Source organism: Dongia sp. (assembly GCF_041910485.1).
Taxonomy (GTDB): Bacteria; Pseudomonadota; Alphaproteobacteria; order Dongiales; family Dongiaceae; genus Dongia.
Genome location: NZ_JAYRQR010000059.1, coordinates 1 through 112,467, shown reverse-complemented (window position 1 = coordinate 112,467; position 112,467 = coordinate 1). Strand labels below are relative to the sequence as shown.

The 112,467-nt window shown below is 62.7% G+C and carries 101 protein-coding genes and 2 pseudogenes; 57 read left to right on the top strand and 46 right to left on the bottom strand.

The genetic code is table 11. The features are described from left to right. A pseudogene (locus ACE3PP_RS19605) lies at positions 1-235 on the bottom strand (rhodanese-like domain-containing protein); the annotation flags it as partial. A gap of 156 nt (positions 236-391) precedes the next feature. On the opposite strand from ACE3PP_RS19605, the gene ACE3PP_RS19600 reads away from it, so the two are divergent. Next, the gene (locus tag ACE3PP_RS19600; RefSeq protein ID WP_374384973.1) at positions 392-709 is read left to right on the top strand and encodes a hypothetical protein; all 318 of its coding nucleotides are present in this window, start codon (positions 392-394) and stop codon (positions 707-709) included. A 212-nt stretch (positions 710-921) separates the two neighbouring features. On the opposite strand, the gene rpsT is transcribed toward ACE3PP_RS19600, so the two are convergent. Further along, positions 922-1,185 (bottom strand): 30S ribosomal protein S20, encoded by a 264-nt coding sequence (rpsT, locus tag ACE3PP_RS19595; RefSeq protein ID WP_374384972.1) that lies wholly within the window; start codon positions 1,183-1,185, stop codon positions 922-924. Positions 1,186-1,438: 253 nt separating this feature from the next. Here rpsT and dapF point away from each other — a divergent pair, with 253 nt between their 5' ends. The 6 genes from dapF to ACE3PP_RS19565 all read left to right on the top strand — a co-directional run bounded on the left by dapF (position 1,439) and on the right by ACE3PP_RS19565 (position 7,260). Beyond that, positions 1,439-2,284 (top strand): diaminopimelate epimerase, encoded by an 846-nt coding sequence (dapF, locus tag ACE3PP_RS19590; protein ID WP_374384971.1) that lies wholly within the window; start codon positions 1,439-1,441, stop codon positions 2,282-2,284. Beyond that, on the top strand, positions 2,277-3,584 hold the full coding sequence (gene mtaB / locus ACE3PP_RS19585; protein WP_374384970.1) for a tRNA (N(6)-L-threonylcarbamoyladenosine(37)-C(2))-methylthiotransferase MtaB: 1,308 nt from the start codon (positions 2,277-2,279) through the stop codon (positions 3,582-3,584). The genes dapF and mtaB overlap by 8 nt, the downstream gene beginning before the upstream one ends. Positions 3,585-3,618: 34 nt before the next feature. Beyond that, positions 3,619-4,554: a signal recognition particle-docking protein FtsY gene (ftsY, locus tag ACE3PP_RS19580; RefSeq protein ID WP_374384969.1), complete on the top strand. Its 936-nt coding sequence runs from the start codon at positions 3,619-3,621 to the stop codon at positions 4,552-4,554. Positions 4,555-4,651: 97 nt separating this feature from the next. Next, complete coding sequence (locus tag ACE3PP_RS19575; RefSeq protein WP_374384968.1) at positions 4,652-5,119, top strand: CreA family protein; 468 nt, start codon at positions 4,652-4,654, stop codon at positions 5,117-5,119. 128 nt (positions 5,120-5,247) lie between these two features. Continuing rightward, a complete protein-coding gene (locus ACE3PP_RS19570) occupies positions 5,248-6,111 on the top strand; it encodes an EamA family transporter (RefSeq protein ID WP_374384967.1) in 864 nt (287 codons plus the stop codon). A gap of 99 nt (positions 6,112-6,210) precedes the next feature. Beyond that, on the top strand, positions 6,211-7,260 hold the full coding sequence (locus ACE3PP_RS19565; protein WP_374384966.1) for a hypothetical protein: 1,050 nt from the start codon (positions 6,211-6,213) through the stop codon (positions 7,258-7,260). 60 nt (positions 7,261-7,320) lie between these two features. On the opposite strand, the gene ACE3PP_RS19560 is transcribed toward ACE3PP_RS19565, so the two are convergent. From ACE3PP_RS19560 to ACE3PP_RS19525, 8 genes are all read right to left on the bottom strand, one after another. Beyond that, positions 7,321-7,608, bottom strand: coding sequence for a hypothetical protein (locus tag ACE3PP_RS19560; protein ID WP_374384965.1), 288 nt, complete (start codon positions 7,606-7,608; stop codon positions 7,321-7,323). A 146-nt stretch (positions 7,609-7,754) separates the two neighbouring features. Beyond that, the gene (locus ACE3PP_RS19555; protein WP_374384964.1) at positions 7,755-8,234 is read right to left on the bottom strand and encodes a peptidylprolyl isomerase; all 480 of its coding nucleotides are present in this window, start codon (positions 8,232-8,234) and stop codon (positions 7,755-7,757) included. Positions 8,235-8,375: 141 nt separating this feature from the next. After that, positions 8,376-8,996, bottom strand: coding sequence for an ABC-type transport auxiliary lipoprotein family protein (locus ACE3PP_RS19550; RefSeq protein WP_374384963.1), 621 nt, complete (start codon positions 8,994-8,996; stop codon positions 8,376-8,378). Further along, the gene (locus tag ACE3PP_RS19545) at positions 8,993-10,012 is read right to left on the bottom strand and encodes an MlaD family protein (RefSeq protein ID WP_374384962.1); all 1,020 of its coding nucleotides are present in this window, start codon (positions 10,010-10,012) and stop codon (positions 8,993-8,995) included. Before ACE3PP_RS19545 ends, ACE3PP_RS19550 begins: the two co-directional genes overlap by 4 nt. A gap of 21 nt (positions 10,013-10,033) precedes the next feature. Further along, entirely contained in the window at positions 10,034-10,882 is an 849-nt protein-coding gene (locus ACE3PP_RS19540; RefSeq protein ID WP_374384961.1) for an ABC transporter ATP-binding protein, read from the bottom strand. A 4-nt stretch (positions 10,883-10,886) separates the two neighbouring features. Next, on the bottom strand, positions 10,887-11,696 hold the full coding sequence (locus ACE3PP_RS19535; protein ID WP_374384960.1) for an MlaE family ABC transporter permease: 810 nt from the start codon (positions 11,694-11,696) through the stop codon (positions 10,887-10,889). A gap of 15 nt (positions 11,697-11,711) precedes the next feature. Then, a complete protein-coding gene (locus ACE3PP_RS19530) occupies positions 11,712-12,047 on the bottom strand; it encodes an STAS domain-containing protein (RefSeq protein WP_374384959.1) in 336 nt (111 codons plus the stop codon). Positions 12,048-12,050: 3 nt separating this feature from the next. After that, on the bottom strand, positions 12,051-13,811 hold the full coding sequence (locus ACE3PP_RS19525; protein ID WP_374384958.1) for a SpoIIE family protein phosphatase: 1,761 nt from the start codon (positions 13,809-13,811) through the stop codon (positions 12,051-12,053). 246 nt (positions 13,812-14,057) lie between these two features. Between ACE3PP_RS19525 and ACE3PP_RS19520 the strand changes: the two genes are divergently transcribed. Next, the gene (locus ACE3PP_RS19520; RefSeq protein WP_374384957.1) at positions 14,058-14,771 is read left to right on the top strand and encodes a response regulator transcription factor; all 714 of its coding nucleotides are present in this window, start codon (positions 14,058-14,060) and stop codon (positions 14,769-14,771) included. Here ACE3PP_RS19520 and ACE3PP_RS19515 read toward each other — a convergent pair whose 3' ends face one another. Continuing rightward, positions 14,772-15,233, bottom strand: a complete 462-nt coding sequence (locus tag ACE3PP_RS19515; RefSeq protein WP_374384956.1) for a MarR family winged helix-turn-helix transcriptional regulator — start codon at positions 15,231-15,233, stop codon at positions 14,772-14,774. It lies immediately after the preceding gene. A 217-nt stretch (positions 15,234-15,450) separates the two neighbouring features. Between ACE3PP_RS19515 and ACE3PP_RS19510 the strand changes: the two genes are divergently transcribed. Beyond that, complete coding sequence (locus ACE3PP_RS19510) at positions 15,451-15,876, top strand: organic hydroperoxide resistance protein (RefSeq protein ID WP_374384955.1); 426 nt, start codon at positions 15,451-15,453, stop codon at positions 15,874-15,876. A 236-nt stretch (positions 15,877-16,112) separates the two neighbouring features. Beyond that, on the top strand, positions 16,113-16,424 hold the full coding sequence (locus ACE3PP_RS19505) for a hypothetical protein (RefSeq protein ID WP_374384954.1): 312 nt from the start codon (positions 16,113-16,115) through the stop codon (positions 16,422-16,424). 13 nt (positions 16,425-16,437) lie between these two features. On the opposite strand, the gene ACE3PP_RS19500 is transcribed toward ACE3PP_RS19505, so the two are convergent. Next, positions 16,438-20,199: a PAS domain-containing protein gene (locus ACE3PP_RS19500; RefSeq protein ID WP_374384953.1), complete on the bottom strand. Its 3,762-nt coding sequence runs from the start codon at positions 20,197-20,199 to the stop codon at positions 16,438-16,440. A gap of 243 nt (positions 20,200-20,442) precedes the next feature. Between ACE3PP_RS19500 and ACE3PP_RS19495 the strand changes: the two genes are divergently transcribed. Further along, on the top strand, positions 20,443-22,113 hold the full coding sequence (locus ACE3PP_RS19495) for an MFS transporter (protein WP_374384952.1): 1,671 nt from the start codon (positions 20,443-20,445) through the stop codon (positions 22,111-22,113). 86 nt (positions 22,114-22,199) lie between these two features. Here ACE3PP_RS19495 and ACE3PP_RS19490 read toward each other — a convergent pair whose 3' ends face one another. From ACE3PP_RS19490 to ACE3PP_RS19465, 6 genes are all read right to left on the bottom strand, one after another. After that, positions 22,200-23,012 (bottom strand): isocitrate lyase/phosphoenolpyruvate mutase family protein, encoded by an 813-nt coding sequence (locus ACE3PP_RS19490; protein ID WP_374384951.1) that lies wholly within the window; start codon positions 23,010-23,012, stop codon positions 22,200-22,202. 10 nt (positions 23,013-23,022) lie between these two features. Continuing rightward, positions 23,023-23,544, bottom strand: coding sequence for a methylated-DNA--[protein]-cysteine S-methyltransferase (ogt, locus tag ACE3PP_RS19485; RefSeq protein WP_374384950.1), 522 nt, complete (start codon positions 23,542-23,544; stop codon positions 23,023-23,025). Then, positions 23,541-25,094 carry an AlkA N-terminal domain-containing protein gene (locus tag ACE3PP_RS19480; protein ID WP_374384949.1) on the bottom strand — a complete coding sequence of 518 codons (1,554 nt, stop codon included), beginning with the start codon at positions 25,092-25,094 and terminating at the stop codon, positions 23,541-23,543. The genes ogt and ACE3PP_RS19480 overlap by 4 nt, the downstream gene beginning before the upstream one ends. 91 nt (positions 25,095-25,185) lie before the next feature. Then, positions 25,186-25,569, bottom strand: a complete 384-nt coding sequence (locus tag ACE3PP_RS19475; RefSeq protein WP_374384947.1) for a hypothetical protein — start codon at positions 25,567-25,569, stop codon at positions 25,186-25,188. A 94-nt stretch (positions 25,570-25,663) separates the two neighbouring features. After that, the gene (locus ACE3PP_RS19470; RefSeq protein ID WP_374384946.1) at positions 25,664-26,566 is read right to left on the bottom strand and encodes a DMT family transporter; all 903 of its coding nucleotides are present in this window, start codon (positions 26,564-26,566) and stop codon (positions 25,664-25,666) included. A gap of 79 nt (positions 26,567-26,645) precedes the next feature. Further along, on the bottom strand, positions 26,646-27,629 hold the full coding sequence (locus ACE3PP_RS19465) for a hypothetical protein (RefSeq protein WP_374384945.1): 984 nt from the start codon (positions 27,627-27,629) through the stop codon (positions 26,646-26,648). Between the two features lie 133 nt (positions 27,630-27,762). On the opposite strand from ACE3PP_RS19465, the gene ettA reads away from it, so the two are divergent. The 4 genes from ettA (at position 27,763) to ACE3PP_RS19445 (ending at position 34,463) form a co-directional block, all read left to right on the top strand. Then, positions 27,763-29,439 (top strand): energy-dependent translational throttle protein EttA, encoded by a 1,677-nt coding sequence (gene ettA / locus ACE3PP_RS19460; protein ID WP_374384944.1) that lies wholly within the window; start codon positions 27,763-27,765, stop codon positions 29,437-29,439. A 124-nt stretch (positions 29,440-29,563) separates the two neighbouring features. After that, complete coding sequence (locus ACE3PP_RS19455) at positions 29,564-30,586, top strand: HlyD family secretion protein (RefSeq protein ID WP_374384943.1); 1,023 nt, start codon at positions 29,564-29,566, stop codon at positions 30,584-30,586. After that, positions 30,583-33,315 (top strand): ribosome-associated ATPase/putative transporter RbbA, encoded by a 2,733-nt coding sequence (gene rbbA, locus ACE3PP_RS19450; protein WP_374384942.1) that lies wholly within the window; start codon positions 30,583-30,585, stop codon positions 33,313-33,315. The genes ACE3PP_RS19455 and rbbA overlap by 4 nt, the downstream gene beginning before the upstream one ends. Positions 33,316-33,320: 5 nt before the next feature. Continuing rightward, the gene (locus tag ACE3PP_RS19445) at positions 33,321-34,463 is read left to right on the top strand and encodes an ABC transporter permease (RefSeq protein ID WP_374384941.1); all 1,143 of its coding nucleotides are present in this window, start codon (positions 33,321-33,323) and stop codon (positions 34,461-34,463) included. Positions 34,464-34,467: 4 nt separating this feature from the next. Here ACE3PP_RS19445 and uvrB read toward each other — a convergent pair whose 3' ends face one another. Both uvrB and ACE3PP_RS19435 read right to left on the bottom strand, forming a co-directional pair. Then, complete coding sequence (gene uvrB, locus ACE3PP_RS19440) at positions 34,468-36,657, bottom strand: excinuclease ABC subunit UvrB (protein ID WP_374384940.1); 2,190 nt, start codon at positions 36,655-36,657, stop codon at positions 34,468-34,470. An 85-nt stretch (positions 36,658-36,742) separates the two neighbouring features. Further along, the gene (locus tag ACE3PP_RS19435) at positions 36,743-37,486 is read right to left on the bottom strand and encodes a glutathione S-transferase family protein (RefSeq protein WP_374384939.1); all 744 of its coding nucleotides are present in this window, start codon (positions 37,484-37,486) and stop codon (positions 36,743-36,745) included. 98 nt (positions 37,487-37,584) lie between these two features. Between ACE3PP_RS19435 and ACE3PP_RS19430 the strand changes: the two genes are divergently transcribed. After that, positions 37,585-38,295 carry a helix-turn-helix transcriptional regulator gene (locus tag ACE3PP_RS19430; protein WP_374384938.1) on the top strand — a complete coding sequence of 237 codons (711 nt, stop codon included), beginning with the start codon at positions 37,585-37,587 and terminating at the stop codon, positions 38,293-38,295. Positions 38,296-38,402: 107 nt separating this feature from the next. After that, positions 38,403-40,142: a SulP family inorganic anion transporter gene (locus ACE3PP_RS19425; protein ID WP_374384937.1), complete on the top strand. Its 1,740-nt coding sequence runs from the start codon at positions 38,403-38,405 to the stop codon at positions 40,140-40,142. On the opposite strand, the gene ACE3PP_RS19420 is transcribed toward ACE3PP_RS19425, so the two are convergent. Then, on the bottom strand, positions 40,129-41,001 hold the full coding sequence (locus ACE3PP_RS19420) for a DUF2189 domain-containing protein (RefSeq protein WP_374384936.1): 873 nt from the start codon (positions 40,999-41,001) through the stop codon (positions 40,129-40,131). The two genes, ACE3PP_RS19425 and ACE3PP_RS19420, sit on opposite strands and share 14 nt — an antisense overlap. A gap of 309 nt (positions 41,002-41,310) precedes the next feature. Here ACE3PP_RS19420 and ACE3PP_RS19415 point away from each other — a divergent pair, with 309 nt between their 5' ends. Further along, positions 41,311-42,051 (top strand): TerC family protein, encoded by a 741-nt coding sequence (locus tag ACE3PP_RS19415; RefSeq protein WP_374384935.1) that lies wholly within the window; start codon positions 41,311-41,313, stop codon positions 42,049-42,051. 67 nt (positions 42,052-42,118) lie between these two features. Here ACE3PP_RS19415 and ACE3PP_RS19410 read toward each other — a convergent pair whose 3' ends face one another. From ACE3PP_RS19410 to ACE3PP_RS19400, 3 genes are all read right to left on the bottom strand, one after another. Continuing rightward, positions 42,119-43,210, bottom strand: a complete 1,092-nt coding sequence (locus tag ACE3PP_RS19410) for a patatin-like phospholipase family protein (RefSeq protein ID WP_374384934.1) — start codon at positions 43,208-43,210, stop codon at positions 42,119-42,121. A 102-nt stretch (positions 43,211-43,312) separates the two neighbouring features. After that, positions 43,313-44,230, bottom strand: a complete 918-nt coding sequence (locus ACE3PP_RS19405) for an EAL domain-containing protein (RefSeq protein WP_374384933.1) — start codon at positions 44,228-44,230, stop codon at positions 43,313-43,315. Positions 44,231-44,355: 125 nt separating this feature from the next. Further along, a complete protein-coding gene (locus ACE3PP_RS19400) occupies positions 44,356-45,780 on the bottom strand; it encodes a PLP-dependent aminotransferase family protein (protein WP_374384932.1) in 1,425 nt (474 codons plus the stop codon). A 121-nt stretch (positions 45,781-45,901) separates the two neighbouring features. Between ACE3PP_RS19400 and ACE3PP_RS19395 the strand changes: the two genes are divergently transcribed. The 4 genes from ACE3PP_RS19395 (at position 45,902) to msrP (ending at position 49,829) form a co-directional block, all read left to right on the top strand. Continuing rightward, positions 45,902-46,792 carry a DMT family transporter gene (locus ACE3PP_RS19395; RefSeq protein WP_374384931.1) on the top strand — a complete coding sequence of 297 codons (891 nt, stop codon included), beginning with the start codon at positions 45,902-45,904 and terminating at the stop codon, positions 46,790-46,792. 115 nt (positions 46,793-46,907) lie between these two features. Further along, positions 46,908-48,110 carry an aspartate transaminase gene (locus ACE3PP_RS19390; RefSeq protein WP_374384930.1) on the top strand — a complete coding sequence of 401 codons (1,203 nt, stop codon included), beginning with the start codon at positions 46,908-46,910 and terminating at the stop codon, positions 48,108-48,110. A 141-nt stretch (positions 48,111-48,251) separates the two neighbouring features. Further along, positions 48,252-48,722, top strand: coding sequence for a Dps family protein (locus ACE3PP_RS19385; protein ID WP_374384929.1), 471 nt, complete (start codon positions 48,252-48,254; stop codon positions 48,720-48,722). Between the two features lie 132 nt (positions 48,723-48,854). Continuing rightward, positions 48,855-49,829: a protein-methionine-sulfoxide reductase catalytic subunit MsrP gene (gene msrP, locus ACE3PP_RS19380; RefSeq protein ID WP_374384974.1), complete on the top strand. Its 975-nt coding sequence runs from the start codon at positions 48,855-48,857 to the stop codon at positions 49,827-49,829. On the opposite strand, the gene ACE3PP_RS19375 is transcribed toward msrP, so the two are convergent. Both ACE3PP_RS19375 and bioD read right to left on the bottom strand, forming a co-directional pair. Further along, positions 49,823-51,040: a flavin monoamine oxidase family protein gene (locus ACE3PP_RS19375; RefSeq protein WP_374384928.1), complete on the bottom strand. Its 1,218-nt coding sequence runs from the start codon at positions 51,038-51,040 to the stop codon at positions 49,823-49,825. The genes msrP and ACE3PP_RS19375 overlap by 7 nt on opposite strands. Next, positions 51,037-51,708, bottom strand: coding sequence for a dethiobiotin synthase (gene bioD / locus ACE3PP_RS19370; protein ID WP_374384927.1), 672 nt, complete (start codon positions 51,706-51,708; stop codon positions 51,037-51,039). Before bioD ends, ACE3PP_RS19375 begins: the two co-directional genes overlap by 4 nt. Positions 51,709-51,827: 119 nt before the next feature. Here bioD and bioB point away from each other — a divergent pair, with 119 nt between their 5' ends. Continuing rightward, complete coding sequence (bioB, locus tag ACE3PP_RS19365) at positions 51,828-52,823, top strand: biotin synthase BioB (RefSeq protein WP_374384926.1); 996 nt, start codon at positions 51,828-51,830, stop codon at positions 52,821-52,823. Then, positions 52,816-54,102 (top strand): adenosylmethionine--8-amino-7-oxononanoate transaminase, encoded by a 1,287-nt coding sequence (locus tag ACE3PP_RS19360; protein WP_374384925.1) that lies wholly within the window; start codon positions 52,816-52,818, stop codon positions 54,100-54,102. Before bioB ends, ACE3PP_RS19360 begins: the two co-directional genes overlap by 8 nt. 12 nt (positions 54,103-54,114) lie before the next feature. Here the strand turns inward: ACE3PP_RS19360 and ACE3PP_RS19355 are convergent, their stop codons facing one another. Then, positions 54,115-54,483 carry a hypothetical protein gene (locus ACE3PP_RS19355; protein ID WP_374384924.1) on the bottom strand — a complete coding sequence of 123 codons (369 nt, stop codon included), beginning with the start codon at positions 54,481-54,483 and terminating at the stop codon, positions 54,115-54,117. A 146-nt stretch (positions 54,484-54,629) separates the two neighbouring features. Beyond that, on the bottom strand, positions 54,630-56,330 hold the full coding sequence (locus ACE3PP_RS19350) for a glycosyltransferase family 4 protein (RefSeq protein ID WP_374384923.1): 1,701 nt from the start codon (positions 56,328-56,330) through the stop codon (positions 54,630-54,632). A gap of 126 nt (positions 56,331-56,456) precedes the next feature. Between ACE3PP_RS19350 and ACE3PP_RS19345 the strand changes: the two genes are divergently transcribed. Further along, a complete protein-coding gene (locus tag ACE3PP_RS19345; RefSeq protein ID WP_374384922.1) occupies positions 56,457-57,227 on the top strand; it encodes a DeoR/GlpR family DNA-binding transcription regulator in 771 nt (256 codons plus the stop codon). 101 nt (positions 57,228-57,328) lie between these two features. Here ACE3PP_RS19345 and ACE3PP_RS19340 read toward each other — a convergent pair whose 3' ends face one another. Next, complete coding sequence (locus ACE3PP_RS19340) at positions 57,329-59,890, bottom strand: autotransporter domain-containing protein (RefSeq protein ID WP_374384921.1); 2,562 nt, start codon at positions 59,888-59,890, stop codon at positions 57,329-57,331. A gap of 409 nt (positions 59,891-60,299) precedes the next feature. Then, complete coding sequence (locus ACE3PP_RS19335) at positions 60,300-61,478, bottom strand: aromatic ring-hydroxylating dioxygenase subunit alpha (RefSeq protein WP_374384920.1); 1,179 nt, start codon at positions 61,476-61,478, stop codon at positions 60,300-60,302. A gap of 181 nt (positions 61,479-61,659) precedes the next feature. Between ACE3PP_RS19335 and ACE3PP_RS19330 the strand changes: the two genes are divergently transcribed. The 17 genes from ACE3PP_RS19330 (at position 61,660) to ACE3PP_RS19250 (ending at position 78,240) form a co-directional block, all read left to right on the top strand. Then, positions 61,660-62,592, top strand: coding sequence for a LysR substrate-binding domain-containing protein (locus ACE3PP_RS19330; RefSeq protein ID WP_374384919.1), 933 nt, complete (start codon positions 61,660-61,662; stop codon positions 62,590-62,592). A 215-nt stretch (positions 62,593-62,807) separates the two neighbouring features. Continuing rightward, positions 62,808-64,064, top strand: coding sequence for an FAD-dependent oxidoreductase (locus ACE3PP_RS19325; RefSeq protein ID WP_374384918.1), 1,257 nt, complete (start codon positions 62,808-62,810; stop codon positions 64,062-64,064). Between the two features lie 19 nt (positions 64,065-64,083). Then, complete coding sequence (locus ACE3PP_RS19320; protein ID WP_374384917.1) at positions 64,084-64,383, top strand: sarcosine oxidase subunit delta; 300 nt, start codon at positions 64,084-64,086, stop codon at positions 64,381-64,383. Then, positions 64,384-67,302, top strand: a complete 2,919-nt coding sequence (locus ACE3PP_RS19315) for a 2Fe-2S iron-sulfur cluster-binding protein (RefSeq protein WP_374384916.1) — start codon at positions 64,384-64,386, stop codon at positions 67,300-67,302. It begins immediately after the preceding gene. A 1-nt stretch (position 67,303) separates the two neighbouring features. Further along, the gene (locus ACE3PP_RS19310; protein ID WP_374384915.1) at positions 67,304-68,038 is read left to right on the top strand and encodes a hypothetical protein; all 735 of its coding nucleotides are present in this window, start codon (positions 67,304-67,306) and stop codon (positions 68,036-68,038) included. Then, positions 68,035-69,027 carry a GlxA family transcriptional regulator gene (locus ACE3PP_RS19305; RefSeq protein ID WP_374384914.1) on the top strand — a complete coding sequence of 331 codons (993 nt, stop codon included), beginning with the start codon at positions 68,035-68,037 and terminating at the stop codon, positions 69,025-69,027. Before ACE3PP_RS19310 ends, ACE3PP_RS19305 begins: the two co-directional genes overlap by 4 nt. Positions 69,028-69,128: 101 nt before the next feature. Then, the gene (locus ACE3PP_RS19300) at positions 69,129-69,887 is read left to right on the top strand and encodes a helix-turn-helix domain-containing protein (protein ID WP_374384913.1); all 759 of its coding nucleotides are present in this window, start codon (positions 69,129-69,131) and stop codon (positions 69,885-69,887) included. A 144-nt stretch (positions 69,888-70,031) separates the two neighbouring features. After that, positions 70,032-70,931 (top strand): glutamine amidotransferase family protein, encoded by a 900-nt coding sequence (locus ACE3PP_RS19295; protein ID WP_374384912.1) that lies wholly within the window; start codon positions 70,032-70,034, stop codon positions 70,929-70,931. Between the two features lie 2 nt (positions 70,932-70,933). Next, entirely contained in the window at positions 70,934-71,617 is a 684-nt protein-coding gene (locus tag ACE3PP_RS19290) for a protein glxC (protein ID WP_374384911.1), read from the top strand. Positions 71,618-71,631: 14 nt separating this feature from the next. Continuing rightward, a complete protein-coding gene (locus tag ACE3PP_RS19285) occupies positions 71,632-72,966 on the top strand; it encodes an FMN-binding glutamate synthase family protein (protein ID WP_374384910.1) in 1,335 nt (444 codons plus the stop codon). A 102-nt stretch (positions 72,967-73,068) separates the two neighbouring features. Then, a complete protein-coding gene (glnT, locus tag ACE3PP_RS19280; protein WP_374384908.1) occupies positions 73,069-74,376 on the top strand; it encodes a type III glutamate--ammonia ligase in 1,308 nt (435 codons plus the stop codon). Between the two features lie 315 nt (positions 74,377-74,691). After that, the gene (locus tag ACE3PP_RS19275) at positions 74,692-74,970 is read left to right on the top strand and encodes a hypothetical protein (RefSeq protein ID WP_374384907.1); all 279 of its coding nucleotides are present in this window, start codon (positions 74,692-74,694) and stop codon (positions 74,968-74,970) included. A 77-nt stretch (positions 74,971-75,047) separates the two neighbouring features. Then, a complete protein-coding gene (locus ACE3PP_RS19270) occupies positions 75,048-75,527 on the top strand; it encodes a hypothetical protein (protein WP_374384906.1) in 480 nt (159 codons plus the stop codon). A gap of 20 nt (positions 75,528-75,547) precedes the next feature. After that, positions 75,548-75,745, top strand: coding sequence for a hypothetical protein (locus ACE3PP_RS19265; RefSeq protein ID WP_374384905.1), 198 nt, complete (start codon positions 75,548-75,550; stop codon positions 75,743-75,745). A gap of 9 nt (positions 75,746-75,754) precedes the next feature. Then, the gene (locus tag ACE3PP_RS19260) at positions 75,755-77,161 is read left to right on the top strand and encodes an APC family permease (protein WP_374384904.1); all 1,407 of its coding nucleotides are present in this window, start codon (positions 75,755-75,757) and stop codon (positions 77,159-77,161) included. An 87-nt stretch (positions 77,162-77,248) separates the two neighbouring features. Next, a complete protein-coding gene (locus ACE3PP_RS19255) occupies positions 77,249-77,938 on the top strand; it encodes a hypothetical protein (RefSeq protein WP_374384903.1) in 690 nt (229 codons plus the stop codon). Continuing rightward, positions 77,935-78,240, top strand: coding sequence for a hypothetical protein (locus ACE3PP_RS19250; RefSeq protein WP_374384902.1), 306 nt, complete (start codon positions 77,935-77,937; stop codon positions 78,238-78,240). The genes ACE3PP_RS19255 and ACE3PP_RS19250 overlap by 4 nt, the downstream gene beginning before the upstream one ends. Positions 78,241-78,242: 2 nt before the next feature. Here ACE3PP_RS19250 and ACE3PP_RS19245 read toward each other — a convergent pair whose 3' ends face one another. Then, positions 78,243-78,875 (bottom strand): FkbM family methyltransferase, encoded by a 633-nt coding sequence (locus ACE3PP_RS19245; RefSeq protein ID WP_374384901.1) that lies wholly within the window; start codon positions 78,873-78,875, stop codon positions 78,243-78,245. Positions 78,876-78,885: 10 nt separating this feature from the next. After that, complete coding sequence (locus tag ACE3PP_RS19240; RefSeq protein WP_374384900.1) at positions 78,886-79,950, bottom strand: aminotransferase class III-fold pyridoxal phosphate-dependent enzyme; 1,065 nt, start codon at positions 79,948-79,950, stop codon at positions 78,886-78,888. Positions 79,951-80,085: 135 nt separating this feature from the next. On the opposite strand from ACE3PP_RS19240, the gene ACE3PP_RS19235 reads away from it, so the two are divergent. Continuing rightward, entirely contained in the window at positions 80,086-80,934 is an 849-nt protein-coding gene (locus ACE3PP_RS19235) for an LOG family protein (protein WP_374384899.1), read from the top strand. A gap of 94 nt (positions 80,935-81,028) precedes the next feature. On the opposite strand, the pseudogene infA reads toward ACE3PP_RS19235, so the two are convergent. The 9 genes and pseudogenes from infA to rimO all read right to left on the bottom strand — a co-directional run. Further along, positions 81,029-81,244: pseudogene (gene infA / locus ACE3PP_RS19230) on the bottom strand (translation initiation factor IF-1); the annotation flags it as partial. A gap of 166 nt (positions 81,245-81,410) precedes the next feature. Then, positions 81,411-82,181, bottom strand: coding sequence for an ABC transporter ATP-binding protein (locus tag ACE3PP_RS19225; protein ID WP_374384897.1), 771 nt, complete (start codon positions 82,179-82,181; stop codon positions 81,411-81,413). Then, positions 82,178-83,026, bottom strand: coding sequence for an ABC transporter ATP-binding protein (locus ACE3PP_RS19220; protein WP_374384896.1), 849 nt, complete (start codon positions 83,024-83,026; stop codon positions 82,178-82,180). The genes ACE3PP_RS19225 and ACE3PP_RS19220 overlap by 4 nt, the downstream gene beginning before the upstream one ends. 9 nt (positions 83,027-83,035) lie before the next feature. Continuing rightward, positions 83,036-83,938: an ABC transporter permease gene (locus tag ACE3PP_RS19215; protein ID WP_374384895.1), complete on the bottom strand. Its 903-nt coding sequence runs from the start codon at positions 83,936-83,938 to the stop codon at positions 83,036-83,038. Between the two features lie 12 nt (positions 83,939-83,950). Beyond that, the gene (locus ACE3PP_RS19210; protein ID WP_374384894.1) at positions 83,951-84,973 is read right to left on the bottom strand and encodes an ABC transporter permease; all 1,023 of its coding nucleotides are present in this window, start codon (positions 84,971-84,973) and stop codon (positions 83,951-83,953) included. Between the two features lie 135 nt (positions 84,974-85,108). Beyond that, the gene (locus ACE3PP_RS19205) at positions 85,109-86,671 is read right to left on the bottom strand and encodes an ABC transporter substrate-binding protein (protein WP_374384893.1); all 1,563 of its coding nucleotides are present in this window, start codon (positions 86,669-86,671) and stop codon (positions 85,109-85,111) included. A gap of 197 nt (positions 86,672-86,868) precedes the next feature. Continuing rightward, on the bottom strand, positions 86,869-87,516 hold the full coding sequence (locus ACE3PP_RS19200) for an alanyl-tRNA editing protein (RefSeq protein WP_374384892.1): 648 nt from the start codon (positions 87,514-87,516) through the stop codon (positions 86,869-86,871). Positions 87,517-87,708: 192 nt separating this feature from the next. After that, complete coding sequence (locus ACE3PP_RS19195) at positions 87,709-88,713, bottom strand: arginase family protein (RefSeq protein ID WP_374384891.1); 1,005 nt, start codon at positions 88,711-88,713, stop codon at positions 87,709-87,711. A 170-nt stretch (positions 88,714-88,883) separates the two neighbouring features. Next, complete coding sequence (gene rimO, locus ACE3PP_RS19190; RefSeq protein WP_374384890.1) at positions 88,884-90,212, bottom strand: 30S ribosomal protein S12 methylthiotransferase RimO; 1,329 nt, start codon at positions 90,210-90,212, stop codon at positions 88,884-88,886. 291 nt (positions 90,213-90,503) lie between these two features. On the opposite strand from rimO, the gene ACE3PP_RS19185 reads away from it, so the two are divergent. From ACE3PP_RS19185 to ACE3PP_RS19155, 7 genes are all read left to right on the top strand, one after another. Next, complete coding sequence (locus ACE3PP_RS19185; protein WP_374384889.1) at positions 90,504-90,770, top strand: YMGG-like glycine zipper-containing protein; 267 nt, start codon at positions 90,504-90,506, stop codon at positions 90,768-90,770. Between the two features lie 170 nt (positions 90,771-90,940). Further along, complete coding sequence (locus ACE3PP_RS19180; protein WP_374384888.1) at positions 90,941-91,135, top strand: hypothetical protein; 195 nt, start codon at positions 90,941-90,943, stop codon at positions 91,133-91,135. Between the two features lie 321 nt (positions 91,136-91,456). Continuing rightward, complete coding sequence (hisD, locus tag ACE3PP_RS19175) at positions 91,457-92,794, top strand: histidinol dehydrogenase (protein ID WP_374384887.1); 1,338 nt, start codon at positions 91,457-91,459, stop codon at positions 92,792-92,794. After that, positions 92,791-94,428 carry an alpha-D-glucose phosphate-specific phosphoglucomutase gene (locus tag ACE3PP_RS19170; protein ID WP_374384886.1) on the top strand — a complete coding sequence of 546 codons (1,638 nt, stop codon included), beginning with the start codon at positions 92,791-92,793 and terminating at the stop codon, positions 94,426-94,428. Before hisD ends, ACE3PP_RS19170 begins: the two co-directional genes overlap by 4 nt. Next, entirely contained in the window at positions 94,425-96,083 is a 1,659-nt protein-coding gene (gene pgi, locus ACE3PP_RS19165) for a glucose-6-phosphate isomerase (protein WP_374384885.1), read from the top strand. Before ACE3PP_RS19170 ends, pgi begins: the two co-directional genes overlap by 4 nt. 49 nt (positions 96,084-96,132) lie before the next feature. Then, a complete protein-coding gene (locus tag ACE3PP_RS19160) occupies positions 96,133-96,447 on the top strand; it encodes a hypothetical protein (RefSeq protein WP_374384884.1) in 315 nt (104 codons plus the stop codon). Between the two features lie 14 nt (positions 96,448-96,461). Beyond that, complete coding sequence (locus ACE3PP_RS19155; protein WP_374384883.1) at positions 96,462-98,666, top strand: N,N-dimethylformamidase beta subunit family domain-containing protein; 2,205 nt, start codon at positions 96,462-96,464, stop codon at positions 98,664-98,666. 82 nt (positions 98,667-98,748) lie between these two features. Here the strand turns inward: ACE3PP_RS19155 and ACE3PP_RS19150 are convergent, their stop codons facing one another. Beyond that, on the bottom strand, positions 98,749-99,147 hold the full coding sequence (locus ACE3PP_RS19150) for a hypothetical protein (protein WP_374384882.1): 399 nt from the start codon (positions 99,145-99,147) through the stop codon (positions 98,749-98,751). A gap of 96 nt (positions 99,148-99,243) precedes the next feature. Continuing rightward, on the bottom strand, positions 99,244-100,164 hold the full coding sequence (locus tag ACE3PP_RS19145) for a LysR family transcriptional regulator (protein ID WP_374384881.1): 921 nt from the start codon (positions 100,162-100,164) through the stop codon (positions 99,244-99,246). A 121-nt stretch (positions 100,165-100,285) separates the two neighbouring features. On the opposite strand from ACE3PP_RS19145, the gene ACE3PP_RS19140 reads away from it, so the two are divergent. Further along, a complete protein-coding gene (locus ACE3PP_RS19140; RefSeq protein WP_374384880.1) occupies positions 100,286-101,233 on the top strand; it encodes an alpha/beta fold hydrolase in 948 nt (315 codons plus the stop codon). Beyond that, positions 101,233-101,790 carry a heme-binding protein gene (locus ACE3PP_RS19135; protein WP_374384879.1) on the top strand — a complete coding sequence of 186 codons (558 nt, stop codon included), beginning with the start codon at positions 101,233-101,235 and terminating at the stop codon, positions 101,788-101,790. Before ACE3PP_RS19140 ends, ACE3PP_RS19135 begins: the two co-directional genes overlap by 1 nt. A gap of 45 nt (positions 101,791-101,835) precedes the next feature. Here the strand turns inward: ACE3PP_RS19135 and ACE3PP_RS19130 are convergent, their stop codons facing one another. Then, a complete protein-coding gene (locus ACE3PP_RS19130; protein WP_374384878.1) occupies positions 101,836-103,401 on the bottom strand; it encodes an alkaline phosphatase family protein in 1,566 nt (521 codons plus the stop codon). A 265-nt stretch (positions 103,402-103,666) separates the two neighbouring features. Here ACE3PP_RS19130 and ACE3PP_RS19125 point away from each other — a divergent pair, with 265 nt between their 5' ends. The 5 genes from ACE3PP_RS19125 to ACE3PP_RS19105 all read left to right on the top strand — a co-directional run bounded on the left by ACE3PP_RS19125 (position 103,667) and on the right by ACE3PP_RS19105 (position 109,128). Further along, the gene (locus ACE3PP_RS19125) at positions 103,667-104,779 is read left to right on the top strand and encodes an ABC transporter substrate-binding protein (protein ID WP_374384877.1); all 1,113 of its coding nucleotides are present in this window, start codon (positions 103,667-103,669) and stop codon (positions 104,777-104,779) included. Positions 104,780-105,047: 268 nt separating this feature from the next. After that, a complete protein-coding gene (locus tag ACE3PP_RS19120) occupies positions 105,048-106,160 on the top strand; it encodes an ABC transporter substrate-binding protein (RefSeq protein WP_374384876.1) in 1,113 nt (370 codons plus the stop codon). A 132-nt stretch (positions 106,161-106,292) separates the two neighbouring features. After that, the gene (locus ACE3PP_RS19115; protein WP_374384875.1) at positions 106,293-107,195 is read left to right on the top strand and encodes an ABC transporter permease; all 903 of its coding nucleotides are present in this window, start codon (positions 106,293-106,295) and stop codon (positions 107,193-107,195) included. A gap of 22 nt (positions 107,196-107,217) precedes the next feature. After that, positions 107,218-108,003, top strand: a complete 786-nt coding sequence (locus tag ACE3PP_RS19110; protein WP_374384874.1) for an ABC transporter permease — start codon at positions 107,218-107,220, stop codon at positions 108,001-108,003. Between the two features lie 33 nt (positions 108,004-108,036). Beyond that, positions 108,037-109,128 carry an ABC transporter ATP-binding protein gene (locus tag ACE3PP_RS19105; RefSeq protein WP_374384873.1) on the top strand — a complete coding sequence of 364 codons (1,092 nt, stop codon included), beginning with the start codon at positions 108,037-108,039 and terminating at the stop codon, positions 109,126-109,128. A 9-nt stretch (positions 109,129-109,137) separates the two neighbouring features. On the opposite strand, the gene ACE3PP_RS19100 is transcribed toward ACE3PP_RS19105, so the two are convergent. Further along, positions 109,138-110,928 (bottom strand): acyl-CoA dehydrogenase, encoded by a 1,791-nt coding sequence (locus ACE3PP_RS19100; RefSeq protein ID WP_374384872.1) that lies wholly within the window; start codon positions 110,926-110,928, stop codon positions 109,138-109,140. Between the two features lie 119 nt (positions 110,929-111,047). Then, positions 111,048-111,920 carry a peptidase gene (locus tag ACE3PP_RS19095; protein ID WP_374384871.1) on the bottom strand — a complete coding sequence of 291 codons (873 nt, stop codon included), beginning with the start codon at positions 111,918-111,920 and terminating at the stop codon, positions 111,048-111,050. Between the last annotated feature and the right edge of the window lie 547 nt (positions 111,921-112,467).

Below are 112,467 nucleotides of genomic sequence, written 5' to 3'. Positions count from 1 at the left end.
CGCTGATCTCGGCCTTCACCTTGGCGGCAAAGTCGGGATCGACGCCCATCGCCGGATAGACCTGCCAGGAGACCAGATGGGCCTTCTTGCCGAGGGGCGCCAGCTGCGGCACGCCCACAAAGCTCCATTCCGGCTGGGTGCGCACGTCGACGAGGCAGGCCCGGGGATCCTTGCTGAGGGCGTCCCAGGCTTCCTGGGGCGTGACATCGCCGGCATAGGTTCCCATTTTGCTCATCTTTCGCGTACCCCACTCAAAACACACAATCGCCGCCATACGGGAACAGTCGCACCCAGTGTCGAGCGCGCGGTGCCCGGATCGGCGGCGGTCTTAAAGATAAACTTAAGCCCGGCCGCCGAACCCGTTGGGATTGGGGGCCGTGGGCTGCAACCAATGCGCGAGAATGCCGTGCAGGCGCGCAATGTAACCGTGACTTGGTTGCCACAGGTGAAGAGAGGGGAAAACGCCATTGGCCCAAGCCCCTGTGCGGGGCAAAAGGGCGCCATTCCGGACCGCTTTCAAGCGCGCTGCGAAAGTGCTCTGAAAGCCAATACCGGGGCTCTGATGAAACGTGTCGTCACGCATCATAGGTCTTTGTTTTTTATATCGAATTTTCCCGAGTTCGAACCCCTTGGCGGGGCCCCGGCCGACGCCCTGTCCGCGGCCGAAACGAACTCTACGCGCGCGCTTCCGGACTCGCAACAAGCATGAATCAGGAACGTCCGAGATTCGAGTCGAGGGTCAGATCCTGTGGCCGAATCGACACAGAACAGCGTTGTTCCGGATAAAATTTGCCTACAACGGATAGTGGCGCAAGGATTGCCGACCCACAAAACGGAACCGCGGCCTTCTTGCGAAGACCGCGGTTCAATTCGTGCCCTGCCAAACCCTTGCGGGCGGCATTTGCGACGCTGCTTGCGCCCTTAGGCGAGCGCGCGGGCGCGCTTGGTCAGACGCGACATTTTGCGCGCTGCGGTATTCTTGTGAAGCACGCCGGTGACCACGCCACGGGCGAGTTCCGGCTGAGCGGCCTTGAGGGCGGCTTCGGCGGCGGCCTTGTTGCCGCTGGCGATCGCCTCTTCGGCATTCTTCACCGCCGTCTTCAGGCGGCTGGTGTTGGCGCGGTTGCGCGCCGTGCGAACGACGGTCTGGCGAATGCGCTTTTCCGCGGACTTATGATGGGCCATGGAGCAATACCTGCTGTGAAAGGTCGGAATTTCTATTGGCGGCGGGTTATACAGAGGGGCAGGGTTGGCGTCAACCGCTCCGAAGGCTTGTCGCGTTGCCCTTGTTTTTCAGGTAGTTAGAGCTAAATAGCAAAACTGGACCTGCGTGCCGCGCAGGCCGTGATCTCCCTGAAATCATTGGACTTGAGGCCGGTCGGGCGGCATAACCACCCCATATCCGGCTGATTTTGCCCCTGAAGGCGGTTTTTTGACAATGAGCGTGGTTCCTTTCCTGAAGATGCATGGCCTCGGCAATGATTTTGTCGTGCTGGATGCGCGCGGGAAGAAACTCGACCTCAGCGTCCGGCAGCGCCAGCGTCTGGCCGACCGCCACCGGGGCGTGGGCTTCGACCAGATGGTGACGCTGGAGGACCCGGTTTCGCCGGGAGCCGACGTCTTCATGCGCCTCCATAATGCCGACGGGTCCGAGGCGCGCGCCTGCGGCAATGCCACGCGCTGCATCGCCGCGCGCATCATGGGCGAAAAGGGCCGCCCGCAGGTGGTGATCGAGACCGTTTCCGGCCTCCTGCCGGCCGAGGACCTTGGCGACGGCACGGTCGCGGTCGATATGGGTCCGGCCAATCTCGATTGGCAGGCGATCCCGGTTGCCGCCGCCTGCGACACACTCCATATGCCGGTGGCGCTGGGCCCGGTGTCGGACCCGGTCGGCGTCAATGTGGGCTCGTCCCATGCCGTCTTTTTCGTCGATGATGTGGCGGCGATCGATCTGCCCGTCATCGGGCCGAAGCTTGAGAACCATTCCTTCTTCCCCAATCGCGCCAACATCGAATTCGCGCAAGTGATCGGTCCCGACCGCATCCGCATGCGCGTCTGGGAACGTGGCGCCGGGATCACGCTGGCCTGCGGCTCGGGCGCCTGCGCCACATTGGTTGCGGCAGCACGGCGCGGCCTGACCTCGCGCAAGGGCGAGGTTATCGTCGATGGCGGAACGCTCACCATCGAATGGCTGGAAAACGGCCATGTCCGCATGACCGGTCCCTGGACCCTCGCTTATGAGGGGAAGATCGACCTCGACCAGTTGAGCAGCGATCATGTCTGAAGAGACGGTGGCACCGGTCGCGGAGGTGGCTGTTCCCGGCCAACCGCAGCTCGTCACCTTCGGCTGCCGCTTGAATGCCTTTGAGAGCGAAGTGATCCGCGGCCATGCCAGTGCGGCCGGGCTTGGCGATGCCATCATCTTCAACACCTGCGCCGTCACGTCGGAAGCCGAGCGCCAGGCGCGCCAGGCGATCCGCAAGGCGCGGCGCGAGAATCCCAGTGCCCGCATCATCGTCACCGGTTGTGCTGCACAGATCGCGCCGGAAAAGTTCGCCGAGATGGCGGAGGTCGATGCGGTTCTCGGCAATGAGGAAAAGCTGAAGGCCGAAAGCTTCGCCGCCCTTTCTTTGTCGCGCGAGCCCAGCGTGCAGGTGTCCGACATCATGTCGGTGACGGAGACGGCGCCGCATCTCATTTCCGGTTTTGCCGAACGCGCCCGCGCCTTTGTCGAGATCCAGCAGGGCTGCGATCATCGCTGCACCTTCTGCATCATCCCCTTCGGGCGCGGCAACAGCCGCTCGGTGCCGGTGGGGGCCATTGTTGAGCAGATCCGCACGCTGGTCGCCAACAATGTCCGCGAAGTGGTGCTGACCGGGGTCGATATCACCTCGTTCGGCGGCGACCTCCCCGGCAAGCCGCAGTTGGGCGCGCTGGTCAGGCGTATCCTCAATCTGGTGCCGGACCTGCCGCGCCTGCGTCTTTCCTCGCTCGATGTGGTCGAGGTCGATGAGGAACTGAAGGACATCATCGCCACGGATGCGCGCCTGATGCCGCATCTTCATTTATCGCTGCAAGCCGGCGACGACATGATCCTGAAGCGCATGAAGCGCCGCCACAGCCGCGACGATGCGATCCGCTTTGTGGCCGAGATGCGCGCGCGCCGGCCGGATCTGGTCTTCGGCGCCGATCTCATCGCCGGCTTCCCGACCGAGACGGACGCGATGTTCGAGAACTCGCTGCGCCTCGTCGATGAATGCGATCTCACCTTCCTGCACGTCTTTCCCTATTCGGCGCGGAAAGGGACGCCCGCGGCGAAGATGCCGCAGGTGCCCGGCAATATCCGCAAGGAGCGGGCGCAGATCCTGCGCGCGCGGGGTCTCGAGCGCCAGCGCGCCTATTTCGCGCGGCTGCTGGGTAGCCCGGCGCGCATTTTGGTCGAGAAGTCGGAAGGCGAGCGCGCCTTCGGTCATTCGGATCATTTCGCGCCGGTGACGCTGCAGGGGCATGCCGCACCCGGCAGCATCATCGAAACCCGCATCGAAGCGGCGACGGACGAGCATCTCATCGCCACCGCTGCCTGATCCAGCGCCGCCCCATCATTCTTCAAGAGATCCCATGAGCGATACCAACGGCAACGAAAAGCGGGGCTGGTTCCAGCGCCTGAAGGACGGTCTCAGCCGCTCCTCGAGCAAGCTCACCACCAGCATCACCGGCATCTTCACCAAGCGGAAGCTCGACCGCGCGCTGCTCGATGAACTGGAAGAGGCGCTCATCGCTGCCGACCTCGGCCCGGCAACGGCGGAAAAGCTCACCGCCGCCCTCGCCAAGGACCGTTACGACAAGGAAGTGACCTCAGAAGAGGTCCGCAGCCTTTTTGCCGACGAGATCGCCAAGTTGCTTGATCCGGTGGCGAAGCCTCTGGTGATCGCCGAAAAGCCGCATGTCGTGCTGGTGGTGGGGGTCAACGGGTCGGGCAAGACGACGACCATCGGCAAGCTCGCGCGGCTTTATCAGGGCCAGGGCAAGAAGGTCATGCTGGCGGCGGGCGACACGTTCCGCGCGGCGGCGGTCGAACAGCTGAAGATCTGGGGCGAACGATCGAACGTCCCCGTCATCGCGCGCGGCGAAGGCGCCGATCCGGCAGGGCTCGCCTTCGACGCACTGACCCAGGCGAAGGCGGAAGGGATCGATCTCCTTCTCATCGACACGGCCGGGCGCCTCCAGAACAAAGCGGGCCTCATGGAGGAATTGGCCAAGATCGTCCGCGTCATCAAGAAGGTCGACGCCGCGGCACCGCACGATTGCCTGCTGGTCCTCGATGCGACCGTCGGGCAGAACGCGCACAGCCAGGTCGATATTTTCAAGCAGATCTGCCAGGTGACCGGCCTCGTCATCACCAAGCTCGACGGGTCGGCGAAGGGCGGTGTGCTGGTGGCACTGGCCGAGCGTTTCGGCCTGCCCGTGGTGGCGATTGGCGTTGGCGAGGGCCAGGATGATCTCAAGCCCTTCGCCGCCCAGGAATTCGCCCGCTCGCTGATGGATGTCGCGTAGCGGCAGCGTCTCCAAAGACGCAGGGGATGGGCCCATGACATCTGGGGCTGACATTTAGGGCCGGAGCCCTCGCTGCAAACGAAAGGAAGATCGCGACATGAATCGTTTTGGACTTGTTGCGGCATCGCTGCTGTCGGTGTTGCTGACCGGCACGCCGGCTGTGGCGCAGGAGCGGATCGGCGAGGTGTCGACCACCTTCCGTCTGATGAGTCCCAACGACAAGGTGGTGGTCGAGCGTTACGACGATCCCAAGGTGGAGAATGTCTCCTGCTATCTGTCCCGGGCCGAGACCGGCGGCTGGAGCGGGGCCATGGGGTTGGCCGAAGATCCCAGCCGGTTTTCAATTGCGTGCCGCGCCGTCGGCCCGGTGACCATCAAGGGCAAGATCCCGACCGACAAGAAAGGCGAAGTGGTCTTTTCCGAGGACGCGTCGATCATGTTCAAGGAGCTGCGCATCAGCCGCTTCTTCGACCAGCAGAAGAACGTGCTCGTCTACCTGGTCTGGTCGACCAAGCTCATCGACGGCTCGCCCTATAATTCGATCTCGGTGGTACCGCTCAACTGACGCCGCAATGTTGCCGCAATTCATCAGGTCAGCCTATCAAACGGGTCCGACCTATGCGGTTTCATCTATGGTGCCATTGAAACAAGCGATTGGGCGCCTTCGCCGACCTGTGTCATGGTCGCGTCATCATGCATACGCTTTCCCTCTCCATGACTTTGCTCGTCCTGCTCGCGGCCGTGATGCACGCCAGCTGGAACGTGATGGTCAAGATCGGCAACGACACGCTGCTCAATATGGGCCTCACCATGGGCCTTGCCGGGCTGGTGGCGGTGCCGTTCGTCTTCTTCACCGACATTCCCGATCCCGCGAGCTGGGTCTATCTGTTCGGTTCGCTGGTGACGCATCTGGGCTATTATCTCTTTCTGGTGCTGGCTTACCGGCATGGCGAACTCAGCCAGGTCTATCCCATCGCGCGCGGCTCGGCGCCGCTGCTGGTCGCCGTCTCGGCCTGGCTGCTGCCGCCTTATGAGGTCCTGGCCGGCTGGCAGATGGCGGGTGTCGCCGCGATCTCGACCGGCATTCTCTCGCTCTCCGTCGAAAAGCCGCTGACCGGCGGCCACAAATGGGAACCGGTCGTCTTCGGGCTGCTCACCGGCATCTGCATCATGGGCTATATGCTGTGCGACGGCCTCGGTGTTCGTACCGCCGGCCCCACTGAGGCGCAGCAGTTCGGTTACATTGCCTGGCTGTTCCTGCTCGACGCGCCGATGCTGGTGCTGTTCTGCGTGTGGCGGCGGGGCGTCGTGCAGGCACTTTCCTATTGGTCGGGGGCGTGGAAGCTGGGCCTTGCCGGCGGCTGCCTCTCCGCCGGCGCCTACGGCATTTCGATCTTCGCCATGAAGAGCGGTGCCTTCGCCCAGGTCAGCGCCCTGCGCGAGACCTCGGTCATCTTCGCAGCCCTCATGAGCGCCTTCCTCCTCAAGGAGCGGTTCCGCAAGCGCCGCTATGCTTCGGTGAGCCTGGTGGCCCTCGGCGCCGTGCTGCTGCACTAGGCGGGAAAGCTCTCCGACACCGGATGCACGGTCCGAAAGGATGTCGGCAGTAGGCCGGCGGCCTTGCCGCCGCCTGCAAAACGCACATATGACACGTTCGTGAAGAGTTTTTTGTGGACCGGCGGCACGGACGGGGCGAAGCTGGCCCCGCCCCCGCTGGGGCCAAATCGAGACGAGTTGGGACAGAACGACATGTCGGCTTCGGCCAAGGATCTGCCGGGTGCGGATCTGGGAAAGACCATCCGCGACAAGCATTACCAGGCCGAGGACACGCGGCACCATATGGGCCTGGGTGCCGAGCCCGGTCTGAATTCGCACAGGATGACCGACGATCCACCGTTTCGGCGACCCGAGCGGCACGGATCGACTGAGATGGGCCCGACCCTTTCGGTCGATCCGGCGGACCGGGTCTATGCGACCGGTGGCGAGGCGCGCGGGCAGGGGCGTTTCGGCATGGTGATCATCGCCTTGATCGGCGCTGCGGTCATCGGCGGCATTTTCCTGTGGTCACAGCGCGGGTCAGAGGAAGCCTCGGTCGTACCGAGCCCGATGCCCACCACCAGCTCGACAACAAACCCGGCCGATGTGACAGCGGCGAACGCCACTACCACCAGCCCTACGACGCCACCAGCGACGACGGCAGCGCCGGCAACGGCGACCCCGACGCAGGCGCCCACAACGGCACCGGCTGCAACAACGACTGCAGCGCCAGTTGTCGAGGAGAAAGCTGCAACGCCACCAGCGCCGCCCGCACCAGCGGTTGCCGCGCCGGCTGAAACCAGCGCGCCCGCCGCAACGGAGAAGGCGACGACAGAGAAAGCGGCCACTCAGAAGGCCGCGACAGAAAAGACGGTGGAAAAGCCGAAAACGGCTGCGCCGGCAGCTGCCACCACGGAGAAGAAGAAAAAGAAGGCGGCGGAGACGACCAAGGCGACGACGAAGCCCAAGCCGGCGGCGGAAAGTTCGGACGAGAATTTTTCGACGCTGCTGAAGAGCCTCACCAGCGAGGATGCGGCGGCACCCGCGCCGAGCGAACCGGCCGTTCAGCAACCTGCCGCGACACAACCAACCAATACGACGAAATCAAGCGCGCCCTTGCCGAGCTCGACGGCCCCATCGACGCCGGGCTCGCAATTGTTCACGCAGTGATCGGATCCTGTTCGTGAGGATGCGCTTCGCCCGGCACCAGCCCAGCGCCGGGAGAAGCGATCAGTGCGCGTGTTCCTGCATCAGCTGGAAGCGGCGCGCGGAGACCAGCGAGGACACGGCCAGCAGCTTGTGCGCGTAAGGGTCGCTGACATTGCGCAGACTGACGTGCGTCTGGTCGCCAGGGCCCTTGAAGCGCTTTTCGATACGCCAGTGCGGATACATGTGCGCCGGCAGTTTGTCGGAAATTTCGATCAGCACCGAGCCGACATCCAGCTGCCCGACTTCCTCTTCATGGAGGACATTGTCGTCGCGGTGCCACGGCAGCCAGTTGAGAATTGCACGCCCCATTTTGCGCCCCTGAGTTGCAACGGACCCGGCCCCTTGCCGGATACCGATAATGGGCAGTTTAGGCGTGATTTCTTAACAACAGGTTTCGGAGATTCCACTAACCCTTTGGCCGGACTTACTAAGTCCGGCCTTTTAGGTATATGTGATTATTCAAAGCTGATGTGTTTGATCTCGTCGCCGACCTCAAGGGATTGTAGGACGTCGAGCCCTTCGACGATCTGGCCGAACACCGTATGGCCGCCGTCGAGATGCGGCTGCGGGTCGAGAACCAGAAAAAATTGTGAGCCGCCGGTATCGCGGCCGGCATGGGCCATGGAAAGTGCGCCTTCGAGGTGCTTGTGCGGATTGCCCTTGGTTTCGCAGGCGATGCGCCAGCCGGGGCCGCCGGTGCCGGTGCCGGTGGGGCAGCCGCCCTGGGCCACGAAACCGGGGATCACGCGGTGGAAGTTGAGCCCGTCATAGAAGCCGTCCTTGGCGAGGACATAGAAGTTGGCAACCGTGTTGGGGGCGTCCTCGGGGAACATTTCCAGCTTCATGTCGCCCTTTGAAGTGGAGATGGTGCAGGCTTTGAGGCTTTTGATCTTGTCAGCCGGAAGGTCATGCACTTTGAGGTCGCCACGCGACATGAGTCTATCCTTTCAGGTCGAACCGCCCCTCTTTGAAGGGCGAAAGAGTTGGTGATCCGGCCTATCTAGGCCGAACCCGCAGCGACTGCAACTGGTCGCGCGTCCTATGGGAACATAAGCGGTGGGAAGATCAGGAGCCGCTCAGCCCTTTTTCGCGAGATCCGCCGCGAACTCGGCGAAGATCTGGTTGAGGCCCTCGTTCAGCGCGTGCACCGCATCGTCGATATCGGCGCCGCTCGCCACCTTCGTCACCTCATAACTGCCGGAGGCGACGATGGCGTCGGTCGCCTTGTCGATGAGAGCGAGGTCGAGCGCGATCACGGCACTGTTCTTGCTGCCCGACAATTGCTCAAGGCGCTTGATGCGGCCCTCGACGCGGTACTGCGCGTCAACGCGGAGTTCGCTGGGGACCACGTTGGAGGCAAGCCCCGCCGCACGCAGATAGGCGATGAGCTGGTCGCGCAGCATTGCCGGCGGCGGGTCGGTCCAATAGGCGTAATTGCGCTGTTCGAGCTTCAGCCCGTTATCCTTGGTGAAGAGCAAGGGCCGTTCGCCCATGACACCTTCGGCTTGCAGCGGCGGTATCTCGACGACGCCGGCGATCGGGGTCGCAATCGTTGCGGGCTCGCTCGAAGCGATCAGGCGGAAATATTGCTCCTTGGGCACCGGTGGCGCCGCACCGAAGCAGGCGGCAAGGCCCAGGGAAGCGGCGGTCAGCGCGCCGACAAGGGCCGCGCGGCGGGCCAGGTGGAACAGGCTCATTCTTCCTCTCCGCTATTCTGCTTCAGCCCTTTGTCGGTCTCCGGATTGCTGCCGGAAAGCAGCAGGCCCGGATTTTGCCGGATCAGGCGGCTGAACTCGTTCATGTTGCGTGTCGTGCCGTCAAGATTGTGGGTGATCGAATCGATGTTCTGCGCCACCGCACGCAGGATGTATTCGAGATCGGCCACGGATTTGTCGACGCCCTTGCGGTTGTCCGCAACCAGGGCCTTGATTTCATCGGCGACCTGGGTGATGCGGCCACCCAGCGATTTCAGATCCTGGCTCGCCACTTCGGCATTGGCCGTCGCCTTCTCGATGTTGGACAGCGACTTGTCGATGGCGCCGATATTCTTGTCCGACAGGATCCGGTCGACCTTGCCCATCTCGACATTGATCTGGCTCGAGAAGCTTTCGACATTGCTCATGATCGTCGGCGTCTTCGAATTCACTTCGGTCGCGATCGAATTCAGCGATCCCATCAGCTGCTGCAAATTCGTTTCGGTCGTGTTGCCGATGCGATCGATGATCTCGCCGATGCGGGCGACGAGGGGCTTCAGCGACGATTTGGAGAGATCGCCGATTTCGCCCGCCACCTGCGCCATCAGGGAGAACATGTCGGCCGCGGTGCCGCCGGCAATCTCGCCGCCCGGCGCAATCGTTTCTTGCGACTGCCCGCCGTTGATCTCGATGGTCTTGCCGGCCAGGAAGCTCGATGCGGCAATGCGGGCGATGGAATCGCTCGGAAATTTCCAGCCTTCCTTGACCGCGATCTGCAGGCGGAAGCGGTATTTGCCGGCTGTGTATTCCGGGTTGATCCCCTCGACCTGGCCGATCGGGAAACCGGCGAAGCGCACGACGGTGCCGTACTTCACGTCGGTCACGTCGTCGAGGACGATCGAATATCCGTCGGTCGGACCTGTGCGGCCGGCGAGCAAGGACAGCATCACCACCAGGGCCACGATCATGGCGGCGACAAAGATGCCGACGGCCGTGTAATTGAGGAAATGATTGCGCATCGTCTTGTTATCCCCCGCCAGTTAGTCGCCAGCCAGCCGGCGCAGATATTCGGTTGGATCGATTTCGACCTCTTCGGAGCGGCGATGCAGCAGGTTCTGCACGCGCTCGTTGGTCGAATTGCGGACCGCGTCGACGCGATCACAGGCCAGGATATGGCCCTTGTCGAGAATGGTGATGCGGTCGGCGATCTTATAGGCGCTCTCGACATCGTGGCTCACCACCACGACCGAGATGTCCATCGCGTCGCGCAGCTTCAGAATGAGGTCGTCGAGCGCCGAGGAGACCACCGGGTCAAGGCCCGAGGAAGGCTCGTCGAGGAAGATGAGCTTGGGGTCCATGACGATGGCCCGCGCGATCGAGGCGCGCTTCATCATGCCGCCGGAAAGGTCGGACGGCATCAGATGGCCGAAGCCGGAGAGGTTGCAGACCTCCAGCTTCATGTTGGCCATGATGTCCATCGTGCGCTCTTCCAGGTCGGTCAGTTCCCGCAAGGGCAGTTTCACGTTCTCGGCCACCGACATCGATGAGAAGAGCGCGCCGAACTGAAAGGCGACGCCGATGCGGCGCTTCAAATCGAGAAGCTGCATGCGCGAAAGCGCGCCCATATCCTTGCCCAGCAGCTTGATCTTGCCGGGGAGCGGCGGCATCAGGCCGACGAGATGGCGCAGCAAGGTGGTCTTGCCGGAGCCCGACCCACCCATGATCACCATGATCTCGCCTTCGCGCACGTCGAGATTGATGTCGAACAGGACCTGGCGCGAGCCGAACGACCAGTCGAGGCGGTCGACCTCGATCACCTTCTTGCGCGCGGCCAATTCCTCGGCGCTGGGGCGGTTGACGGTATCGGTTGCGGAAATGCTGCTCGACATGGCGTTACTGCGTCGTCATGTAGGCGAAAATCATGTCGGCGACGACGATGAGGGTAATGGAGATGACGACCGACCGTGTCGTCACTTTGCCCACACCCTCGGCGCCGCCTTGCACCATCGACCCGTTCACCACGCCGACCAGGGCGATGATGATTCCGAACAGCGTCGCCTTGCCGAGCCCGTGCCAGACGTCGCCGGTCTTCAGCACGTCGATCGTGTCGTTGAGATAGGCGCCGAAAGATTGGTGCAGCTGGGCCGAGACATAGAGGCCTGCCGCCAGGATCGAGACCAGATTGGCCCACATGGCCAGGCACGGCATCATGAGAACAAGAGCCAGCAGCACGGGCGAGACGAGGAAGCGGACCGGGTTGATGCCCATCACCTGCAGGGCATCGACTTCCTGGTTGATGCTCATGGTGGCAAGGCGCGCGGCGATCGCGGAACCGGACCGGCCGGCGATGAGGATGCCCATGATCATCGGGCTGAACTCGCGCACCACGGACAGGGCGATGCCGATATAGGCATATTGCTCGGCGCCGAACAGGCCGAGGCTGTAAAGGCTCTGGATGGCCAGCATCAGGCCGATGGTGGCGGCGAGCAGGGTGGCGATCGGGAGGGCGGTGACGCCGAACTGCATCATCGCACCGAAGGTGGCGCTGAACCGCACGGGCTGCCGATAGCGCCAGCCGGTCAGCGTCCAATAGATCGCCTCGAAAAAGATGGCGGCGGCATAGCCCATCTCGTCGAGCCCGGCCACCGTGCGGCGGCCGAGGCCCTCGAAGAACTTGCCGGGTATCTTGGCGAGGTTGGCCATCGCGGGGCGTCGCCGTCAGGACTGCGCGGCCAGCGCCGCGGCGACGTCGGCATGGATGGTGAAGACCTTGTCGAGGCGGGCGAGTTCCAGGACGCGCCGGGCCCGGGGGCTCACCGCGACCAGCGACAATTCGTTCTTCTGTTTCCTCGCCACTTGCAGGCCCTCGACCAGACTGGCGATGCCGGATGAGTCGATGTAATCGACCCCGGACATGTCGACCAGCAGATCCTTCTTCTGCTTCAAGCTGGCAAGGAGTGCCTTCCGGACGTCACCGGCATTCTCCAAATCGATATCGCCTTCCAATGCGACGACGATCTTGCCCTGTTCTTCTTTGACGCTGGCTACGGTCATCCCCTAATTCCCACCCTTGCTGTCCGCCCTATTGCGATCCGTTGGATCGCCTTCTGCGGGGCGGCGCCGTTTGACAAGTTCCAACAGGTTCCCCTCCCCGTCCGGCAGGGGGATGAAGCTGGCATCGTCCATGATGGCCCGGATGAAGTGCGTCCCCAATCCACCGGGTCTTAGCTCGTCGAGCGGCCTTGGTTCTATCTTACCGGCATCCACCCGTGGTGCAAAATCGCGCAATCGGAGCATGATTCCGTCGGGCAGACGATGCACCGCCAGTGTGATTTCGCCCTTCACCTGGCCGCCATAGGCATGAACCATGATGTTTTCGATGGCCTCGCCGGCAGCCAGGACCAGGTCCTGGACTTCGTCCTCGGCGAATTGGCAGGCCTTGGCGGCGGCCTCCAGGGCCGGTCGCATCAGCTTCAGGCGGCTGGGGTCGGCCGGGAAAGAGAGGCCGAACAGGAAGTCGCCCTCCGGCGGGACTGCCATTTCAGTGGGATGATCGCGGTTCCAGGACTTGCCGGCGGCCTGATCGTCGATGGCGAGCAGAGTCAGGTCGTCCCGTGCCTGCCAGCCGCCCTGGTCAAGTTCCGCCAGGATCATGTTGAGGCGCTGGCGCAGGGACCCGGCATGGGCATATTCGAGCAGCTGGTTGAGCCCTTCGACCCCCAGCTCCTCGTCGCCATAGCGGAATTCCGTGAGACCGTCCGAGAAGGCGACGAAGAGGCCGCCGTTCAGGGTCAGTTCGTGATCGACGAAATGCGTGTCGCGCAGGATGCCGAGCGGCGGCGCCTCAGGCATGACGGTTTCGTAAAGATGATCCGGGAACTTGATCAGCGGCGGCAGGTGGCCGGCATTGGCAAAGCGCAGCAGGCCGGTCGCCGGTTCATAGAGCCCGGCCACCATGGTGACGAACATGCCGCGGCTGGTCGTCTCGCAGATTTCGCGGTTGAGGATCGACAGAAGGCGCGCCGGATCGCGGATCGTCTTGCCCAGGCACCGGAAGAGGCTCGCGGTCTTGGCCATCAGCAGCGCCGCATTCATGCCCTTGCCGGACACGTCGCCGAGCGCGAAGGCGATGGTGCCATCGGGCAGTTCGAAATAATCGTAGAAATCGCCCGATACTTCGCGGATCGGGCGGTTGATCCCGCAGATCGGCAGATCGTCATCTTCCGGCGGCAGCAGGCTGCGCTGGATTTCGGAAGCCAGCTCAAGCTCGCGCTTGATGCGTTCCTGTTCAAGGAGCTGGTCCGCGAGGCGCGCGTTGGAAATAGCAAGTGCCGCGGCATTAGCCATCACCTGCAGCATGTTGGCGTCCTGCCCGCGCTCGCCGTCGAAGGGCGCGCCATTGAGCTTGTTAAGGACCTGGACGGCGCCGATCAGCTTTTCGCCGACGCGCATGGGCGCACAGAGGATCGAGCGGGTCACGAAGCCGCTGCGCTGGTCCGCCGCCTTGAAGAAATTCTTGTCCTCATAGGCATTCTCGACGACGACCAGCCGGTCCTCGGCGACGGCGCGACCGACGATGCCCTGGCCCATCGGCACCTGCAGGCCCTCGATCCTCACCGGCCCGACACTGGCCCGGCAGGTCAGGGTGGTCCCGGCATCGTCGAGCAGGAACAGCGATCCCGCCTCGGTCTTCAGCAGTTCGATGATGCTGCCCAGCGCCTGGCCGACGGTCGCATCGACATTGAGCGAGGCGGCGAAGGAGCGCGCGAGGCTGGCGGCGAAATCGAGGGCGCCGGTATCTGTCTCTCGACCGCTCACGCCAAGTCCATCCCTGTTGCCTGATCGGCCATTGTTACGCCTGGAAAATGCTCGTTTCTATTGTGGCGGGCACTCTAGCCCGCGCCCTTTGCCGCCAGCAACAGCGCCCGTACTGCAAAATGGCCGGGATGAGAGGGCCGTCACACTTGTCGATCGCATTTCCGATCGGGCAGGGTATGTGTATGCTGTGGATAACAAGGCGCCGAAACGAGTGCCGCAGAAGAAACCGACCTGGGGGAAAGAAGCATGCCAATGCGGGCCCAAGGGCCTGATTCACCGATGACCGCCACGGGCGGCGTTTCCTTCGTGGTGGCGGACGATCACCCGATGGTGCGGGATGCTTTGGCCTCGGCCCTGAAAGGGGCGTTTCCGGAGGCAAAAATAGCCTTTGCCGGGTCGCTTTCGGAGACCCAGGCGGCCATCGAATCCGGTCCCGAGACGGATTTGGTGATTCTCGACCTCGACATGCCCGGGATGCTGGGGCTCGCTGGCCTCGCTGCCCTGCGCGCCCAGCATCCGGCTCTGCCTATCGCGATTGTTTCGGCCACAACCAATTCGGCAGCGATGCGCCAGGCAATCGAAATGGGGGCGGCGGGGTTCATCCCGAAACTGGCGGCAGCTGAGCGGTTCTTGGATGCGGTCCGGGCAATCCTGTCCGGTGCTGTGGCCCTGCCGGACGAGGCGAAGGACCATTCGCTGGCCAGCAAGGACCGGGACCTGGCCCAGCGCGCGGCCTTGCTGACGCCGCAGCAACACCGGGTCCTCTCGCTGCTGGCCGAGGGGATGCCCAACAAGCTCATCGCCTATGAAATGCAGATCAGCGAGCCCACGGTGAAGGCACATGTCACCGAAATCCTGCGCAAATTGGGCGTTACGTCGCGCACCCAGGCCGTGATCCTGGCGCAGCGCCTGTCGCTCGATCCGGTCGCCAAGCCGGTCCCGGTCGGCAGCGAGGATTGATCAATCCGCGGTCAGCATATGGTCGCGGATCCGGGTCAGCTGATCGCGCAAGGCGATGATTTCATCCAGCGGCGCGCCGATGCCGGCGCCGATATGTTTCGGGATATCACGCGCCTTTTCCTTCAATGCCCTGCCGGACTCGGTGAGGCTGACGCGTACCTGGCGTTCATCGCCGGCATCGCGCGACCGCATCACCAGCCCCGCCGCATCGAGCCGCTTCAGGAGTGGCGTCAGGGTGCCGGAATCGAGCTGCAGCTGCGCGCCGATCTCCTTCACCGTCACATCGTCGCGCTCCCACAGGACCAGCATCACCAGATATTGGGGATAGGTGAGGTCGAGCTCGGCCAGCAGCGGCTTATAGGCCCGGGTGAAGGCGTGGCTCGTCGAGTAAAGCGCGAAGCAGAGCTGCTGGGACAGGCGCAGCAGGTCCTTTTCTTGGTGCGTTGGTTCGGCATTGGGCATTGGTCGAGGCTCCTTCATTAACAAATGTAGGGCTTTCCCGGCTCGAGTGAAAGATTGTGTAAAATTCAATTGCGCAATTCAGGTATGCGATTCTGTCATGCAAAATTCAATTGTGCACAATCTAATTTGTGCCAATATCCAGTCCATCGACGCCGGACAATCAAGCCCGACGCCAAACAGCGCCCACCAGACAGGGGGCAAACGAAAGGAAGAGATCATGAGCGTCAACGTTCTCTATCGCACCCAGGCAACGGCCACCGGTGGCCGCGACGGCAAGGCCGCGACGGCCGATGGTACGTTCAGCGTGAATCTGGCGACCCCGAAGGAACTGGGCGGCGCCGGGGGTCCCGGCAACAATCCGGAACAGCTGTTCGCCGCCGGTTATTCGGCCTGCTTCATCGGCGCGCTGAAGTTCGTTGGCGGCCAGGAGAAGATCAAGGTCCCCGCCGATACCAGCATCACGGCCGAAGTGGGCATCGGTCCGCGGTCGGAGGGCGGTTTCGGTTTGACGGTGGCGCTCGACATTTCGCTGCCCGGCCTCGACCGCAAAACGGCCGAGGATCTGGTCGCCAAGGCACATCAGGTGTGCCCCTATTCGAACGCCACACGCAACAATATCGACGTAAAACTGACTGTAAAGTAAGGCAAAATCGGCAGCGGGCGGCCCATGTTGGGCCGCCCGCGACATTTTATGTCGGCTCATCGGCCCGGTTTCGCATCTTTCAAAGCGAAACCACTCAATCTTCGCAATGTTGCAATGCGAAAGCGGCATGGAAAAATTCGCCGCGACGCAATATATTATTCCGCAGTGCAACAACCGGCGACAAACAGAAACGCCGGGGCACGGGAGGAAGATATCCACACCAACGGAGGTCTTCCATGTGGCCCTATAGTGACGAAGAACTTGCCTGGCTTACTGAGAAGCCGGCCATCCGCGTAAAACCGTCCCCGTACGAAGCGGAACTCCCCGAATATTACCGACCGGCGAACAGCCTTGCCGAGAGCTTCGATTTTCATCGCCAGCGCGCTGAAGCGCTGCGCCATGAGGCGATCGGCCAGTTCTTCGGCGGCATTGCCAATGAGGCGGCGCTGGCATTGCGCCAGTTGGGTCAGTTGACCAGCGGCCATCACGGCAAGGTCGAAACGGCGATCAACGATCTGCGCCGCGCCGTGGCGCCCCGCAACGCCTGATTCGGACCGCCGACTAAGCGACGGAACGTTGCGAGCGCTGAGCGATCAGCGCCCGTAGACGTGCGGGCTTCACCGGTTTGTGCAGCACGTCGAGGCGCAGCGCCTTGGCGCGCGCCATGACGATGGGATCGCGGTTGGCGGTGATAAGGACCGCCGGCAGCGCATCGCCCCAAGCTTCGCGCAGCTTAGCAATTTCGGTGATACCGTCCGGCTGGTCGTCGCCGAGGTGAAGGTCGATCAGCAGCAGATCCGGTGATTGCGCGCGTCCGGCTGAGGCGCCGAGGGCCGCGTCGGCATTGGCGGCCGTGATCACGTCGCAGCCCCAGCTTTTCAGCAAGACATCCATGCCTTCGCGCACTTGCTCCTCATCGTCGATGCAGATGATGAAGGGCGCCCGCGCCAGCGTGCCGGCTGCTTCAAGATCGGCCAGCGCATCGCGCGCACTGGCGCTGTCCGCGACGGCGAGCGGCAGGTCAATGCTGAACGCGGCTCCCTTGCCCGGTGCCGAGACGAGACCGCGCGGATGGCCCAACATGCGGGCGACGCGGTCGACGATGGCAAGACCCAGGCCGAGCCCACGTTCGCCGCCGACGCTCGCCGGCTTGAGACGGATGAACTCCTGATAGATGTTGGATTGCTGGTGCTGGGCGATGCCCGGTCCGTTGTCCCGTACCTCGATCCTGATCTGGTCGCCGACCCGGCGGCAGCCCATCAGCACACGCGGGCGCTGGGCATTGCCGCGGCCATAGCGAATGGCGTTGGAGAGATAGTTCTGCAGCACGCGGCGCAGCAAAGCGGGATCGGTCGTCACCCATGCTTTCACCGGCACGATCCGGAGCGACATGCCGGCGCGCTCCGCCAGCGGGCCGAACGCGTCGGCCAGCGATTGCATGAGCGGCGCCAGCGGAATGGCGCGGGGCTCCGGCTTGATGGCGCCGGCATCAAGCTTGGCGATGTCAAGGAGAGCATCGAGCAGCGCCTCGACCGAGGAGAGGCCGAGGTCGACCTTTGCCACTAATTCGTCGGCCACATGGCGCTCTGCCAGCGCCGCCACGAAAAGACGCGCGGCGTGCAGCGGCTGCAGCAGGTCGTGGCTGGCCGCGGCGATGAAGCGTGTCTTGTCGATATTGGCTTCCTCGGCCCGGGCACGCGCCGATTCCAATTCGGCTGTGCGATCGGCAACGCGTCGCTCCAGGCTTTCATTGGCGATCTGCAATGCTTCTTCGGATTTTCGCCGTTCGGTGATGTCGACATAGAGGATGAAAAAGCCCACAACCTCGCCATCTTCGTCGAGATGCGGAATATAGGTGCCGCGCGCCACTTCGATCTTGGCGTCATTGGTGGGGAAGTCGATTTCGAAGACCTGCACGTTGCCAGCAAGCGCCGCATCGATATAGGGCTTCAGCAGATGATAGCGCGTTTCGCCCAGCACTTCGCGCACATGGCGGCCTTCGGTGGCGGCGGCACCGTCCTTCAGCGAGGCTTGATAGGGCCGGTTGGTAAAGCGATAACGCTCGTCGCGATCGATATAGGCGATGAGGACGGGAACATTGTCGGTAACGATGCGGGCGCGCCTTTCACTGTCGCGCAAGGCTTCGGCCGCGCGGACCCGCGCCGTCACGTCATTGGCGGTCAGGACGAAGCCGCCACCGGAGAGCGGGTCGGCACGCAATTCAGTGACTGAGCCGTCGGCCAGCTTGATTTCGCGCATTGCCACCGGTGCCACTTCAAGCACCGCCGCCAACGACGGAAGATGTGCCGGGAGATTGGCGATGTTGATGCCGATCGTCAGCGCATCGCGGTCGACGCCGGCCAGAATGGCAAAGCGGTCATTCCAGACTTCGAGCTTGCCCGTCCCGTCGAATACGGCAAGGCCGAGACCCATATGATCGAGCGTCCGGCGCAAGAGGTCGGCATTGTAGCGGATGGCGGCAGTGGCCTCGTCCAGCATGTCGCGGATCGAGCCTGGCATCCACAGACCCTTGCGCCGCGCGGTCGTGACGACGACGCGGGCCGAGGCCGCGCCGATCGTACCGGAAAGAAGCCGTTCGGTGAATTCTACGGCGGCCGCCCCCGACAGGGTCAGATCGCCGAACGCTTCGTCGGCGCGCTCGGGCCCGATGAAGCGGGCGGCGAGGTCCCTCAGCTGATCGAGTTCGGTGCGCGCGGGAAGAACCGGCCGGGCGCCGACCTTCTCCCTTTCCTCGCCGACAAAGGCCGCCGCCTGCTGCCGGTCGCGCGCCGCCGGCCGCGCCATCAGGGAGCCTGCCACCAGAAGAGCGACGTTGACGACCATCGCGAGAACGAAACCGCGCAGCAGCGGATCGAACCAGACGAGCGGGCCGATGGGTGGCAAGGTGGGCGCTTCGTTGGGCTGTATGGTCGGCCACAGGATCGCCCAAAACCAGACCGCGAAACCGCCAAGGAGGCCGGCAATGACACCGTAGCGGTGCGCGCGGCGCCAATAGAGGCCGATCAACAGCGGTGGTGCGAAATTGGCAACGGCGCAAAACGAGATGAGGCCGATCGTCACCAGCGGCAGGAGACCGGCGATGGTGCGATAATAGGAATAGGCGGCCAGCAGGATGACGAGCACGGCAAGGCGCCGCACCAGGAGGCCGAGCTGGCCGAGATTGGCCCCTTCTTCCTGGCGGCGGGCGAGAAGCCAGGGCATGACCAGTTCATTGCCGACCATGCCGGAAAGCGCCATGCAGGCGACGGCGACCATGCTGGTGGCGGCCGAAAGGCCGCCGATAAAGACGAAGGCGGTCAGCCAATCGGCACCGACCGATTGCGGCAAGGTGAGGACGAAGAAGTCCGGTACATGGCTGGGGTCGAGGCGCGCCAATCCTGCCATCGCAATCGGCACCACGAAGATGTTGATGGCAACAAGGTAGAGCGGGAACATCCAGCGCGCGGTGGCGAGGCTCTTGGAATGGTCATGCTCGACCACAGCGACATGGAATTGGCGCGGCAGGCACAGGAAGGCGAAACCGGATAGCACCGTGAGCGCCAGCCAGTTGGCGTCGATCATCGGATTGGCGAGTTGCTGCGCCGCAGGCAGGGCTGCCGTCTCGGCAATGAGGGCGCCGGGTCCGTCGAACACGCCCCAGACGATGAAGATGCCGCCGGCCAGCAGCGCGCAGAGCTTGACCATGCTTTCGAGCGCGATGGCCAGCATCATGCCACGGTGTTGTTCGCTGGCCTCGACATGGCGGACGCCGAAAAGAATGGTGAAGGCAGCCATCAAAAGGGTGACGATGAGCGCCGTGTCCTGCCAGATCGGCACGTGAAGGGTGCCGCTGCCGGCGATTTCACCGGCGCCGACTTTGCCGGACAGGGCCTCGAAGCTGAAGGAGACGGCCTGTAGTTGCAGCGCGATATAGGGCATGGCGCCGACGACGGCGATCAAGGTGGCGATGACGGCCACTGCACGCGAGCGGCCGTAGCGAGCCCCCAGAATGTCCGCGATCGAGGTGACGTTCTGCTGTTTCGCACGTGCAATAATACGCGACATCACTGGCCAGGCGAGCAGGATCACCAGGACCGGGCCGAGATAGATCAACGCGAAATCGAGCCCGTTGGTGACGGCGCGGCCGACCGAGCCGTAAAAGGTCCAGGATGTGCAGTAGATGGCCAATGACAAGGCGTAGATGGCCGGGCCGAAGCGGCCGTGCGACCAATTGGCGGCCTTCCTCTCACCCCAATGGGCGATCAGAAAGAGCAGGCCGAGATAGGCCAGGGCCAAAACGAGCGTGAGACTGCTGAGCGACATTTCCAGCAATTAATGCATGGGCTTATCTCGGGTGTCTATTGGCCCTAGGTCGCCCATACCAAAGTCTGGGGTCCATTCGACCCATCGAAGGCTTAAAGCGAATGTGGACTTCGATGCCAATGTCCACTCTTTCCACTTGCGAGTCGGAATGAGACGGCGCCAGCATCGATGGGCAATCGTCGCACCTGCAAGTGAAGCCGGGAAACGGCACCGGGGCGGCAAACTCATTGGGGAGATTTAAGCATGTCATCAGTCGCGGATTCGGCCGGTCGCGCCGGTCAGAAAGAACCGGCCGACGTCAAGACGGTGGTCTTTGCCTCGTCGCTCGGCACAGTGTTCGAATGGTACGACTTCTATCTTTACGGCTCGCTTGCCGCGATCATCTCGAAGCAGTTCTTCTCGGGCGTCAATCCGACGGCTGCGTTCATCTTCGCGCTGATGGCCTTCGCCGCCGGTTTCGCGGTGCGCCCCTTCGGCGCCATCGTCTTCGGTCGCCTTGGCGACATGGTCGGCCGCAAGTACACCTTCCTGATCACCATCTCGATCATGGGTGTTTCGACCTTCATCGTCGGTCTGTTGCCAAGCTATGCCTCGATCGGCATTGCCGCGCCGATCATCCTCGTCGCCCTGCGCCTGCTGCAGGGCCTGGCGCTGGGCGGTGAATATGGTGGTGCTGCAACCTACGTCGCCGAGCACGCCCCGGCCGGCAAGCGCGGCCTGCATACGAGCTGGATCCAGACCACGGCGACGCTCGGTCTCTTCCTCTCGCTGCTGGTCATCCTGACGACCCGTACCATGCTGGGCGAAGAAGCGTTCGGCGAGTGGGGCTGGCGTGTGCCGTTCCTCATCTCGCTGCTGCTGCTGCTGATCTCGGTCTGGATCCGCCTGAAGCTTTCTGAGTCCCCGACCTTCCAGAAGATGAAGGAAGAGGGCAAGGGCTCGAAGGCGCCGCTGACCGAGAGCTTCGGCAAGTGGAGCAACCTCAAGATCGTGCTGCTGGCGCTCTTCGGTCTCACCGCGGGTCAAGCTGTCGTGTGGTACACGGGCCAGTTCTATGCGCTCTTCTTCCTGACGCAGAGCCTCAAAGTCGATGCGACCACGGCCAATCTTCTGATTGCCGTATCGCTCGCCATCGGCACGCCGTTCTTCATCCTGTTCGGCTGGCTCTCGGACAAGATCGGTCGCAAGCGCATCATCATGGCTGGCTGCGCGCTTGCCGTGCTGACCTATTTCCCGGTCTTCAAGCAAATCACCCACTACGCCAACCCGGCGCTGGAAGCCGCGCAGGCTTCGGCACCGGTCACGGTCGTCGCCGATCCGGATAGCTGCTCGTTCCAGTTCAACCCGGTCGGCACGGCGAAGTTCTTGACCTCGTGCGATATTGCAAAAAGCTTCCTGGCCAAGGGTTCGGTGAACTATGCCAACGAAGCAGCGCCGGCGGGAACGGTGGCACAGGTGAAGATCGGCGAAACGGTGATCGACAGCTTCGATGGGCATGGCCTGTCGGCTGACGACATGAAGGCCAAGACCGAAGCCTTCACTGCCGCCATGACGGCCGCGGTGACGGCGGCGGGCTATCCGGCCAAGGCCGACCCGGCGCAGATCAATCATGTGATGGTCACGCTGCTGCTGGTTTATCTCGTGATCCTGGTGACGATGGTCTACGGCCCGATCGCCGCCATGCTGGTCGAGCTGTTCCCGACCCGCATCCGGTACACGTCGATGTCGCTGCCCTATCACATCGGCAACGGCTGGTTCGGCGGCTTCCTGCCGACGGTCAGCTTCGCCATGGTGGCCGCCAGCGGCGATATCTATTACGGCCTCTGGTATCCGATCGTCATCGCCGCGATGACGCTGGTCGTGGGTGTTCTCTTTATCCACGAAACCAAGGATCACCGCATGGAAGTCTGGTGAGATCCATCACCGGATAGGCGTTTCCCCCTCGGGCCCCGCTTGAAAAGGCGGGGCCCTCTTCTTTTCAGCCGTTTCTTTTCCGTCGGTCAGCGCTTGTAGAGACCGTTGGCGGTCGCGGAATCCAAGGCTCCCTCCGAGAACAAGGCTGAATCGCCGGAAGCAATGAATGATTTGGCAGCAGCAGCGGTCCGCCCCCAGGCGAGCTTCGTGAGGCCAGCGCCCGCACTGAGCCGCCGCACGCCGAGCTTGGCCAGCTCTGCTGCCGATGGAAGGCCCGGCCAGGCCAGCACATTGAGCGGACGGTCGGTCCCTTGTGCCAGAGCCGCGATCTCGTCGGCAGCCACGGCCGCCGGCACGAAGATGCCGCTGGCGCCAGCGGCACTATAGATCCGGGCGCGGCGCAGGCTTTCCGCGACGCGCTCGGCCGGCGGGACCAGTTGGCGGAGATAGACGTCGATGCGGGCATTGATGAAGGCATCGACACCCAGGCGCGCCGCGGCTTCCTTGGCGGCCTTGATCTTCGCGGCCAGCAGTTCTGGCGGCTCATTGCCGTCTTCGATGTTCATGCCGATGGCACCAGCTTCGATCACGCGTGACACGGCCTGGGCGACAGCTGCCGGGTCGGTTCCGAATCCGCTTTCCATATCGATGCTGAGCGGCACCTCGATGGCCCGCGCCATCAGGCGGACATGATGCACCAATTCATCCAGCGGAACGGCATCGCCATCGGGATAGCCGAGGCCCCAGGCGAAGCCCGCGCTGGTCGTGGCGACGGCCTTGGCGCCGAGGCTTTCCACAAGGCGCGCCGAGCCCGCATCCCAGGCATTGGCGAGGATGAGTAAGTCGGACCCGCGATGAAGGTCGTGGAAGCGGGCGGCTGAATGGGGGCGTGGTGGCACGATCGATCTCCTAGGTGAGGGCGCCCTCATGGGCGAGCAGCCATTGCTTGCGGTCGAGGCCGCCGCCATAGCCGGTCAGCGACCCGTCGCTGCCGATGACGCGGTGGCAGGGAATGACGATGCTGACCGGATTGGCACCGTTGGCAAGCCCCACGGCGCGGATGGCGGTGGGCTTGCCGATGCGCCGCGCCAGATCGGCATAGCTGATCGTCTTGCCGTACGGGATGCGACGCAATTCGCGCCAGACCCGGCGCTGGAAGTCGGTGCCGCCGGTCTCGGTCGGCAGTTTGTCGATGGTGCCGAGATCGCCCGCGAAATAGGCACTGAGTGTCGAGCGCATATCGGCCGGATTGCGTGCCTTCGTCAGCGCGAAGCCGGCCTTGCCGCAATAGCGGGCAAGCAGCGCCATCATGCGCGCTTCATGATCGGTCCAGTCGATGGCACGGAGCCGGTCTTCGCTATCGAGGATGATGATGATTTCACCGATCGGTGTCTGGAACCGATCGATCCGCAGACGCATGGCTTCGCTCATTTGGCGTTTCTCTTGGCGTCGTTGCTTTCGCCATCATCTGCTGCCCAGAGATGCTGGGCAGCATAGGCGCGCCACGGCCGCCATTTCTCCGCCTGCTGCAGCAAGGCCTGCGGGCTCGGTCGCTGCCCGCCAGCGGGTGTCGCTCCGCGCAGGATGCCGATGTCGCTTGCTGGAAAGGCATCCGGTTCGCGCACCACGCGGAGCGCGATGTAATGCGCCGACCAATCGCCGATCCCCTTGATGGCGCGCAGGCGCGCCACCGTTTCCTCGATCGATCCGGCGGCGCGGAAGAGATCGGGATCGCCAGCCGCGGCGAGCGCCATGTGGCGCAATGTCTCGCGCCTGGCGCCGGGCATGCCCAGTGACGACAGATCGGCCGTCCCGAGATCGGCGGGTGTGGGGAAGGTGTGCGTGAGCGAACCGAGGCGAAGCGTTGGCGGCAGTTCCCGGCCGCAGAGCGCGATGAGCTTGGCGGCGAGATTGCGGGCCGCACCTATCGTGACCTGTTGACCGAGAATGGCGCGGATCGCCATCTCGAACCCATCCCAGCCGCCGGGGGCTCGCAGGCCGGGCCTCTCCGCAATGAGCGGCGCCAGTGTCGGATCGCGCGTGAGATGGGCACCGATCTGCTCGACATCGGCGCCGAGATCGAAAACCCGCCGGATGCGGGCGATGATGGCGGGCAAGGCCTTCAGGTCGGGAAAATGGATCGCGGCCACCAGGCTGTCATGGCGGCCGTCATGGGCGATCTCGATCCACCCCTGATGATCGCCCAACGCTATGGCACGGCGGTAACGCCCGCCGCTCACTTCTTCAAGGCCCGGCACGGCGCGGGCTGCAAAGAAGGCGAGGATGCTCGGCCAATCATAGGGCGGACGGTAGCGCAGCCGCACCGTGATGGCGGTCGACGCCACCGTCGCCTCCCCGCTCTTCTTCTGTCTCAATTGGCTGGGTCCGCGCTGGTAGAGCTTGCGGAAAGTTTCGTTGAAGCGGCGCACGCTGCCGAAGCCGGCGGCAAGTGCGATCTCCGCCATCGGCAGGCGCGTTTCGTGGATGAGCTGCTTGGCCAGATGCACGCGCCGGGTTTGGGCGACGGAAATGGGCGAGGCGCCGAGATGGATGTCGAAGAGGCGCCGCAGATGCCGCTCGCCAACACCCACGCGCGCCGCCAGCGTCTCGACGCTGCTCTCCTCGCCGTCGAGCGCACCCTCGGCGATGAGGGCGAGGGCCCGCTTCACCGTGTTGGAGGTGCCAAGCCAGGCGCCGGTATCCGGCGCCGTCTCGGGCCGGCAGCGCAAGCAGGGCCGGAAACCCGCTTCCGCCGCTGCCGCTGCCGACGGGTAGAAGCAGCAATTCTCGAACTTGGCGCCGGGGGCGGGACAGATGGGCCGGCAATAAATCCCGGTCGAGGTGACACCGACGAAGAAACGTCCGTCGAAGCGCGCATCCCGCGTCATGAGGGCGCGATAGCAGAGAGCCGCATCAAGACCTGGATCGGCGATTTCTATCCCGGCGTCGTCGGCAAGGCTTGGCGGCAGGTTCTGTTCCATGCCGCATCATGCCACCTGATGGGCGCCCCTGCTCGCGGTTTTCGGACATCGTCCCCGTGCGGTGTTTGCCGTGGCTTCAGTCACTGCGGCCTCAATCCTTGATGATTTCGTAGGGGACGACAATCTGCGACCCGCGCGCAAAAAGCACGCAATCGAGATGATCCTCTTTGCAGAGATTGAGCGCCACATTGAGGCCGCCAGACGTGCAATAATCGTACACTTCCGGACAATAGCTGTAGCGCGCGCTGCGGCCGATATCGCCATACATCGCCACCAGAAATACGCCATCGCGGCGGGCGCCGTGCTGTTTGGCCAAGTATTCCTGGTAGTAGCCCCAGACTTCACTGGTCACGCGCAATGGCCCGCTGCCCTTGTAGGTCAGGCTGGCCGGTGCGGCGCAAGCCGACAGGATTGCAGCGCCCGCGAAACAAATAGCGACCCCCAACGCCCGAAGCCTGCGGGCGTCCCATTTCATGCTCATCATTCTAATCCGGCAATTATTGAAGGTATACGGATCGATGCTATGCAATCATAGGAATGATTGCAATTGTCTGTTTGTGACTGCCGGCCTAACTATGTTCGCCTGTGACGCTCGATGGGATTTTCCGCACGCGCTCGCGGTAGGAAATGTAGATGGCGCAGGCGATGAGGATGCCGACACCGACGAAGGTCCAGCGGTCGGGAAAGTCGCCGAAGAAAAACCAGCCGGCGACCACCGCCATGATCATTTCGGCATAGGCAAAGGGAGCCAGCAGCGAGGCTTCGGCATGGTCATAGGCCTTGACGATGAGGAAATGGCCGAAGGTCGCAATCGCCGCCATCAACACGAACAGAAGCCATTGCTCCGGCGTCGGCATTTCCCAGACGAAGAAAAGGGCGATGCTCATGATGACGGTGCCGGAGACATTGGTGTGGAACGTCGTCACCATTGCATGGGTGCGGCCCGACATCTTCCGTGTGAGCAGCATGTAGATGGCGAGACACAGGCCCGCCGTCAGCGCCATCAGCATGCCTGGATTGAGGGCCTGGAAGCCGGGTCGGATGATGATCAGCGTGCCGATGAAGCCGATGATCACCGCCACCCAGCGGCGGACGCCGACCTTCTCGCCGAGGACGAAGGGCGACAGCAGGGTGATGATGAGCGGCTGCACGAAGAAGATCGCCAACGTATCGGCGATGGGCAGGGTCTTCAGCGCCCAGAAGAAAAAGAAGGTCGCCCCGCACAGGAAGAGGCCGCGGAACGTGTGCATCACGGGCGGATTGGGCACGAGCCCCTTGGTCCCGACCAGCCGCCACGCGAAAGGCAGGGTCAGCAGCATGCCGAAGAAAAGGCGCGCCCAGACGATCTCCACAACCGGCACGCCCATGCGGCCAAGATATTTGGCGCACACATCAAGGAAGGGGAGGATCCCCATCGCGCAAAGCATCAGGACGATGCCGAGGAGGGGCTTTTGGACTGGGGCGGGAGGCATTGATCTTCAAGCTCTTGAAATATTCGGCGGCAACATACTGCGAGTCGTGGGGCGCGAGTAGCTTCCTGGCGACACGGCATCATGCTTCTGGTGGTGCTTTAAACTCCAAGAAACGATCTGGCGGAAGATGGGCCGCCAAGAATCCCGCCAACAGGACTTCAAAAACCAATACGCTGCCCAGGTTTAAGAAGTTCGTTTGGATGAACAGCCGACTTTGGTCGCCCATCAGGGCGCCGGGTACATTTCCGGTCGATTCGCCAGGCATCAAGATTTTGATGATCGTGAGGTTAAGACAGAACACGATCATGCCGGTCAAGGCAATGAAGGACATTAAGCGCGGTATAAGGCCGCGACTTTCTTTCCAGGCATTTCTGAAGGCGTCGCGCCAACCATGAAGTGCAATCAGCACAGCCAGGAAAATGGCACGCAAAATGACCCAAACGTAGGCGAGGCCCACAGCTATCAAAACAGCAACCACCGGCCAAGCGCCTTGATCATGGGTCACCGTGATATGCGCCGGCATCCCAAGTGCCCTTGCTGCAACTACCAGCAGCAAGAACGGCATCATCGGGCCAACATACGTCAATAGGCTGCCAGCGAAATAATGTGGGGTACGGCCGATACTCAACTGGAGAACCGTCGCCAACGACAGGCGATGTCCAATGGTAACTTCAAGGCTCCAAGCCGTCATTGCGAAACAAAACAAGATGGCGGAACCAAGCCAGACGCCAACGCCGACAAGACCATAGTTGGCGGCGGCCACTATAGGTCCGCCAAAACCGATGCCAGCATTCGGGAAGACTGTGCCAAGTAGGTTTGCCGTCGGAAATTTGTAAGTGATTGCAAAGAGCAGGATGGTCGGGAGGCAAAAAATCGCGATGAAGCGCCTTGGCCTTTTCATGGGTAAGAGCAAAGCAATTCTGATGCATTCAGAGACTGGGCGGGGCTTGGACTTTGTGTGTTCTTCTGGCGCCACGGGGTAAACTTCGGTCACTAAACCAGCTCCAGAAAATTCAACTCCAAATTCGCCCACAGATTGCATGATTTGTGGTGTTGAATCCACATGCTTGTGGGACTTTTGATAGCAAGAGTTTCGTCCCTTCTACCCCGGCCCTTCCACCACTGCTCCCAATCGTCTAAGAAGGCGCCCAAAGCCCTTCCGTGGGCTGTCGGAACAAAGTGGGTCGGAGCAGAAAATGGCGGCGTATCAATATATTTACGTGATGAAAGGCCTGTCGAAGGTCTATCCCGGCGGCAAGAAGACGCTGGAAAATGTGTGGCTGTCCTTCCTGCCCGGCGCCAAGATCGGCGTGCTCGGCCATAACGGTGCCGGTAAGTCGACGCTCCTCAAGATCATGGCCGGGATCGACAAGGAATTTAACGGCGAGGCCTGGGCGGCCGATGGTGTTTCGGTGGGCTATCTCGCCCAGGAACCCCATCTCGACCCCAATAAGGATGTTCTCGGCAACGTCATGGAAGGCGTCGGCGCCACCGCGAAACTGCTCGAGGAATTCGAAGCGGTCTCCAATGCGATGGCAGACCCGGATGCCGATTTCGACGCGTTGCTCGCTAAACAGGCGGAGCTGCAGGAAAAGATCGACGCCGCCGATGCCTGGGACATCCAGCGCACGGTCGAGATCGCGATGGATGCACTGCGCTGCCCGCCGAGCGATGCCGACGTCACCAAGCTGTCGGGTGGTGAGCGCCGCCGCGTCGCCCTCTGCCGCCTGCTGCTCTCCAATCCCGACATGCTGCTCCTCGACGAACCGACCAACCACCTCGACGCGGAATCGGTCGCTTGGCTGGAGCATTTCCTGGAAAGCTACAAGGGCATGGTCGTCGCGGTGACGCACGATCGCTACTTCCTCGACAATGTGGCCGGGTGGATTCTGGAACTCGACCGTGGCCAGGCCATTCCGTTCGAAGGCAACTATTCCGGCTGGCTGGAGCAGAAGTCGAAGCGCCTGGAACAGGAATCGAAGACCGAGAGCTCGCGCCAGCGCACCCTCGACCGCGAATTGGAATGGATCCGTCAGGGACCGAAGGCGCGTCAGGCGAAGTCGAAGGCCCGCGTCGCGGCCTATGAAGCCTTGCTCGCCCAGCAGAATGAAAAGGCCCAGGACCAGGCCCAGATCTACATCCCGGCTGGCCCCCGTCTCGGCGATCTCGTCATCGAGGCGCAGCATCTCAACAAGGGCTTCGGTGATCGGCTGCTCATCGAAGATCTGTCGTTCCGCCTGCCGCCGGGCGGCATCGTCGGCGTGATCGGCCCGAACGGCGCCGGCAAGACCACGCTCTTCCGCATGATCACCGGCCAGGACAAGCCCGACAGCGGCACCTTCAAGGTCGGCGATACGGTGAAGCTCGGCTATATCGACCAGTCGCGCGACAGCCTTTCGCCCGACAAGACCGTATGGCAGGAAATTTCCGACGGCCATGACGAGATCGAGCTGGGCAAACGCAAGATGCCGAGCCGTGCCTATGTCGCCGGCTTCAACTTCAAGGGCACCGACCAGCAGAAGAAGGTCGGCCAGCTTTCCGGCGGTGAACGCAACCGCGTGCATCTGGCGAAGATGCTGAAGAGCGGCGCCAACGTCCTGCTGCTCGACGAACCGACCAACGATCTCGACGTCGACACCTTGCGTGCGCTCGAAGAAGCGCTGCTCGAATTCGCCGGCTGCGTCGTCGTCGTCAGCCACGATCGCTGGTTCCTCGACCGTATCGCCACGCACATGCTGGCCTTCGAAGGCGACAGCCATGTCGAATGGTTTGAGGGTAACTACCAGGATTACGAGGCCGACCGGCATCGCCGCCTCGGCACAGATGCGGACCAGCCGCATCGCATCAAATACAAGCCACTCATTCGCAGCTGATGCGTCAGCTGCAACCAATCGGCCGTATTTGATTCATATCAAGGCACTTGCCGCCGGCTCTGGGCATGACAAGATAGGGTTGGGTTCCTGACCCACATATCAATGTCCGGACCGGCGGTTTTTCATGCGCCTATCGACCATCCTCGTCATTCTCGTTCTCATCGGCGGTGCGGCAGCCGGCTATGTCTTCTGGCAGGAACGCCAGAGCGAGGCGGCGCTCAAAGGCCTTGCCGTCGCCAACGGCCGCATCGAGGTCGAGCGCGTGGCGATTGCCACCAAATATGCCGGCCGCGTCGCCGACATCCGCGTCGATGAGGGCGATCTCGTCAAACAGGGCGATATCGTCGCCCGCATGGATACGGCCGAGCTGCAGGCGGAACTGGCCGAAGCGAAAGCGGGTCAGCGCCAGGCCGAGCAGGGAATCGACCAGGCCGCGGCCGAGATTGGTATCCGGAAGGCCGATCTGGAATTGGCCGAAATCGAATTGAAGCGGGCGGCAACGCTGCAGCAGAAGAATGCCGGCCCGGTGGCCGAGGTCGACCGCCGCCGCGCGCAGCGCGATGTCGCCTCGGCATCGCTTAAGGGTGCCGAAGCCGGCCTGGAAGACGCCAAGGCGGCGGCCCTCGCCGCCGTGGCGCGGGTCGATCGGCTGCAGACGATCATCGCCGACATGGATCTGAAGGCACCGACCGACGGCCGTGTCGAATATCGCCTGGTGAAGGCCGGCGAAGTGCTGTCGGCTGGCGGGCAGGTGGCGACATTGCTCGACCTCGCCGACGTTCACATGGTGGTCTTCTTTCCGACCGAAGTCGCCGGTCGTGTCGGTCTGCAAACGGAAGCGCGCATCGTCCTCGATGCGGCGCCCGAATTCGTCATTCCGGCAAAGGTCAGCTTCGTCGCCGCCGAAGCTCAGTTCACCCCCAAATTCGTCGAGACGAAGACGGAACGGGAAAAACTCACCTACCGGATCAAGGTCGCGATCGATCACGATCTTTTGGTGAAGTACCGCGACTATGTGAAGGCGGGTCTTACCGGCAACGCCTATTTGAAAGTCGAGGCGGACGCCGTCTGGCCGGACTTCCTGAAGCCGAACCTGCCGCCACCCAGCAACCCGCAGGCGGCCGGTGACGGTACCACCGCGCCGTGACCGGGTCGGACGCCGCACCTGCCGTGCGGTTGCGGGGCGTCGGGCACCGCAACAACAAGCATTTTGCCCTGGCCGATATCGGCTTTTCGATCGCCGGCGGCAGCACGGCGGCCCTCATCGGGCCGGATGGCGTGGGCAAATCGACCTTGCTGTCGATCATCGCCGGCACCCGCCGCATTCAAACGGGCGAGGTCGCGGTGCTGGGCGGCGATATGCGCGCGCGCAAGCATCGGAACGCGATCGCCGAACGCATCGCCTACATGCCCCAGGGTCTCGGCAAGAATCTCTATCCCACTCTATCGGTCACTGAGAATATCGACTTCTTCGCCGGCCTCTTCGGCCTGCATGGGGCGGCGGCGAAGGCGCGGCGGCAAAGGTTGCTGGTGGCAACCGGCCTCGATCCGTTTCCGGACCGGCCGGCCGGCAAATTGTCCGGCGGCATGAAGCAGAAGCTGGGCCTTTGCTGTGCCCTCATCCACGAACCTGACCTCCTCATTCTCGATGAGCCGACCACGGGTGTTGATCCTTTGTCGCGGCGGCAGTTCTGGCACCTCATCGACGAGATCCGGGCGGAACGCCCGCACCTGACGCTCATCACCGCAACGGCCTACATGGAAGAAGCTGCCCGCTTCGACCAGATCATCGCCATGGATGCGGGCAAGGTCCTGGCGGCAGGAGCCTTGCCGGCGGTTTTGGCTGGTGCCAAAGCCGCGACATTGGAGGAGGCGTTCGTCTCGTTGCGCCGGAATGGGGCCCCGGACGGCGCCCCGCCACGCAGCGAGATCGCACTGCCGCCACGCACCGCACATGACGGACCGCCGGCGATTGAGGCCGAGGAACTCACCTGCCGCTTCGGCGACTTCACCGCCGTCGACCGGGTGAGCTTCCGCATCGAGACGGGCGAGATTTTCGGCTTTCTCGGCTCGAATGGTTGCGGCAAGACGACGACGATGAAAATGCTGACCGGCCTGCTGCCGGCGACGAGCGGTTCGGCCAGCCTGCTTGGGCGGCCGGTGGCGGCGCAGGACCCGCAATCGCGTCTCAGCATCGGCTACATGTCGCAGAGCTTTTCGCTTTATGAAGAGCTTTCGGTGCGCGCCAATCTCGACCTCCATGCGCGGCTCTATCAAGTGCCGAGGGGCGAACTCTTATCGCGTATTGCCGATGCGATGGCGCGCTTCGACCTTGACGATATAGCCGAGCGTCTGCCGCGCGATCTCTCGCTCGGCCAGCGGCAGCGTCTACAGCTGGCTGCCGCCTGCCTCCACAAGCCGCGCGTGCTCATCCTTGATGAGCCGACCTCCGGCGTCGATCCGGAGGCGCGCGACGCCTTTTGGCACCAGATCGGGAAGTTATCGCGGGAGGACGGCGTCACCATCTTCGTCTCGACCCATTTCATGAACGAAGCGGCGCGGTGCGACCGTATTTCCTTCATGCATCGGGGACGCACCTTGGCTGTGGGTACGCCGACTGATCTGGCCAAGGCGCATGGCGAAGGCGATCTGGAAACGGCGTTCGTGCGCTTGATTGAGGCGGAGGAAGGTGCTGCACCGGCGCGGCGTGCTGCCCCCTTGGGCGAGGTCGACGAAGTAGTGGCGGCGCCGAGCCCGCTGCGGCGTATCGGCGTTTTTGCCCGGCGCGAGACGCTGGAATTGCGACGCGATCCGATCCGGCTCGCCTTCGCGTTGCTAGCACCCTTGTTCCTGATGGTCTGTTTCGGTTTCGGCATGTCCTTCGATGTCGAGAATCTGCGCTACGCCGTGCTCGACCGTGATCGGTCGATCGAAAGCCGGACGCTGATGGAAGGGTTTGGCGGTTCGCCCTATTTCACCGAAACGACACCGATCGACGATTTCGAGGCACTCGATCAGCGCCTGCGGTCCGGTGACGTGCAGGTCGCCGTCGAGGTTCCGCCCGATTTCGGGCGCGATCTGCTGCAGGGGCGGACACCGCAGCTCGGCGTCTTTGTCGACGGCAGTTTTCCGTTCCGGGGCGAGACGACACGCGGCTATGTGCAGGGTATTGCCCTCAAGCAGGCGATGGAGCGGGCGCGCCAGACCATCGGCAAGTTTCCCGACCCGACGCCCTACGATCTTGAGCCGCGCTTTCGCTACAATCAGGATTTCAAAAGCGTCGTCTCGATCGTGCCCGGCATCATGATGCTGCTATTGGTGCTCATTCCGGCGATGCTGACGGCGCTCGGTGTCGTGCGCGAGAAGGAATTGGGGACGATTGCCAATCTCTACGCCTCGCCGGCGGGCATCGGCGAGTATCTTCTTGGCAAGCAACTCCCCTATATCGGCATCGGCTGCATCGCCTTCCTGCTGATGGCGCTCATCGCCATTCCAATCTTCGGCATCTATCCCAAGGGCAGTCTGCTGGCGCTGTTGCTGGCGGTGCCACTCTATCAGGCGGCCACGACCGGGTTCGGCCTCCTCATTTCGGCCTTCTGTTCCAGTCAGGTCGCGGCCATTTTCGCTGCAGCGATCCTGTCCGTGATCCCGGCGGTCAATTTCTCAGGGCTCCTCTATCCAGCGGCGACGCTGGAAGGGGCGGCGAAGTGGATCGGCTTTTTCTTTCCGGCTTCCTGGTACCAGACGGTGAGCCTCGGCGTCTTCACCAAGGGCCTCGGCTTCACGGCTTTCGGCAAGGAATATCTGGCGCTCGCCTTGTTCGGGCTCGGCTTCATCATCCTGGCGCGGCTCTGCGTCTCGAAGCAGGAACGGTGAGGCCGATGCCGGATCGTTCCCTCATGCGCTGGTTCATCAATGTCTACCGGTTAGGGTTGAAGGAGATGATGTCGCTGGCGCGCGATCCCGTGCTGCTCGGCCTCATGATCTTCTCCTTCACCTTCTCGATCTATTCGGTGGCGAACGGTGTGCAGACCGAGGTGCGCAATGCTGCCATCGCCGTGGTGGATGGCGACGGTTCGCAATTGTCGCGCCGCATCATCGAAGCCCTGCAGCCACCTTATTTTCTGCCACCCAAGCTGGTGGACCGGTCGGCGGTCGATGCGGGGCTTGATCGGGGCCTGTTCACCTTCGCCCTCGATTTGCCGCCGGGCATGGAATCGGATCTGGCGGCGGGCCGGGAGCCGACCATCGGGCTTGCAGTCGACGCCACGGCGATGACCCAGGCTGGTGTCGGCACCACCTATATCAGCAACATCGTCGATCGTGAGATCACCGACTTCCTGGGGCAGCGCGGCACCGCCTTCAAGGCGCCGGTGGAAGTGGTCGTGCGGGCCTATTTCAACCCCAACCTCGATTCCACCTGGTTCATGTCGGTGATGCAGGTGGTCGAGAACGTGACCATTCTCTCCATCATCCTGGTCGGTGCCGCCGTCATTCGCGAGCGCGAGCGGGGGACGATCGAGCATCTTCTTGTGATGCCGGTGACAGCGAGCGAGATTGCGGTGGCCAAGATCTGGGCCAACGGGCTCATCATCCTCATCTCGGTCGCCTTGTCGCTGCATTATGTCGTGCAAGGGTTGCTCGGCGTGCCGATCCACGGATCGATCCCGCTTTTTCTTGCCGCCGCCGCCATTTATCTCTTCGCCACCACGGCGATGGGGGTTGCCCTGGCGACGGTCGCGACCTCGATGCCGCAATTCGCCATGATGGCCATTCCCTGCTTCGTGGTGATGAACCTGCTGTCCGGCGCGACGACGCCCCTGGAATCGATGCCCGTCTTCTTCCAGGTGGTGATGAAGGCACTGCCTTCGACCCATTTCGTCGCGGCCTCGCAGGCTGTGCTCTATCGCGGTGCGGGCATCGATATCATCTGGCCGCAAATGTCACTGATGGCGGCGCAGGGTGCCCTGTTTCTGACAGTTGCCCTCACACGCTTCCGCGCCATGCTGGCAAAGCAGGGCTGACCGCTTACTTCCGGCGGTTCTTCTTGTCCTTGAAGCGCGGGGCGACGCCGGGGCGGCCGGCGGTCGAGCGGGCGCGGGGACGGTCGGGCAGGGGCTTCCCGGACGCATCGAGGCCGCCCTTGACGCCACCCAAGGTGGTTGGGATTTCGAGGTCGAGCGCTTCCAGGCGCTTGATTTCGTCGCGAAAGCGCGCCGCTTCCTCGAATTCCAGATTGCCGGCCGCTTCGCGCATCTTCTTCTCAAGCTCGGCAATGGTGGCCTTGAGATTGTGTCCCAGCAGATGCTTGTCCCCAAGGACACCGGTATCGACCGTCACATGGTCGGATTCATAGACCGATTCCATGATGTCGCTGATGTTCTTGCGGACCGATTCCGGCGTGATGCCGTTGGCAGCGTTATAGGCCTGCTGCTTCTCGCGGCGCCGGTTGGTCTCGGCCAGGGCATAATCCAGGCTGTCCGTCATGCGGTCGGCATATAGCAGCACGCGGCCGTCAACATTGCGGGCGGCGCGACCGATCGTCTGCACAAGCGAAGTGCGCGAACGCAGGAAGCCTTCCTTATCGGCATCGAGGATGCACACCAGCGCGCATTCCGGAATGTCGAGACCTTCGCGCAGCAGGTTGATGCCGACCAGCACATCGAAAGCGCCAAGGCGCAGATCGCGGATGATCTCGATCCGCTCCAATGTCTCGACGTCGGAATGCAGATAGCGCACGCGCACGCCAGCTTCATGGAGATATTCGGTGAGATCCTCGGCCATGCGCTTGGTGAGCGTGGTGATGAGCACGCGCTCACCCTTCTTGGCGGCTTCCTTGCATTCGGCCAGAACATCGTCGACCTGGGTCTCGGTCGGCCGCACGATGCAGACCGGATCGATGAGGCCCGTCGGGCGGATGACCTGTTCGACGAAGACACCGCCGGTCTGCTTCAACTCCCAGGCGCCGGGCGTTGCCGAGACGGCCACCGTCTGCGGGCGCATCTGTTCCCATTCCTCGAATTTCAGCGGCCTGTTGTCCATGCAGGATGGCAGGCGGAAACCATATTCCGAGAGCGTCGATTTGCGGTGCCAGTCGCCCTTGAACATGCCGCCGATCTGCGGGATCGAAACATGGCTTTCATCAGCGAAAAGGAGCGCGTCGGCGGGCAGGTATTCGAACAGGGTGGGTGGTGGCTCGCCCCGTTTGCGACCGGTGAGATAGCGCGAATAGTTTTCGATGCCGGCGCACACACCCGTCGCCTCGATCATCTCCATGTCGAAATTGACGCGTTGCTCGAGCCGCTGCGCCTCGAGGAGCTTCCCCTGCGCGTTGAATTCGGCAAGGCGTTCCTTCAGTTCCTCGCGGATCAGCTTCACCGCCTGCTGCAGGGTCGGCTTCGGTGTCACATAATGGCTGTTGGCGAAGATCTTGATCTCGGGCAGTTCCGAGGTCTTCTGGCCGGTCAGCGGATCGAACTCGACAATCGTCTCGATCTCGTCGCCGAAGAGGGAGAGGCGCCAGGCGCGGTCCTCCAAATGGGCCGGGAACAGTTCCAGGACATCGCCCTTGATGCGGAACGTGCCGCGGAAGAAAGCGGTCTCGTTGCGCTTGTATTGCAGTTCGATGAGGCGCCGCACCAGGGCATTGAAATCGACAATGTCGCCGGGCTTCAGCGTGATGGTCATGGTCGAATAGGTTTCCGGCGCACCGATACCGTAGATGCAGGAAACCGAGGCGACGATGATCACGTCGCGGCGCTCGAACAGCGCGCGCGTTGCCGCATGGCGCATCCGGTCGATCTGCTCGTTGAGCGAGCTTTCCTTTTCGATATAGGTGTCGGTGCGCGGAACATAGGCTTCCGGCTGATAGTAATCATAGTAGCTGACGAAATACTCGACCGCATTCTCCGGGAAGAAGCTCTTCATCTCGCCATAGAGCTGTGCCGCCAGCGTCTTGTTCGGCGCCAGCACCAGCGCCGGGCGCTGCACAGCCTGGATGACATGGGCGACGGTGAAGGTCTTGCCCGATCCGGTGACGCCGAGCAGCACCTGGTCCCGCTCATGCGCACGCGCGCCGGCGATGAGTTCCGCGATCGCCTGCGGCTGGTCGCCGGCCGGGCGATAGTCGGAGACGAGCTTGAAAGGTTTGCCCGGCAAATTGTCCGTGGCGCCGATTGGCCGTTCCTGGATGACGGGGTCAGATTGCAGCGGTTTCATGGGTCCGTTTATAGAACCAAAGGGAAAAGCGGGGTAGAGATATGATCTCCGCCCCGCTTGTTCAACTCTTGGCCGAGCGTCTCGTTCAGGCAGCCTTTGCCCTGCCGAATTCCGGATAGTAAAGGCGCATCATGCGCTCGACATAGGGTCTGAGATTGCTGCAGGATTCCGCCGCCTTGCGCAGATCGGTATCGAAGAACGGCGTCATCACCGTCGCCAGCATCCCGCAGGCCGTCGCATCCGTGCCGCAAGGCGTATCGCCCAGCAGATAGGGCTTGTCGCCGAGGAGCTGCGAAAAGGAATAGAGCGAGCGCGTGCCGAGGAAGAGCATATCCTCGTCCGAATGCCGGCCGACCCCATGACCGTGCAGGCGCTGCTTCGTCTCGGCGACGGCGTCGGCCCGCAGCTTGTCGCGGATTGCCTCAGGCGCGTCGTCGAAAAAGTGTGCCGGCCCCTTGGCGAAATTCACCGGGTCGAGCCAGCGATATTTGGTGGCGAACCAGCCGAGATGATCTTCAAGCATGCGTTCGACCGCCCAGGCGAGCGCCCGCTGCTGCACATCGTAGCCGGCGTCGAAATCGACGCCATAAGACCATTCGATGTGCTGGCGGATGAAGGTCGAATCCGCGACGAGTGTCTCGCCATCCTTGATATAGGGTAGCTTCCCCTTCGGCGCCTTGGGATAGCCGGTCAGATCCTTCTGGTAGGGGAGGCCCGCCATCTGCAGCTGGATCTCGGTCTTCATGCAATAGGGGCTGACCTCCGGCAGGTCGAAGCCGGGACCGAAGGTGTAGAGGATGATCGGCTGGTTGGGGTGAAGGCGGGGCATCGTGGCAGTCCTTTCCGACGGGGTTTTTCTGACACAGGCTTTACTGCCACCCTGCTGCCAGCCTAGTGTCAGCAGTGTTGGAACGAAGAGGGAATATCATGCGTCGCGCCGACCGGCTGTTTCAGATCATCCAGATCCTGCGGCGCCACCGAAGGCCGCTCACCGCCGACGCCATTGCCGCGGAACTGGAAACCTCCAAGCGGTCGATCTACCGCGATATCGCGACCCTGATGGCCCAGCGCGTGCCGATCCGGGGCGAGGCGGGGGTGGGGTATGTGCTGGAAGGCGGCTACGACATGCCGCCCCTCATGCTGACCGCCGACGAGATCGAAGCGGCGGTTTTGGGCGCCCAGATGGTGCAGATAAGGGGCGATACGGCGCTCGCCCGGGCGGCCCAGGATCTGATCGCCAAGATCGCCGCCGCGGTGCCGGAACGCCTCCGTCCGATCGTCCTGGAACCGGCGAGCCTTGCCACACAGCGCAAGGCATTGCCGGAGGATCTGGTCGATGTCGCCGCCATCCGCGCCGCCATCCACAGCGGGTGCAAGCTGCGGATCGACTATCGGGACGAGCAGGCGCGTGCCACCGAACGCTGCGTCTGGCCCATCACCATCGGCTATCTGGAAACCGTCCGCATGCTGGTCGCCTGGTGCGAACTGCGCACCGATTTTCGCCATTTCCGCACCGACCGCATCCAGGCGGTCGAAGTGCTGGAGGAGCGCTTTCCCGAGCGCCCGGCGGTCCTTCGCGCCAAATGGCGCAAGACAATGCGTAACCAGCGGCCTGACGAACGGTCGGACGCGGAATAGCGTCGCCTCTATGCCTCAGCGACTTGACAGATAACTTCAACACAAACTAAGTGTAATACAGTTCATCTCTGCAAATTATCGCCCCCAGGGGCAAAGGCGGTCCCCGCGTGACCCAAGCTGTTTCTCCCCAGCCCGCAAAAGGGCGCACCGACACCCACCGGCCGAGCTTCGTTGAACTGTTCACGCCCAAACTGGTGACCGTCCTGCGCGAAGGCTATCGCCTGCCGGACCTCCGGGCGGATCTGATTGCGGGCCTCACCGTCGCCATCGTCGCCCTGCCGCTTTCGATGGCGATCGCGGTCGCTTCCGGCGTGACACCCGATCGCGGCCTCTACACAGCCATTGTCGGTGGCTTCATCATTTCGGCGCTGGGTGGCAGCCGTTTCCAGATCGGCGGGCCGGCTGGCGCCTTCATCGTGCTGGTGGCAGCGACCGTTGCCGTCCACGGTGTCGATGGTTTGCTCCTCGCCGTGCTGTTATCGGGCATCATTTTGCTGGCGGTCGGCTTGCTGGGCCTCGGCACCTTCGTCAAATATATCCCCTATCCGGTGACGATCGGGTTTACGGCCGGTATTGCCGTCATCATCTTCGCAAGCCAAGTGAAGGATCTGCTGGGGCTGACGCTGGCAGGCAAAGAACCCGGCGAGCTGATCGAAAAAGTGCCGGCCCTGGCTGAGGCATTGCCCACCTTCAATGCGGCCTCCTTCGCCCTGGCGCTCCTCACCATTCTTCTCATCGTCGGCTTTCGGCGCTACCGGCCGACCTGGCCCGGCCTCCTCATCGCCGTCGGCGCGGCATCATTGGGTGCGGCGTTGCTCAATCTGCCGGTCGAGACGATCGGTACGCGCTTCGGCGGCATCCCCAATGTGCTGCCGAGCCCCGCTTTGCCCGACATCAGCTATGCGCGCATCGTCGAGATGCTGCCGTCGGCTCTGTCCTTCGCGCTCCTCGGCAGCATCGAAAGCCTGCTCTCCGCTGTGGTGGCGGACAGCATGACCGGCCGGCGTCACCGGTCGAATTGCGAACTGGTGGCGCAAGGCCTCGCCAATATCGCCTCGGCTTTCTTCGGCGGTATCTGCGTCACAGGCACCATCGCCCGCACGGCGACCAATGTGCGGGCCGGTGCACGCGGGCCCGTCTCCGGCATGCTACATGCCCTGTTCCTGCTGCTTTTCATGCTGGTGGCGGCGCCGCTTGCGTCCTACATCCCGCTTGCGGCCCTTGCCGGCGTGCTCGCCACCGTGGCCTGGAACATGGCCGAAAAGCATGCCTTCGCGGCCCTCATCCGCGCCTCGCGGGCCGATGCGCTGGTGCTGATGGCCACTTTCCTCGTCACCATCTTCAGCGATCTCATCAATGGCATCCTGACCGGCTTCTGCCTGTCGGCGCTTCTCATGTTGCATCGCATGGCGCAAGCCGTTGCCGTCGAGACCCACAGCCGGCCGCTCTTTGCCGAGGATCAGGCGGACGATGCCAATGGCGCGCGGGAACGTTACGAAGGGCTGGACCGTGACATCCTGGTCTGCCGCATCACCGGCGCCTTTTTCTTTGGCGCGGCGGCCAGTGTCGGCGCCGCCTTCGACCGCATCGGCGCCCAGCCCAAGGCCGTCATCGTCGATTTCGCCGCCGTGCCCATTCTCGATTCAACGGCGGCGGCGACCATCGAGGCCTTCCTCAAGAAAGCGCACAAGCGCCAGGCGACAATCTATATCGCCGCTGCTGACGCCAGTGTGCGCCACACATTGAAGGCCTTCGGCGTCAAGCGGCCGATGGTGCGCTTTGCTGCCGATCTGCCGGCAGCGCTTACCGCGGCCCGCAGCGAGATCGCGGCCCTCAGCCCGGCATGACGACCTTGCGATAGAGGTGCCATGTCGCGTGCCCCAGCAAGGGCATGACGACGATGAGCCCGGCGAAGAACGGGATCGATCCCAGAATGAGACCGGCGGCGACGATGAGACCCCAAAACGCCATCGGCACGGGGTTGCGGGCCACGGCCTGGAACGAGGTGCGGATCGCCATGCCGATGCCGACATCGCGCTCCAGCAGCAGCGGGAAGGAAACGACGCTGATCGCCAACACAAGGCAGGCAAACAGGAAGCCGATGCCGCAGCCGACCAGGATGAGCGCGTGCCCCTGCGAAGTCATCAGCACGCTCTCCAAGAACTCACTCATGCTGAGCGGCAACTCCGGTCCCATGATGGCGGTGTAGAGTGCCCAGGCCGTTCCCATCCAGGTGATGAAGGCAGCACAAAGGACAAGGCCCAGCATGACGATGCTGCCGATGGCGGGCGATTCCAGCACCGTGACGCCATTGCGCCAACTGACCGGTTCGCCCATCTCCCGCCGCCGGCTCATTTCATAGAGCGAGAGCCCTGCGAAGGGTCCGATCAGTGCAAAGCCCGACGCCATCGGGAAAAGAAGCGGCAGCAGATCGTAGCCGAACACCATGCTGGCCATCGCCACGCCGATCACGGGGTAGATGATGACCAGGAAGAAGACATCCGTGCGATAGACGCCGAAATCGTCCCAAGCCTGCCGGAAGATATCGACAAAGTCGCCGATTTCGATGCGCCGGACCCTGGGTGGCGCTTTCTCCACGTCTTCATGCGGTTTGCTGGCCGAAGTGCCGATTGCGCCGATCGCATCGGCGCCGTGCTTGATCTGGTCGAAACCCCATTCCAGTGGATTGCGGATCGTTGTCGCCATAATTGAGCCTCCTCGGGCAAACTGGGCGAGGGGCGGCCTTTGGCCATGTGCTGCGGTCCAATGCGGAGGGAGCTGGATGACCAGACCGATACCCAAACGCGCGATGTGACGGCAATAAACAACGGCAGAATCATACGCCGTCGGCGCCCGATTGTCTGCCGCTTCGCCTGACATGGTCCTTAGCGCATTGATTTTTCGGGCCGGCTCCCCACCTCCTATCCCTTGACGCGCGCGGCTGGGGGATGTTTCGCGGCTGCCGTGCAGGGGGAAATATTTAACCTATTCAGCTATTTAAGGACGTTCGCGCCCATGCTCGAGCTGCTTTCCGATCCTAACGTGATCCTCAGTTTCCTGACGCTCGCTGCCCTCGAAATCGTGCTCGGCATCGACAATCTGCTTTTTGTTCAGATCGTGGCTTCGCGCTGCGCCCCGGAAAAGCAGATGATGGCGCGCCGTGTCGGCCTCCTGCTGGCGCTCGGCACGCGCCTGCTGCTCCTTGCATCGATCGCCTGGGTGGCCGGCCTCACCGCACCCATCTTCAGCATCGACTGGTTCGGGCCGGAGAATGTGTTCGATCTCTCCTGGCGCGATGTCATCCTGCTGGGTGGCGGCCTGTTCCTCCTCGCCAAGGCAACGACCGAGATCCATCACCATATCGAAGGTGGGGAGGGTGAGAAAAAGGCCGGGAAGTATTTGAGCCTGGCTGCCGCCATCGTGCAGATCGCCATTCTCGACATCGTCTTCTCGCTCGACAGTGTCATCACCGCCGTCGGCATGGCGGATCATCTTTCGGTCATGGTCGCTGCCGTCATTGCGGCGATGATCGTCATGATCCTGGCGGCCGGCCCCGTTGGCCGTTTCGTCGACGAGCATCCGACGGTCAAGATGCTCTGCCTTTCATTCTTGTTGCTGATCGGCATGGCGTTGCTGGGCGAAGGCCTGCACTTCCATATCCCGAAGGCCTATCTCTACTTCGCCATCGCCTTCTCGGCCCTGGTCGAATTCCTCAACATGTGGGCGCGGAAAAAGAAGATCCGGGCGAAGGCATAACACACGACGCGTTCCGTCATGCCGGGGCAATGCTGCCGGCATGACGGAATTTCTCTCCGGATTGTCCTCAGCCGAACTTTGCGGCGAGGTCCATGGTGCTTTCCCAGCCGATGCGGTCGAAATTCGCCGTGACCCATTTGTCGGCCGTCTCATAACCCAGCTGGTGCAGGTGTTCGAGGAAGGCGCGCTCGGTGTTCATCTTGCTCAGGGAACCCATCTCAGCCAGTTCCAGCTCGGCGCTGATTTCATGGAAGCGCACGGCGGTATAGCGGTCGTGCTTCAATTCGCCGCTTTCGATCAGCCGCGTGATGGTGGCAAAGCCTTCCATCTCGCGCACGAGGCTGGAATTGAAGGTCATTTCGTTGATGCGGTTGAGAATGTCGCGCGCCGACACCGGCACGTCGGGCCGGTTCATCGGATTGATCTGCACGATCACCACATCTGAGCTGTCGCATTCGTGGATCAGCGGATGGATCGCCGGGTTGCCGAGATAACCGCCGTCCCAATAGAACTCACCTTCCACTTCGACCGCCTCGAAAAGCAGCGGCAGGCAGGCTGACGCCATCAAGGCTTCGACCGAAATCTCCGGTGTGCGGAAGATACGCGACCGGCAGGTCCGTACGTTGGAGGCGGTGACGAACAATTTCACCTGCGGATGCGCCCGCAGGTTTTCAAAGTCGACCAGATCACGCAACAATTTGCCCAACGGATCGAGCTTCAAGGGGTTCATCTGGCGCGGGGCCAGCAACCGCGTCGCGAAGTCGAGCCACATGAAGCTGGGGTCGCGATCGACATCCCAGCCTTCCGACAGGCCCGGTATGCCGCGCGGGATGGAGCGTGGCAGCGGATTGAGCTCGGCAACGCCCATCCAGAATGCCTGCAGGGCGTCGATGGCGCCCTGGCGCTTGCCCTTCAGGAATCCGTCGGCGAAGACGGCGGCGTTCATGCCGCCGGCACTGGTGCCGGAAAGCCCGTCGATGTAAATGCGCGGCTCGCTGATGAGGCGATGCATGACGCCCCAGGTAAAGGCGCCGTGCGACCCGCCGCCCTGGAGCGCGAGGCTTATATGTTTGACCCCCGGCTTGCGCCGCGGCGGCGCGCCTGCGCCACCCTGCGCTTGGTCCAGGGTTCCATCCGCCGTCATCATCTTGCCGTCCATCGCGGCTTCCGCGCGCGGCGGTCCATCCGCCGCGTCGCGGACTATCTTCCCCGGCGATGGTTTATTTTTGGTGAAAGCGGTGCCTTGATCCTTTGGCGCCCGCTAGGCGCGCAGCAACTCCAGAAACGCCTTGGCGGGCATGGGCTTGTGCCAGTGGAATCCCTGGCCGAGATCGGCGCCGAGGCTCGCGGCACGCCGCGCCACATCGGCATTCTCGATGCCGACCATGACGATACGGCCGTTGCACTTCTTGGCCAGCCGCACCAATTCCGCCACCAAGCCGGAGACCGGCCCGCCATTGGCCGAGAGTGAAACGAAGCGACGGTTGAGCTTCACCAGATCCGGATTGAGTGAGGACAGATATTCGCTGTCGCCGCCGCCGATACCGAAATCGTCGATCGAGACGCGAAAGCCGCGCTGCTTCATGTCCCAGATCGCGGGACGGATCTGCCGGTCGGCGGCATCAATCTCGTTCACCTCGATGGCGATGCGATGCGGCGGAATGCCCGCCGCTTCGACCTTGCCGGCCAGCGCTTCGCGTTTTTCAGGGTCGGCAAATTCCTCGGGCGGCAGATTGAGCGTCACCACGAGGTCCCGCTCGCCGGTGAGCGCCGGTTTGAGGTCGGCCAGCACCATATCGAGCACTTGCCCGTTGAGCGTGGTTTCGAGACCCAACGCCTTGGCCATCGGCAGGAAGTCGCCGGGCGAGATGGCGTCGCCGACCTCGGTTGTCCAGCGCAGCAGCGGCTCGGCGCCGATCACCGTGTGGTTGGCATCCAGCGTCACAATCGGCTGGTAGGCCATGGACAGGCCGCCTTCGGTGACGGCGCGCGTGAATTGCTTGGTCAAGGGTTCGGGCCGTTCGACCGCCATCGCGGCGACAAGACCCATGACGATGCCGATGAAGGCACCAAAGCCAAGGAGAACGTTGGGGTGATTCGTACCGATGAGGGGCGCCGCCAAACCGAGAAAAAAGGCGATCACGAACACCAGCAGCTTCAATTTCAGTCGACCTGACATTGCTACTTCCGGACCTAAAAATTTCTGACGTCGTCCCCGGGGCCAAAGTGACGGATACAAGTACAAATGGTCAAGGGTGACAGAAAAACGTCACCTAATTACCTGTCTGAAAGTTGTATTTGCCATCAGGCGAGCAATTGCTTCAGGGTCGAAAAAACGCGCGGATCCTGGCATTGCGCCACGTTGAAGCGCAAATGATGCGGCCAATTGCCGTCCGGGCTGAATACGTTGCCGGGGGCCAGGACCAGCCCGGCGGCCTCGGCCGAGAAGGCGATATCGGTCGCGAGCGGCCGGCCGTTGCGCCCGGTTGGCAGGGCCAACCATAGGAACATTCCCTCGTCGCTTTCGACGGCGCTGGCGTCCCAGGGTGTGAAACCGAGCGCGGCCAGCTTGCGGCCGACCTGATGCCTGAGGCGCGCCAGGCGATCGCGAATGTTGGCCACATGCTTGCGGTACGATCCATCCTTCAACAGATGGTGGATCAATTGTGCCGACACTTCGTTATTGCCGAAGCTGACGGCGAGCTTGAGATCGACCAGACCGGCGATAGTCTCGGCATCGGCAGCGATGAAGCCGAGGCGTGTCGCAGCCGAAAGCGTCTTCGAGAAACTGCTCATGTGAAAGACGCGGGATAGGCCGTCGAGGGCACCGAGGCGCGGATATGGATGAGCTTCATAGTCGCGGAAGATATCGTCTTCGAGAATGCGGAAGTCGTAGCGCTGTGCAAGGCCCAGCAAACGATGTGCCGTGGCGAGATTCATGCGGCAGCTGGTGGGATTCTGCAGCCCCGCATTGATCAGATAGAGCTTCGGCGCATGCGCGGCGGCAAGTGCTTCGAGCGCGTCGAGGTCCGGTCCCTGCGGTGTCATGGGGACGGTCAGCAGGCGGCCGCCTTGTGCGCGTACCACCGTGTGGAAGTTGAAATAGCCCGGATCGTCCACCAGCACGGCATCGCCGGGTTCAATGAGATAGCGGCAGATGAGGTCGATCGCCTGCGAGGCACCGTCGACCAGAATCAGCCTATCGGGCGTTGCCGGAATGTCGATCTCGTTGAGGCGGCGCGCCAGCAATTCGCGCAGAGGGCGGTAGCCGAGCGGCACGCCATATTCCAGGAAATTACTGTCCTCGGCCCGTGAAATGGCGCGCAGCGCCGCACGCAGCGCGGCGCCGGGCAGCCAATCTTCCGGCAACCAGCCGCAACCGGGTCGCGGCTGCGCCGGGTCGAGGACCAGCGAACGGCGCATCATCCAGACCGGATTTACGCCGGCCCCGGCGCTGGGTTGCGGATCGAGCTGTAGCGGGCGCGCCGCCTTGGCCCGCGGCGAGACGAAGAAGCCGGATTTGGTCCGCGCCACGATGAGCCCGTCGGCGACCAGCCGGTCGTAGGCGGCGACCACGGTGAAGGGGCTGACACCGAGGCGGCCGGCGAGGCGCCGTACCGACGGCAGTTTCTCACCAGCCGGCAAGGCGCCGCTTGCCATGCGTTTGGCCAGGGCGTCGGCGATGCGGTGGGTCAGGGTGCCCTCGTGGCTGCTGAGATCAAGATCCATCTGTATCGGCCATTGTGCTGGTGCAGATTGGTAAATTGTATCGCAAGTGTGTCTGTCTGTACTAGTGGGCCGGGACCAGTATGGGGACCATTCCAGCTTCTCCCTTGAAGGGGCGCCAACCATGCTCGCCGCCGCCACATCCCGACCGCAGATCGATCCGGTCACGCGGGGGCTCGTCTTTGGTCTGATCGGCGTCATTATCTTCGGCGGGTCGCTGCCGGCCACCCGCGCCGCCGTGCTGGCGCTCGATCCCTGGTTCGTCAGCGCTGCCCGCGCCGTGGGTGCTGCCTGCCTTGGCATCCTGTGGCTGGTCGTGGAGCATGCGCCGCTGCCGTCGCGTGGGCAGGCCTGGCGCCTCTGCCTGGTCGGCCTTTGTGTCGTCATCGGTTTTCCGGTCCTGACCGGCATCGCCCTGCGGCACGTGCCGGCCAGTCATGGCCTGCTTTTCGCGGGTCTGTTTCCCCTTGCCACCTGTCTGGTCGGCGCCCTCATCGGCACGGTGCGACCGCGCTGGCCCTTCTGGTTCTGGGCAGCCCTTGGGTCCTGCTCGGTTGCGGCCTATGCGATCTATCAGGGTGGCGGTGCATTCGGCGCGGCCGACCTGCTGATGGTGGGGTCGGTGGTTGCGACCGGCATCGGCTATGCCTTGGGGGCGCGCCTTTCCCAGACCATGAAACCCGCCGTCGTCATTTCCTGGGCGCTGGTGATCACCTTGCCGCTCACCCTGCCGGCGCTTGCCGTCACCTGGCCGGATCTCTCCATGCCCGTGCCGGCATCCGCCTGGATCGGTCTTCTCTATGTGACCTTCTTCTCGATGTTCATCGGGTTCCTCTTCTGGTACCGCGGCCTGGTCCTCGGTGGGACGGCCAGGGTCAGCCAGATCCAGCTCTTCCAGCCGTTCATCGGCTTGGGGCTCGCGGCCGCTTTTTTGGGCGAACAGGTGGGCTGGGGCCTCATCGCGGGGAGTGTCATGGTGACAATTTCCGTGGCCAAGGCCCGGCGCTATGCCTGAAGGCCTGCTGCGCATTGCCGCCTTGCACTGAAATAGGGGCATTTTGGGTTGCCTGACAGGGGGGTGGGGGCTATCTTCCGGCCCGATTTCCCCCCCCCAAAAGGTGACTCTAATCATGGCTTTCCTCGCCGACCGTCTCGACCGTATCAAACCCTCACCCACGATCGCCGTGACCATGAAGGCGCGTGAGCTCAAGGCGCAGGGCCGCGACATCATCGGCCTCGGCGCCGGGGAGCCGGATTTCGATACGCCGGAGAACATCAAGCAGGCGGCGATCAAGGCGATCAATTCGGGTGACACGAAGTACACGAATGTCGACGGCACAGACGCGCTGAAGAAGGCAATCATCGCCAAGTTCAAGCGCGAGAACAATCTCGACTACAAGATCGACCAGATCACGGTGGGGACCGGCGGCAAGCAGGTGCTCTACAACGCGCTGGTCGCAACCGTGAACCCGGGCGATGAAGTGATCATCCCGGCGCCCTATTGGGTTTCCTATCCGGACATCGTGCATCTCGCGGAAGGCACGCCAGTCGCGGTCGAGTGCGGCCAGAACCATCAGTTCAAGCTGCAGCCGGAAATGCTCGAAGCCGCGATCACGCCCAAGACCAAGTGGCTGATCCTCAATTCGCCCAGCAACCCGACCGGTGCCGCCTATACCGCCAAGGAACTGAAGGCGCTCGCTGACGTGCTGTTGAAGCACCCGCATGTCTGGGTGCTGACCGACGACATGTACGAGCATCTCGTCTATGACAATTTCAAGTTCGCGACGATCGCCGAGGTCGAGCCGAAGCTCTATGACCGCACGCTGACCATGAACGGCGTCTCGAAGAGCTATTGCATGACCGGCTGGCGCATCGGCTATGCGGGCGGTCCGGCCAACCTCATCAAGGCGATTGCGAAGATCCAGTCGCAATCGACCTCGAACCCGTCATCCATCAGCCAGGCGGCGGCGGTCGAGGCGCTCAATGGCCCGCAGGATTTCATCGCCAAGCACAACGTGTCGTTCAAGGAACGCCGCGACATGGTGGTCGAGATGCTGAACAAGGCGCCGGGCCTCCACTGCCACAAGCCGGAAGGGGCGTTCTACGTTTATCCGTCCTGTGCCGGCGTCATCGGCAAGACGACGCCCGAGGGCAAGAAGATCGCGACCGACGACGATTTCGTGACCTATCTGCTGGAAGCCGAAGGTGTGGCGGCGGTGCAGGGGTCGGCCTTCGGCCTTTCCCCCCATTTCCGCATCTCCTACGCCACCTCGACCGAGGCCCTCAAAGATGCCTGCACGCGCATCATCCGCGCCTGCGAGAAATTGAAGTAAGCACGCCAAAGTCCGGCCGGTGATCGACTCCGTCGATTACCGGCTGCGACAATTTTCACGTCCCGGCGGGCCGACATCTCTTGCGATTGTCATGGTTTAGGCTCAAGTTTAGAGCCGAAGTAACCAATTAGGGTGGCAATCATGGATATCGATATCGGCATCTCCAAGAAAGACCGCAAAGCCATCGCCGATGGCCTGTCGCGCCTCCTCGCCGACACTTACACGCTCTATCTGAAGACCCACAATTTCCATTGGAACGTTGAAGGCCCGATGTTCAACACCCTGCATCTCATGTTCGAGACGCAGTACACGGAACTGGCCTTGGCGGTCGATCTGGTTGCCGAACGTATCCGCGCCCTCGGCTATCCGGCGCCGGGCTCCTACGCCGCTTATTCCAAGCTTTCCTCGATCAAGGAAGAACAGGGCGTGCCTTCCGCCGAGGACATGATCAAGCAATTGGTGGCGGGCCAGGAATCGGTGGTGAAGACCGCGCGCTCGGTCTTCCCGGCGGCGGACAAGGCGGGCGACGAGCCGACGGCCGACCTCCTCACCCAACGGATGCAGATCCACGAAAAGAATGCCTGGATGCTGCGCGCGCTCCTCAGCAAGTAAGCGCGTAATTTCAATTGGTTAGAGCGGCGCGGGGATCATCTTCCCCGCGCCGTTTCTATTCCGGGCCGAAAGGGCTGTAATCTATCCGGCGGAGCCGACGTATCACTCGCTAGAGAAGCGATGGAGACGAGTATGTGGATTGCCAAGAAGCGCGGCTGGGAAATTGCGGCATCGGCCCTGACGCCCGAAAGCGTCTTTCGCAACCGGCGCCGGTTCCTCGCGGGTGCCGCCGGTGCCATCTTCGCCCCGGCCCTGCTTGCCTGCGAGAAGAAGGCGGCGGCCGAAGGCGATGCGACGCCCGATCCCTCGGCCGGCCTCTATCCGGTGCAGCGCAATCCCAAATACACGCTCGACCGCGACCTGACGGCCGAAGCGGATGCGACCACCTACAACAATTACTATGAATTCGGCACGTCGAAGAATATCTGGGAGGCAGCGCAGGCGCTGCCGATCCGGCCCTGGACCATCACCGTCGATGGGATGGTGGCAAAGCCGCAGACCTTCGATATCGACGCGCTGCTGAGGGCGATGCCGCTCGAGGAACGCACCTATCGCCATCGTTGCGTCGAAGCCTGGTCCATGGCGGTGCCGTGGAGCGGCTTTCCCTTGAGCGCCCTGGTGAAGATGGTGGAGCCGCAGGCGGGCGCCAAATTCCTGCGCTTCGAGACCTTCATGAATGCCGACGTCGCGCCGGGCCAATCCGACCCGCTTTACCCCTGGCCCTATATCGAGGGTCTCACGATCGAAGAGGCGACGAACGATCTTGCCTTCGTCGCGACCGGCATCTACGGGAAGCCGCTTCCCAAGCAGAGCGGCGCTCCCTTCCGCTTGGCGTTGCCGTGGAAATACGGTTTCAAATCGGCCAAGGGCATCCAGCGCATCACCTTCACCGATGAGCAGCCGATGGGCCTGTGGCAGGCGCTGCAGGGCAGCGAATACGGCTTCTACGCCAACGTGAATCCCGCCTTCCCGCACCCACGCTGGAGCCAGGATTCCGAGCGCGTGCTGGGCTCGGGCGACCGCGTGCCGACGCAAATCTTCAACGGCTATGGCGATTTCGTCGCCAGCCTCTATCCCGATCTCAATGACCGGACCTATTTCTACTGAGCGGCGGCTGCTTCGGCAGCCGCTGTCCCCGTAAGCCAAGCGCCGTGAACATCGCCCATATAGGTCACGGAGCAAGCTTCCCCGGCGAAGAAAAGACGCTCATCGATAGGGATCGCAAGCTCGGCGCGTGCGTCGGCATGGCCGATCCGCGCCGCGGCATAGCAGCCGCGGATGAAAGGGTCATGATCCCAATCGGCGATCACCTGTTGGGGTGAAACCCATTTCTTGATCCCGCTGCCAAACATGTCGGCCAAACGGGCGAGCGCATAATCCGTCATGGCAGCGGCGCCTTCTGCGGCCAATTCCTTGGCGAAGGGTCCGTTGATGAGACAGGTCGCAATCTCGGCTTCGCTTTCACGCAGGACGAACTCGACGGCTTCGTGGGCGCCACGCAGGGGTAAAACCAGGCTCGCCGGACAATCCCCGAAGACCGGCACGGTGAAGCGCAATGCGACCTTGTTGCAGGACCCCAGCGGCAGGTCGTCTATGGCGCGCTGCTTCCAATCGGGCAGGGAAGGGTGGAAATCGATGCCCTCCCGCAGGACGGCAGTCGATATCGCCAGAATGATCCGATCGGCGTCTATCGTACCGACCGGCGTCGTGATGCGGATATTCCGCCCGGACCAGTCGACGCGGCTGACCGGTGTCGCCGTGCGGATGTTGAGGCCGTCGGCGAGCTTGGCGAGTAGGGTCCCAAATCCACCGGTGACGGGCAGATCGTCGCCTTTCCAAACATAGCGGGCAAAATCGCGGCTTGAGGATTCCTCGACCGTGACGCCTTGTTTGGCGCGCAGTTCCGCCAGGAACGCGTCGTGCCAGGGCGATGTCGGGTCCGGGAACAGGTCCTTGATCGCGACGTCTCCGGCAAAGGCCGCGATCCGGTCGAAGGCCGCCTCAAGATAGTTTTCGCATGCCGTCTGATCGGCATCAGTCAACCAGCTGCCGTCGCGATGATATCTGCCGCGCAGCGCCTCGGCCGCATAGCGAACGCCAAGACGGTCCGCCAAGGGGACGAGCGGATTGAAGGCCGGCGAATGAAACCAATGTGCGCCGAGATCGACCGGCGAACCGAAGGTCGCCCGGTCGGTGACGCAGCGCCCGCCGGTGAACGCCTTTGCCTCAACCAGAACATAGGGACGTTCCAATTCCTGAAGGCGCCGGGCGGCGGCGATTCCGGCAGCACCGGCGCCAATGATGACGATCGGATTCACAACTGACCTGCAAGCACTGCGACGTCAGCATGGGAAGCGTTGCGATTGAGCAGCAGAATCCGTTGACCCGGGGCATGACGCTGCAGGACGTCAATCGTCTCGGCGACCGGCACGGGGCTCAGGGGCGATTCATTGATGATGATGGCATGGGGTGCCAGCCTGTGGAGCTTCATGGCGGCAAGCGCCGACAGCGTGTGGCTGATCGTTCCCAGATAGGAACCGGCCACCAGCAGGATCGGGAGGCCGAGATCCCGCATCCAATCCATGACGGTATGACTATCGTCGATCGGCACGAAGACGCCACCGACACCTTCGATGATGAGCCGGCCATCCTCCGGCATCATGCCGGCGACGGACCGGCACGTCGCGACCAGTTTGTCATAAGGGATGGTTTTGCCCTCACGCGCTGCCGCCATGTCGGGCGAGAGGGGGGCGGCAAAACGCCAGGGCGAGATGAGATTGAGCCCACCCGCATCCGTCGGCGCATCCATCGCGAGGAGCAACTGCCCGGCATCGCTGGCACCGATGGCGTTAGGGTCGAAGCCGCTCATCACAGGCTTCAGCGCCGCGACAGGACGCTGTTCCCGGCGCCAATGGTGCAGCAAGTTAGCGCTGACATAGGTCTTGCCGATATCGGTGCCGGTCGCAGTGACGAAATAGCCAGTCATCTTGCATTCTTGTTCGCTTGTTCAACTTGCCTCGGGTGGGCCGCCCTTGCTTGACACCCCGGGGCGGCGAGCTTAGCGTCCGCCCCGATTAAGGTTAAGCGGGAAAGGTTGAGACACCCATGGACAATCCAGGCGGCCGCGGTATCGGCAATCAAGACCTGCGCCATGATTGGTCGGTCGAGGAAGTGGAAGCGCTGTTCGCGCTGCCGTTCAACGATCTCATTTTCCGCGCCCAAAGCGTGCACCGGCAGCGCTTCGATGCCAATGAAGTGCAGATGTCGACCTTGCTTTCCATCAAGACCGGCGGGTGTGCCGAGGATTGCGCCTATTGTCCGCAGGCCGCACAGTACCAGACCGGCGTCGAAGCCGATAAGCTGATGCAGGTCGACAAGGTGATCGCCGCCGCGAAGGCCGCGAAGGATGGCGGTGCTTCGCGCTATTGCATGGGTGCCGCGTGGCGGGAGCTCAAGGACCGCGATGTCGATGCGATCTGCGACATCGTCAAGGGCGTCAAGGATCTGGGACTCGAGACCTGCATGACGCTCGGCATGTTGACCGAGCCGCAAGCGGGCCGTCTCGCCGATGCTGGGCTCGACTATTACAACCACAATATCGATACCTCGCCCGAATATTATGGCGACATCATCACGACGCGCACCATGCAGGACCGGTTCGATACATTGCAGCATGTGCGCGATGCCGGCATGAAGGTTTGCTGCGGCGGCATCGTCGGCCTCGGTGAAGGCCGGCGCGACCGCGCCGCCATGCTGGTGACGCTTGCCAACATGGAACAGCATCCGGAATCGGTGCCGATCAACATGCTGGTCCAGGTGAAGGGGACGCCGCTTCATGGAACGGACAAGCTAGAACCGCTGGAATTCGTCCGCACGATTGCGGTAGCGCGGATCGTGATGCCGGCCTCGATGGTGCGCCTCTCCGCCGGGCGTGAGACCATGAGTGACGAGATTCAGGCTCTGGCCTTTCTGGCCGGTGCCAATTCGATCTTCTGCGGGCCGAAGCTCCTCACCACCGCCAACCCGACACATCCCAAGGATGAGGCGCTGTTCGACAAGCTGGGCCTGAAGCCCATGCCGCCGCACACGCATCATGCCTGATCCATTGCAGCCCGATTGGCTGCAGATTGGGGCAAAGCATCTGTGGCTTCCCTATGCGCAGATGCAGACCGCGCCGCTGCCGCTGCCGGTCGTTCGGTCGGAAGGGGTGCGTCTCCATCTTGCCGACGGAACAAGCCTCATCGACGGTATCGCTTCCTGGTGGACCCAGGCGCACGGCTACAATCATCCGCATATCCGCGACTGTGTTGCGGCACAGCTTGAAAAACTGCCGCATGTGATGCTGGGGGGACTGGCCAACGAGCCGGCGATGCGCCTTGCCGCGCGCCTTGCCAAAATGACGCCGGGCGATCTCGACCACATCTTCTTTTCGGAATCCGGCTCGGTCTCGGTCGAGGTCGCGATGAAGATGGCGATCCAGTATTGGATCAATCGCGGCAAGACCGGACGCACGCGTTTCGTCAGTTTTCGTCACGGCTATCATGGCGACACGATGGCCTGCATGTCGGTCTGCGATCCGGACGAAGGCATGCATGGTCATTTCAAGGGCTATCTGCCGGAGCAGATCGTCGTCGACCTGCCGCGTGACGCAGCCGGCGAAGTGGCCTTCGACGCGCTATTCGCCGCGCGCGGGCATGAAATTGCCGGCGTCATTCTTGAGCCGCTGGTGCAGGGTGCCGGCGGCATGAAATTCCACGATGCCTCGGTCCTGCGCTATCTGCGGCAGGCAACCGACCGGCACGGGCATCTGCTGATCCTGGATGAGATCATGACCGGCTTTGGCCGGTTGGGCACGATGTTTGCCGGCGAGCAGGCGGAGATCGTTCCGGACATCATGACCGTGTCGAAGGCGCTTTCCGGTGGAACGCTGCCGCTCGCAGCGACGATCGCGCGTCGGCACGTGTTCGACGCCTTTCTCTCGGACCGGCACGAAACGGCGCTGATGCACGGCCCGACCTATATGGGCAACCCGCTGGCCTGTGCCGCCGCCAATGCATCGCTCGATTTGTTCGAGCGCGAGCCGCGCCTTCAGCAGGTGGCAGCGATTGAACGGCAGATGCGTGCCGAGCTTGAGCCCTGCCGCGGCCTCAAAGGTGTCGTCGACGTGCGTGTCAAAGGCGCGATCGGCGTCGTTGAGCTTGACCGGGCCGGTGAGGGGGCGTGGCTCAGGCCGCATTTCCTGAAGCGTGGCGTTTGGATCCGACCCTTCGGCAACATTGTCTATCTGGCGCCGCCCTTCGTGATCAATGAGCAGGATTTACACCAGCTCACCAGCGCCATCACGGATGTGATGGCGCTGTGGTCGCGCGAGCGGGCTTAGGGGCGTCGGCGTTCAGTTCAAGGTGTTGCTGTCCGGTACCGCCACTTTCGGCGGCTGGCCTGTTTGGCTCTCGAGCTTGCTGCCCAGGAGATCGCGCGATTCGATGGCAGCAAGTCGGCTCGTCCAATTGCAGAAGGCAGAGCCGTCGCCGTTGAACGAACAGCTTACCACCGTTCCGCTTGGCAGCTTGCAGGAAAGCCCACCGGCTTCCGGCCGCGAAAGGGTGCCACCCATTCTTTGGCAGTTCGACACGAACTGCGCTGAACTCAGATTCACGATTGCGATGCCTGCCTTGGCTGCCGGTGCGGTGCCGAGTGCGATGCCCAGCACGAGTCCGAACTTGAGAATGTTGCCAAGGGTGAAGCGTGTTCCGTTCGACATGTGGCGCGTCCTCTGTTGGTCCACAAGCGGGGATATGGAGCGCCAGCGCCAATTGCGAGAGGAAGTGCGCAGACCAGTGACTGGCCGCACACATTTCAGCCCGGGTCGGTAGCATTTTCGGCAAATGCCGGGGCACTCGCGCGGCTTCAGGAACGGGGTGTGCGTATCTGTACGAGGCCAAGTTTTGCCAGCCAGACGAGGCCGCGTTCGATACGGTCGCGACGGGAATCGGGCGCGTCGGCCAGCAGGTCGCCGACACTCATGGGGCCACGGCGTTGCAAGTCAGCAAGGATCCGTGCGCAGTCATCCAGTTCAGGTACCACCGGTTTCACAAACGAGATCAGCGGCGACTGCAACAGGGTTTGGAGTCGCGCGCCGTCAGCGCCGGGGGTTGCCGCAATGACATGTTGCTCGCTCAGGATTTCGCTGGGATAGCTCGTAAAGCTGACGAAGGGATCCAATCGCGCCGGATTGGCAGCTTCACCGGCCTGGCGCGCGGCGCTTTCATCCGCCGCTTTGCGCAATTCGGCCAGCTCCGTCCACAGCGCCTGATAGCGTTGGACGACGACGCGCCAATCGAAAGTGTCGACGGCACGGGCACGCGCCGCCGCCCCCATCTTGCGCCGCAGGTCCCCGTCTTCAATCAGTTTCAGATAGGTCTTCGCGACGGCATTGGGATCGATGGCGACGAACTGGCTGGAGAACCCGCAATAGAGATCGTAGGTGTCGATCCCGGCCGCATGCCGGTCGGCAAGATCGGCGCCAAGACCGGCGCGCGGCATCAACGTCGGCACGCGGAAGCCGTCAATGCCGTCGCGGACCGTGTCCTTGTAGCCGTTCCAGTCGCTGACCACGCCGGGAAGACCGGCCGCCATCGCTTCGATGGGGGTGAGGCCGAACGTTTCCTGGAAATTGTCGGAGAGCGAGGTGAAGAGATCGGCGGCGGCCCAGGCCTGGTTGCGCAGATCGCTCTTGCGGCCGTCGAGGAAATGGGCGCGCACGCTGGGGCAGAATTGCGCGGCCCCGCTGCGGAAGGCGTTGTCGATGAAATCGTTGGCGAACCAGCCGGCCTGGATGAGGTGAATTTTCCGCGACCCGCTTTTGGCCAGGGCCTGGGCGGCGCGTTCGAGGCCCAGATACATGGGCAAGGGATGCGCCTTGGCGTGGAAGGACAGGCGACCGACGAAAAGGATGGCGACGTCATCGGCACCCAGCCCCAGTGCGGCACGCGCTGCTGCGCGCTTGGCCTCATCCGGTGCAAACGCTTCGGTATCGACGCCAAGAGGTATGATCGGGAGTTGCGGCCGGGTAAAGCGCGTGGCACCGAGGCGGGTCCGCAGATAGTCGGCCTGCTCATTGAGCACCAAGTCGATCGTGTCCCGCACGACCGACGACGTACAGATGAGGGCGTCCCAATTCTGTACCGGCGCCGAGAGCAGCCCGGTGATCCAATCCATCGCGCCGGCCGACGCGGTTGTGTGCGTGATACCTGTGATCGAATAAAGGCGCTGCCCGACGGCGCGGCGGCGCCACGCGGCAGCGGCCAGACTCGGGTCCGGCAGATAGAGTGTGCCCGGACCTTTGGGCGAGGCGGCATCGCGCTCATCGAGCCAACGCACAGGCCGCTTATTGCCGAAGCTGCCGACCAGGCGCTGGAAATGCCCGCCGAACTCTTTCGTCGCCGCATAGCAATAAAGCGTGTCGACCCCGCTCCAGCGCAGAAAGCCTTTCAGGAACCCTTCGCCGGCGGCGTGCCGCCCCATCAGCTTCTGCCGGCTCGTGTCATAGCCTTCGGGCTGATAGAAGATGGCGGCGTTGGCCGGGGTTTTCGCGGTGGCGTCGTTCATGCGGCGGAGCATAGCGAGGCCCTGCCGGGAGGCCAAAAGATATTATTTCTGTATCTATCCCCCGGGGACTTGGCGCTGTCACAGGAAGAATGCCATGATCCGCCCCTTCAGACTCGAGGGATGATCATGGGGCGGAGTGCCCGGAACAAGGTCAAGCGCCACAAGCGCATCTTGGAGGCGCTACAAATCAACGCCGCCGTGCGGGTGCGCGAACTGGCCGAGGAATTGGGTGTTTCCGGCGAAACCATCCGCCGCGACCTTGCCGAGCTTGGCAATGAGGGCGCCGTCAGCCGAACCTTCGGCGGCGCCGTGGCGAAGCCCGTTCTTCATGAACCCAATTGGCGCGACCGTCACAATGCGTTCCGTGCCGAACGCCACGCCATCGCCGAACATGCTGCAAAGCTGGTGGCACCGGGCGATGTACTCATTCTCGAGACGGGCTCGACCGTGATGCATCTGGCCGAGGCGCTGGCCAGCGGTGCGCGGGACCTGTCCGTCATCACCAGCAGCCTGGAAGTGGCTCTGGTGCTGGCGCGAAACAACGCCATCCAGGTGCATATGTGCCCGGGCATTCTCGATGCGCGCGAAGGCAGCGTCGTGGGGACCGAGGCGGAAGACTTTCTCGAGCGCTACAACGCAACCACGGCCTTTGTGGGCTCGACCGGTATCACCAGCGCGGGCCTGCAGGAGAGTCATACCGGCATCGCCGCCGTGAAATGCACCATGCTGTCGCGGGCCAAGAAGCGCGTCGTCCTGCTCGATCACAGCAAGTTCGATCAGACCAGCCTGGTCACGGCCTGTCCGCTGACCGATTTCGACATCATGATCAGCGACCGTCCCCCGGAAGGGGATCTGGCTATCGCACTCGAACAGGCCGGCGTCCATCTCATTTCCTGATCCGAACTGAGCCAGCTTGGCCGGGACGGACGGCGGCCTTTCCGCCCATTCCGATCCTCCACCTTCGAGATGCCAGTGCTTGGTTTCCGGCATTCTCCGGCTCACCATTTGACGCTGATCCCGGCGCGCAGCATGTGATCGGTTTCGGAGGCGTGTTCGGCACGGTAGCCGACAGTGGCGCTGACACCGTTCATGAATTCGAAATCCATGCCGGCGCCGAGTATGACGGCCCCCGAATGGTCGTCCTGCAAGGCGATCGCGAAATCGGTGCCGTTGGCGAAGCTGCCGGGCACATCGTCACCGAAATTCATCTGTCCCAGGGCGCCCAATTGCAGATAGGGGATGAGGGTGACGTCCTCGAAGGGCAAAGTGCGCGCGACATCCAGCTGCGCCTGCAGGCGCAAAGCGTCGCTTGTCTGGCGGCCGAACGAGACATTGCCCTCGCCGGCACCCTTCTCCTGATAACCGTTGACTGATTGATGCTGATAGAGCGCGCCGGCGCTGGGCGTCAATCGCCAGCCGCCGGGAAAGTCGAGCTTCATCCCCGCCTGCACGCCGCCGCCAGCCAGCCAGCCATCGGTCTCGGCGCGAGCCGTATCGGTGCCGCCATTGGTCGAGACTTCGCGAGAGATGTCGAACTGCTGCAGGCCGGCATTGAGAAAGCCACTCATGAAGAAGCTGCCGGCTTCGTAATTGCCATAGATGGCGAGAAGCTCCTCATCGGCATCGGTCCTTGCACCACCCTCGCCGGGTTTGGCCATCGTGTTGCCGTAACCCAGGGCACCGCCAAGGGTGAAACCGTCCGCAATGTCGATATCGCCACCAAGGGCGGTACCGGCGGTGCGGTACTCAAAGGGGAGATTGCCGTCATCAGCGCTTTCGCTGCCGAAGCGGCCGTAGGCATTGCCCCAGAGGCGGCGACCGCCCTCGACTGCGCAGGTATTGTCAAGGCAAGCGCTGCGATGTTCGATCTGTTGTCCGGCGACGGTGGAAAGGAAGTCCAGGCCCGATTCCAGAGTGGCGTAGTTGCTGGCGACCAGTGGTGTCCCGTCGACGGCGAGGAGCGTGATGTCATTGGTATTCTGCAGCAGCGTCGCCGCACCGTTGCCTTCGTACTTGGGCGCCGCCAGGCTTCCTGTGATCGACGTGTCCGAATGGATGATCGTGCCATTGGCACCGCCGGCGCCACCAAGCGCTTTCACATTGAGTGCCGGGCTGTTCGTCAGCGTGACATTGCCGGTGGCGGTGAGCAAATCGACGCCGTTTTCGTCGAACTCGGCTTCGAAGCCGCCACCGTTCTGTGTGACCGCACCGACGATTGTCAGGGTGCCCACTGAATTGCCGGGGGCGATCTTGCCGGCGCTGGTGACGTTGCCGACGATCCTGCCATTGCCGCCGAGGGCAGCGATATCGTCCACATTGACGATTGGGGTCGTGATGGTTCCGTTGACCGATAGCAGTCCTGAATAGAGATTGGCGGCAGTGGCAAACGCACTGTTCCCTGCAAGCGTCCAATGCTCGACCGCGTTGAAGGAAACAGGATAGCCCACCATCAGATATTCGAAGTTCAGGAAATCGGCATCCTCCGTGCCGGAGCCACCAAGTTGCAGACTGTCAGATCCCGCGCCGCCATCGACATCGCCGACAATCTGAGATCCGGTCTTGAGGCTGAGAACATCATCTCCTCCGCCCAATTTGATCGCCACGGCATTCTTGCTGATGATCGTGCCGCTGTTGGTGACGATGGCGACTCCATTCGAGTCGACGATTGCCGAATCGACCGAATCTATCAGCCCATAATTGGTGATGGAGTTCTGCGTGGAGCCACTGCCTATGGAAATGCCGCGCGTATTGCTGCCCGTGGTCTGGATGACAGCGTCCTTGCCGATCGTGACGCCGTTGCTGCTGGCGCCCAGGATGGAAATGCCGTTGCCTGTCGCGCTGTCGACCTGGATGCGGCTGTGGTCATTGAGCAAGAGCTCGTTGGCGTCGCCTTCGATTGCAACACCCACGGCGTTGCCGTTGGCTGTGATCGACCCATCGTCATTGATATTGACGACGCCATAATTGCCCTTCAACCAAATGCCTGCGGCATCCGCACCATTGGCTGAGATATGGCCTTGATCATTGATATCGATTTGCGTTCGCTCGCCGGAGGTGAGGATGCCGGCCGCCGCGGCGCCGTTGGCGGAGATGCTGGACTTGTCCCTCAGCGCTATCTTGGCATCGTCTACGCTATTGACCAGAACCCCGACCGTATTCGTGCCATTGGTAAGGACATGGGCTTGGTCTTTCATGGTGACTTGCCCGTTTGCCCCCTGCAGGCGAATGCCGGTCGTGTTGTTGTGCAAGGCCTGCACTAACGCGCCATTTTTCAGGATGACATTGGTGTATTGCCCATTCGAGCCGATGGCATTGAAGGGGCCGGATCCATCCGTGACCGAGCCGTTGACGACGATGTCGACATTGTCGCCACCTATATTGATGCCCCAAAACGGACCCGTTACGCTGGCGCCTTTCAGCACCTTGATGAAGAGGCCGTCGTAGTTTGAACTGAAGGCATCCGTATCGCTGCCCGTGCAAATGACGACCTGTCCATTCGTCGTCGGCGTCGTGCAATCGGCGCGAGCCGACCCTGCTGGAAGAGCGGCTATCAGGGCCACGAGCCCCGCCGCAGAGACAAACGTCAAGGGCGATCGCGAGTGCAATCGCAAGCGCAACGATTGGCGTGAGCGCCATGCGGGACCGCAAACATCCATGAAGAAGGCTCCTTGACTCGACCTCGCGGCCGGATGGATAGGGGCCTTTGCTTACTGACTTAGTGTGGAGCATGCAACATAAAATGTGTGTAAATCAACACTATAGATACTGTATCTAGTCCATTTTCTGCAGTATTCGGGATTAATGGTGTAGAAATGGATTTATTATGTGGTAAGTCCACATAATATACTGGCGCATCGAGGCCGAACTGAAGAATGAGCCGACGGCACATTCTTCAGGCAAAGCTGGCGGGATGGTTTGGGTTCAGGCGTCTCCAGTTCCGCGCATGCCGCGCATTGGATTGGGAGCGCTTTACGCGACGAGCAGTCTCTTTGCCAGCCAGCGATGAAAGCAATGCGTGGGACCGTCCATGGCCGGCGAGAAGACGCCGCCATCATAGGCGGGCGATTGCCGCCCGCGCTGCATGCGCTCGACGACATCGACGTCTTCGGCGAAGACGGTCTTCCAGGCCTGGAGATTCGCGGCCTTGGTCGCATCGTAGGTGGTGTCGACCGAGCCATCTCCGACGTAATAGATCTCCAGATGCTCACGTGTTTGGCCGAGCGAGATCGGCTCCAGGCGGATCGCAAAGTAGTGATCGCGATGGATACCCAACAGAACATTGGGGAAGAGCGAGGCATATTCCGCGGCCTTGTCCCACTTCGCGGGCAGATCGGGGAATTGCGGCAGGCCCGGCCCGTCCTTCACCAGCAATGGCGTGTAGGCGTGGCTGCCTTGGCCGGAGAAATGATCTTCGACTTCGATATTGTAATGGTCCTCGAGCCGCGAATAGGAGTTGAGGCCGGGATGGATCGAGGGCAGGTGGTAGGCCTCGCAATAATTCTCGACCGCGAGCTTCCAGTTGCAATTGACGTCGAGCTTCAGGCTGCCGACGGCGCCGGGATGGCGAATGCGGCTCATGTCGAAATCGCCCCAGCGCTCGGTGAGCGGCTTGATGAAGGTCTCGAACGGTTCGGCGTCACCGCTCAGATTGACGAAGACCATGTCCCAGAAGAGCGCAAAGCGAACCGGTTTCAACCCATGTTCGCTCTTGTCGAAGCCCGGCGTTTCGCTGGTCTTCGGGCCGCCGATATGCGGCGTCGCGATGAGCTTGCCGTCAAGGTCATAGAGCCAGGCGTGATAGGGGCAACGCAGGCGCTTGGCCACGTTGCAGGGTTCGGTCAGGATCTGCGCACCGCGATGCGAGCAGACATTGTGAAAGACGCCGATCGACCCATCGGGACGGCGCACCATCAGCAGCGGCAGGCCCAGGACATCGGTCGGAAAGGCATCGCCGGGCTCCCGCACGTCACGCCCGAAACCGACGCAGAACCAGGTTTTGGCGATGACCCGGTCGCGTTCGAAGGTACGGAAGGCCTCACTCACATAGGCTTCGTTGGGGAGGCCGCGGGCGGTTTCGATCGGCTGCAGCACGCGCGCAATGGCGGCCGGATCGAAGGGCAGGCGGCTGGCAATGCTGGCGCTTTCCACGACAAAGGCTCCCGGTGATTGTCTGCCCGCTTTGATGACGCCGCCGCCGGGGATTGTAAATCCGGCACTGCGTGATCATGGCATGACATGGGCTCATGTCGCGGCCACCGCCATGCGCGGGCTTTATGCAAGGGCAAGGCTGAAGTATAGAGGATTGAGTTTCTGCTCATGGAATTGGCAAATGGCTCGTCCCACGCTGCGTCGCTCATTACCGCCCCTCAATTCCCTCGTCGCCTTCGAGGCGGCCGGCCGCCTGGAGAGCTTCACCGCTGCCGGCCGGGAACTGGGCCTCACCCAGGCCGCGATTAGTCGGCAGATCCAACAATTGGAAGGCGATCTCGGGGTGCTGCTTTTTTCGCGGTCGCGGCGCGGCATGCGCCTGACGCCGGAAGGGGACATTCTCTACCGTGCCGTGACGTCGGGCCTCACATCGATTGCGGATACCGCCTCGACCTTGCGCCAGCAGCAGGGGCGCCGCAGTGTGACCCTCGGTGCCAGCCTGGGATTCTCGACCTTCTGGGTCATGCCGCGCCTGCCGGCTTTCCGTTCGGCCAATCCCAGTATCGATCTCCGGCTCATTTCCTCCGATGCCTTGGGCGATCTCGCCGAGGAGCGGATCGACATGGCGATCCGTTATGGTGACGGCCATTGGCCGGCCCTCAATGCCACGCGCATGTTCGGCGGCGAGATGTTTCCGGTGGTTAGCCCGGCGCTGCTCAAGGGCAAGAAACTGCCGCTGAGTGCCGAGGATTTCCGGTCGATCCCGCTCCTCGAATATGAATCGGCCGATCCACGCTGGCTCTCCTGGGAAGATTGGGCGCAGAGCCTGCCCGACCGGCCGAAGCTCCCCTCGGCACGGATTCGCTTCAACTCCTATCCGTTGCTGATCCAGGCGGCGATTGCCGGTGAGGGCATGGGCCTCGGCTGGCGCTATTTCGTTGACGAGTTTCTGCATGACAAGCGCCTCGTTCGTCCGGTTGACGAGGTGATGGTGACGGACTTCGCTTTCCATCTGGTCGAACCCATCGGTGCCCGGCCGCGCACAGCGACGACTCTGCTCAGGAAGTGGCTGCTCGATTGCGCCCGCGAAAGCGAGGCAACACCTTTGCCCTGAAGGGATCCGTCGGTTTTCCGTCAAAGGTCGACGTGTAGTCGCGCATAGGATTTCGCAGGTGCAGCGAAAATGTGTCATAACTAATTGAAAAATAACAATTCTAATTCATGCTATTGTATTGACGATTTTTCATCATCTGCTGTCGATATTTGACAATGATGCAAAACCGGCTGGGATAGCCTTGCTGGCATTGTTCAGCTTGCGAGGCTTTCCTCATGATCCCGGCCTTTGTTCCATTGAAGATCCTGCGTTACGGCTTCCGCAAGAAATACCCGGCCGAGCGCTTCATCCCGAAGCAGCAGGACCTCAAGAAATCCTATGACGTGGTGATCATCGGCGGTGGCGGCCATGCGCTCGCTTGCGCCTACTACCTCGCCCACACCCACGGCATCACCAATGTCTGCATCCTGGAGCGGGGCTATCTCGCCGGCGGCAACACGGCGCGCAACACGGCGATCATTCGTTCCAATTATCTGACGCCGGAAGGTGTGCGCTTCTACGAGCAGTCGCTGAAGCTCTATCGCGATTTTTCGCAGGACCTCGATTTCAACATCCTCTATTCCGAGCGCGGGCATTTCACGCTCGCCCATACCGATGCCGCCATGCGCACCAGCCGCTGGCGTGCCGAGGTGAACAAGCAATTGGGCGTCAATTCCGAACTCATCTACCCGGACGAGATCGCCAAGCTCTGCCCGCATCTCAACATGTCGGACCATGTGCGCTACCCGATCATGGGGGCGCTCTATCACCCGCCGGGATCGATCGCGCGGCACGATGCGGTGGCCTGGGCCTATGCGCGGGGGGCTGCCAAATATGGCGTCGAGATTCACCAGCAGACGCCGGTGACGGGCCTCATCGTCGAAAACGGCACCATCAAGGGGGTCGAGACGCCGCGTGGCACCGTCTATGCCAACCGGGTGATGCAGGCCGTGGCCGGCAACACTTCGGTCGTTGCCAAGATGGCCGGCTTCAAACTGCCGATCCGCACCATTCCGCTGCAGGCCTGTGTCAGCGTGCCGCTCAAACCCTTCCTCGACCAGATCATCGTGTCGGGCTCGCTCCACGTCTATGTCAGCCAAAGCTCGCGCGGCGAATTGGTAATGGGTGGCTCGACGGATCCCTATGGCCTCTACGGCACCCGCTCGACGCTCGATTTCAAGGAAGGATTGCTCGGCCACATGCTGGAGCTTCTCCCCATGCTGGGCGAGGTGAAGGTGATGCGGCAATGGGCCGGCATGACGGACATGACGCCGGACTTCAGCCCGGTCATGGGGCTGACGCCGGTGAAGAACTATTACATCGACAGTGGCTGGGGCACCTGGGGCTTCAAGGCGACACCGGTCTGCGGCATGACCATGGCCCATACCATCGCCAACGATTCACCCCACGACCTCATCAAGCCGTTCTATCTGGACCGTTTCGTCGACTACCAGCAGGTCGGCGAAAAAGGTGCGGCTTCGGTCGGTCACTGAAGGGCAAGGGAGAGACGCTATGAAAGTCATGAACTGCCCCTTGAACGGCCCGCGCAACATCAGCGAATTCGCCTGGGGCGGCGAAGTGAAGCCGATGCCCGACCCCGCCAATGTCAGCGACAAGGAATGGGCCGAGTGGCTGTTCCTGGAAGCCAATGAAGCCGGCATCGTGCGCGAATGGTGGTGCCACGTGCCGACCTCCTTTTGGTTCATCGCCGAGCGCAACAACATCACGGATGAGATCATCAGGACCTATCCGGCGACGGAATTGTTCAACACCCGCGTCGAGTTCGCGCCCAAAGTTGCGGAGAAGAAGTAAATGAGCGGACAAAATCGCCTGCCCGCACCCTTTGGGCGCCTGCTCGATCGCAGCGAAAGCGTCACCTTCGATTTCGAGGGACGCACCATCACCGGCTTCAAGGGCGACACGATCGCCTCGGCTCTTTGTGCCAACGATCAGTGGATGATTTCGCGCTCGTTCAAATATCACCGTCCGCGCGGTGTATTGACGATGGCGGGGCAGGATGCCAACACGCTGGTGCAGCTGCCGCAGGAACCCAATTGCCTGGCCGACAAATACCCGGCGCAGAATGGGCTCACCGTCAAGGCACAGAACTATTTCGGTTCCTTCGACAGCGACATGGCGCGCGTCGTCGAAATGGTACATCGCTTCCTGCCCGTCGGCTTCTATTACAAGACCTTTCACGAGAAGAAGCAGTCCTGGTCGTTCTGGGAACCGATCGTCCGTGCCATGACGGGCCTGGGCGCCATCGATCCCAAGGCCGACTTCCATGAAAGCTATTACGACAAGCAATATCTCTTTGCCGATGTCGCCGTGATCGGCGCAGGACCGGCGGGCCTTGCCGCGGCGCAAGCTGCGGCCGAGGCCGGTGCCGAGGTGATCCTCATCGAAGAGAATGCAAGTCTCGGCGGCTCACTCTCCTACGCGCGCTTCGATGCGGCGGGTGCTCAGGGCGAACGGCTGCTGGCGGACTATCAGCGCCTTCTTTCCGGCGCCAAGGGCGTCAGCCTGATGACCGGCACCATCTGCTCCGGCCTCTTCTCGGACAATTGGATTCCGCTCATCAAGGGCAACCGCTTCTACAAGCTGCGCGCCAAGTCGATCGTGGTCGCGACCGGGTCGATCGAGCAGCCTTCGGTCTTCCGCAATAACGATCTGCCCGGCGTGATGATGGCATCCGCCGCGCAGCGGTTGATCCGCCTCTATGGCGTGCGGCCCGGCCGCCAGGCCGTGATCCTCGCCGCCAACGACGATGCCTATGGCGCGGCCCTCGACCTCGTCGACGCCGGCGTCAAGGTGGCGGCCATTGCCGATCTCCGCGCCGATATTCCGGCGACGCCTCTGGTTGCCGCTGTGCGTGCGCTGGGGGTCGAGATTCATGCCGGTCACGGTATTGCCGAGGCTCTCTATGCCAGCAAGACGCATATTTCGGGCGCCGTCCTGGCACCGGTCGTGGGCGAAGGCAAGTTGGGGGTGGGCGGCAAGTCGGTTGCTTGCGATCTCATCCTGATGTCGGTGGGTTTCAGCCCGGCCGGGCAGTTGCTGCATCATGCCGGCACCAAGTTCGGCTATTGTCGCCAGTCGCACATGTTCCAGCCGGTCGATCTGCCGGCCAAGGTCCATGCCGCAGGCTCGGTCAACAATGTCTATGATCTTCAGGCGGTCATCGCCGACGGCAAGCGCGCCGGTCTCGCCGCTGCCAAGGATGCGGGGCTCAACGTAGCATCCGTGCCGGCGCCCATCGCCGAAAAGGGCAATGTCGGTCGCACGCATCCCTGGCCCATTTTCCCGCACGATCGCGGCTTCGATTTCGTCGATTTCGACGAGGACCTCAAATATCACGACCTCGTCAACGGCATTGCCGACGGCTACGACAACGTCGAATTGCTGAAGCGCTATTCGACCGTCGGCATGGGACCGAGCCAAGGGCGCCATTCCGCCGTGACCTCGGTGCGCATCGTGTCGCGTGAAACCGGCGTCGATATCGCCGGCATGAGCGTCACCACGCAGCGTCCGCCCTATACGCCGGAAAAATTCGGCCATCTCGCGGGTCGCGTGTTCGACCCGGAACGCCGCACGGCCATGCATCACCGGCACCTGGAACTGGGCGCGCAGATGATGCCGGCCGGTGTCTGGTGGCGCCCGGGCTATTACGGTGCCAAATCGGACCGCACGACGGCCATTGAAGCGGAAGTGAAAGCCGTGCGCGAGAATGTCGGCCTCATCGACGTCTCGACCCTGGGCGGCCTCGACGTGCGCGGGCCGGATGCCGCCGAATTCCTCAACCGCATGTACACGTTCAGCTACACCAAGCAGCCGGTCGGCCGCTCGCGCTATGTGCTGATGACAGATAATTCCGGCGTCATCACCGATGACGGCGTCGCCTGCCGGTTTCATGACGAGCATTTCTACGTGACGGCGACCACCAGCGGCGTAGATGCGGTCTATCGCCAGATGCTGTTCTGGAATGCGCAATGGCGGCTCGACGTCGATGTCGCCAATGTCACGGCGGCCCTCTGCGGTGTCAACATTGCCGGTCCGAAATCGCGTGCCGTCCTGCAGAAGGTCTGCACCGATATCGACCTGTCGCCCGAAGGTTTCCCTTATATGGGCGTCAAGATGGGGACGGTGGCCGGCATCCCCGCGCGCCTGATGCGCGTCGGCTTCGTCGGCGAGCTGGGTTACGAAATCCACGTGCCGGCGAGCTATGGTGAGGCGCTTTGGGATGCGTTGATGGAAGCCGGCAAACCGGAAGGCATTCGCCCCTTCGGTGTCGAGGCACAGCGCGTGCTGCGTCTCGAAAAGGGCCACATTATCGTCAGCCAGGATACGGACGGCCTCACCAATGTGTGGGAAGCAGACATGCCCTGGGCGCTGGCCAAGACCAAGCCGTTCTTTGTCGGCGGCCGCTCGACTGAAATCATGTCGAAGATGAAGCTCAACCGCAAACTTGTGGGTTTCACGCTCAAGAATGGCGGCGACCCTTGCCCCGAGGAATGTCATCTGGTGCTGAAGGGCGAGGAAATCGTCGGCCGCGTCACCTCGGCGGTGAAATCGCCGAGCCTCGGCAAGGTCGTGGGCCTCGCTTACGTCCACGGCGACGATGCGGCACCCGGGACGGAATTCAGCATCAAGGTGCAGGGCGGTAGGCGCATCACCGGTGTCGTGACCAAGTACCCGTTCTATGATCCTGAGAACAAGCGGCAGGAGATGTGAGATGAACGCGATCAATCCGGCCGCCTGCAAGCGGCGCAGCTTCATCTACCGGGAACTCACCCGGCTCGGTGCCGAGTTCGGCGAAGTGAACGGCGGCGCGGTGCCGCTCAATTTCGGCAGCCCCCGCGCGGTCGAACTGGCGGCGGCGCGACGTCTCGCCTTGGCCGATCTGTCGGTCCTGCCGCATGCGGGTTTCAAGGGGAAGGGCACCGTCGAATGGCTGACCGCCCAAGGTCTTGCCATCGGTCCGGACAGCAACAAGGCTTACGCCCAGTCAGGCGGCGAACTCGCCGCGCGCCTGGCGCCGAGCGAGATCTTTCTCCTCGACAGTCTTGCCGGAACCGGCGCGCTTACGACCAAGCTCAATGGGGCCTGGCAATGGGCTGCAGCAGCGCCGCGGCCGAGCCAGGGTTATCCCTTGCCGCGCCAGGACAGCCATGCCTGGTTCATGCTGGCGGGTGAGTTCGCGCCGGACATGTTCTCCAAGATGTGCGGCGTCGATCTGCGCCGCGACCGCTTCGCCGACGGCGCCATCGCGCAGACCTCGGTTGCCAAGATGAGCGCCGTCATCATCCGCGCCGATCGCAAGGCTGCGGATGGCAGAGCCAACGCGGCCTATCACATTCTGTGCGACATCGCCTCGGCCGAATATCTGTGGTCGTGCCTGATGGATGCCGGCAAGGAATTCGACATTCGGCCGGTGGGTCTCACGGCCCTCCGTGATCTGGAGCAATGACGGAACGCGAAATCGCCGATTTCGCCGCCGCCCGCACCATCGGGTCGGCGCCGTTCCGGCTCGCCATCATCCTGGTGCCGGGCTTTGCACTCATGTCTTTCGCTTCGGTCATTGAACCGGCGCGCGCGGCCAACCGTATGTCCGGCCGCAAGCTCTATGAGTGGAAGCTGTTCGGCACCAGCCAGGGCGGCGTCGAATCGAACAGCGGCATCGAGGTGGCGAGCAACCCGGTCAGCGATCTCGATCCGGCGGACTATGACATGGCGATCGTCTGTGCCGCGAGCCATGCTGAAACGAAGCGTTTCATGGCGGTCGAAGCAACGATGCGCCGGCTGCACCGAGCGGGACTTGCCATCGCCGCCGTCTCGACCGGCAGCTTCGTGCTGGCCCGGGCAGGTCTCCTCGCCGGTCGGCGCTGCACCGTGCACTGGGACTATGCCGATTCGTTCCGCGAGGCATTCCCGGAGGTCGATCTGCTGAACGACCTCTTCGTCGTCGACGGCCGCATTCTCACCTGTGCCGGCGCCACGGCCGCCCTCGATATGATGCTGGAACTGATCCAGTGCCATCATGGGCGGGAACTGGCGCGCCAGATTGCCGACCAGTTCCTTCATGGCGGCATTCGCGGTGCGACGGAAGGCCAGCGCCAGGTTCTCCTCGGGGCGGCCGTGCGCAACACGGTGGTGCAGAAGGCCGTGCAGCGCATGGAGGCAACAGTCGAGGAACCCGTCTCACCGGCCCGCCTCGCCGACGAGTTGGGGGTCAGCCAGCGGCAGCTGGAGCGGCTGTCGAAGCGCTATCTGGGCTGCACGCCGGCCAAGTTTCATGCCCAGCTGCGGTTGCAGCGGGCGCGGCGCATGCTGCGCCAGACCGAGCTCAGCGTCGCCGAGATCGCCATCGCCTGCGGCTTCGTCTCCCTCTCGCATTTCGCCAAGGCCTATCGCCGCCAATTCGCCGTCAGCCCCCGCCAGGACCGCCAGGCGGCGTAGGTCCCCGCGACTTTAGGAGGCATGACGCGGCCGGGCCTGGGCGCTATGCTCCGGCATCGACCGTCGGAGTCGGTCCGGGGACAATTGGGCAGGATGGCATCATGGCGCGGGAGCGCGGCGAGCGGGAAGCGGGTGGCAAGCGCGGCGACAAGGCGGCGCGGCCGGAAACCGCGCGCCGGGGCAAATCGACCACCTCGATTCTGGGTGCGCCGGACAAGCTCACCCCCAAGCAGGCCAAGCAGGCCGCGTCCTTAAGCCAGGACCCGCATCATGTCAGCGGCAAGGGCCGGTCGCTCGAGGCCGCCATCGGGCGCGAGGTGCGCAATTTCCGCCACCAGCTCAACATGACCGTGGCTCAGCTTTCGCAGGCTTCCGGCATGTCGGCCGGCATGCTCTCCAAGATCGAGAACGGCCAGACCTCGCCGTCGCTGGCGACCCTCCACGAACTCTCCAAGGCGCTGCAGGTGCCTGTGACATCGTTTTTCCGGGGTTTCGAAGAGGAGCGGTCCGCCACTTTCGTGCAGGCGGGCCAAGGCTTGCCCATCGAGCGGCGCGGCACGCGCGCGGGGCACCAGTACCAGCTCCTCGGCCACGGCTTCAGCCGGGGGCTCGCGGTCGAACCCTATCTGGTGACGCTCACCGAGAATTCCGACGTCTTCCCCATCTTCCAGCATGACGGGGTCGAGTTTCTCTATATTCTGCAAGGCGAAGTCGGCTACCGGCACGGCGACAAGCTCTATCACATGAAGCCCGGCGACAGCCTCTATTTCGATTCCGACGTGCCGCATGGGCCAGAGCAGCTCATCAAGCTGCCGATCCGCTTCCTCTCCATCATCACCTATGCCCGGGACAATGAGTGATGGGTCGATCCGGCGCGTACCATGAATAGAGTTTCCTCACAGTAAAAAAAGTTTCATTATCCTTGACAGGGATATTGGGCGGGCTATCTTGGGTCCAGTGCGGCGGAAGGCCGCGTTTTTCCGGCCCCAAGGGAGATATGCGCCATGTGCGGTATCGTTGGCTTATTCCTCAAGAATCCGGCACTGAAGCCGGCGCTCGGGAAACATCTCGAGACCATGTTGATTGGCATGACCGACCGCGGTCCGGACAGCGCCGGCATCGCCGTCTATCACAGCCCGGTGAGCGGCAAGCGCAGCAAGATCACGCTTTTCAACGCCGATACGGCCTATCCCTGGCGCAAGCTCGCCGGTGACATGGGCGCGGCCCTCAATGTCGAGGTGGATGTCGAGCAGCGCGGCAATCACGCGCTGGTCACCGCCGACACGAACGAGGCTGATGTCGTTGCCTGGGTGAAGGCGGCCCATCCTGATGTGCGCATCATGGGCTACGGCAAACTGATGGAAGTCTATAAGGACATGGGCCTTCCGGCCGACGTCGCCAAGAAATACGGCCTTTCCCACATGCAGGGCAGCCACGCCATCGGCCATACCCGCATGGCCACCGAAAGCGCCGTGACGACCGAGCATTCGCATCCCTTCACGCCGGCCCCGGACATGTGCCTGGTCCATAACGGCTCGCTCTCGAACCACAACAATCTCAGGAAGTGGCTCCGCAAGCAGGGTCAGGAATTCGACACCGACAATGATTCGGAGGTGGCGGCGCGCTACTTCGCGCATCGCCTGGCCGAGGGTGCTACCTTGAAGGAAGCGCTCGAAGCGGGTCTCGCCGATCTCGACGGTTTCTTCACCTTCACGATGGGCACCAAGGACGGGTTTGCGGTCTTGCGCGACGGCATCGCCTGCAAGCCGGCGGTCCTCGCTGAGAATGACGATTGGGTGGCGATGGCCTCCGAATTCCGCAGCCTTGCCTATCTCCCCAATGTCGAGAAGGCGAAGATCTGGGAACCGGCCCCCGCCACGGTCTATAGCTGGAGCCTGCACTGATCATGAATGCCTTCGACCTTACCAAGACTTCGCTGCGCGACGTCAATTCCAAGCTGCAATCCCTGCCGGCCGACACCAATGAGAAGGTCTGGCACTTGAACAACCTGCACGGCGAACATGCCTGCGCCGTCGGTCTCACCCAGCCGATCGAGGTCCATATCAACGGCCATATCGGTTATTACGCTGCCGGCATGAACCAAAAGGCGACCGTCGTCATCCACGGCCAGTGCGGTGTCGGCGTGGCCGAGAACATGATGTCCGGCGAAGTCCGCGTCAAAGGAACGGCAAGCTCTGCGGCCGGTGCCACCGGCCAGGGCGGCCTCCTGGTGATCGAAGGCGATGCGGGTACGCGTTGCGGCATCTCGATGAAGGGCATCGACATCGTCGTCAAGGGTTCGGTCGGCGCCATGAGCGCCTTCATGGCCCAGAGCGGTTCACTCGTCGTTTGCGGCGATGCCGGCGCCAGCCTTGGCGATTCGATCTACGAGGCGCGGCTCTATGTCCAGGGGAAGGTCGAGAGCTTGGGTTCGGACTGCATCGAAAAGAAGATGACGCCGCACCATGTCGAAAAGCTCAGCCGGCTCTTGAAGAAGGCCGGCATCGACGCGGATCCGAAGAAGTTCAAGCGCTACGGCTCGAAGCGGAGCCTCTACAACTTCCATGTCGACAATGTCGATGCGTATTGAGAGGGAATGAGAGAATGTCCAGCGACCACAGCCCCTTTTATACGCCGCCCCGCTTCTCCTCGACCTTCGATCGTGACGCGATCGCCCAGATCCAGCGCGCAGCCGCGACCGGCATCTACGACATCCGCGGCGGCGGTGCCAAGCGCAAGGTCCCGCATTTCGACGACCTCCTGTTCCTTGGCGCCTCGATCTCGCGCTATCCGCTCGAAGGCTATCGCGAGAAATGCGGCACCGACGTCGTCCTCGGCACCCGCTTTGCCAAGAAGCCGATCGAACTCAAAATTCCGGTCACCATTGCCGGCATGAGCTTCGGCGCGCTTTCCGGCAACGCCAAGGAAGCCCTGGGTCGCGGTGCCACGGCGATGGGCACCAGCACCACGACCGGTGACGGCGGCATGACGCCGGAAGAGCGCGGCCATTCGACCAAGCTCGTCTACCAGCTGCTACCCTCGCGCTATGGCATGAACCCGGATGATCTCCGCAAGGCCGATGCGATCGAAGTCGTTGTCGGCCAAGGCGCCAAGCCTGGCGGCGGCGGCATGCTGCTCGGCCAAAAGATCACCGAGCGCGTCGCCAAGATGCGCAATCTGCCGGTCGGCATCGACCAGCGTTCGGCCTGCCGTCATCCGGACTGGACCGGCCCCGACGATCTCGCCATCAAGATCACGGAACTGCGCGAGATCACCAATTGGGAAAAGCCGATCTATGTGAAGGTCGGCGCGACGCGTCCCTATTACGACACGGCGCTCGCCGTGAAGTCGGGCGCCGATGTCGTCGTGCTCGACGGCATGCAGGGCGGCACGGCGGCGACGCAAGAAGTCTTCATCGAGCATGTCGGTTTGCCTATCCTCGCCGCCATTCGGCCGGCGGTGCAGGCGCTGCAGGATCTCGACATGCATCGGAAGGTGCAGCTCATCGTCTCCGGCGGCATCCGCAACGGTGCCGATGTGGCAAAGTGCCTGGCGCTTGGGGCCGATGCGGTTGCCATCGGTACGGCAGCCCTCATCGCGCTCGGCGACAACGCGCCGAGCCTTGAGGAGGAATACAAGCGCCTCGGCACCACGGCCGGCGCCTATGACGATTGGCATGAAGGCAGGGATCCGGCCGGTATCACCACGCAGGATCCGGCATTGGCCGCGCGCCTCGACCCGGTCAAGGCCGGTCATCGCCTCGCCAACTATCTCGCCGTGCTGACGATGGAAACGCAGATCATCGCCCGCGCTTGCGGTAAGAGCCATGTCCACAATCTCGAGCCCGACGATCTCGTGGCGCTCACGGTGGAGTCGGCCGCGATGGCGGGCGTGCCCTTGGCCGGGACCAGCTGGATCCCGGGCAAGGACCGGTACTGAGGCGAACTGAATATCGGGCCGTCCACGCATCCCGCGTGGCGGCCCGCAAGAACCAAAGAAACAGGTAGCGTTTGAGGCTTTATAACTGAGAGGGGAAGTAAAATGGCAACCGACCTCGCCAAGGTGGCGAAGGACCGCAAGATCAAATATTTTCTGATCTCCTACACCGACCTTTTCGGCGCGCTGCGCGCCAAACTCGTTCCTGCCGCCGCAATCGCCGGCATGCAGAAGGATGGCGCCGGTTTTGCCGGCTTTGCCACTTGGCTGGACATGACGCCGGCTCATCCCGATCTCTTCGCCAAGCCCGATCCGGACAGTCTCATCCAGCTTCCCTGGAAGCCGGAAGTGGGCTGGCTCGCTTCCGACCTTTGGATGGACGGTAAGCCCGTGGCGGATTCGCCGCGCAACCTGCTGAAGCGCAAGATTGCCGAGGCCGGCAAGAAGGGCTTGCGCGCCAAGGCCGGCGTCGAATGCGAATTCTTCCTGATCACACCGGACGGAAAGCAGATCGCCGATGTCGCCGATACCGCCGACAAGCCCTGCTACGACCAGCTTGCCTTGATGCGCCGCTACGACGTCATCACCGAAATCTGCGACGCGATGCTGACTTTGGGGTGGAAGCCCTATCAGAACGATCATGAGGACGCCAACGGCCAGTTCGAAATGAACTGGGAATATGACGACGTCCTGAAGACCGCGGACCGCCACGTTTTCTTCAAATACATGGCGAAGTCGATCGCCGAGAAGCACGGCCTGCGCGCCACCTTCATGCCCAAGCCCTTCAGCACGCTGACCGGCAACGGGGCGCACGCCCATATCTCGTTCTGGGACATGAGCGGCAAGAAGAACCTCTTCAGCGATCCGAAGGGCGAATTGGGTCTTTCCAAGCTCGCCTATCAGGTTCTGGGCGGCATCCAGCACAATGCCGATGCGCTGTGCTCGTTCTTCAACCCGACCGTCAATTCCTACAAGCGCATCAACGCGCCGCGCACGGTCTCGGGTGCCACTTGGGCGCCCAACACCATCACCTGGACCGGCAACAACCGCACGCACATGATCCGCGTGCCGGATGAAGGCCGGTTCGAGCTGCGCCTTGCCGACGGGTCGACCAACCCATACCTGCTGCAGGCCGGCATCGTCGCCTCGGGCCTCGATGGCATCGACAACAAGCGCGATCCGGGGAAGCGTCTCGACATCAACATGTACACCGAGGGGCATACGGTGAAGGGCGGTCGCAAGCTGCCGCTCAACCTCCTCGATGCGCTGCGCTTGACCGACAGCAGCAAGGTGGTGCGCGAGCAGTTCGGCGACAGTTTCGTCGATGCCTATGTGCGCATGAAGACCGAGGAATGGAACAGTTACACCAAGCACCTCACCGAGTGGGAGCGACACAACACACTCGATTGCTGATGCTCTGAGAAAGCCGCCCGGGCGAATTCCGGGCGGCTTTTCTTCTGGGTTGTGATGTTTCCGCAAAGGAAACTTCATTTAAGGCTAGTAAAGCCGACCCGCCCATGTTAAGAATCCTAAAGGCCGAAAAGGCGTGGTCGAATCGACCAGTTGAGTCGCTCTCGACCGACAAGAACAAGCTCCCGAAAAGTGGAGCGCCCGCGTACCCCGAATGGGGACCGATTACTGGGAGTGCCGTCCCGTCAGATACGGGGCGTTTTCAGTCAGGATGAAGCGGCCGCAAGGAAACCGGTCGCCGTCTCAGGGGAGAGTGTTATGGCGAACGACCTGCAGTCGCGCGTTGATTCCATGTTCAATCAAGATCGCCTTTGGGCCTGGGGCTTTGTCATAGTCCTCTGGGCGGTTCTTCTGTTCGTCTACTTCTCGGTCAGTAGTTACATCCAGGATGGGCAAGCCAAGATTCTTCTGGCGATCGCCGGCCTGCTGGTGGGGCTGTTCAACACGGCATCCATCGCTGCGATGATCTCGCACTACAGCCACGACAAGAAGTTCATCTACGAACTCGACATCAAGCATCTCGACGCGAACCGCTAAGACTGCCCGCCAAACAACAGGAATCGCCGCAAGGCGATCCGGGACAGTCGACGGCCGGCCGATAGGGGAGGAAGGCAATGGCGAAATATCAACCACCGAAACAAAGCGGCATGGGGCAGGCGTTCGACGCGATCTTCCTGCTGGTGCTGGTGTTCCTGGCACTGCTGGTGCCGCTGGAAATGGAGCTGGCGGGTGCCGCCAAGGGCGACTGGCTGCCGGGCGAGGTGAAGGTTGAAACCGCGACCGACGGCACGACCGTGGTCAGCAACGACAAGGGTCTCATCAAGCGCACGGCGCCGGACGGCACGGTCAGCTTCGAAAACCTCACCTGGGAAGCCCTCGAACAGACCCCCGTCATGCAGGCGCAATGGGAAAAGCTCGGCATCGATCTTGAAGGCGCCGCTGCCGCAATCACGCTGCGCTACGACTATTCGTTCAGCTGGGGTGGCCTCATCGCGACGCTTGCCGCGATCGGCGCCTATTTCATCTTCCTGGTCTGGCAGTCGGACAAGGAATACCGCCAGGTCATCGCCGAAAAATTCGGCAGCAGGTCCTGAGGGAAAAGGGGAGGGGAACAATGTTCGATTTTCTGCAGTTCCGGGGACCCTGGGACCTCGTTCAGGCCGGCGCTTGGCTCGTCTCCATCGCCTTGCTGCTGTGGATGGTCTTGGACGCGATCCGCGTCAGCCGTCAGTACAGCGAAGATATCCTGACCAGTTCGCAGGAAGGTGTCGACGAACTGGCCATGCAGCAAGACTCGCATAAGAGGGGATAAGGGCGCGCCATGACTGACATGACCATGAATGGCGAGAAGCCATCCTCCATCAACCTCGTAAAGGTGCTGGGTCCGACCCATGTTTGGGCGCTGGGCGTCGGCATCGTGCTCGTCGGCGAGTTCATGGGGTGGAACTACTCGGTCGAAAAGGGCGGTGCGCTGGGCTCTATCATCGCCTGCTGGATCATCGGCCTGCTCTATACCTGCGTCGCCATGATCGATTCCGAAGTGACATCGACCGTGGCCGCGGCCGGTGGTCAATACACCCAGGCCAAGCACACGACGGGCCCGCTGATGGCCTTCAATGTCGGCCTCTACCTGGTTCTTGCCTATACGATGCTTGAAGCCGCAGACATTTTCGTCTTCGGTGACCTCATCCGCATCGCTGCGGAAAATCTCGGCGCGGAACCCGGCTCGGTCGATGCCCGGCCCTTCGTGCTGCTGGCGGTCTCGGCCCTCGCCTTCCTTAATTACCGCGGCGTCTTCATGGCGCTGTCGGTGAACTTCCTCATCACGGCGGTGGCCTTCTTCTCCATCATCGTCCTGGTCGTTTCTTACAAGTTCGGCATCTTCACCGCCGAGCCGCTGCAGCATGAAGGTCTCGGCATGGGCGGCCTGCCCTATGGCTGGATGGGCGTGTTGGCCGCGTTCCAGTTCGGCATCTGGTACTATCTCGGCATCGAAGGTACCTGCCAGGCGGCCGAGGAAGTGCGCTCCTGTGGCCGCTCGCTGCCCTTGGGCACGATGACCGGCATGATCACGCTGCTGATCGCGGCAGCGCTCACCTGGTATGTCTGCGCCGGCTCACTCCCGTGGGAGTATCTCGGCACGGCCCTGGCGCCGCTCTATGACGCGGCCCGCGTCTCCGGCAGCACGGTTCTCATCGTCCTGCTTTGGGTCGGCACCGTGTTCTCGGCACTCGCCTCGGCCAACGGCTGCATCAACGATGCAGCGCGCGCCTGGTTCTCGATGGGCCGCGACCGCTACCTGCCGCAATTCTTCGCGGCGGTGCATCCCAAGTACCGCACGCCCTATCGTTCGATCATCTTCCTCATTCCGATCGCGGCGTCGTTCGGCTTCCTGCAGCTGCTGGCGCCGACCATCACCTTCTCGATCCTCTCCGGTCTGCTCGGCTATACCTTCATGCCGATTAACATGTTCCGCTTCCGCGGGAAATGGCCGCTGGATTCGATCAAGCGGGGTTACATCCACCCGTTCCACCCGATCCCGTCGATCGTGTTGCTGGCCCTGTGCACCGCAACCTATGTCGCCGTGTTCTTGGGCTTCGGTACGCAGCTTCTCGCCATGATGGTGTTCTACATCGTCGCGTCGGTCTGGTTCGTTCTCTTCCGCTACAAGTATGTACGGCGCGGCGACCAATTCACGATGGCGTGGCCACGGCCCAAAGGATACTGATTCAAATCACTTGTCGCCTGACGAATACCTCTCACACGGCCGGCGGGGCTACCCGCCGGTCGCTTTGTTTCAGAAAGCCGCGTTGCCTTGACCTCGCCAGTCGCCTTCACCTCCATCATCCTGCTGGTCGCAGCGGCTCTGGCGATCCTTGTCATCTATTATCGCCGGGACCAGCGCCTGCGCCGGACTTCCCGCGGCGCGCTGTTTGCTCCCAGCTACGATCTCTTCGAGAGCTACCGGGTGACGCAGGAGCGCAGCGACTATCCCGTCCTCACTGGCCGCTATCGCAACCATGATTTCCAGATCGACGCCATCGTCGACACGCTGACCTTCCGTAAGATCCCCGTCCTGTGGCTGCGGGTGACGCTGCTGCGATCGCTGCCGGGGATCGCCGCGACCGATATCCTGGTACGCGTGCAGAACAACGAATTCTACTCGCCCGCCAACGACCTGCCGTTCCAGCTACCGGTACCCGGCCACTGGCCGCCGGGCGCTGTCGCGAAGACCGAGGATGCGGAGAAGGCGCCGCCGCTCGATCTCCTCGAACGGCACATCGATTTCTTCGCCGCAATCGAGGCGAAAGAAATGCTGGTGACGCCCAAGGGTGTCCGGCTCGTCCGCCTCATCGACCAGGGTACGCGCGCCGATTACATGGTTCTGCGCATCGCCGATTTTCGCCGCGTCAATCTTGAGCCGGCGCTCCTCTCCGATATGATGGACCGCACCATCGCCCTTGCCGACGATATCGGTCGGGGCATCACGGAACAGAGCCCATGATCGACAAACCGCTGACCGACAAGCCGCTGAAACCGCCCCTCCACCCGCTGATCGTGCTCCTGGTGGCGATTGCCCTGCCCGGCATGGGACAGATCGCCAACAACCAGGCCAATCGCGGGCTGCTCTTTGCGTTCACGACTGTGGCCTTGGGCTATGTCACGTCGATCTATGCGTCGCCCGACGTCAGCATCTTTGGCCGCTATGCCGGCGGCTTCTTCATCTATGCCGTCGCCATCATGGATGCCTATCGCTGGGCCAAAGTCCGGTGGGAGATTTTCCAGCACGCGCACCCCAAGAGCTGATCTCAGCTGAGGCGGTAGAGAGACGTGTAGTGCAGGTGGGAGACCAGCCTGTAGCCAAGCGGCCTTAGGTAGCGGAAGATCTTGCTTTCGACCACGCGCTCAAGATCAAGGTCGAGATCCTCGACGGCGAGAAGCTTCGGGTGATAGCGCGCCCAATCGTTCGAGCGCAGAACGTCGAGATCGGCACCTTCGCAATCGACATTCATGAAGTCGATGGATTTGCCTGCCGGCAGGTGCCGGTTCAGCGCCTCGGCCAGCGGCAGGCGCTCGACCTCGATATCGCCTTGATGTCGCTTCCTGGGATTCTGCAGCGTCTTTTCATAGAGTGCCGTGTCGACCGTGTTCATCGACCGATCATTGAAGAGATGCAGGGTGACCTTGCCCGGCTTGCTGCCGATGGCGATCTGCAGGCCGATATCTTCCGGCCGCTCCCGCGCGAAGGCGGCGATGGCATCGGGGTCCGGGTCGATGGCAATCCCGCGCCAGCCGCGCTGATAGAGCGCGTAGGTATTCGAATAGTCCTTCGGCGCATGGGCGCCGACATCGACATAGAAGCCCGGTTCCTGCTTGGCGAGGAATTTGAGGATGAGCCGGTCCTCGCCGAAGGAGGAATAGCTTTCGATCGGAAATTCCATATTCCGTCTCCTAAAGGTCGAGGTCCGTCAGCGCCGCGCCGAGCACTGAGAGAAATTGCACGCATGTCGCTGCATCGATCGTCATCGGCGGCCTGATCGCCAGGACATTGCGGTGCTGGCCTGTCCGCGTAAGCGGGACGCCGCCGCCTTCGAGGCGGGGAAGGAGCCGACTGACCGCATCCGCATCCGGTTGCAACGTGCTGCGGTCCTTCACGAACTCGACACCGAGGACGAGGCCGGAACCGCGCACGTCGCCGATGCGCGGGTGTCGGGCACCAAGTGCCAAAAGGCCAGTCATCAACTGCTGGCCACGCTCTTGGGCATGCGCTTGCTGCTTCCCGTCGCGGATCTCGTCGAATGCCGCGATGCCGGCAGATACCAAGACCGGATCGATGCCAATGCCCGCGAGTTCGGCCTGCGCCTTGGCAATCTCGGCCTGCATCGCCACGATCCCCAACCGGCGGCCGGGGCCGAGGGGGAGTTCGGCGGTGACAATGTCGGGGATGACTCCCTGCGCCTCGAACGCCCACGGGTGCGTGCCGATGCGGCCGAATCCGGTCGCAACCTCATCGGCGATCGTAAGGCCACCTTCGCGCCTCACATGTCGGTAGGCGGCTGGCAGATAGCCAGGCGGCAAGGGGATTTGCCCGCCGGTTCCTTGAACTCCCTCGGCGATTAAGGCCATCGGCCGGCGGCCCAGCCCCACCATGTCCATGACCATCGTCGCCACACTTTCGGCGTAACCGGCGCCGACATCCTTGTCGCCTTGTCGCAGGCGCCCGCGATAGGAATCCGGCATCTCTGCAACCCAGACATGGGCGGGCCTGCCCATGCCACCCGGCGCGTCGAAGATATAGGGGCTGATTGCGGTCAGGCTGGGCGAGTTGCCGTGCCAGGCATGGTCGATGACGATCACGTCGCGGGCACCCGTTCGGGCCTCGGCAAGGCGCAACGCCAACTCATTGGCCGCAGCGCCGGACCCCGCCAGACGGATGGTACCAAGTTCCGGCGGTAGCATCTCGCCCAAACAGCGGATCAGCTGGGCCGATTCGTCCTGGTGCTGGGGCTCCCGCATTTCTCATTTCCATGCTTGCTTGCCAACCCTTTTAGCACCCCGTGGCGGGTCAATGCAGCCGCTTCGATCGGCGGCGACAAAACCGGCTTTTGCGGGCATGATTCCACAGACGCATATTTTGGCGAGTTGATTCTCATGAGTGACTACAAGGCCCCGGACAATTCCCTGCAGCTTGGTGCTCCCAGCTATCGCCTTGCTGTCTCGGATGCGGAGTTCATCTCGAACCGCGAGGAGATGCGCGGCCTGCGCTTCGCCCTGGAATATACCAAGGCGGATCTCACTTTGCGCGATTGGGGCGTGCGGTCGACCATCATCGTCTTCGGCTCGGCGCGCATCCCGTCGCCGGAGCTGGCGGCGGCGCGTATCGCCGCTGCGGCACCCGGACCAGAGCGGGAGCAGGCCCAAAAACTTGGCGCCTGGTCGCGCTATTATCAGGAGGCCCGCGAATTCGCGCGCCTCGTCTCGGTCGAAGGCGGCGCCATGAAACCGGTCGACGGCCAGCGCGACAATGTCATCGCCACCGGCGGTGGCCCGGGCATCATGGAAGCCGCCAATCGCGGCGCTCACGATGCCGGCGCCCCCTCGATCGGCTTCAACATCACCCTGCCCGGCGAGCAGCAGCCCAACGCCTATTCGACGCCGGATCTGACCTTCCGCTTCCACTATTTCGCGATGCGCAAGATGCACCTGGCCATGCGGGCGCGGGCGCTCGCCGTGTTTCCGGGCGGTTTCGGGACGATGGACGAATTGTTCGAGATCCTGACCCTGCAGCAGACGCAGAAGGCCTCACCCACGCCGGTCGTGCTGGTTGGCGAGGATTACTGGAATTCAGTGATCAATTTCAATGCGATGGTCGATAGCGGCCTGATCGAGGCCGCCGATCTCAATATCTTCGAGATCGTCAATACCGGCGCCGAGGCCTGGGCGGCCTTGAAGGCGCGGGGGCTGAAGCCTGAGAATCCGAAGCGCCGGAAAGTACCCTGAGGGGCCCCGGAATCGTACCGGAAGGCCCCTTTTCTTAGTGGCGGCGCTTGAAGGGCTGCGGGCGGGCGGCGGGGGCGCCGGCCGGGCGTTCGTCCTTGAAACGGAAGGTGATGCGGCCCTTCGTGAGATCGTAAGGGGTCATCTCGACCGTAACGCGGTCGCCTTCCAGGATGCGGATGCGGTTCTTGCGCATCTTGCCCGACGTGTAGGCAAGGGTCTGGTGGCCGTTGTCGAGCTGCACGACGTAGCGCAGATCTGGCAGCATCTCCATGACGGTCCCGTCAAAGGTGATGACGTCTTCTTTGGACATGTGTTTCTTTCGGTTTAAATCCCACGCGGCGAGCCGGACTCGCACCCGCTCGCTGCTATTGGCGGTTCAAATAAAGCAGGTTCTTCAGCCATTCAAGCGCAATCGGGGCAAACCTGCCCTTCCCACTTGGGGCTATCTCAGTAGATCTTTGAAATAATTGAATATTTCAAAGATCTGCAAAGGCGTCGATGACCGCCCGGTCATAGCCGCGGCTGGCCAACAGCAACTGGCGCGAATAGGGGTGGGCCAGCGTTCCTGCCGAGAGGTGCCCGCTCTCCGCCACTTCGACCACCTTTCCTTGCCGCATCACGGCAAAGCGGTTGCACATATGCGCCACCACACCGAGATCGTGGCTCACCATCAAATAGGTGACGCCCAATTCGGTGCGGATGTCGTCGAGGAGGTTGAGCACTTCGGCCTGGATCGAGACGTCGAGGGCCGAGGTCGGCTCGTCGAGCAGGATGATCTTGGGCCGCAGGATCAGGGCCCGGGCGATGGCGATGCGCTGGCGCTGCCCGCCAGACAATTGGTGCGGATAGCGGAAGCGGAAGGATGGCCCCAGCTGTACCTGATCGAGCACCGCGCGCACCTTCGTCTCGCGGTCCGGAACATCGTGGACCACCAGCGGTTCGGTGAGGATGCGGTCGATTGTGTGCTTGGGATGCAGTGAGCCGAACGGGTCCTGGAACACCATTTGCACCTGGGCATAGAAGCCCTTGTCGCGCTTCCTTCCCTGCTTCTTGCCGTTGATGGTGATGCCTCCCGCACTGTCGACGAGGCCGGCGACGGCGCGCAGGATGGTCGATTTGCCGGAGCCCGATTCACCCACCAGACCAAAGCTCTCGCCGGCTGCGACATTCAGGCTGACGCCGTCGACGGCCAGGACTCGGTTGTCGACATCGCCGAAGGCGACGCTGAGATTCTCGATCGCGATCATCGGGTGCCTCCCGTCGGCGCAGCGGCCCAGGCCGGATCGCGGGCGAGGGTCGCAAGGCGTTTGGTCGGCCGGTCGACTTCCGGTGCACAGGCCAGCAGCCCGCGCGTATAGGGATGTGTCGCGTTCATCAGATCCTTGGCCGGCACTTCCTCGACCACGCGCCCGCCATACATGATGAGGACCCGGTCGGCGAAGGTGCGCACCAGATTGAGATCGTGACTGATGAAGATGAGGCCCATGTTCCGTGTCTTCACCAGATCGTCGAGGATGGCGAGGACCTGCAGGCGCACGGTGACGTCGAGTGCCGAAGTGGGCTCGTCGGCAATGAGGAGCTCGGGTTCCGCCATCAGCATCATGGCGATCATGGCGCGCTGGCCCATGCCGCCTGAAAGTTCGTGCGGCCAGGCATTGAAGACGCGCTTTGGATCGCGGATCTTCACCGCCGCCAGCATCTCCATCGCGCGTTTTGCCGCTCCCTCGGTCCCCAGCAGGCGCTTGCCGGCCTCGATCAGCTGATCGCCGATGGTCATGACAGGGTTCAGGGAATATTTCGGGTCCTGCATCACCATCGCGATGCGCTTGCCGCGGATCTCGCGCCATTGAACGGGGTCGAGGCCCAGCAGGTTGGTGCCGTGGAATGCCATTTTGTCGGCCGTGACGCGGCCTGGCGTCAGGCCCAAGATGGCGCGGCCGGTCTGGGTCTTGCCGGAACCGGATTCGCCGACGATGGCGAGCTTCTCGCGGCCCATGGTGAAGCTAACATCCTTCACGGCATGGAACTCGCCCTTCGGGGTGTCGAAGCGGATGTTGAGGTTGCGGACCTCGAGAACGGGCGTATCGGTCATCGCGTCACCTCACTTGCCACGCGGATCGAGGACGTCCCGCAGGCCGTCGCCGATCAGATTGAAGCCAAGGCTGACGATACAGATGGCGATGCCGGGATAGGTGCAGACCCACCATTGTTCCAAGATTTGCGAGCGGCCCTCGGAGACCATCGAACCCCATTCCGGCTGCGGCGGGGCAACGCCCAACCCTAAGAAGCCGAGGCCGGCGGCGATGAGAATGATGCCGGCCATGTCGAGCGATACGCGCACGATGAGCGAGGGGATGCACATCGGCATGATATGGCCGAACAGAATGCGCCACGAACCGGCACCGGTCATGCGCGCCGCCGCCAGATAGTCGCTGCTGCGCACGGTGAGCGTCTCGGCGCGGGCGATGCGGGCATAAGGCGGCCAAGCGGTCAGCGCAATCGCCAGCACCGCATTCTCAAGGCCGGCACCCAATGCCGCCGCAAAGGCCAGCGCCAGGATCAGCTTCGGGAAGGCGAGGAAAGCGTCGGTCAAGCGCATCAGCCCGGTTTCGACCCAGCCGCCGACATAGCCGGCCGTGGTGCCGATCAAGAGGCCGATGGGGGCCGCCGTCACTGCGACCAGCGCGATGATATAGAGCGAGGTGCGCGCGCCATAGACGATGCGGCTGAAGATATCGCGACCATTCTCATCGGTGCCGAGGAAGAATTGGCCGCTGGGCGGCAGCAGCCGGTCCTCAAGATTGCCCGACAGCGGATTGTGCGTGGCGATCCAGGGCGCGAACACCGCCATCACGATCAGCAGCACGAGAATGATGAAGCCCAGCATGGCGAGCGGGTTTTTGGCAAAGGTCAGCCAGCCCAAATAGAATCGCCCGGCCCGCGCCTGGAACCGTGAGTCCGGCGTGTCGGAAAGAAGCCAGGTACGGAGGGATGCGGAGATCATCTGACCCCTCCCTTACTGCGCGCGCGGATCGAGCAGCCGGTAGGCCACATCGGTCAGCATGTTGATGATGATGAAGATGGCACCGACCACAATCGTGCCGCCCATGACCGCCGGCATGTCCTGGCCGAAGATCGAATCGGTGATGTAGAGGCCAAGGCCGCGCCAGGCGAAGACGGTCTCGGTCAGCACCGAGCCTTCCAGCAGATTGCCGTAGGAAAGGGCGATCACCGTGATGAGCGGTACCAGGATGTTGCCCATGGCGTGCTTCCAGATGATGCGTGTCTCCGAAACGCCTTTGACGCGCGCGGTCAGGATGTATTCCTGGCTGAGCTGGCCCAGCATCAGCGAGCGCGTCATGCGGCTGATATAGGCCAGGCTGAAATAGCCGAGGAGGCTCGCCGGCAAAATGAGGTGCCCCAGCGCATTCTTGAAGAGATCCATGTCCCCGGCGATGAGCGTGTCGACGGTCATCAGGCCGGTGACGGGCGTGATCATGTCCTCATAGCCGAAATCGAGGCGCCCGGGACCGGGCAGCCAGTCGAGCTTGGCGTAGAAGACGAGGAGGCCCATGAGCCCCAGCCAGAAGATCGGCACGGAATAACCGACCAGCCCCAAGAAACGGACGACATGGTCGACCATCGTATCCTTGCGAACGGCAGCAAGGACGCCCAGGGGAATGCCCAGGATGATGCCGATGATGGTGCCGAGTGTCGCCAGTTCCAAGGTCGCCGGGAAGACGTTCATCAATTCCTGGGCGATCGGCTGGCTGGTGCGGATGGATTGGCCGAGATCGCCCTGCACGACATGGGAAAGATAGATCCAGAACTGCACCAGGATCGGCTTGTTGAGGCCCAGCTCCTCGCGCACGCGTGCGGCATATTCTTCGGTCGCGTGGTCGCCGACGATAGCCAGGACCGGATCGGCCGGCAGAAGCCGGCTGATGACGAAGGTCACCAGCAGCAGGCCGAACAGGGTGGTGAGAACGGAGGCGAGCGTGCGCAGAAATCCGCGCAGGCGGCGGGATTTGATCAGCATGAAAGGGCTCTCGTCATGGAGGGTCGCATCCTCGCTTAAATCCCCAAAGTCCGGAAAGTCAGTCTAATTCGAGGTCGATCTAAAGAAAACGCCCTCTCCCGGCAAGGGGAGAGGGCGTTTGAAACAAGCCGGAGCTTATTCCTTGGTCACGTTCGAATAGAGATTGAGATCGAAGGTGGGGCCAAGGACGAAGCCCTTCACATTGTTCTGCACGGCCGCGGTTTCGACCTGCTGGAACATGATGACATAGGGGCTGGTCTCCAACGCCTGCTTCTGCAGGGTCATGTACATGGCCGCACGCTTGGTGCTGTCCTTCTCGTCGCGGGCGGCGAGAACGGCTGCTTCATTCTCCGGCAGCTGCCACTGATTGCGCTTGGCGAGCGGCGCCATCAGATAGCCTTCGGCGTTCGAATGCGGGTCCTGATAATCCGAACCCCACTGGCCGATATAGATGTCGTGCTGGCTGGCACGGTACTTGGTCAGCGTCGTCTTGTTGTCGGCCAGCTTGATGATGATGTTGATGCCGGCCTTGGCCATCGTGTTCTGGATCGACGCCGAGAGGAGACGGGTCTCCGTCTTGTTGGTCGTGTCCATCGTGATGTTGAAGCCGTTGGGAACGCCAGCCTTGGCCAGCAATTCCTTGGCCTTTTCGACGTTGAGGCTGAACGGCGTCTCATTGTCGGCGCCGAGCTGGCCTTCGGGGAGGAAGGTCTGGTGCTTGATGCCGATCGCCTTGAACGAGGTGTTGGCAAGGCCGTCATAATCGACCAGGTACTTCATGGCCTGGCGGACTTCCGGCTTGGCGAGGTTCTCGTTCTTGGTGTTGAGACCCATGTACCACAGGGTCGCCTTCGGCGCGGCCGCGACATGCACGCTCTTGTCACCGGCAATCGCCTTCAACTGGTCGCCGGTCAGGTTGCGGGCCATGTCGACATCGCCCTTCTGCAGCAGCAGCTGCTGGGTGGCGCTTTCGGTCACGTTCTTCGCCAGCACGCGCTTGATCTTCGGCGCACCGCCCCAATAGCTCTCATTGGCTTCGAGAACCAGCGATTCATTGGGCTTCCAGGCCTTCAGCACGAACGGGCCGGACCCGGCATAGTTGGTGCGCAGCCAGTCATAACCCATGTCGCCGTCCTTCTCGTGGGCGACGGCTTCCTTCTTGTCGACGATGGCCGAGGTGAAGGACAGGCAGTTCAGGAAGAAGGAAGGGGCATAGGCGGCGTCGAGCTCGACCTCGAGGGTCGAAGCATCCTTCACGCGGACCTTGTCTTTCACGTTTTCTTTCGTGAGACCGAACTGGTTCATGATGAAGGCCGGGCTCTTGTCGAGCGCGACATAGCGCTCGATCGAGAATTCGGCGTCTTCGGCCGTCATCTCGTTGCCGGAGACGAACTTGATGCCCGGGCGGATTTTGAAGGTGAAGACCTTACCGTCATCGGAAACCGAATAGCTCTCGGCGGCCTGCATCTTCAGCTCGCCGGGCTTGTCCAGATCCTGGACGACCAGTCGGTCATAGGCGTTCGCCATATATTCCGAGCTGGAGAATTCATAGATTTCGGCTGGGTCCAGCGAAATGATGTCGTCAAACACCCACGCCATGACCAGCGTGTCCTTCGGGGTCTTGGCTTCGGCAGCGGTAAAGCTGCCGGCCATGACCAGGGCGAGACCGGCGACGCCGGCCTTCAGAAGCATATTCATCGAGAGCCTCCTGGTTGCGATCTGAATTGTTTCTTGCATCCCACAAGCATGCCGGGGCGCAACCCCTTAGCGCCCCTTGCCGCCCGCTAGGCTATACCGCGATCACAAATCTGCAATGAAAATTTGACCAATGGGCCAAGGAGATGGGCGATCTTTTCTAAGGTCCTGCTGCAATTCTCGGCAGGCCTGTCCGGTCCTTAGGCAAGCTCGCCCAGAAAGATCTCGATCCGCTCCTTGCCCTTGCCGATGTTGCGGCGCTTCAGCGTCACCGGACCCACTTCCCCGGTGCGCTTGAGGTGCGTGCCGCCGCAGGGGACTGGCTCGAAGCCCGGCACCTGCCAGAAACGGCGCCCAACGCTCTCGTCGCTGAAGGCGCTGGTGATGGGCAGATCGTCCGCGATGATCGCATTGGCACGCGCCGTCAGCGCCGGAAGCTCTGGGGTGACGGGGGTAGCGCGCGCAAAATCGATGCGCGCCTTGTCGGCGGCGATATGGGCACCGATCTTCTCGATGGGGCCAAGGTCGCGATAGACCAGCTCCAGCACGATCTCCGCCGCGAAATGAAGCCGCATCAGCCGGTAGCGGCGCGCCCAATCGATGGTGGTTGCGACCTTCTGGCCTTGAACCAGGCCATGATCGGGCGCCAGCGTATAGAGGATATCGGCGCCCATCTTGCGGGCGTCGAGCACCTCATGTCCACCGATCGACCCTTGATCGCTCTCCTGCCCCCCGGAAAAGGCATAGATGATGGTGGCGGCCAAAGTCACCGCATCGCCGTCGACCGACGCCACCTCGGTATCGAGATGCGCGAGATAGGGATCTTCCCAGAAAACTTTCCGTAGCATGGTGGCGCATTGTCGTGGGTCGCCTGAGCGGCCGCAAGATAGTGTTCGGCAATTATATTGCACGCTACCTCACATCGTCATGCCCGGGCTTGACCCGGGCATCCACTCTCACAGGCGGCGGCAGTGGATCCCCGGGTCAAGCCCGGGGATGACGTATGGATATGTGTGGATGACGGGTCTATATGCAGTGCCCTACTTCCGCCCCTGGTCGATCTTGTCCGCGATCAGCGCCACCATCTCGAACATGATGGCCATCGCGTTCATGGCGGTGATGTTGTTCGGGTTGTCCTTGGTCGGGATCATGCAGACGATATCGCCGCCGATGATGTCGAGGCCGCGCAGACCGTGGAAGATCTTGACGATCTCATGGGCCCGCAAACCCTGGTGCAACGGTTCGAGATTGGAGACGGCCGGCGCATCGGCCGGGTCGAGTGCGTCGAGATCGAAGGTGATATAAAGCGGCATGTCGCCGACGCGCTCACGGATGATCTCGATCGTGCGCTCGATGCCGATCTCGTAGAATTCATCGGCCGGGATGAGGCGATAGCCGAGCTTGCTGAAATTGAGATCGGCGCGCGGGCGGATCGGGTTGCCGCGCATGCCGATCTGCACGCTGCGGCTCGGATCGACATGCTCCTCGGCGACCGTATAGGCCGCCCAATGCGCGGCCGACCGTTCGGCACCCAGCCAATGCGGGATATGCTCATAATCGTCGCGGTGCGCGTCGAAATGGAGCAGGGCGCACTTGCGGCCCTTGGTCGTCTTGGCGTTCTTGCCAGCCAGTGCTTTGAGGATCGGGCCGGTGACGGAATGATCGCCGCCGATCGAGACCGGCCGCGCGCCCGCCGCATCGATGCGCTTGTAGAAGGCTTCGATATCCTGGACGCAGATGTCGTTGACCATCGCGTGCGGCAGCGGCACGTCGCCGATATCGTTGATGCGCGCCACTTCCCAGGGGACGATGCCATATTTCTGATGTCCGCGGCGATACCAGCCGGAAACGTTGCGCACCGCGCGCGGCGCCAGATGCTGGTCACGTTCCGTCGACCCGTTGCCCGAGGAATGCGGGACGCCGACCAGGGCGATATCGCAATTCTTCGGATCCTCGTCGAACTTGCACTTGAAATAGGTCTGGATGCCCCACCAGTACCAGGGCTCCATCTCCTTCTTCTTGCGCTGGAATTCCGCCTCGTCCATCTCGTCCCCCGTTCAAATGACGGGGGCAAGCTATCTGCCGCGCAGGCGACTGACAATATTCGTCGACAATATATTCTCGTCATGCCCGGGCGCGACCCGGGCATCCACTCTCGCCGGCAATCAGTGGATCCCCGGGACTTCGCCCGGGGATGACGCTAAATCAAGACGCCCTAGCTGACGAGACTGCCCCAGAGGTCGTAATCCTCGGCGCGCTCGACCTTGACCTTCACCAAATCGCCGGCCTTGAGCCGCTTGCGGCCGAGACCCGTGACAAAGACCTGTCCGTCGATCTCCGGCGCGTCGGCCGAGGACCGGCCGGTCGCCTGGGTCTTGTCGGCATCGTCGATGAGCACGTCGATGGTCTTGCCGACCTTCCGCTGCATGCGCTCTTCGCTGATCTGGCGCTGGGTTTCCATGAAACGGTCCCAGCGATCGTGCTTCTCGTCCTCGTCGACCTGCTCGAGACCCAGATCATTGGCCTTGGCGCCGTCGACCGGCTCGTATTTGAAACAACCCACCCGGTCGAGCTGCGCTTCTTCCAGCCAATCGAGCATGTAGTTGAAATCGTCCTCGGTCTCGCCGGGGAAGCCGACGATGAAGGTCGAACGGATGGTGAGATCCGGGCAAATCTCGCGCCACTTCTTGATGCGCTCCAGCACCTTTTCCTGGTTGCCGGGCCGCTTCATGGCTTTGAGCACCTTGGGGCTCGCATGCTGGAAGGGAATGTCGAGATAGGGGAGGACCAGCCCTTCCGCCATCAGCGGAATGACGTCGTCGACATGCGGATAGGGATAGACGTAATGGAGGCGCGTCCAGGCGCCGAGCGAGCCCAGTTCGCGGGCGAGATCCAGGAACTTCGCCTTCACCATATTCCCATTATATTTGCTCTCGGCATATTTGATATCGACGCCATAGGCGCTGGTGTCCTGGCTGATGACCAGCAATTCCTTGACGCCCGACTTCACCAGATTCTCGGCCTCGATCAGGACCTCACGCGCCGGCCGCGAGACCAGGTCGCCGCGCAAAGAGGGTATGATGCAGAACGAGCAGCGATTGTTGCAGCCTTCCGAAATCTTCAAATAGGCATAGTGGCGCGGCGTCAGCTTCAACCCCGCCGGCGGCACCAGATCCATGAACGGATCGTGCTTGGGCGGCACCACGCCATGGACCGCATTCACCACCGTCTCATATTGCTGCGGGCCGGTGATGGCGAGCACGTTGGGATAGTCGCCGCGGATGAGTTCCGGCGTCGCCCCCATGCAGCCGGTGACGATCACCTTGCCGTTCTCGGTCAAGGCTTCGCCGATCGCCTCCAGGCTCTCGGTCCGGGCCGAATCCAGGAAGCCGCAGGTATTGACGATGACGACGTCGGCCCCGGCATAGGAATCCGAGATCGCATAACCTTCGGCCCGCAATTGGGTGAGAATGCGCTCTGAATCGACCAGCGCCTTGGGGCAGCCCAGGCTGACGATGCCGACGCGCGGCTGGCTCTTGCTCATGATGATCCTGAAAAGCTCGCTCGCGCGCTGCCGGCAGAAGCCGGCGCCGGGACATGACAAGGTCCCCGCGCGCTCATGGCGACCACGTAGCCGGAAATGGCCGGCTTCACAAGATGCGTTTTAAGATATTGATATAATTCATATTTTTAGGGCGCATCACAGCCTTGTAACGCTTGTCACCGACTTCTTCACTCCCCGCCGGGGCACTGGGTGCCCATTTCTCCGTTTAGGGCGGGTGGTGGTCATTCGGGCTGCCCGATCCCCAGATGGACACAAGATGAGGAGACGAAAATGTTGCGAATCCCGACCAGCGAATACCAGGGCCGTACCGGCGCCGGTTTGCGCGGTGGCCGGATGCTGCTGGCTGCCGGCCTGCTGATGGCAAGCCTCGGCGCCTGCTCCAACATGTCCCAGACCCAGCAGCGTACCTTGTCGGGCGGTGCCATCGGTGCCGCAGGCGGTGCGGCGATCGGCGCCCTGAGCGGCGGTTCGGCGGGCATGGGTGCCCTCATCGGTGGCGCCGCCGGTGCCGGTACCGGCTATCTCCTGTCGCAATAAGTCGTTCCGACGACCCGGCCACCCGTTTCCAGGGTGGCCGGGAAAACTCCTAACAATTTGTCTTGAAATGGAAATCCCAGTCACAGCCTTGTCACGTCGGTCACTGGCTTGTCGGCGGCGGCACAGGGTTCGCGTCCCGTAGGTTTGCGGCGAGGGAAAAGGAGGCGCAGATGATCGAAACGCTGGTGGCGATGACGATGCTGGTTTGGGTGATCGCCCTTGGCTTGGCGTCGGCCTTGACCGCGCCCGCTGCCGCCCAATCCGCCGCCCAACCCACTGGCCAACCCCCAGCCACGCCACTTCATCGCCGGCGCCGCGGAAAAGCGCGCTTCAGCCTGCAGCCGCATTTCTCGTTTTTGACCTGAGACCGTCGCTTTCAATCTCGCCGATTACCCTGGAGAGCATGCCTCGTCCCTACTGCTTTAACGTTGCAAGACTGGTCGGCCGATCCTGGTGACCCCAACCGGACCTACCCCCCGAACGGGAACCCCCGCCAAAGATCGGCCCACGCGCCCAACCGCTTCCTCTTGCGGTTGGGCGATTTTTTTGAGCCCCACCGGCAGGGTGAGTTCACGAACATTTGCTGCACTGCATCTTTTCTGGGTGGAAAGGGGGTGGATGGCTTGGTTAAGCTCTCATCCCCACCTTCTCGCGTCGATCATCGCCCAGTACGGATTCCAAATATCATGACCACCCGATCTGTCCGCTTCTACGAGCTTGCCAAGATGGAAGCGGCCGCCCGCGCCCGCCTGCTGGTCCGGTCCGAGGAAAATCTCGACAGCTTCATCGACGCGGTAAAGCCGATCATCGCCGATGTGGCGGCGGCGGGTGACAAGGCGCTCATCCGCTGCGCCCAGCGCTTCGACGGCGCGCCCGCCAGTTTCAATGCCGTCCGCACGCCGGCCGAGGATTTCGCGCTTGCGCGGCAGACGGTCTCCAAGGATGTGATCGCGGCTCTCGAATTCGCCGCCGACAATATCCGCCGCTATCACCAGGCGCAGATGCCCGAGGATATGTGGCTGAAGGAAATGCGCCCCGGCGTCTTTGCCGGCGAACGTTGGTCGCCCTTGGATTCCGTTGCCTGCTATGTGCCGCGCGGCAAGGGCTCGTTCCCGTCGGTGGCGCTCATGACCGCGATCCCCGCTGTCGTTGCCGGCGCCAAGCGCGTGGTGATCCTGACCCCGGCCGGTGCCGATGGCAGGGCCGATGCCGCGACCTTGATCGCCGCCGAACTGGCCGGCGTCACCGAGGTCTACCGTGTCGGCGGTGCGCAGGCCGTGGCCGCCGCGGCCTTCGGGACCGAAAGTGTCCCGCGCTGCCTCAAGATCGTGGGGCCGGGCAGCCCCTATCTGATCGCCGCGAAGAAACTCCTCGCCGACCGCATCGATCCCGGCATGCTGGCGGGCCCGTCTGAGGCCCTGATCCTTGCCGACGAGACGGCCGATGGTCGCCTCGCCGCCCTCGATCTGCTGGTCGAGGTGGAGCACGGGCCGGATTCCTCGGGCTTCCTGGTGACGCCGTCGCGCGCCGTGGCCGAGGCAGCGCTCGCCGCCATCCCGGGCTTCTTTGGGCAGATGAGCGAAACGCGGATCGATTACACGATGACGGTGTTGTCGTCGGAGCGCGGCGGCATCGTGCTGACGCCGGACATCGACAGCGCCTACGATTTCGTCAATGACTATGCCCCCGAACATCTGATGATCCACGCCCGCGAGCCCTATGCGCATCTCGGCAAGATCCGCAATGCGGGCGAGATCCTGCTTGGCGAGAACACGTCGAACACGCTCGCCAATTTCGTGATCGGTCCCAACAATGTGCTGCCCACCAGCGGCTGGGCCAAGACCATGTCGCCGCTCTCGGTCTTCGATTACATGAAGCGCGCGACGGTGGCGCAGGTGACGCCCGCGGGCTATGCGGGTCTTGCTCAAGCCGCCGAAACGCTGGCGCGCTACGAAGGCTTCGACGCCCACGCCAACGCCGTCTCGGCGACGCGCGCCAAGATCATGGCGGAGCGCAAGGCATGAATGTCTCGGCCACGGGGAAAATGAAGATCGACTGTCCGCCCTTCCTCGATCAGCGGCCCGGCACATCGGGCTTGCGCAAGAAGGTGGCGCGGTTCCAGGAACCGCATTACCTCGCCATGTTCGTGCAGGCGATCTTCGAGGGTGTCGGCAATTTGAAGGGCAGCACGATCGCGCTCGGCGGCGACGGCCGCTTCTTCAACCGCGAAGCCAGTGCGATCATCCTGCGCATGGCGGCGGCCCACGGCATCGCCAAGGTCGTCGTGGGGAAGGGCGGTCTCCTTTCGACACCGGCCGTCAGCAACATCATCCGTGCGCGGCAGCTCCGGGGCGGCATCATCCTGTCCGCCAGCCACAATCCCGGTGGGCCGGATGGCGATTTCGGCATCAAGTACAATGTCGCGAATGGCGGCCCGGCACCGGAAGCGGTGACGGAAGCGATCTTCGCCCGCTCGAAGACCCTCACCGGCTACGAAATTCTGGATGAAAGCGCAGGCACGATCGATCTCGACCGGGTCGGCTCGCAGAAGCTCGGCGCCATGTCGGTCGAGATCGTGGATTCGGTCGCCGACTACGCCGCGCTGATGGAGCGCCTGTTCGATTTCGAGCGCATGCGCGGCTGGCTTCGCGGCAACGACCTGCTGTTCGATGCCATGCATGCCGTGACCGGTCCCTATGCCGAGGAAATCCTGGTGAAGCGGCTGGGTGCGCCGCGCGCCGCCCTCATCAATGCCGTGCCGAAACCTGATTTCGGCCACCATCATCCCGACCCCAATCCCGCCCATGCCGAGGAATTGATGGCGCGCCTCTGGGCGGCGGATGCGCCGGCACTCGGTGCCGCATCGGATGGCGACGGCGACCGCAACATGATCTTGGGGCCGAAGCTCGCGGTGACGCCCAGCGACAGCCTCGCCGTGCTCGCCGCCAACGCCACCCTCATCCCGGCCTTTGCCAAGGGCATCAAGGGCGTCGCGCGCTCCATGCCCACGAGCCGCGCCGCCGATGTGGTGGCAGCGGAACTCGGCATCGAGAGTTTCGAAACGCCGACGGGCTGGAAGTTCTTCGGCAATTTGCTCGATGCCGGCCGCGTCACCTTGTGTGGCGAGGAAAGCTACGGCACGGGCTCGGACCATGTGCGCGAGAAGGATGGGCTCTGGGCCGTTCTCTTCTGGCTCAACCTGCTGGCAGCGACAGGCAAGAGCGTGCCTGAGATCATGGCGGCGCACTGGCAGCGTTTCGGCCGGCACTATTATTCGCGCCACGATTACGAAGCGCTGGACAGCGCCCGCGCCAACGACATCATGAACGGCCTGCGCCAGCGCCTTGCCGATCTCCAGGGCCGCGGCGGGATCGATCTGGCCGATGATTTCCGCTATCAGGATCCGATCGATCAGTCGGTGAGTGAAAAGCAGGGCGTGCGGCTGGTTTTCGGCAATGGCGGCCGCCTGGTGCTGCGCCTCTCCGGCACGGGGACCGAGGGTGCCACCTTGCGTCTCTATATCGAGAAATTCGTGGCCCGCACCGGCGCTCTCGGCCTCGATGCGCAGGCCGCCCTTGCCGATCTCATCGCCGATGCGGAAACGATCATCGGCATCAAGAAGCTCTCCGGCAGAACCAGACCAGATGTGGTGACATGACGAAACCGACCGAGCTTGCGGCCTGGCAGGCCCTGACCCAACACCATGCCCGGCTTGGCGGCACGACGCTTGCCGATCTCTTTGCCGCCGACCCGGCGCGCTTTGCCAATTTCTCCAGCCGCTTCGGCGACATCACGCTCGACTATTCGAAGAACCGCATCACGGACGTGACCCTTGGCCTGCTGCTCGATCTGGCGCGCGAGGCGGGGCTCGAAGAGGCGCGGGCGCGGCTCTTCGGTGGCGAGGCGATCAACAATACCGAGCACCGTCCGGCGTTGCACATGGCGCTCCGCGCGCCCGCGACGCATGGTGGGAAGGGTCTTGCGTTCAAGGCCGGTGGCAAGGATGGCGGCAAGGATGTGGCGCCGCTGGTGGCGCGCGAGCTTGATGCCCTCTGCGACTTCGCCGACGAAGTGCGGAGCGGCGCCTTCAAGGGGGCGACGGGCAAGCGCATCCGCCATATCGTCAATATCGGCATCGGTGGCTCCGATCTCGGTCCCGCGCTCATTGTGGACGGTCTGCGGCCGGATATCGGCGGCAAGATGCAGCTCGATTTCGTCTCCAATGTCGATGGCGCGCATCTGGTGTCGGTGCTGGAGAATGCCGACCCTGCGAAGACATTGTTCATCGTCGCCTCGAAAACCTTCACCACCGCCGAGACGATGGCGAACGCGAAGACGGCGCGGAAATGGCTTGCCGACAAGCTGGGTGCGGCGGCAGTCGACCGGCACTTCGTCGCCGTTTCCACCAATATCGACGCGGTGAAGGAATTCGGCATCCATCCGGATCGCATGTTCCGCTTCTGGGATTGGGTCGGCGGGCGCTATTCGCTGTGGTCGGCGATCGGTCTTTCCATCATCCTCGCCGTGGGCGCACACAAGTTCCGCGATCTGCTGGCTGGTGCCGCCGCCGTCGACCGTCATTTCCTCGAAGCGCCGCTGACGCAGAACCTGCCCGTCATCATGGGGCTGCTGCAGGTCTGGCACCGCAATTTCTGCGGCCACGCATCGCAGGCGATCCTCCCTTACGCCCAGGATCTGTGGCGCCTGCCGGCCTATCTCCAGCAATTGGAGATGGAGAGCAACGGCAAGCGCGTGACCCGCGAAGGCGTGCCCGTCACCTGGGCGACGTCCCCGGTCATCTGGGGCCAGGCCGGGACCAACGGCCAGCATGCCTTCCACCAAATGCTGCACCAGGGGTCTGAACCGGTGCCGTGCGATTTCATCCTGGTGGCGCGCGACCGCGCCGGTCTCCCCGATCAGCATCACATGCTGTTCGCCAACGGCCTTGCGCAATCCGCGGCTCTCGCTTTCGGCAAATCGGCGGATACGGTCGGTGCCGAGATGAAGGCCGCCGGCAAGCCGACCGATGACGTAAGCTTCCTCACCCCGCACCGGACCTTTCCCGGCAACCGGCCATCGTCGACGCTACTACTGCCGGTGCTCGATCCCTATCACCTCGGCGCCCTCATCGCGCTCTACGAGCACAAGGTGTTCGTCGCTGCCACCATCTGGGGCATCAATCCCTTCGACCAATGGGGCGTCGAACTCGGCAAGGAGATGGCCAACGCGCTGCTGGCCGGCAAAGGCGGGCCAGCCGATTCCTCGACAGCCGGCCTCATGGCCCTATATGATAGTTATACGCACCGAAAATAAGGATGCGTGGGCGGGGCGGCGGTCGCGTCGCCGGTATAGGGGTGATGTCATGTTGAAGATCGATCCGGGCAGTGCCGAGAGCGCTGCCCTCGCGCGGCAGTTCAAGGCCGCGCCCTTTGGTCCCTACAGCGCCGATCTGCAGAAGATGCTGCAATTGCTGCGCTGGGGATATTCGCGCGGGCGGACCATCATCGTCTGCACCGAACCTTACAAGGAATGGCATCTGGGGCGCATGGGCCCGGTGCGCGGCATGAAGGTCGAGATCGACCCGTCGCAGAAATTCACCGATTACGGTGCCGCCGTCTGGGCCTGCTTCAAGGCCCGCTTTGAGGAAGTGACCGGCCAATCCTGCCCGGTTCAGTAAGAGTATCCGACATCATGACCGAACGTATTCTCGGCTACACCGACCGTTTGAGCGCCGTTCCCGGCGACACGGTCGAGTTCAAGGTGAGCGCGCCGCTCCAGGGCAAGTTCAAGGCGCGCCTCATTCGCCTCATTTGCGGCGACGATTCGCCCGAGGGCCCAGGCTTCAAGGCGGAAAAGATCGACAGCGCCCTCGATGGCACCTATCCCGCGCGCCAGCAGAAGATCATGGCCGGCTCCTATGTCTGGGTGACGGCACGGGCGCCCTTCGATCTCGCCAATTTCACCTTGCAGGCGATGGTCTGGCCGACCGTGCCCGGCAACGGCAAGCCGCAATCGATCCTCGGCAATTACGATGAGGCGACCGGCTCTGGCTACGCCCTCTATATCGACGAGACCGGTTGTCTCGCCTTCCGGGCCGGCCGCAACGCGCCGGTCTCGACGGGCGTCAAGCTTCTGTCGCGGCATTGGTACGAAGTCTATGCCGTGTTCGATGCCGGCACCGGGCGCGTGACCGTGGGTCACAACATGATGCTGGCCTATCACGGCATGCAGACGAGCGTTAGCGAGACCTTCACGCTCGCCGATCCGGTTGGCGAGGGCGGACGCTTCCTCATCGCCGCCTGGAACCAGGACAAATTCGCGACCGCGCATTTCAACGGCAAGATCGATGGGCCGCGCGTCTCGGCACGCGCCTTGAAGCCGGCCGAGATCGAACGCCTGCGCGACCTGCCGCTCGACGTCGAACTGGCGCAGCATGTGGTGGCGGCGTGGGATTTCTCGCGCGGCATTGCCACAGTCAAGATCTCGGACGTTTCCGGCAACCGGCATCACGGGCGCAGCATCAACCTGCCGACCCGCGCCATGACGGGATGGAACTGGGATTCGTCGGTCTTCGATTTCCGCACCAAGCCGGAACAGTATGGCGCCATCCATTTCCACGATGACGATCTCTACGATTGCGGCTGGCGCACCGATTTCAGCTTCGAAATTCCCGACGGGCTCAAGTCCGGCATCTACTGCGCCCATATTTGGCAGAAGGATGCGAACGGCAAGAAGATCGAGGATTTCGTCCCCTTCTTCGTGCGCCCGCCGCGTGGAACCGCGACGGCCCCCTTGGCCCTACTCATTCCGACGGCGAGCTACCTTGCCTATGCCAATCAGCAGATGATCTCCTCCTGGTGGTTCGAGGAACTGTCATCCTGCAAGTTCGGGGTGATGAGCGAGGTCGACCGCTATCTCGAAGAGCATGAGACGCTGGGCCTCTCAGTCTATGACGACCACAATGACGGCAGCGGTGTGTGCCATTCATCGGCGCTGCGGCCCATCCTCAACATGCGGCCGAAGACGGATCTGTGGCAGTTCAATGCCGATACGCATCTCACCGACTGGCTGGAGCAGCTGCGCATTCCCTATGACGTCATCACCGATGACGATCTCCATGCCGAAGGCGTCGAGTGCCTGAAGCCCTATCGCTGCGTCATGACCGGCACCCATCCCGAATATTATTCGAAGGAGATGCTGGACGCGCTGCAGGCCTACACCAATGGCGGCGGGCGCCTCATGTATATGGGTGCCAACGGCTTCTATTGGCGCATCGCCTATCATCCGGGTCTTCCCGGCGTCATCGAGCATCGCCGCGCCGAAGACGGCATGCGCGCCTGGTTCTCGGAATCCGGCGAATATTTCATGAGCTTCACCGGCGAGATGTCGGGCCTGTGGGCGCGCAACGGCCGCCCGCCCAACATGCTGGTCGGCAACGCCTTCGCGGCGCAGGGCTTCGTCAACGCGGTGCCCTATCACCGCACTGAAGCCAGCAACGATCCGCGCGCTTCCTTCATCTTCGAAGGTTTGGGCGACGAACCGATCGGCGATTTCGGCACCGTCGGCGGCGGTGCCGCCGGCTGGGAGATCGACCGCGCGGATGCGCGTCTCGGCACCCCGCCGCACGCGCTCATCGTCGCGGCGGCGACCGACTTCCCGGATTCCTATCACTGGGTCAATGAGGAGATGAACCACACCCATTCGGCCATCAACGGCGACACCAACCCGCGTGTCCGCTGCGACATGATGTTCTTCGAAACGCCGAATGGCGGCGCCGTCTTCTCGACTGGTTCCATCTCCTATGGCGGCGCGCTGGCGCACAACAAGTACGACAACAATGTCAGCCGCTTGACCGAGAACGTGGTGAAACGCTTCGTCGACCCGACGCCGTTCTGACGGCAGGCCCGGGCAGCAGGCGCTCCTACTTGGGAAGCGCCTGCCCGGAAGGTCTCAGCCGAGACCGCTGGGCGCTCAACTGTCAGAGATTCTGCGCATTGCCGGGTGACAGCGTCACCACGCCTTCGATATCGCCACTGATCTGCTGCAACGTCACCTGGTCGCCATCAAGCACCAGGAGCACGCAGCCGGCGATCTCGTATGAGGGCGCATAGGCCCAGCACATCGCGTCATCGCCCCTGATCGACCATCGCCCGGTATAGGGGCCTTTCTCGGCATCGACGCCGCGCAATGTGCCATCCGGCAGGTAATATTCCGCAAAGCTCACGTCGCCGATCACGCCGCTCAGCGTGCTGCCGATGATCTTTGCTTCGATGTCCATCTTGGTGAGGGCGTTGGGATAGGCCCAATGGGCGTGCGCGGCCGGCACTGCACTCAGAATGGCGAGCAGGGCGGTCGCGAAATTTCTGAACTTTTCCATGTTCCACCGTATTGCTTGCGATCGACGGGCGATTGCTCACCCGATCACCCAGATACGGACCACGGGCGGAAGTGTTACGGCGGAATCGTCGGCGGCTTATGATGGCTGCGATGCCGTGCCTGGTTGCTGCAAGCGCTGCTTCAGGCGCGGCACCGCGAAATCCAGGAAGGCGCGCAGTTTCATCGGCACCACCCGCGTGCTCGCATAGACCAGGCTCAGCGGCAAGGGCGGCGGTTCGAAATCGCCCAGAACGGTGACGAGCTTTCCGTCGCGTTGCGCCTGAGCGATCTGATAGCAGAGGACACGGGCAAGGCCGCCGCCGGCCAGCACGGCTTCGATGCCGGCTTCCGCCGTATTGACCGAGAGGCGCCTCTGCACCGGAAAGGATTTGATCTGCGACCCGATCTTGAAGGGCCAGGCGTCCGGCATGTCGAGCTTCGTGCGCGTGACGCAATCATGGTCCATCAGCTCGTTGGGATGAGCCGGCGTGCCATGTTCGGCAAGATAGGCTGGCGTCGCGCAGATGACATAACGGATGAGGCCCACGCGCACCGCCATCTGGCTGCTGTCCGGCAATTCGCTGATGCGGACCGCGAGATCGATGGCCTCGTCGTTGAGATTGACCACCCGGTCTTCGAGTTGCAGCCGTACATCGACCTCAGGATAGGCTTTGAGGAAATCGACGATGACGGGCGCCAGATGCATGCGGCCGAAGACGATGGGCGCGGTGAGGACCAACTCGCCGCGCGGCGTCCGGTACTCGCCCGTCGCCGCGCGCTCCATCTCGCCGAGCTCGTCGAGCAGGCGGCGGCAGGAATCGTAATAGCTCCGCCCCACCTCGGTCAGCGAGATCTTCCGCGTCGCGCGGTTGATGAGGCTGACGCCCAGAAGATCCTCAAGATCCGAGACCTTGCGGCTGACGGTGGCGAGCGGAACGGCCAGCTTGCGGGAGGCGGCGGAAAAGCTGCCGGCCTCAACCACGGCGGCAAAAGTCGCCATCGATGCGAAACGGTCCATCGTTACTTCCAGAATATGGAAATGATGGTTCCATTCTAGGCCAATAGTTCAACTTCATGGAAGTATCTAAATCACCTCCCATCCGCGCCACCCCAGGCGCCCCATGATGGAAGGAGCTTTGATGTCCGGACTGAGAAACAGCCTCGCCGCGGCGATGGCGACCGCCGCGATGGCCAGCGCCGCGCTGCCGGCGGCGGCGGAACAGGTTCAATACCAGTCGATCAAGGTCGACGGCCTCGACATCTTCTATCGCGAGGCTGGGCCGAAAGACGCGCCGACCGTGCTGCTGCTGCATGGTTTCCCGACCTCGTCGCACATGTTCCGCGAACTCATCCCGATCCTCGCCGGGAAATATCACGTGGTGGCACCAGACTATCCGGGCTTCGGCTATTCCAGTGCGCCGTCGCCCGACCAGTTCCAATACACGTTCGCGCATCTGGCCGACGTGGTGGACGATTTCACCAAGGGCCTCGGCCTCGACAGCTATGTCGTCTACATGCAGGACTATGGCGGGCCGGTCGGCATGCGCCTCGCCCTCAAGAATCCCGAAAAGGTGCGCGGCTTCATCGTGCAGAACGCGGTCACCAATGTCGAAGGCTGGAACCCGGACGTGGTGGCCAGCTTCGCACCGGCCTGGCAGAACCGCTCACCGGAGACCGAGAAGCCGTTGCGGGCTGCCTTCAGTGCCGAGGCGACCAAGTTCCAATACACGCATAGCGGCGCGCGTGCGCAGAATGTCAGCCCCGATACCTGGACCTTCGACCAGGCGCTGCTCGACCGGCCGGGCAATGACAGGATCCAGGTCGAACTGCTCTATCAATACCAGGACAATGTCGCGCAATACCCGGCCTGGCAGGATTTTCTGAAAAAGACGCAGCCGCCCATGCTGGTGGTCTGGGGCAATAACGATCCCTTCTTCACCTTGGCTGGGCGCGACTATTTCAAGACGTTGGTGCCGTCGGCCGAAATGCACGATTACGATGCCGGCCATTTCGCGCTGGAGACGCATCTTCCGGAAATCTCGTCGGCCATTCTCTCCTTCCTCGGCCGCCTGCCGGGGAGGTCCTGATGGACAAGGTCAACCAACAGAGGGTCGCCGGCGAAGCCAAGAGGCGACGCAGATTGATCTCATTGCTCGCGGGTGCCATCGCCATGCAGGGTCTGGCATCGATGCCTGCCGCCGCCCAGGTTCAGACGAGCGGCCATTTCCTCAGTCTGGATCTTGCGATGGAAGCGGCAGCCGAGGCGGCGCGTGCTTGCGCGGCCAAGGGCTGGCCGGTCAGCGTGTCGGTCGTCGATGCGGCGGGCAACGTCAAGCTGCAGGCCAAGGGCGATCACAGCACGATCCACACCAAGGATTCGAGTTTCCGCAAGGCCTATACCCTGGTCACGTTCGGGCCGTTGTTCGGCTTCGACCGGCTCGGCATCTGGGTCGAAAAGCTGAAGTCGAATCCATACGCCGCTTCTTATGCCAGCCTGCCCAACATCTTCCTGCTGCCGGGTGCGGTGGCGGTGAAGATCGACGGTGAAATGGTGGCGGCGATCGGTGTCGGCGGTGCCCCCGGCGGCGAGAAGGACGAAGCCTGTGCCGAGGCGGGGCTTGAAAAAATAAAGGACCGGCTCTGATCGAGCCGGTCCGGTTGCATCGGTCAAATGAAGCGGGTGGTGTCCTTACGCCCGCTTCTTCTTCCCCCAATCCTCGACACCGTTGGGGCCGTTGTGAAGATCGGTCAACACATGCTCCTGGTGGCGCAACCGCCAGGACAGCATCTTCTGCGCCATCTCCAGCATGATGCCGGCATAGGCCGGATCCTTCGACAGGTCGTTCATCTCATCGGGATCGTTCTCGAGATCGAACAGCACCGGCGGCAAGGCGGCGAAATGGATGTACTTCCATTTCTTGCCGCGCAGGATCGCCATCTGGCAATCGTGCGTCTCGATTCCAAAGGCGCGTTCGGCATCGATGCCGCCATAGGGGCCGGAGCGGAAATCGATTTCCATATGCGCTTCCTCGCGCCACTTGGCCGGTGCCGCGCCGGTGATGAAGCCGGAAAGCGAGCGGCCGTCGACCTGGGCCGGTATCTCGGCACCGAGCCACTCCAGGATCGTCGGCATGACGTCGACCGATTCGGTCAGCGCATCGACGATCTTGCCGCGCGTCCCGTCGGCGAGATGCCGCGGATCGCGGATGATCAGCGGAATGGCGAAGCTCTGGTCGAAATAGGTTTCCTTGCCCCAGGTGTAATGGTCGCCGCCCATCTCGCCATGATCGCAGGTGAAGATGATGAGCGTATGGTCGTATTCGCCGGTCTTTTTGAGATGCGCGATGATGCGCCCCACCGCATCGTCGACCTCGTTGATCATGCCGTAATAGCAGGCGCGCATCTGCCGCAGTTCCAGATCCGACATGGTGACGAGATTGTTGGGATTGTGCTCGTCATAGGAACTGGGCTTCGACAGTTTGCCGATCATGGTCTTCAGATGCGGGTGCTGCGCCCCTTCTTCCTCCGGCGTCGCCTTGCGCTTGGGGAAGGGGACATCCTCCGGCGCGTACAGCGCGTTATAGGGTTCCGGCGTGATCACCGGCGGATGCGGGCGCAGGAAGACGCAATGCAGGAACCATTCATCCTGGGTGCGGTCGCCCAGCCAATCGATAATGCGGTTGGCCATGAAATTGGTGTCGCTGTCCTCAGCCTTGAAGAAGGTCGGGATGAAGCGGTGACCGCGCCCGTCCGGCACCTTGAAGCCGGGCTTGGGTTGATAGACGTCGTGGCGCCCCTCGAACTGATAGCCCTTGGCGCGCAGGTCCGACATCCACTGCGCCATGTATTCCTGGAAGATCATCGTCGGCTTGTAGCCGGGCAGCGGCCCTTCATAGGTCTTGAGCGCCGGGTCGTTCGGGTGCCGGCCGCGCGGATCGGCGCTGGTGTCGGTATAGCCGAGGAGGGTGGGGTCGAGCCCGATCTTGCGCGCCTCCAGCGCCACATTGGTATGCCGCGCATCGAGTGGCGTGCCGTTGCGGCCCGACCGGTGGTTCATCAGATACATGCCGGTATTGAGGCTGGTGCGCGCCGGGCCGCAGGGGGCCGTCACCGTGAAGTGGCGCTTGAACAGCACCGAATCGGCCGCCAGCGCATCGATGTGCGGGGTCTTCACGGTCGGGTGGCCAAGGGCGGACAGGCATTCGGCGCGCCACTGATCGGCCGAGATGAACAGAATCTTTCGCGGGGCGGTCATTATTGGTTTCCTGTGCGTTACCGATTTTGGACGAGATGGAGCGAGATCGGGCGGCATCCTAGACGTCGGCCCCCTCTTTCGCCAAGGGCCGACGCGGTCCCGTTTCAGTAGCGAACCTGGATCGCCAGAATGACATGCCCGCTTCATGAAAGCGTCACGGCCTCCATGATCTAAGCCACCCCGCAGTTCGTGGACTGCAGCCACCGAAGGTGTCTGGCGCTAGCGGCGCCGCACGGGTGGATCCATTTCGTTTGGGGAGTTACTCATGAAATTCGTTGCGCGTTCCGTTTCGCTGTCGCTGGCGACCTTGCTGTCGACGACCGCGCTGGTGAGCGGTCCGGCCGATGCCGGCTCGCTGGACGATATCGTCGCCGCTGCCAAGGCGGAAGGCGAGCTGACCATCATCGCCGTTCCGCACGATTGGTGCGGCTATGGCGAGCTGATCGAGACATTCAAGGCTAAGTACGGCCTCAAGATCAACGAGCTCAACCCCGACGGCGGTTCGGGCGACGAGATCGAGGCGATCAAGTCGAACAAGGACAATAAGGGCCCGCAGGCACCGGATGTGATCGACGTGGGCCTCGGCTTCGGCCCGTCCTCGAAGGCCGAAGGCCTGGTGCAGCCTTACAAGGTCGCGACCTGGGATTCGATCCCGGACAGCGCCAAGGATGCCGAAGGCTATTGGTATGGCGATTATTACGGCGTCATGTCGTTCGAAGTGAACAGCGACATGATCAAGAACCCGCCCAAATCCTGGGAAGATCTGAAGAAGCCGGAATTCGCCAACCTCGTCGCTCTCTCGGGCGATCCGCGCACCGGCAACGAATCGATCATGTCGATCTATGCCGCCGGTCTCTCGACCGGTGCCAAGCACGGCGCCGAAGCCGGAAAGGCGGGGCTCGACTTCTTCGCCGAGCTCAACAAGATCGGCAATTTCGTGCCGGTCGGCGGCAAGGCCAACAGCCTCGCGCAAGGCACGACGCCGATCGTGATGCGCTGGGACTATCTGGCGCTTGCCGACCGCGACACGCTGAAGGGCAACCCGACGGTCGATGTCGTGGTGCCGGAAGGCCCGGTTCTGGCCGGTGTCTACGTGCAGGCGATCAGCGCCTACGCGCCGCACCCCAATGCCGCGAAGCTGTGGATGGAGTTCCTCTATTCCGACGAAGGTCAGCTCGGCTGGCTGAAGGGCTACTGCCATCCGATCCGCTTCAACGACCTCGTGAAGAACGGCAAGGTGCCGCAGGAAATGCTCGACAAGCTGCCGCCTGCTGAAGCTTATGCGCGCGCCGTGTTCCCCTCGATCGAGGAACAGAAGGCCGCCAAGGAGCTGATCACCAAGCAGTGGGACGCCGTCGTCGGCGCCAACGTTCAGTAAGACTTGAAAGCCTTGACTGGTGCCGGCGGCCGATGGCTGCCGGTGCCGGTAAAGGTGCTGCAACGCAATAACCGCCAGTCGTTCACGAAACTGTCATCGTTCGCGTGCTTTAAGCGCGACCGCAGATTTGGCTTTCGGTTTACTTTCGGGTGTCCTTGACAAACGAAGATGCCCTGAGCAATGTGAAATGCTGTCAAGTGAAGTTTACATGACAGCAAATCAAGAAATCTGCTGCCGCTGACTAATGTTTGGACCTTGGGAGGTACCAATGAAATCCGTTACGCGTGTCATCTCTGCCTCGATCGCGACCTTGATGTCGACGACCGCGCTGATGACCAGCTTTGCCGCCGCCGACTCCATGGAAGATCTGGTGAAGGCCGCGCAGGCCGAAGGCGAACTCACGACCATCGCGCTGCCGCATGATTGGTGCGGCTATGGCGACCTCATCGAAGGTTTCAAGGCGAAGTATGGCCTCAAGGTGAACGAGCTCAACCCGGATGCGGGGTCGGGCGATGAAATCGAAGCCATCAAGGCGAACAAGGACAACAAGGGCCCGCAGGCGCCGGACGTGATCGACGTCGGCCTCGCTTTCGGCCCGTCCTCGAAGGCCGAAGGCCTCATCCAGCCCTATAAGGTCGCGACCTGGGATTCGATCCCCGACAGCGCCAAGGATGCCGAAGGCTACTGGTACGGCGACTACTACGGCGTTCTCTCGTTCGAAGTGAACACCGACATCATCAAGAACGTGCCCAAGGATTGGGCCGATCTGCAGAAGCCGGAATATGCCAACTCGGTGGCCCTTGCCGGTGATCCGCGTGCCTCGAACGCCGCCATCATCGGTGTTCATGGCGCCGGCATCTCGACCGGTGCCAAGCCCGGCGCCGAAGCCGGCGAAGCTGGCCTGAAGTTCTTCTCCGACCTCAACAAGGCCGGGAACTTCGTGCCGGTGATCGGCAAGGCCGCGAGTCTTGCTCAGGGGTCGACCCCGATCATCATCCGCTGGGACTATTTGGCGCTCGCCGACCGCGACACGCTGAAGGGCAACCCGCCGGTTGAAGTCGTCGTGCCGCAGAGCTCGGTGCTGGCCGGTGTCTACGTGCAGGCGATCAGCGCCTACGCGCCGCACCCGAATGCCGCCAAGCTCTGGATGGAATATCTCTATTCCGATGAAGGTCAGCTCGGCTGGCTGAAGGGCTACTGCCACCCGATCCGTTTCAACGATCTGGTGAAGAACGGCAAGGTGCCGCAGGACATGCTCGACAAGCTGCCGCCGGCGGATGCCTATTCGAAGGCGTACTTCCCGACCCTCGACGAGCAGGGTGCGGCCAAGGAAGTGATCACCAAGAAGTGGGACGAGGTGGTCGGCGCCAACGTGCAGTAACACTGCGCGGGGTATGATAAACCGCGCCAGCATTCGGGATCACCCGGTGCTGGCGCGGTTTTCGTTTAAGTAGAGGCGGAATCCTGAGTCACGCGCCGCGTGCTCCGCTCCGCCGGTTGGTTCCTGGGGAAGATGACACAGCAGAACAGCAATCCGGCCGCGCCGCCAGGCGTCGCGCGCCTTCAGTTCGTGCAGGCGGCTTGGGCCTGGGTGGGTGTTTCGCCCTTCCTCATCTTCGCCCTCATGTTCCTCATTCTGCCGACGCTCTATCTCATCGTCGGCGGCTTCCAGGACCCGGACGGCAATTTCACGCTGCAGAACATCTTCGATCTGTTCCAGCCCTCGATCATGAACGCCTACTGGATCAGCATCAAGGTGAGCGGCGCTTCGGCCATCGTCGGCGCGCTCATGGGCTTCTTTCTCGCCTACGCCGTCGTGCTGGGGCGCCTGCCCGAATGGATCCGGCCGACGCTGATGACGTTCTCCGGCGTCGCTTCCAATTTCGCCGGCCTGCCGCTGGCCTTCGCCTTCCTGGCGACGCTGGGCCGCACCGGTCTCGTCACTGCGCTGCTGATCAACTATTTCGGCGTCAACATTTACGCGACCGGTTTCAATCTGCTGAGCTTCTGGGGCCTGACGCTCACCTATCTCTATTTCCAGATTCCGCTCATGGTCCTCATCCTGACGCCAGCGCTCGACGGCTTGAAGCGTGAGTGGCGCGAAGCGTCGGAAATCCTCGGCGCCAATGCCTTCCAATACTGGCTGCACGTCGCCTTCCCGATCCTGTGGCCCAGCATTCTGGGGTGCACGCTGCTGCTCTTCGCCAATGCCTTCGGCGCCATCGCCACGGCCTACGCCCTCACGGGAAGCTCGCTCAACATCATCACCATCCTGCTCTATGCGCAGATCCGTGGTGACGTGCTGCACAACCCCAATCTCGGTTATGCCCTGGCGCTCGGCATGATCTTCATTACCGGCCTCACCAACGGCCTCTATATCTGGCTGCGCGGCCGCAGCGAACGGTGGCTGCGATGACGCCGCGGGAAAGGTGGCTGCGATGAAACAGTCTCGCTTGGGTTCGTGGATCGCCCTCATCATCGGCACGCTCTATTTCGTGGTGCCGCTGATCGGGACGTTCGAATTCTCGCTGCGCATGCGGCGCGGTGAATATTCCTTCGATGCCTATCGGTCGGTCTTTGCCGATACGGCTTTCCAGGATTCCTTCCTTTATTCCTGCGGCATGGCATTGGCGACCATCGTCATCGGCGTGCTGATCGTGGTGCCGACGGCTTATTGGGTGCAGCTCCGCCTGCGGCATCTGCGGCCGCTGATCGAGTTCATCACGCTGCTGCCCCTGGTGATCCCGGCGATCGTTATCGTCTTCGGTTATCTGCGCCTCTACAACAGCTCGTCGATCATCCCGCTCACGGCGGAAATCTGGTCGACCAACCTCCTGCTGGCGCTCTCCTATGTCACGCTGGCGCTGCCTTATATGTACCGCGCCGTCGATACGGGCCTGCGCGCCATCGATGTGCGGACGTTGACCGAGGCGGCCGAGAATCTCGGTGCCGGCTGGACGACGATCCTCTTCAAGGTGATCCTGCCGAATGTGCGCAGCGCCATCCTCTCCGGCGCCTTTCTCACCTTCGCCATCGTCATCGGTGAATTCACGATGGCGAGCCTGCTCAACCGGCCGGCGTTCGGACCTTATCTGCAGCTTGTCGGCGCCAACCGCGCCTATGAGCCATCGGCCCTGGCCGTGATGGCTTTCGTGCTCACCTGGGCCTGCATGGGTCTCATCAATATTTTTGGCCAAGCCAAGAAAACCAAACACGCGCCTTGATCCGGCAGCGAGAAGGAACAGAGGTACCGCTCAATGGCATTTCTCGAACTCACGGAAGTCCGCAAGGCCTTCAACCAGAACGTGGTCGTCCAGAACTTCAACCTCGCCGTCGAACGCGGCGAGTTCATCTCGTTCCTCGGGCCATCGGGCTGCGGCAAGACGACGACCCTGCGCATGATCGCCGGCTTCGAATTGCCGAGCTCCGGCTCGATCACGATCGATGGCAAGGACATCACGCATCTGCGGCCGAACCAGCGCAATGTCGGCATGGTGTTCCAGTCCTATGCGCTCTTCCCGAACATGACGGTGGCGCAGAACGTCGCCTTCGGCCTCAAGGTCGCGAAATGGCAGGCCTCGGAGATCGGCCCGCGTGTCGAAGAGATGCTGAACATCATCAAGCTGCCGCACCTCGCGGACCGCTATCCGTACCAGCTTTCCGGCGGCCAGCAGCAGCGCGTGGCGCTGGCACGCGCCCTTGCCGTGAAGCCGCAGGTGCTGCTCCTCGACGAACCCTTGTCGGCGCTCGATGCCAAGATCCGCGTCTCGCTGCGCGACGAGATCCGCTCGCTGCAGAGAAAGCTCGGCATCACCACGATCTATGTGACGCACGACCAGGAAGAAGCTCTTTCCATGTCGGACCGCATTGTCGTCATGACCGAGGGCCGCGTCGATCAGGTCGGCGTGCCGTTCGAGATCTACAACAATCCGAAGACCCGCTTCGTCGCCAACTTCGTCGGCACCTTGAGCGTCCTCAACGGCACGGTTGCCGATGCGACGACGCTGGATGTCGGTGGTCAGAAGGTGACGATCGGCGCGGGTCTGGCCGGTCGCGCGGCGGGTTCGGCTTGTGCCGTCGCCCTGCGTCCGGAAGTGGCGACGCTGGAAGGTTATGGCGGGCAGGGGGCAACGGCCAACCTTGCCGACCGGGCCGTGCGCAACCGCCTCAACGGCAAGATCGAGGATGTGGCCTTCCTCGGCTCTGTCATCCGCATCAAGGTGCGGATCGGTAGCGATCTCCTGTCGCTCGATACGTTCAACAATCCGGCGGTGACGCCGCCGGAACATGGGTCGGATGCCGTCGTGACCTTCTCGCCCGCCGACGTGCTGGTGCTGGAAGAGAAGTAATCCCGCTCCTTACAAGCTTTCCGGATCGATTCTGAGCAGGCTCTCGGCGCCGCCATTGATCTGAGCGAGGTGTCCGGCGCTTTCGGCGAGGATGTTGTCGGCGAAGAAGCGTGCCATCGCAATGACATTGCCGAGGAAGGCCGTGTCGCTGTCACCTGCGGCCAGGCGCTTGCTGGCGGCCAGTGCCTTCCTTGCCAGCAGCCAGCCGGCGATCACCGTGCCGCAGAGGGCAAGATAGGGCTGCGCCACCGCGAGCGGCAGATTGGGATCCTTCTTTCCCGCCATGATGATGTAGTCGGTGCCCGAACCCAATCGCTGCACCGCCGCCATCAGGCGTTCGCGCAACGACGGCAGATCGTCGCCGGCAACGCCGAATGTGCCGAGATCGGCGGTGATGCGCTCGATGAGGGCGCGCATCGCCCGGCCTTCGTCACGCTGGATCTTGCGGCCGACCAGATCAATCGCCTGGATGCCGTTGGTTCCTTCATAGATCGCGAAGATGCGCGCGTCGCGGTAATGCTGTGCAGCACCCGTTTCCTCGATGAAACCGGCACCACCATGCACCTGGACGCCGAGCGACGCGGTGCGGATGCCGTTGTCGGTGCTCCAGGCCTTGACGATGGGGATCATTAGATCGACCAGCGCCTGACTCTCGGCGGCGACTTGCTTGTCGGGATGGTTCTTGGCGCGATCGAGAGCCCCCGCCGTGAAGAGCGCAAGGGCCCGCGATCCTTGCGTCAGCGCGCGCATGGTGGCGAGGTTCCGCCGCACATCGGCATGATGCAGGATCGGCAGGTTGCTGCCGGCGGCCGCGCCGACCACGGGCGATTGCACGCGTTGCCTTGCATAGGCCGCCGCATGCTGCGTCGCCCGTTCGGCGATGCCGATGCCCTGCACGCCCACTGTGAGGCGCGCATTGTTCATCATGGTGAACATGTGCGGCAGGCCCTGCAGCGGTTCGCCGACCAGCTCGGCTTGCGCACCGCCCTTTTCGCCATAGGCCATGACGCAGGTGGGTGAGCCGTGGAGGCCCAGCTTGTGCTCGATGGAGACGCAGGCGAGATCGTTGCGGGCACCCAGCGACCCGTCGTCATTCACCAGGAATTTCGGTGCCACGAACAGTGACAGGCCTTTGTGCCCGGCCGGTCCACCGGGATGGCGCGCCAGCACCATATGGATGATGTTGGGGACGAAATCATGTTCCCCATGCGTGATGAAGATTTTCTGCCCTTTGAGAAGGTAGCCGCCTTTGCCATCTTCCTCCGCCTTGGTGCGGATGGCGCCGAGATCCGTGCCGGCCTGGGGCTCGGTCAGATTCATCGTGCCGGTCCACTCGCCGCTCACCAGCTTGGGCAGGTACTTCTTCTTCTGCGCCTCGGTGCCGTGGTGATAGAGCGCCTCGACAGCGGCCTGGGTCAGCATCGGGCAGGCGGCGAAGGCGACACTGCCGCCATTCCAGATTTCCTGGAGGGCGGTCACGATCGACCAGGGCATCCCTTGCCCGCCATAGGCGGGATCGAAGCCGACGGCGTTCCAGCCATCGGCGATGAAGCGCTGATAGGCGTCGCGATAGCCGGCGGGCGTCGTGACCTCGCCTGCCTTGAAGACGCAGCCCTTGTCGCCGTTGCGGTTGATGGGCGCCAGGACCTCGCCCGCGAAAATCCCCGCCGCTTCGAAGATCGCTGCGACCGTTTCAGAGGTCGCTTCCTCATAGCCGGGCAGGCCCGCGATCTCAGGGAGACCCGCGATCTCTTCCAAAGTGAACAGGATATCCTTCAGCGGCGCTTCATAGGCACTCATGCGCGTCCCCCGACCAGCCATTCGACAGGCACTATAGCTTGCCTATGGTTAAAGAACCTTACCAGGATCAAGGCACCCGTCGGGCTCAGGGCGGCCGGTCGATCGGCCGCGATCGCCATCTATTTCTGCTTCGTTTTGCGCTTGGGCTTGCCCTTGCCCCCTTGGACCTTGGCCGGGGCCTTGCCCTTGGCTCCTTGAACCTTGGCCGGCTTGCGCGGGCCTACGGACCCGGTTGCAACAGCGGCACCGGTGACACCCTTATAGGGCGGCTGGGCGATCGCCTGGTGGCTGGCGCGCAGGGCCTCGGACCATTTGCGGCTCAGTTCCTCGAAATAGTGGTCGCCCTGATGGATGCGGTGCACCAGTTCCGGCGCGCAGGCATCGACCGGCTGCACCAGGATGTCGAGCGGGAGACCCACGGCGAGGTTCGAGCGCATGGTCGAATCCATCGACAGCAGGCCGAGCTTCAACCCCTCGTAAAGGTCCGTCTCATAGGTGACGGCACGGTCGAGGATCGGCTTGCCGTACTTATGCTCGCCGATCTGCAAATAGGGCGTGTCGCCGGTCGCTTCGATGAAATTGCCGGCGGCATAGATCATGAAAAGGCGCATGCGCCGGCCCTTGATCTGGCCGCCGAGCAGCAGCGAGACGTCGAAGCCCGCCTGATGCTGTTCCAGGCTGGGACCGTCGGTGCGATAGACCTCACGCACGGCCTCGCCCACCAATTGTGCCGCTTTGAACATGGAGGGCGCGTTGAGAAGCGTGCGTTTGCGATCGGTATCGGGATCGGGCATGCCCTCGGTCAGCAGCGAGATCACCGATTGCGTGACCGAGAGATTGCCCGAGGAGGCGATGGCCATCGATCTTTCGCCGGGCGTGCTGAAAAGGTGCAGCTTGCGGAAAGAGGAAATATTGTCGATGCCGGCATTGGTCCGCGTATCGCAGATCATCACCAGGCCGCCACGCAGCTTCAGTCCAACGCAGTAAGTCATAGGCCGACGTCTTAGGTCCTCAGGCGGGAATCACACCGGCACTGTTATAGCGCCGGCAAAAGCGAATGCGAAGGCGCTGCGCGCGGCTTACGCGCCATCGTCACGAAGATCGAACGTAGATCGCCTTCGACGCCCCCTCTCCCCAACCCTCCCCCACGTTGGGGGGAGGGAGTCCGAGCGAGTTGATTGTGGCGGTCGCGACAGGCTGGCTCTAGTCCCCTCTCCCTGCAATCGGCGCATGCCGACATTCGTCGGCGTGGGGGAGGGTTAGGGAGAGGGGGTAAGCGATGATTGTCGCCAACTTCTCTCTTCACCTCACTTCTCCCCATCCGGACCCGCTCGGGCAGCTATGGCAGCCGTGACGTTGCCGGCTGTGACGTGGATGGCTTCCTGCCATCCAGGAGGGGAACCCGGTCACCGCGTCGGGTCCGGCGGGGGCTGGCGTAACCGCCGCAACCCTGGGGGAGCGTCCTGTGACCCGGGACTCGCGGAGGATCGCTCACCCGCTGATCCGGGGGGCCGGGCCTTGTGGCCGCCGACCAAGCCT

Coding starts and splice junctions, on each gene's coding strand:
- ACE3PP_RS19600 (WP_374384973.1), top strand. CDS start 392: ATGCGCGAGAATGCCGTGCAGGCGCGCAATGTAACCGTGACTTGGTTG.
- rpsT (WP_374384972.1), bottom strand. CDS start 1,185: ATGGCCCATCATAAGTCCGCGGAAAAGCGCATTCGCCAGACCGTCGTT.
- dapF (WP_374384971.1), top strand. CDS start 1,439: ATGAGCGTGGTTCCTTTCCTGAAGATGCATGGCCTCGGCAATGATTTT.
- mtaB (WP_374384970.1), top strand. CDS start 2,277: ATGTCTGAAGAGACGGTGGCACCGGTCGCGGAGGTGGCTGTTCCCGGC.
- ftsY (WP_374384969.1), top strand. CDS start 3,619: ATGAGCGATACCAACGGCAACGAAAAGCGGGGCTGGTTCCAGCGCCTG.
- ACE3PP_RS19575 (WP_374384968.1), top strand. CDS start 4,652: ATGAATCGTTTTGGACTTGTTGCGGCATCGCTGCTGTCGGTGTTGCTG.
- ACE3PP_RS19570 (WP_374384967.1), top strand. CDS start 5,248: ATGCATACGCTTTCCCTCTCCATGACTTTGCTCGTCCTGCTCGCGGCC.
- ACE3PP_RS19560 (WP_374384965.1), bottom strand. CDS start 7,608: ATGGGGCGTGCAATTCTCAACTGGCTGCCGTGGCACCGCGACGACAAT.
- ACE3PP_RS19555 (WP_374384964.1), bottom strand. CDS start 8,234: ATGTCGCGTGGCGACCTCAAAGTGCATGACCTTCCGGCTGACAAGATC.
- ACE3PP_RS19550 (WP_374384963.1), bottom strand. CDS start 8,996: ATGAGCCTGTTCCACCTGGCCCGCCGCGCGGCCCTTGTCGGCGCGCTG.
- ACE3PP_RS19545 (WP_374384962.1), bottom strand. CDS start 10,012: ATGCGCAATCATTTCCTCAATTACACGGCCGTCGGCATCTTTGTCGCC.
- ACE3PP_RS19540 (WP_374384961.1), bottom strand. CDS start 10,882: ATGTCGAGCAGCATTTCCGCAACCGATACCGTCAACCGCCCCAGCGCC.
- ACE3PP_RS19535 (WP_374384960.1), bottom strand. CDS start 11,696: ATGGCCAACCTCGCCAAGATACCCGGCAAGTTCTTCGAGGGCCTCGGC.
- ACE3PP_RS19530 (WP_374384959.1), bottom strand. CDS start 12,047: ATGACCGTAGCCAGCGTCAAAGAAGAACAGGGCAAGATCGTCGTCGCA.
- ACE3PP_RS19520 (WP_374384957.1), top strand. CDS start 14,058: ATGCCAATGCGGGCCCAAGGGCCTGATTCACCGATGACCGCCACGGGC.
- ACE3PP_RS19515 (WP_374384956.1), bottom strand. CDS start 15,233: ATGCCCAATGCCGAACCAACGCACCAAGAAAAGGACCTGCTGCGCCTG.
- ACE3PP_RS19510 (WP_374384955.1), top strand. CDS start 15,451: ATGAGCGTCAACGTTCTCTATCGCACCCAGGCAACGGCCACCGGTGGC.
- ACE3PP_RS19505 (WP_374384954.1), top strand. CDS start 16,113: ATGTGGCCCTATAGTGACGAAGAACTTGCCTGGCTTACTGAGAAGCCG.
- ACE3PP_RS19500 (WP_374384953.1), bottom strand. CDS start 20,199: ATGTCGCTCAGCAGTCTCACGCTCGTTTTGGCCCTGGCCTATCTCGGC.
- ACE3PP_RS19495 (WP_374384952.1), top strand. CDS start 20,443: ATGTCATCAGTCGCGGATTCGGCCGGTCGCGCCGGTCAGAAAGAACCG.
- ogt (WP_374384950.1), bottom strand. CDS start 23,544: ATGAGCGAAGCCATGCGTCTGCGGATCGATCGGTTCCAGACACCGATC.
- ACE3PP_RS19480 (WP_374384949.1), bottom strand. CDS start 25,094: ATGGAACAGAACCTGCCGCCAAGCCTTGCCGACGACGCCGGGATAGAA.
- ACE3PP_RS19475 (WP_374384947.1), bottom strand. CDS start 25,569: ATGAAATGGGACGCCCGCAGGCTTCGGGCGTTGGGGGTCGCTATTTGT.
- ACE3PP_RS19470 (WP_374384946.1), bottom strand. CDS start 26,566: ATGCCTCCCGCCCCAGTCCAAAAGCCCCTCCTCGGCATCGTCCTGATG.
- ettA (WP_374384944.1), top strand. CDS start 27,763: ATGGCGGCGTATCAATATATTTACGTGATGAAAGGCCTGTCGAAGGTC.
- ACE3PP_RS19455 (WP_374384943.1), top strand. CDS start 29,564: ATGCGCCTATCGACCATCCTCGTCATTCTCGTTCTCATCGGCGGTGCG.
- ACE3PP_RS19445 (WP_374384941.1), top strand. CDS start 33,321: ATGCCGGATCGTTCCCTCATGCGCTGGTTCATCAATGTCTACCGGTTA.
- uvrB (WP_374384940.1), bottom strand. CDS start 36,657: ATGAAACCGCTGCAATCTGACCCCGTCATCCAGGAACGGCCAATCGGC.
- ACE3PP_RS19435 (WP_374384939.1), bottom strand. CDS start 37,486: ATGCCCCGCCTTCACCCCAACCAGCCGATCATCCTCTACACCTTCGGT.
- ACE3PP_RS19430 (WP_374384938.1), top strand. CDS start 37,585: ATGCGTCGCGCCGACCGGCTGTTTCAGATCATCCAGATCCTGCGGCGC.
- ACE3PP_RS19420 (WP_374384936.1), bottom strand. CDS start 41,001: ATGGCGACAACGATCCGCAATCCACTGGAATGGGGTTTCGACCAGATC.
- ACE3PP_RS19415 (WP_374384935.1), top strand. CDS start 41,311: ATGCTCGAGCTGCTTTCCGATCCTAACGTGATCCTCAGTTTCCTGACG.
- ACE3PP_RS19410 (WP_374384934.1), bottom strand. CDS start 43,210: ATGGACGGCAAGATGATGACGGCGGATGGAACCCTGGACCAAGCGCAG.
- ACE3PP_RS19405 (WP_374384933.1), bottom strand. CDS start 44,230: ATGTCAGGTCGACTGAAATTGAAGCTGCTGGTGTTCGTGATCGCCTTT.
- ACE3PP_RS19400 (WP_374384932.1), bottom strand. CDS start 45,780: ATGGATCTTGATCTCAGCAGCCACGAGGGCACCCTGACCCACCGCATC.
- ACE3PP_RS19395 (WP_374384931.1), top strand. CDS start 45,902: ATGCTCGCCGCCGCCACATCCCGACCGCAGATCGATCCGGTCACGCGG.
- ACE3PP_RS19390 (WP_374384930.1), top strand. CDS start 46,908: ATGGCTTTCCTCGCCGACCGTCTCGACCGTATCAAACCCTCACCCACG.
- ACE3PP_RS19385 (WP_374384929.1), top strand. CDS start 48,252: ATGGATATCGATATCGGCATCTCCAAGAAAGACCGCAAAGCCATCGCC.
- msrP (WP_374384974.1), top strand. CDS start 48,855: ATGTGGATTGCCAAGAAGCGCGGCTGGGAAATTGCGGCATCGGCCCTG.
- bioD (WP_374384927.1), bottom strand. CDS start 51,708: ATGACTGGCTATTTCGTCACTGCGACCGGCACCGATATCGGCAAGACC.
- bioB (WP_374384926.1), top strand. CDS start 51,828: ATGGACAATCCAGGCGGCCGCGGTATCGGCAATCAAGACCTGCGCCAT.
- ACE3PP_RS19360 (WP_374384925.1), top strand. CDS start 52,816: ATGCCTGATCCATTGCAGCCCGATTGGCTGCAGATTGGGGCAAAGCAT.
- ACE3PP_RS19355 (WP_374384924.1), bottom strand. CDS start 54,483: ATGTCGAACGGAACACGCTTCACCCTTGGCAACATTCTCAAGTTCGGA.
- ACE3PP_RS19350 (WP_374384923.1), bottom strand. CDS start 56,330: ATGAACGACGCCACCGCGAAAACCCCGGCCAACGCCGCCATCTTCTAT.
- ACE3PP_RS19345 (WP_374384922.1), top strand. CDS start 56,457: ATGGGGCGGAGTGCCCGGAACAAGGTCAAGCGCCACAAGCGCATCTTG.
- ACE3PP_RS19330 (WP_374384919.1), top strand. CDS start 61,660: ATGGCTCGTCCCACGCTGCGTCGCTCATTACCGCCCCTCAATTCCCTC.
- ACE3PP_RS19325 (WP_374384918.1), top strand. CDS start 62,808: ATGATCCCGGCCTTTGTTCCATTGAAGATCCTGCGTTACGGCTTCCGC.
- ACE3PP_RS19320 (WP_374384917.1), top strand. CDS start 64,084: ATGAAAGTCATGAACTGCCCCTTGAACGGCCCGCGCAACATCAGCGAA.
- ACE3PP_RS19315 (WP_374384916.1), top strand. CDS start 64,384: ATGAGCGGACAAAATCGCCTGCCCGCACCCTTTGGGCGCCTGCTCGAT.
- ACE3PP_RS19310 (WP_374384915.1), top strand. CDS start 67,304: ATGAACGCGATCAATCCGGCCGCCTGCAAGCGGCGCAGCTTCATCTAC.
- ACE3PP_RS19305 (WP_374384914.1), top strand. CDS start 68,035: ATGACGGAACGCGAAATCGCCGATTTCGCCGCCGCCCGCACCATCGGG.
- ACE3PP_RS19300 (WP_374384913.1), top strand. CDS start 69,129: ATGGCGCGGGAGCGCGGCGAGCGGGAAGCGGGTGGCAAGCGCGGCGAC.
- ACE3PP_RS19295 (WP_374384912.1), top strand. CDS start 70,032: ATGTGCGGTATCGTTGGCTTATTCCTCAAGAATCCGGCACTGAAGCCG.
- ACE3PP_RS19290 (WP_374384911.1), top strand. CDS start 70,934: ATGAATGCCTTCGACCTTACCAAGACTTCGCTGCGCGACGTCAATTCC.
- ACE3PP_RS19285 (WP_374384910.1), top strand. CDS start 71,632: ATGTCCAGCGACCACAGCCCCTTTTATACGCCGCCCCGCTTCTCCTCG.
- glnT (WP_374384908.1), top strand. CDS start 73,069: ATGGCAACCGACCTCGCCAAGGTGGCGAAGGACCGCAAGATCAAATAT.
- ACE3PP_RS19275 (WP_374384907.1), top strand. CDS start 74,692: ATGGCGAACGACCTGCAGTCGCGCGTTGATTCCATGTTCAATCAAGAT.
- ACE3PP_RS19270 (WP_374384906.1), top strand. CDS start 75,048: ATGGCGAAATATCAACCACCGAAACAAAGCGGCATGGGGCAGGCGTTC.
- ACE3PP_RS19265 (WP_374384905.1), top strand. CDS start 75,548: ATGTTCGATTTTCTGCAGTTCCGGGGACCCTGGGACCTCGTTCAGGCC.
- ACE3PP_RS19260 (WP_374384904.1), top strand. CDS start 75,755: ATGACTGACATGACCATGAATGGCGAGAAGCCATCCTCCATCAACCTC.
- ACE3PP_RS19250 (WP_374384902.1), top strand. CDS start 77,935: ATGATCGACAAACCGCTGACCGACAAGCCGCTGAAACCGCCCCTCCAC.
- ACE3PP_RS19245 (WP_374384901.1), bottom strand. CDS start 78,875: ATGGAATTTCCGATCGAAAGCTATTCCTCCTTCGGCGAGGACCGGCTC.
- ACE3PP_RS19240 (WP_374384900.1), bottom strand. CDS start 79,950: ATGCGGGAGCCCCAGCACCAGGACGAATCGGCCCAGCTGATCCGCTGT.
- ACE3PP_RS19235 (WP_374384899.1), top strand. CDS start 80,086: ATGAGTGACTACAAGGCCCCGGACAATTCCCTGCAGCTTGGTGCTCCC.
- ACE3PP_RS19225 (WP_374384897.1), bottom strand. CDS start 82,181: ATGATCGCGATCGAGAATCTCAGCGTCGCCTTCGGCGATGTCGACAAC.
- ACE3PP_RS19220 (WP_374384896.1), bottom strand. CDS start 83,026: ATGACCGATACGCCCGTTCTCGAGGTCCGCAACCTCAACATCCGCTTC.
- ACE3PP_RS19215 (WP_374384895.1), bottom strand. CDS start 83,938: ATGATCTCCGCATCCCTCCGTACCTGGCTTCTTTCCGACACGCCGGAC.
- ACE3PP_RS19210 (WP_374384894.1), bottom strand. CDS start 84,973: ATGCTGATCAAATCCCGCCGCCTGCGCGGATTTCTGCGCACGCTCGCC.
- ACE3PP_RS19205 (WP_374384893.1), bottom strand. CDS start 86,671: ATGAATATGCTTCTGAAGGCCGGCGTCGCCGGTCTCGCCCTGGTCATG.
- ACE3PP_RS19200 (WP_374384892.1), bottom strand. CDS start 87,516: ATGCTACGGAAAGTTTTCTGGGAAGATCCCTATCTCGCGCATCTCGAT.
- ACE3PP_RS19195 (WP_374384891.1), bottom strand. CDS start 88,713: ATGGACGAGGCGGAATTCCAGCGCAAGAAGAAGGAGATGGAGCCCTGG.
- rimO (WP_374384890.1), bottom strand. CDS start 90,212: ATGAGCAAGAGCCAGCCGCGCGTCGGCATCGTCAGCCTGGGCTGCCCC.
- ACE3PP_RS19185 (WP_374384889.1), top strand. CDS start 90,504: ATGTTGCGAATCCCGACCAGCGAATACCAGGGCCGTACCGGCGCCGGT.
- ACE3PP_RS19180 (WP_374384888.1), top strand. CDS start 90,941: ATGATCGAAACGCTGGTGGCGATGACGATGCTGGTTTGGGTGATCGCC.
- hisD (WP_374384887.1), top strand. CDS start 91,457: ATGACCACCCGATCTGTCCGCTTCTACGAGCTTGCCAAGATGGAAGCG.
- ACE3PP_RS19170 (WP_374384886.1), top strand. CDS start 92,791: ATGAATGTCTCGGCCACGGGGAAAATGAAGATCGACTGTCCGCCCTTC.
- pgi (WP_374384885.1), top strand. CDS start 94,425: ATGACGAAACCGACCGAGCTTGCGGCCTGGCAGGCCCTGACCCAACAC.
- ACE3PP_RS19160 (WP_374384884.1), top strand. CDS start 96,133: ATGTTGAAGATCGATCCGGGCAGTGCCGAGAGCGCTGCCCTCGCGCGG.
- ACE3PP_RS19155 (WP_374384883.1), top strand. CDS start 96,462: ATGACCGAACGTATTCTCGGCTACACCGACCGTTTGAGCGCCGTTCCC.
- ACE3PP_RS19150 (WP_374384882.1), bottom strand. CDS start 99,147: ATGGAAAAGTTCAGAAATTTCGCGACCGCCCTGCTCGCCATTCTGAGT.
- ACE3PP_RS19145 (WP_374384881.1), bottom strand. CDS start 100,164: ATGGACCGTTTCGCATCGATGGCGACTTTTGCCGCCGTGGTTGAGGCC.
- ACE3PP_RS19140 (WP_374384880.1), top strand. CDS start 100,286: ATGTCCGGACTGAGAAACAGCCTCGCCGCGGCGATGGCGACCGCCGCG.
- ACE3PP_RS19135 (WP_374384879.1), top strand. CDS start 101,233: ATGGACAAGGTCAACCAACAGAGGGTCGCCGGCGAAGCCAAGAGGCGA.
- ACE3PP_RS19130 (WP_374384878.1), bottom strand. CDS start 103,401: ATGACCGCCCCGCGAAAGATTCTGTTCATCTCGGCCGATCAGTGGCGC.
- ACE3PP_RS19125 (WP_374384877.1), top strand. CDS start 103,667: ATGAAATTCGTTGCGCGTTCCGTTTCGCTGTCGCTGGCGACCTTGCTG.
- ACE3PP_RS19120 (WP_374384876.1), top strand. CDS start 105,048: ATGAAATCCGTTACGCGTGTCATCTCTGCCTCGATCGCGACCTTGATG.
- ACE3PP_RS19115 (WP_374384875.1), top strand. CDS start 106,293: ATGACACAGCAGAACAGCAATCCGGCCGCGCCGCCAGGCGTCGCGCGC.
- ACE3PP_RS19110 (WP_374384874.1), top strand. CDS start 107,218: ATGAAACAGTCTCGCTTGGGTTCGTGGATCGCCCTCATCATCGGCACG.
- ACE3PP_RS19105 (WP_374384873.1), top strand. CDS start 108,037: ATGGCATTTCTCGAACTCACGGAAGTCCGCAAGGCCTTCAACCAGAAC.
- ACE3PP_RS19100 (WP_374384872.1), bottom strand. CDS start 110,928: ATGAGTGCCTATGAAGCGCCGCTGAAGGATATCCTGTTCACTTTGGAA.
- ACE3PP_RS19095 (WP_374384871.1), bottom strand. CDS start 111,920: ATGACTTACTGCGTTGGACTGAAGCTGCGTGGCGGCCTGGTGATGATC.